Raw genomic sequence first — 115,343 nt, forward strand, 5'->3', positions numbered from 1 at the left:
CTCAATTTATGGGGGGTTAAAAGGTAAGGTTACGGTTATTTCCCCAGACACAATTCGTGATGAAGTTAAACAAGATCAATTCTATTATCGTGTTTATATTCGAACCGATTCAGACAAGCTTTATAATAAAGAAGGTAAAGCTTTCGGAATTACACCGGGTATGGTGGCAACTGTAGATATTCGTACGGGTGAAAAGACGGTACTGGATTACTTACTTAAACCATTCAATAAAGCCAAAGAAGCGTTACGAGAAAGATAATAAAAAAGCCCCGAGATTCGGGGCTTTTTTTATGGGTTTGATTCTATTAAATTCACGTTATAATTTGATTTTTATTATGCTTTATTTAATTTATGGCTTTTACGATTGCATCACCCATTACATTTGAAGAAGAAATTAAAAAAAGTAGATTTCAGGCTATCGCTGCACCAGTAGAAAATGAACAGCAGGTTAAAGAATTTTTAGAACAAAACAAAGATATCTCGACAACTCATCAATGCTGGGCATGGAAAATTGGGCATAACGTGCGCTTTAACGATGATGGAGAACCCTCAGGAACAGCAGGTCGTCCAATCTTGGCAACCATTGAAGGGAATGACCTGACGAATATCATTGTGATGGTTAACCGCTGGTATGGTGGAATAAAGCTAGGTACAGGCGGTCTTGTCAGAGCATATGGTGGTTGTGCTGGGCAATGTTTGCTATTGACTGAGCGTATTGAACTTATTGCAAAGAAAACGATTTATTTTTCCTGCCACTTTAATGAGTGGGCCATATTTCAATATGAGCTTACTCAACAACAAATTGAATATCAGGAAACCTATACTGCAACGGGCGTGGATATCGAAGCAAGACTACAAATACATCAAATTGAGCCACTTGCCTTAAAACTAAGAGATGTAACGCGTGGTCGTGAAGAATTAAAAATTGAAGAGGAATTGAATGATGACTGATTCCTTACTCAAATATCGGGAACAACATAAGCACCGTTTAAATTATATGCCATGGTTATATTGGACTTTAAAACCTAAAAATCGTGCTTGGGCCGAAGAGTGGCAACAAGAATATCAGGCTTATTTGATGGAGATGGAAACAGTTGAGATTGGTAAAAACTGTTTTATCTCGCCCTTAGCTCACATTTTTGCTGAACCGGGACGAAAAATTATTATTGGTGATAATTGTTTTATTGCAGCAGATTGCAGTTTGCATGGGCCCCTTGAAATTGGTAATGAGGTCGCGATAAATCATCATTGTATTTTAGATGGGGGACGAGCTGGCATAAAGTTGCATGATCAGGTCCGTATTGCTGCATATTGCCACTTATATGCATTTGATCATGGTATGCAGTTAGATCGTCCACTTTACCAGCAACCTGTCACCTCCAAAGGAATTGAAATTGAGCAGGACGTTTGGTTGGGTGCACATGTGGGTATTAAAGATGGTATTAAAATAGGTAAGCATGCTGTAGTGGGCATGAATAGTATGGTGACCAAAGATGTGGAACCGTACCATATTGTAGGTGGCAACCCCGCAAAATTTATTCGTTTAAGGGAATAATTCAGTCTCAAGAATGTAATAAGATGTTTGATCTTTAAACAAAAAAGTTGATTTTTATACATAAACCTTAACATACGAATTTTTATCTATGTTAAGTTAAAGCTAAGTTTTAAGAATAATCTCCAAGGCAAAAGACCTGAAGAAGAGAGGCTGACATGAACCGTGTTATTGCGTGTATTGACTCATCACCGTGTATTAATGCTATTGCCGATGCAGCAGCATGGGTTGCTAAAGCAACCGGACGAGAACTTGTATTATTACAAATTCTAGACTATTACCCTGCAAGTTATCATCTTGGTGAAATTAGTGGAGTAATTGGCTTTGAAAGCAATGCAATGCTGCTAAAAGAGTTAGCTGAGCTGGAACAAAAACAAAGTGAACTCGCTTTAGACTATAGCAATAATTTACTTCGTCATATTTCTGATCTTATTAAAGAAAAACACGATATTACTTGTTCAAAAATTCAAGAAAAAGGTGATTTTTTAGAGCAAAGTTTTAATCTCTTGCATGAAAATGACATCGTAATTTTAGGTCGAGTCGGGGAAAGAGCTGCCGAAAAACAGAAACCAATTGGTAGTAATGTTGAAAACTTTATTCGTGGAGCCAACTGTACTGTTTTGACTATTGGTGAAAACTTTAAAATACCGACACGATTTATTTTCGCCTATGAATATTCACCAACTTGTCAAAAAATGATGCGCCGCATTGCTCAAAGTGATTTATTGCGAACACTGCAATGTCATTTGGTTTATGTTGGCGATCATCCAGAAGTACTCAATGAACCTGAGCATTACCTTAAACAAGCGGGTATAGATGTAGTGACCGTATATCGCTATGGTGATGTTGCACAAAATATTTTAGAGTACCAACAAGAACATGGTATTCAAATTATTGTGCTAGGAGCATTTAGTCATAGCAAAATTCATCAGTTCTTCTTGGGTAGTATTGCTACAACCATATTCCGAAACGCGACTGTGCCATTGTTGGTAGCTAAATAATAAGATTTGCATATAGTTATCCGCAAATCTTGTGGATAACTATATGGAAAAGCAACTGTAATAAAAGTAATTTATTGATTATAAATAATAAAATAAAAAAGACGATTTTTTAACCATTATTTCACAATTGCAATTGCGAAGCCATCATGGCCTTTTGAGCCAACCGTTTGTAATGCCGTACAAGACAAGATTTGTGGATGGTTTTCGAGGGCTTTAAACATTTCACGGATGCCTTCAATACTTGGTTTTTTATTATCTGGATTTAAAATATCACCTGCGCGAATCACATTATCAAGCACAATAATTGTACCTGATCTGGAAAATTTCAGGCTCAATTCTAAATATTCCGGATATCCCTGTTTATCTGCATCAATGAAAATAAAATCAAACGGCTCGATAGATTGAGGATTAATCTCAGAAAGAATATCTGCTGCACGACCAGTTTTAAGTTCAACTTTTACAGGAAGATTTGCATGGTCGATATTTTTTTGTGCCATTTCTGCGTGAGTGTCACGGCCTTCTATTGTCAGTAAATAACCATCTTCAGGTAACGCACGGCCTAACCAAATTGTACTGTATGCAGCAAAGGTTCCAATTTCTAAAACTCGTTTGCATTTATTCATTTGAATAAGCATCTGCAAGAACATTCCTTGGTTAGGCGCCACTGCAAGATGATTTGAGAAGCCGTGTTCGTCGGTATTTTTTAATGCATATTCGAGTCGCGGGTCTTCGGGAATTAAATGTGAATCGATATATTCGTCAATGTCTGTCCACATCTGCTGCATAATCAAATTTACCTATATGTTGATAGGGGTATTTTAAACGTTTATGCCTAGAGTGCAAAAATCTTCGTTTGAAGAAATTTTGGTTGATTATTGAATGAGCAAATTACTTTTTCTGAGTTACCAACCCAAATTAAACAAGGAGTATAAAAAAGGTTCATTTCTTGCTTATTTTTATCAATGTGTAGTTAGGGATGTATAAATGAGAATTACGTTGTGTGCTTTCACAAGTGTAGATTTTGAAGAGGGTATTGAGGTTTATTGTTCAGCTTTTAGTAATGAGCCATGGAATGAGCAGTTTGATGATTTAGAACCAATTAGAAAATATTTTGAGAGATATTTTCAATATTCCTCTTCTTTTGGCTTTTGTGCAAAATGGGGAAACCAATTAATTGGTGTGGGAATGGGGCATATTCATCCCACTATACAAGGACTTCGTTATTATCTAGATGATTTTTTTATTCATCCCCAATATCAGGGAAAAGGAGTTGGCTCTAAGCTTTTAAAGTATATAGAAGGAAAGTGGAGAGAAAATAATATAGAAACTATTGTTCTGCACACGTTAAGAGCATCTATTTCCGAAGATTTTTATAAAAAGCATGGTTTTAAAAACCGCTCAAAACTCATCTCTTTAGCCAAACGTTTGTAATGGGTTTAAGTGAAAACTCCTTTCGATTGAAAGGAGTTTTTTAATTTAAAAATTACACATCGAACTGCTTCGAGTTAAATCAGGTCCCCAAGTACGATAGCCTTGAGTATCAATATGAATTTGTCCGGAGCTATATAAACCAATACCCATATTTAAGCTTTGACCATGCTGAGCCCAGAATTGACAGAGTTTAAATTTGGTATTTTCAATAAATGCATAATCTTGAGCTTGAGGGAACTCAGGACCAATACGGAAATCAATTGCAGAGTTAAATAAATGCTTAGAAGAGCTTGCGCCACCAGCACATTCATTTAAAGGTAAATCTCGGTAAACCGAGGTTACTTCAAAGTCTGTTAGAACTTTTGACGCAACTAAATATTTAAATACGCGAAGGGTCGATAAAGAATTTCCCCAAAGTTCGCGATTAGGCACAGCATATTCTGAGCGCCCACATTTTTGCCAATCGCGTGCTGAACGTAATAACTCAAAACTTGGCACAATGCCCGCAACATTATTTCGGGTTAAGAATTTTTCGTATTCACGAACACGTTCGTAATTTTCACTCGAACCTAACCAGCTTCGATAAGATGTAGGCTCAACTTTAGGGGGAATCGGGCGCTCGATAATAACGCGCTCTTGTGGAATAAAGATTCGTTTACCACTTGGAGAGGTTTTGCCTGTTGTTGTGTGTTGGGGAGAGCTGACACAACCTACCATAACCGCTGGGATTATGCATAAGGGCACCATACTCTGCAAAAACTTCCGCATAAGAAAAATTAAGCACTTATAAATATTGCGGCTATTTTAATGCAAAACAGTGCACAAATTACGAGGAATTTGCAATGAAATGTTTGAATAGGGTATAAAAAAAGATCAGCGGTTGCTGATCTTTTTTGAAATTACTTTTCAAGATATTGTAATTTATCAGGTTTGCCATTCCATTCTTCACGGTCAGCTGGTTGATCACCAATTTGAGTAATGTTAGGCCATTTTTGAGAAAGGTCGGCATTGAGCTCAATAAACACTTCTTGACCTTCTGGTAACTCATCTTCAGAGAAAATTGCATTTGCCGGGCACTCTGGTTCACATAATGCACAGTCAATACATTCATCCGGATTGATCACTAGGAAATTCGGACCTTCGTAAAAACAGTCTACAGGACAAACTTCTACGCAATCTTGGTATTTACATTTAATACAATTTTCAGTGACAACAAAGGTCATGGCGACAGCTACCTAAAAAATATGGTTTCATTTCGAATAGCTTATTTTAGGCAAAAAAGGGGTAAACAAACAATTGCTTTTATTGATATTCTTTATTCATGCATATGAAGATAAGTTAATACGTTGATAATCAAACGGATCTTCCATCCTTAAGATGTGTTAATCTATAAAATTAAAATAATAATATATTTTATAAAACAATTACTTAAAAAATATTTCCTTTAAATATTCAGATGTCATTTAAGTCAAGCCATCAATTTTATTAAATGTCTTAATTTCTCATTTTTCTTTTACAAATTTTGATTTTCTGTTTTTTTTGTTGAAAATCACTTAAATCTGTAGAACTAAAGGGTACAGAGCAAATGGATATCTTCAGGTTCTAATTGCCAAAGTTGTTGATCTGGGACACTTAACGGTTGTGCGCCATGCTTGATATAGAAATCTACAGTACGTCGACTTGGGGTTGCTGAAATATACAGTTGATTTGCACCGAGTTGTTTGGCGGACTCTTTTGCAGCTTGCATAAGTTTGGCACCAATGCCTTTACCTTGTTGGTCTGCATCGACATAGAAATAGTGTAGTAATTTAGCGTTAGGGTAGTCAGCTATAATTTGATTTGACACCACACTCACACCAACCAGTTTTTCTGCGGCATCAAATGCACCGATAAATAGAGCACCTTGCTCATAGAGTTGTTTTAGTTTGGGTGGGTCATTTTCTAAATGATATGAGTCCCAATGTTGGACATCAAAAAAACAATCAACCAATTCTAAGTGTTGTTGGTTTTGAATATACATTTGAGTGATTAATTCACGGCGGCTAATCTGCTGCCAAATAAGATCAATTTCTGAAATTTGCAAAGATCTTAAAATCATATAAATATTATGCTCCGATATGAATAAGCAGACCTAAGCCTGCTTATTCAGACGTGATTTATTAGGATTTTAGTGCAGCTTTTAACTCGTAGAGCTGCTCAAGTGCCTGACGAGGCGATAAGTTATCGACTTCAATTTGCTTAAGTAAATCTAGAGCAGGGGATGAAACCTCTATCTCAACAACTTTCTCTATGATTTGTGAACCAGCGTTCGCATCTGGTGGCGCAAACAAATCATTTTGAAAGCTCGTTTGTAGATGTTGCTGCTGCTGTTTCTCTAAAATACGTAAACGTTTTTGAGCTTCTTTAATCACATTGGCAGGAATACCTGCTAATTTTGCGACCTGTAAACCATGACTTTGACTTGCAGGACCTTGCTGAACTTTATGTAATAAAATCAGGTTGCCATTCAGCTCTTGTGCCGTGACATGGTAGTTATCAATTCCTGCTTCACCACCAAGTTCAGTCAACTCGAAATAATGGGTTGCAAATAGACATAAACATTTTACGCGTTTGGTTAAATCAACCACGCATGCCCATGCTAAAGACAAGCCATCATAGGTACTGGTTCCGCGGCCAACTTCATCCATCAGAACAAGCGATTGATTAGTCGCATGATGCAGAATTTGAGAAGTTTCTGTCATTTCAACCATAAAGGTCGATTTGCCTGTAGATAAATCGTCGGCTGAACCAATACGAGTGAAAATACGATCGATTGGACCGAGTTTGGCTGCTTTGGCTGGAATATAACTGCCGCAGTAAGCCAATAAACTAATTAATGCCGTTTGACGCATGAATGTTGATTTACCGCCCATGTTTGGGCCAGTAATAATTGCCATGCGATGTTGGCTATCAAGAAAAGTATCATTTGGTGTAAATGGTGCTTTATTTAATGCTTCAACTACAGGGTGACGGCCTGCCTGAATTTTAATGCCCGTTTCTGGTGTAAATTCAGGACGCGCCCAATTGTTTAAGCGTGCTTGATGAGCAAAGTTAGCAACCACATCAATTTGAGCAATTGCTGAACTCATCATTTGGAGATGAGCAATATTTTCACGAAGGTTTTCAAGTAAAGCTTCAAATAATGCTTTTTCACGTGCTAATGCACGCGACTCGCTCGATAGGACTTTATCTTCAAAACTTTTTAACTCAGGGGTAATGTAGCGTTCAGCATTTTTTAAAGTCTGGCGACGAATATAGTCAGCTGGAGCTTGCTCTGCTTGAGCACGAGTGAGTTCAATGTAGTAACCACTTACACGGTTATAACCGATTTTAAGGGTATTAATGCCAGTACGTTCACGCTCTTTAATTTCTAAATCAATGAGGAATTGACCTGCGTGATCGCGAATTTGGCGTAATTCATCGAGGTCTGCATCATATCCTTCTGCAATTACATTGCCATCACGAAGTAATACAGGAGGGTTTTCAACAATGGCTGCCATCAAATGTTGATGAAGTGCTTTAAAATCACCAAGCTCTTGATCAAGTTGAACTAATAGTTTGGATTTTTTCGCTTGAATAACTGGAGTTAATGCTGTTCTTAACGCTGGAATTTGTGCACATGCATGACGAAGTTGTACTAAATCACGTGGTCGCGCACTCCCCAGTGCAACACGACTAAGCACACGCTCAATATCACCAATTTCTTTAAGGACCAAACGAACTGGGCTTTCATGATATCCCTGAATGAGTTGCTCAATGGCATCTAAACGAGCATCGAGTAATGCGGTATCACGAACCGGTTGCATGAGTGTACGGCTTAATAAACGTCCGCCCATTGCAGTTTGGCAATCATTCACCAGTTGGAATAATGATGTTCCATGTTCAAATAACGGTTCAATAATTTCTAAGTTACGACGTGTGATTGGGTCAAGCGCAATAAAGTCTGTGCTTTGTTCAAGTTGAATTGAACGAATATGCGGTAATGCAGTTTTTTGAGTTTCTTTTGCATAGTGAATGAGTGCAGCGGCAGCAGCTTTGGCTAAAGGTAATGGATCTAAACCAAAACCTGAAAGCGTTGATACCGTAAACTGGTCACATAAGGTTTTTTGTGCATTATTTTGATTGAAGTCTACATTCGGACGTTTGGTAACGGGGCAATCTAAGTGCTTTTTAATTTGTTCGATAATATTCGTATCGACCAAGTCTTCATCAATCAAAATTTCACTTGGCATTAAACGCGCAAGTTCAATAGGCAACTGTTCTGGCTTGTAATCTTGTTGTTGAACTTTAAAAATGCCTGCACTTAAGTCGAGTAAAGCAAAACCAATCTGATTTTGATGTATGCATAAAGAGACTAGGTTAGATGATTGATAACTGCTGAGTAATGCATCATCAGTTAACGTACCCGGAGTAAGAATACGAACAACTTTACGATCAACCGGACCTTTACCTGTCACTTCTCCAACTTGTTCGCAAATGGCTACAGTGCGTCCAGCTTTGACAAGACGTGCAAGATAACCTTCTGCCGCGTGATAGGGAACACCCGCCATTGGAATAGGCCGCCCACTCGCTTTACCACGATGGGTTAAGGTGATGCCTAAAAGTTTGGCTGCTAAATGAGCATCTTCAAAGAAGAGTTCATAAAAGTCACCCATACGGTAAAACAGCAACGCATGTTGATAGTCCGTTTTGACTTTGAGATATTGCTGCATCATAGGTGTATGAGAAGATAAGTCAGCCATGATTTCAGCGCTATTCATGCGTATTAAACCCTTAAAAAATCAATAATAAATAAGTTAACTTTGAAAGTCTGGTTATCGAACCAATTCTAACAACTTCTGTGTAAATCTGACTTAGTCTAAGAAAAAAGTATACCTTTCTAGTGTACCTTTTTTAGTGTCAATATTGAGTTAACAGTGTGTGAGAACTTAACTTAATTTTTCACGGTTGCTATCTTAACAAATTGAGAGTGATTGACAAAAAAGATTCCTAAAATGAGCGAGGAAATAAATAGCAAAAAGAAAGTGGCCTTATTAGCTCAAACTATCACTCAATTTCTGCTGTATGAAATCAATAAGCGCTCTTGTTTTAGCGGGTAAGTAACGGCGATTTGAATAAAGTGCGAACAATTGCAATGGAGCTGCCGATTGTTCAAACTCAACCTCGATTAACCGTCCATCGCTAATGTATGGTTGGCAGGCTTGTTTGGATAGAATTGCAAAACCGACACCTGATATCGCAGCTTGTCCTGCCATTTCTCCGCTGTTTACTCGATAATGCCCTTTAACTTTGATGGTCTCGAATTCCCCCTTTTTATTCACAAATTGCCAGGGAGCACCTTTGAGTGCACTTACCGTTGTAATACAGGGTAATTCTTCAAATTGCTGGATATGAGTGGGGGTACCATAACGCTGAATGACGGAGGGGGCTGCAACAATGGTGCAAGGGATAGTCACCAAATGACGGGCGATGTAGTCACTGTTATCCATCTGACCGCGGGTAATAATGATAGCTAAATCCAGATCATCACGCAGAGATTCGAAACCTGACAAATTTGTGATACAGCTGATCTCTAGGTCTGGGTACTGAAAGGCGAAATTGGCAATAACAGAACCCAGCAATGCAGGACCTATTTCATTGGGAATACAGATACGTAATGGGCCCTTGAGTTGCATTTGCCGCAACGTTAACTCTGTCTCAGTTTGCTCAAGCGCCTCCAGTAATGGCTTTGCTCTAGTATAGAGTAGCTGCCCCGCCTGAGTGAGTTTCATATGTCGGGTGCTACGCTCAATGAGCTGAAGATCCAGTTTTTCTTCTAACTGAGAAATACAGCGACTAACATTTGATGTCGGCATTTCAAGGATTTTCGATGCCCCAACAAAACTTTCTCTTTCAACCACAGCAATAAACACTTTCAGGGTATTAAAATCCAGAGCTGGACGCATCAATTATCCCATATTTGATAATAATAAGTGCCATTTCTACTATATAATAAACACCATTGATAGTAGTTAAACTTGGATATCTTTCATCCATAGGTTGCTTGCTATGCCTCCGGTCACGCAGACATTTAATCATAAATCTCTCATGCGGATAGCCATTGTAATTGCTTTTGTTCAGTTCACGAATGCACTGGAATATATGGTGTTCAACCCTGTTTTTGTTTTTATGGCAACAGATTTCGCAGTGCCTGTATCGTTCTCAGGCTATGTGTCGGGTATGTACACACTTGGTGCGGTCCTTTCGGGAGTTATTGCCTTTTACTGGATTGGTCATTTCAATAAGAAAAAATTTTTAATCGCTAATATGGTGCTGTTAGGCTTACTAACACTATTAACTACATTCACATCCAGTTTTAATCTTCTGCTCGCACTACGATTTTGTGCAGGGTTGGTTGGTGGTACGACCATGGGTGTGGGTATAAGTATATTGATAAACAACGTGCCGCCTAACTTGCGCGGAAGAATGATGGCGACGGTGATTGCGTCATTTTCGATAGTAAGCATTGTGGGAATGCCCACGATATTATTTCTGTGCACACATTATGGTTGGCATGTGGCTTTGTGGCTAATAAGTGCCTTGTGTGCAGTAGCGTTGCCATTGATTGTATCCATCATACCTAAAGACCCAGTCTCTTTAGACACGCTCCGTGCGCTGCCTCTCGATATGAATACTTTACTGTTCGCTTCCAGTAATGCGCTTGTACAGTTTAGTCCTATGCTGGTTATTCCTATTCTGGCGCCATTAATGATACAGCAGTTGGGCGCTTCGCAAGATCTACTGCCTTGGCTCTTCTTTAGCGGGGGGGTTATAGGTTATCTGTCTACAAAAATCACAGGGGCGTTAACCTCCCGTTTTTCTGCTTTGATACTGGCTACATGTTCTACCATCGTCTTTATATTGAGTTTGCTGATACCAATTCTAGGCTATCAGCATGCGACGTTATTTATTACTTTATTTCTAGGCGCATCTTACAGTCGTTTGGTGTCATCTTCGGTGGTTTCGATTCAGTTTCCTGATGATAGGCAACGAGCTGGATTCTCTTCATTACAGACATCAATCATGTATCTGATAACAACCATCGCATTTTTTCTGTCTGCTTTTCTATTACCTGATCATGATATGACACCACAAAATGTAAACAAGTTACTGATGATATGTGCAATTTCCGCAGCAGGATTCCCAATTCTCGTTATTATTATGCGAAAGAAACTGGCTAAACGTTTTCATCCAACATAACTCTAAAGTTGTTATTTTCGGTACATTAAAAGGGTGACGACATTTCTTGTAGTGTAAGTTTAATGCCTATGTAAAATAAAAAACTGATGGATATTGGCTATCCATCAGTTTGAGTTCTATTTATAAATCACGAGCAACTAAAGTTAAAATGTCGTAAGTTGCGACAAGTTCACCACGTTGGTTTTTGACTTTAATATCCCACACCACAACCCCATGCGCAGGTTGAGACGGGTCTTTTTGTGGTTTAGGTGTTTTTTGCTTACAGGTCAATTCAACTTGAATCGAGTCACCAATTTTAACTGGTTCAACAAAGCGTAAGTTGTCCATACCGTAATTGGCAATAACTGGACCTTGCGCTGCATCTACAAACAAACCTGCTGCGGCAGAAACAATGAAATATCCATGTGCAACACGCTCTCCAAAGAAAGACTCGGCAGCTGCAATTTTGTCGGTATGTGCATAGAAGTAATCACCACTTAAACCAGCAAAATTGACAATATCTGCTTCACTTACGGTGCGACGCGCCGTTAATAAACGTTCACCAATGACTAACTCATCAAACGACTTTTTAAATGGATGTACACGGTCTTCGTTGACCTTAGAGCCAGCAGTCCATGAATGAGTAATTTGCGTTAGACTATTTGGAGAACCTTGAATTGCTGTGCGCTGCATATAGTGTTTAACAGCACGAATACCACCTAACTCTTCACCGCCACCTGCACGACCAGGACCACCGTGTACTAAATGCGGAAGTGGTGAACCATGTCCTGTACTTTCTTTTGCTGACTCTGCATCTAATACATGCACACGTCCATGCCAAGGCGCAATTTTTTGAATAATCTGTTCGATATTCTCATCGTTATTTTTAACGACTGAAGCCACTAAGCTACCTTCGCCACGTGAAACAAGGTCGGCCAATTCTTCAATGTTTTGATATGGCATGAGTGTACATACTGGACCGAAAGCTTCTGTCGTATGAACATGTGCCGCTTGCAAAGGTTGTTCGCATAACAATAAAGTTGGAGCGAAAAAAGCACCTTTTTCAGGATGATCTGCATTAAATCTAAAGGAATCATTGTCACCAAAAACAATTTTTGCATCTTTGCTGAGTTCAGCAACTTTTTCTGCAACGTCATGTTTTTGTTTAATGCTCGCTAAAGCACCCATTGTGGTTTCTTCTTTTTGAGGGTCGCCCACCACAACTTTAGCAAGTTTGGCAGTTAGCTTCTCTTGTACTGTCGCTAACAAATTTTCTGGAACGAAAGCACGACGAATTGCAGTACATTTTTGGCCTGCTTTTGTCGTCATTTCACGGAAGACTTCACGCACAAACAAATCGACAGTTTCTTCATTTGCCTCAGGGCTTAAAATTGCGCTGTTTACTGAGTCAGCTTCCATGCTAAATGGAATTGAATATTTATTGAGGTGAGGATGGTTACGTAGTTTTTGGCCTGTGTAGGCAGAACCTGTAAACGTGACGCAGTCTTGTGGGCCTAGATGCTCTAACAGGTCATAAGTCTGACCACAAATTAGTTGTAGTGAACCCTTCGGTAACACATGTGCTTCTTCAATGGCTTTTACAACAGCTTGAGTTAATTGAGAACCATCGGTTGCAGGTTTAACAACACAAGGCACGCCAGCAAGTAGAGTTGGTGCAATCTTTTCAAGCATTCCCCAAATTGGGAAGTTAAAAGCATTGATATGAACTGCAACACCCGCTTTAGGGCTTAAAATGTGTTTAGCGCCGAAAGTGCCATTTTTAGATAATTGAATCCAGCTGTCTTCAGTAATAATTTTTTCATCATTGAGTTCACGGCGAACTAGACTTGAATAAGCAAATAAGGTCTGGATACCACCTTCAATATCAATCCATGCATCTTTACGAGTTGCACCTGTTGCATACGCAAGTTTGTAGAACTCTTCCTTGCGCTCAAGTAAATATTGAGCAATTTGTTTTAAAGCATTTGCACGTTGGTGGAATGTCCAGTTTGCCAGTTCTGAGCCGTTTTGTTTGGCATATTGAACAACACGTTTCATATCAATGCCATGACTACTTACGGCATAAATAGCTTCACCTGTAATGGCATGGAAAACAGGACGCAGTTCTTCACTCGTCGAATGCCATGTTCCATAGGCATAAGAAGCAAGGTGAGGCAGTTGATGCTCAGACTGCTGCAAATCTGTGTCAGTTGAGGTTCCTTCTAGGTGTGCTTGTTCAAGCATGACCAAACTCCTTTTTATGTGATACATCAATTATAAAAATTGCAAAAATATGATTCATAATTTCAGATTAATTTATCTAAAAGTCAACTTTATTTTGATTTTTAAAAGTAAAAAAGTTTTTTACATTTGATTAATATTTATTTATTTCAATTGTTTAATGTGGTTTTGGTGGGCGGATTTAATTTGATACTAAAAAATAGGTTGACTTTGTTTTTGGTGTATCGAAAAATAGATTTAAGGGTGATACCTACAGGGAATGAAAGAATGGAAAACAACTACCAGAAATTTGAACAAAATATTGCCAATGACATTACGATCGAGGCTAAGGATGAAATGCCCGATGCCTATCGCAAAACATTGATTCGTCAAATCGGGCAACATGGCCATTCTGAAATTGTAGGTATGTTGCCTGAAGGGAACTGGATTACTCGTGCGCCAACTTTAAAACGTAAAGCGGTTTTGTTGGCGAAAGTACAAGATGAAGCTGGGCATGGTTTATATCTGTACAGCGCGGCAGAAACTTTGGGTGCTGACCGTGATGACATGATGGAAAAGTTGATTGATGGGAAAATGAAATACTCATCAATCTTTAACTATCCAACTTTGACTTGGGCAGATGTTGCTGCGATTGGCTGGCTTGTCGATGGGGCAGCGATTGTAAATCAGGTTGCACTTTGCCGTACTTCGTATGGGCCATATGCACGTGCAATGGTACGTATTTGTAAAGAAGAAAGTTTCCACCAACGTCAAGGTTTTGAAGCGATGATGGCTTTGGCAAACGGTACACCAGAACAAAAACAAATGGCACAAGATGCGGTAAATCGCTATTGGTGGCCTGCACTCATGATGTTTGGCCCAAGTGATGAGCATTCTCCAAATAGCGCACAAAGTCTGGCGTGGAAAGTCAAACGCTTTGGTAATGATGAATTACGTCAAAAGTTTGTCGATAACACCGTACCGCAAGTGTTGCAGCTTGGCTTGGAAGTACCAGATCCAGATTTAAAGTTTAATGAAGAAACAGGCCACTATGAGTTTGGCGAGATCGACTGGCACGAATTTAATGAAGTGATTGCTGGACGTGGACCATGTAATCACGAGCGTATCGAAGCGCGCCGTAAAGCATGGGAAAACGGCAAATGGGTTCGTGATGCAGCCGTGGTCTACGCTAAAAAACAACAGCTTGAAGCGAACAAAGTGGCTTAACAAGATTTATGGAAAAATTTGAGGAAATCAAAATGGAAGATAAAAACAACTGGTCACTCTACGAAGTATTTGTCCGTAGTAAACAAGGCTTAAGCCACCGTCATGTAGGCAGCTTAAGAGCACCAGATGATGAAATCGCACTTCAACATGCACGCGATGTTTATACACGTCGTAATGAAGGAATTAGCATTTGGGTGATTCGTTCAGAACTCATTAAGTCTTCACAGCCAGATGAAAAAGCTGAATTTTTCGATCCTGCTCTAGATAAGGTTTACCGTCATCCGACTTTTTACCATATTCCAGATGGCATTGAGCATATGTAAGGGGTTGGAAAATGAATCATTCAGTTTTATCTAAATTCTTATTACATATTGGCGATAGTCAACTGGTTTTATCGCAGCGTTTGGCTGAGTGGTGCGGGCATGCACCAGAGCTTGAAGTTGATATCGCTTTAGCAAATATCGGTTTGGACTTGTTAGGTCAGGCAAGAAACTTTCTGACTTTGGCAGGTCAATATGATGAAGCTCAGCGTGATGAAGATCAGCTCGCTTATTTCCGTACTGAGCGTGAGTTTTTAAACCTATTGTTGTGCGAACAACCGAATGGTGATTTTGCACAAACGATTGTACGCCAATGGTTGATGGATCATTACCATCTTCATTTATTTACTGCTTTAACCCAAAGCTCGCTTCCTGAATTAAGTGCGCTTGCTGTGAAATCTTTAAAAGAAGTGAAGTATCACATCCGTTTTTCGACAAGCTGGATGGAGCGTCTAAGTTTAAGCACAGATGAAGCGCATCAACGTGTACAAGACGGATTAAATAATTTATGGCGCTTTACTGCTGAATTATTTGAACTCAATGCAGATGAACAAGCATTAGTCGCACAAGGTGTGATTCCAGATTTTTCAAATGAAAAAGAACAATGGGACAAAACCATTGCAGATGAGCTTAAGCGCTTTGAATTAACAGTTGCTGTTAATGGGGCTTATCGCCGCGGTGCGAAACAAGGATTGCATACTGAGCATTTAGGTTATTTGTTGGCTGAAATGCAAAGTATTCAAAGAACTTATCCGGGAATGACCTGGTAAGACAAGGAGGTGAGCCATGCACATGATTCGTCATTGCATCGACCAATGTTGGGATGTTCTACAAACGGTAAGTGACCCTGAAATTCCGGTTTTATCTGTTGTGGATTTAGGCATGATTCGCGGTGTAGAGATTAACGATCAACAAGAAATTGTAGTTCGTCTAACGCCAACATATAGCGGTTGCCCAGCAACAGATATGTTGAAAGCGCAAATTGTTGAGGCATTTACCGCAGAAGCGTTGACCCCAGTCAAAGTGATGGTCGATTTATCAGAAGCATGGACTACGGACTGGATGTCTGAGGCGGGTAAAAAGAAACTACAAGTCTATGGCATTGCGCCACCTGAAGGGTTGGCACATCAATGTGGTACGCATGTTCACTTAAAAGATGGCGTAGAGTGCCCACGTTGTAAAAGCCGACATACCCGACTGTTAACAGAGTTTAGTTCTACCGCCTGTAAAGCACTTTATAAATGTCAGGACTGTCTTGAGCCTTTTGATTACTTCAAATGTATTTAAGTCTTTAGATAAGGAAATCAGCCATGAGCCAATTTGTACCATTAAAAGTAAAAAGTATTACGCCTCAAACCGATCAGGCAATTTGTATTGCATTTGACGTTGTACCAGAACAACAAGAACAATTTCAATTTCAACCGGGTCAACACTTAACAATTCGCCATTTAACTGAAGCTGGTGAAATCCGCCGTTGTTATTCAATTTGTAGCTATGCGGCAAAAGAAGACATCAGTATTGCTGTTAAAAAAATTGATCAGGGTCAATTTTCACATTGGGCAAATGACCATTTAAAAGTGGGTGATGTGCTTGAAGTGATGCCACCACAAGGCGTGTTTTTTCAAAAAGCAGCAAAGGCTGGTGGGCAAAACTATTTAGGCGTTGCTGCGGGCAGTGGTATTACCCCAATTTTGTCGATTGTTAAGCAAGTTTTGTTTGAACAACCTGAAGCTAAATTTACGTTGCTTTATGGCAATCGTTCATGGAAACAAACCATGTTTGCCGAGCAAATTATGGATTTGAAAGATCAGTTCAAAGAACGTTTTCAACTCATCAATATTTTTTCTCGTGAGTTCAACGACAGCGAACTAATGAACGGGCGTATTGATGAAGAAAAGCTAAAACAACTTTTTGATTTTGATGTACTTGAAACGAGTTTTGACCATGTTTTTGCCTGTGGTCCAGACGAAATGATGAATGCCGTAGAAAGCACGTTACCAAATTATGGGATTGCAGCAGAGAAAATTCACACTGAACGTTTCCATACAGGGCAAGCCCGTAAACGTAGTGCTGAAGCTGATGCAAACCGTAAAGAGGAAAAAGTAAACATCATTTTAGATGGTCGTGAGCTGATTGTTTCTGTGGCTCAGGATGATGAAAGTATTCTTGATGCTGCTTTACGTGCTGGTGCTGACTTACCGTATGCCTGTAAAGGCGGGGTGTGTGCGACTTGTCGTTGTAAAGTTGTTTCAGGTGAAGTGGATATGTTCCTTAACTATAGTCTTGAAAAAGATGAAGTCGAAAGAGGCTATGTGCTCAGTTGCCAGACCTTGCCAAAAGGCTCAAATGTTCGTTTGAGTTTTGATGAATAGAGGCCTCTTATGCAAGAGTTGATTAAAGCCAACACAGCGGCAGAAGGTGTTTTGTTATTAACGCTAAACCGTCCAGAGAAAAGAAATGCTTTAAACAATGCAACATTGCAGTGTTTATGCGAGTTGCTCGAAGAAGCTGAACATAACGCTGAAGTTAAAGCGGTAGTTTTAACGGGTAACGCTCAGTGTTTTGCAGCTGGGGCAGATCTTAGCGAGTTGGCTGCTATGGACGCGGTTTCTTTGCAACTCGATATTCGCCCGAAGCTTTGGCAAAAAATTGATGCGTTTAGTAAGCCGCTCATTACCGCAGTCAATGGCTATGCCTTAGGTGCTGGGTTTGAGTTGGTTTTGCATTCAGATATGGTGATTTGCGGTGAAAATGCCCGTTTTGCTTTACCTGAAATTGGCCTTGGTATGTTGCCGGGTGCAGGTGGAACACAGCGTTTAGCGCGCTTGGTTGGGCAACAACTCACCATGCGCTGGGCAATGACAGGTGAGATGATTTCGGCGAAACAAGTAGAGCAACATGGTATTTGCAGTCAGGTTGTACCGACTGAATTAACCATTGAATATGCTATTCAACTTGCAGCCAAAATTGCGAAACAAGCGCCTTTAGCGATTCGCGTGATTAAACAGTCAATTAAAAGTATTCATGAAACGACTTTAAGTCAGGGACTCAAGTTTGAACGTCAAAACTTTGTCTGGCTGGCGGCTACAAAAGATCGAAACGAAGGGATTAATGCTTTCTTTGAGAAAAGAAAGCCAGTGTTTAGAGGTGAGTGATGGACTATCAAAATATTATTGCTGAAGAAAAAAATGGTGTTGGCTACCTGACATTTAACCGCCCAAAAGCACTGAATAGCTTTAACGTTGATATGCACCGTGAAGTGGCTGAGGTTTTAAACCTGTGGAGCAAAAATCCGGATGTTCGCTGTGTTGTGATTAGTGGTGAAGGCCGTGGCTTTTGTGCAGGGCAAGATTTAGGGGACCGTGTAGTTGACCCAAATGCTGAAGCTCCAGATTTAGGATATTCCATTGAAACTTACTATAACCCGCTCATTAAAACGATTGTAAATATGCCAAAGCCTGTGATTTGCGCGGTAAATGGCGTGGCAGCAGGTGCAGGGGCAAATATTGCACTGGCTTGTGATTTGGTCATTGCAGCCAAATCGGCAAACTTTGTACAAGCATTTTGTCGCTTAGGTTTGGTTCCGGACTCTGCGGGTACATGGTTTTTACCACGTGCTGTAGGCCATGCGCGAGCTATGGGGCTGACTTTGTTGGGTGACAAGCTCCCAGCAGAAACCGCAAAAGAATGGGGCATGATTTGGGATGTTGTAGAAGACGCCGAGCTTAAAACAAAAGTCACTGAACTGGCTGAACGTTTAGCGAAACAGCCTACTTTTGGTCTATCTCTTATTAAAAAAGCCATTCATCAATCAAGCAACAACACCTTTGATGAGCAAGTGCTGTTAGAGCGTGATTTACAACGTATTGCGGGTCGTTCAGAAGATTATCGTGAAGGTGTGCAAGCCTTTATGAATAAACGTGAACCAAATTTTAAAGGGCGCTAAGCATGACAGATTTAGACTTATCTCGTGCCCGAATTGCCGTCATTGGTTCTGGCACCATGGGCATCGGTATTGCCCAGTTAGCCATCGTCAATGGGCACTCGACCATTTTATATGACCTAGATGCTCAAAAAGCGCAACAAGCCGTTGAGGGCTTGGGGCAAACTTTTAAAAAGCTGGTCGAAAAGAACAAGCTTACTCAACAGCAAGCTGAAGAAGCCTTAGCGCGTTTAACTGTAGTCAATCAGGTTGAAGCACTGCGTGATGCTGACTTGGTTATTGAAGCGGTCGTTGAAAAAAAAGAAGTTAAACAGTCTTTATTTAAACAACTCGCTGAGATTTGTAGTGCGCAAACCATTTTTGCAAGCAATACATCTTCAATTTCAGTGACTGCAATTTCGGCTGGCATTGCTCACCCTGAGCGCGTGGTGGGTTTACACTTTTTTAACCCTGCGCCAGTCATGAAACTGGTTGAAATTGTACAAGGTTTAAAAACACCAAACAGCTTATGTTTGGCTTTAAAAAACTTAATGTTGAGCTGGAAAAAAATTCCAGTACTCACCAAGTCGACTCCTGGTTTTATCGTTAACCGAATTGCACGTCCGTTTTATGCAGAAGGCTTTAGAGCACTGCAAGAACAAGTCACCAGCTACGACCAACTAGACTATGCCTTAAAGCAATGCGGCGGTTTCGCGATGGGGCCGTGTGAACTTACAGACCTCATTGGTCAAGATGTTAACTTTTCGGTGACCCAAAGCGTTTATCAAGAATTTTTTTACGAACCACGCTATCGTCCAAGCTTGATTCAAAAAGAATTGGTCGATGCAGGAGCTTGGGGCCGTAAGTCAAAACAAGGTTTTTATCGCTATAACGAAAAAAATCAGTACGAAACATTTCAGCCTCAAGCTGTAATTGCCAAGCCAGTTGATGCACATACTCAGCTAAAAGGTGTCTGGTCTCAGCTACCTGCTTTTTTAACGCGTTTAGGTTTAAAAAGCGGATCTGCAAGTGATGACAATATCCTTCAAATTGATGATATCGATTTACGTTTGAGCCAAGGTGAGTCAGCCAATATTCATTACCTGAGCCGTAAAGTGGTTTTGATGGATTGGCATCATGATTTTGAACAGGCGCAGGCTTTAGTACTCAGTCATAACGAGCTCTGTGAAGCAAGTGATCTGGCTAAAGTTGAAGCTTACTTTGCGCAATTTGGCATGAGCGTTATGTGGATTAAGGACCATCCAGCACTGTTAACCTTACGCACCATCGCTTTACTCATTAATGAAGCCTGCGAAGCAAGTTTACATGGTGTTGCGAGTCTGGAAGATATTGATAATGCCATGAAATATGGAGTGAATTATCCTAAGGGTCCTTACCAGTGGTTGACACAAATGGGCGGTGCTTATGTGCTCCAAACCTTAAATAACTTATATGCACTGTATGGAGAGGATAAATATCGCGCGAGTATCTACCTCAAGCAATATGTAGCAAAAACTCAAAACATTGCTACTCAATATTCACGTGATATGACCGAATTTGCATAATCAGGAGTCAAGATGGAAGACGTTTTAATTTGCGATTTTATTCGTACCCCAATTGGACGATATGCAGGTGCCCTAAGTGCTGTACGTGCAGATGATTTAGCTGCATTGCCCATCAAATATTTAAAAGATAAACACCCGAACTTACCGTGGAATACTGTAGACGAAGTGTTTTTAGGATGTGCTAACCAAGCAGGTGAAGACAACCGTAACGTTGCACGCATGGCAACACTCTTGGCTGGCTTACCAGATGCAGTGCCAGCGATGACCGTAAATCGCTTGTGTGCTTCTGGTTTAGATGCGGTAGGACTTGCGGCACGCTCAATTAAAGCTGGTGAAGCGCAGTTTGTATTGGCAGGTGGCGTTGAGTCGATGAGCCGTGCGCCATTTGTACAAGCTAAACCAACCGAAGCGTTTAGCCGTACACCAGAAATTTATGACACCACCATTGGCTGGCGCTTTGTAAATAAGCAACTCAAAGCGCAATACGGCACCGACAGCATGCCGGAAACTGCCGAAAATGTAGCTGAAAAATATCAAATTAGTCGTGAAGACCAAGATGCTTTTGCATTACGTAGCCAACAAAAAACGGCTGCTGCACAACAAAATGGTTTCTTTACTGACGAGATTTTGCCTGTCGAGATTACAGACCGTAAGAAAAACGTAGTGGTGGTGAACCGTGATGAACATCCGCGTGAAACGACACTTGAAGCACTCGCAAAACTAAAAGCGCCGTTTAAAAAAGAAGGTGGTTCGGTGACTGCCGGAACTGCCTCTGGTGTGAATGATGGTGCCGCATGTGTGTTAATTACCAACCGTGAATTTGCAAATACACATGGTTTAAAACCTTTAGCACGTGTAATTGGCATTGCAAGTGCGGGTGTTGAACCCAAATATATGGGTATAGGTCCTGTTCCGGCTGTGCAGAAAATTTTAAAGCAGACAGGTTTAACGCTAGATCAGATGGATGTGATTGAGTTGAATGAAGCATTCGCAGCCCAATCTTTGGCTTGTATGCGTGAACTTGGTTTAAAAGATGACGATGAACGCGTGAACCCAAATGGTGGTGCAATTGCGTTAGGCCATCCGTTAGGCATGAGCGGTACACGTTTGGTGATTACGGCAACACGTGAGCTAAAAAAACGCGGTGGACGCTATGCACTTTGCACAATGTGTGTGGGTGTTGGACAAGGCGTCGCACTGATTTTGGAAAATTTAAATTAATTTAGACGGTTTTTAAAATTACATAATGAGGAGATAGGCGATGGACAGCCTTACAACGGATAATGTTGAGCAATTAACACTTGCAGAGCTTAGAGCGCTGCAAACTAAACGGTTAAAACAAACCCTGACTTTTGTATATGAAAATAGTCCGGTCTATAAGAAAAAGTTCGATGAAGCAGGTGTACATCCTGATGACTTCGTCACTTTAGACGATTTGGCAAAGTTTCCATTTACCACCAAACAGGATTTGAGAGACAATTATCCATTTGGGATGTTTGCCGTACCGCAAGAGCAAATTGTGCGTTTACATGCATCATCAGGCACAACGGGCAAACCAACCGTGGTGGGTTATACCCAAAAAGATATTAATACTTGGTCGGACATTGTTGCGCGTTGCTTACGCATGGCAGGTTTAACCGCGAAAGATATGATTCAGGTTGCTTATGGCTATGGACTCTTTACAGGTGGTCTAGGCGCGCATTATGGCGCTGAGCGCTTAGGTGCAACCGTGATTCCAATGTCTGGCGGGCAAACTGAAAAGCAAGTTCAGCTCATTCAAGACTTTAAACCGACTGCAATTATGGTTACGCCATCGTATTGCGTGAGTATTATTGAAAAGCTGGAACAACAATTTGGTACTGCGCGTAATACGTCTTTAAAAGTCGGTATTTTTGGTGCCGAGCCGTGGACCAACGAACTTCGCCGTGAAATTGAAGAGCGCCTCAATATTAAAGCACTCGATATTTATGGTTTGTCTGAGGTGATGGGACCGGGTGTTGCCATGCAATGTCTAGGCGAGGGCGAAGGGCTAACCATTTGGGAAGATCATTTCTATCCAGAAATTATTAATCCTGAAACGGGTGAAGTCTGTAAAGATGGTGAACTTGGTGAGTTAGTATTTACGACCATTACCAAAGAAGGTTTACCGATTATTCGTTACCGTACCCGTGATTTGACTCGTTTGTTAGCGGGAGAAAATCTGGCGATGCGTAAAATGGATAAAATTGTGGGCCGTAGTGACGACATGCTGATTATTCGCGGTGTAAATGTTTTCCCGACTCAAATTGAAGAGCAAATTTTGCAAGTTCCGAATTTAGTTCCAAATTATGAAATTTTGGTGACTAAAAAAGGACATATGGATACTTTGCATATTCGTACAGAGATGTGTCATAACTGTACTATACAGGCCAATCAACTTGCTCAGGAGTTGATGAAACGCATTAAAACCATGATTGGGATTAGCGTTACTGTAGAAGTTGTTACAGAAGCGACCTTACCTCGTTCGGAAGGTAAGGCAAAGCGGGTAATCGATATGCGTCAGATTGCTTAACATCAAGATCATTCAGGGTATAGAATCTATACCCTGAAACTAAACGCCAAGACATGAGTATGAGTGCAAAAATACAGCAAATAATTGATTCTGTTGTAAAGAATGAAACCTTAAGTGGAACTTCGCTTATTTCGACAATTTTTGGAGATTCAGTACTTCATCGGGGTGGAAACATTAGTCTTGCAAGCCTGATTCAGTTATTAGAGCTGTTTGGTTTTAATGACCGTGCTGTAAGAACCTCTGTTTTTCGTTTAGTTAAAAATGATTGGTTATGTTCAGACAAAATCGGCAGGACCAGTTTTTATCGAATTACCGATTCGAGTCGTTCGACTTATTTGCAAGCCGAGCAACGTATTTATAACGACCAGATGAAAGAGTGGGACCATTATTGGGATCTTATTCTGATGTCTAGCCTCGACACTGAAAATAAAGCGTTGTTAAAGAAAGAACTTGAATGGTTAGGATTTGCCAATATTTCGACAAATTTAATGGCTTATCCGGGCTGTAACCGTATTGAATTGCAACGCTTGTTGGTTGACTTAAATATGAGTGAGCAAGTGGTGGTGTTTAAAGCCGAAACCTTGCAGCTCTTTAATAATTCGGTCGATACAATTGGTCGTATGCTCAGAACCAACTGGCCAATTGATGAATTACGCCAAAGATATTTACAGTTTCTCGACATTTTTAGAGAAATTGGCGTGTTGCTGATGCAGGAAAACGAACAACTTGAACCAGTTCAGGCCTTTCAAATTCGAACTTTGCTGATTCATTATTATCGACGGATTTTATTGAAAGACCCTGCATTGCCGCTTGAGTTGTTGCCAACTGACTGGCCCGCGATTAGTGCACGAACTTTATCAATGAATATTTATAAAAAAGTATTTGAACCTGCGGATGAATACTTCTTGTCTGTTGCAGCAACAGCAGAAGGACCAATGCCAAATGCCACAGCACATTATTGGCGCCGTTTCGGAGGTTTGGTGGCGACAAATGAGAGGTTAAATCATGCCTTGTTATAGTATTGACGGTGTTATTCCGGTGGTAAGCCCAGAGGCTTTTGTACACCCAACTGCTGTTTTAATTGGTGATGTAATTATTGAAGCGGGCGTATATGTGGGGCCATTTGCTTCATTGCGTGCCGATTTTGGACGTATTCATATCAAGCAAAATGCCAATGTTCAAGATAACTGCACCGTACATGGCTTTCCACAAAGCGTGACTTTAGTTGAGGAAATGGGTCACATTGGGCATGGCACAACTTTACATGGTTGCCGTATTGGTAAAAATGTTTTGGTCGGCATGAACAGCGTGATTTTGGACTATGCCGAAATTGGTGAAAACACCATTATTGGCGCAAATAGTCTGGTCAAAACCAAAGATATAATTCCGGCAAATGTATTGGCAATGGGCAGTCCTGCCAAGGTTGCACGTGATTTATCAGAACAAGAAAAAAAGTGGAAAACCAGAGGCACGCAAGAATACATTGAGCTTGCACAGCGCTGCTTAAACTCAATGCAAGAAGTTCAGCCATTAAGCTCAGAGTCAGATGACCGCCTGACCTATAAGGACTTTAGTTCTTCAAACTATCAGATTAAACAAGATAGTGTTTAACGGCTATTCATAAGTCGATTTCAATACACATGAGTTCATAAAACTTAAGGAATACTCGCACGAGTAGGGAGACGTTTGTGCAAAAAAATGAAACTACTGCGGTTGATCAGTTCGCAGAATTATTAGGTGTTCAAGTGCTGCATCGCAGTTTTGATGAAGCGCGTTGTCAGCTTAATGTGAAAGACGAACACATGAATGCTTTGGGCGGTGTGCATGGTGGGGTCATATTTTCTTTAGCCGATATTGCTTTTGCGATGGCTTGTAATGCAGGGGATGCGCCATATACTGGCCTACAGGCAGATATTCGCTATATGAGTGGTGCGAAAGATAAGGTGTTATTTGCAACGGCAACCAAGGTCGGAAGTAGTAAAAAATTCGCGCATTATGAAGTGTTGATAACAGACGGTTTGAATAATAGAGTCGCTTTGTTTACATCTACGTGTTACAGACTTGCGCCGTAAGATATGGTTAGCTTTGAACAAAGCCCCTGAAAATAGGGGCATTTTTTAAATATGCTAGTAAATGAAAAAGACTAATCTAATCTACTAAAATGAGCCGTCTTTGCTTATATAGAGCCCATTAAAAATTGTTATTTAGCCATTCATCAAGGTGATCAACTTGAACAAAGGAAAGTTCGACAGGATAGGGTGGACATCTAAACCACCAGTAAGTATTTTTTGAAACATAAAGATTAATAATCTTTAATTCTGAAGATGAATCTGAATGCGGCCATTGTAATGAATTTCTAATTTTCTCATGTTCATTGTATAGAAAATCATAACGTCTTTTAATTTTTGAAATTTGTGATTTATCATTTTGATCTTTACCAAAAATCCTTTGTCTTAAACGACTCATATCCTTTAAACAATATGCAGGTTGATTGTATTTACATTCAACCATTATCCAACAATTAGATTCTGGGAAGAAAGCTAGTACATCATAATCACCAATATCGGGATAATTTTCTTTCTTAAATTTTTTCTTTAAATCAATACCATTTTCAATATATTGTGTGCGTCTATATAGAATATCAAAAGCTTTATTTTCTAATCGTTTTTCTAAAATTGTTTTAGAATCATCAACTAGTTTATTGATAGTTGGGAAATCAAAATCGGCAGGTAAATAACCATCTGTTGTGTGGGTTGTCCAAATACCTAATGCACGATGAGTGCAAGCTGGAGACCATACAATTTCATTATTCAAAGAAATTAAAGGCTTTATATTGAGTCGATTAGTACGCTTACTGTGGTCACCAACAGGTACATCAAATTGCTGGATATCACTACCTTCAAGTAAATTAATTTTTGAATTATCTAAAATTAAAAAACTTAGTATTTTTTCTATTTCATCAATTCTAACATCAGGATTGGTAATTAGATTAGAAAGTCCCTTCACTAATTCATCAAATGATAGTTTGTAGAAAGTTTGAATTTTAAAACTATTCAAATTCCCCCAGTTTGAAAGTAAATATAAGATAGTAAATAAATTTTTAAATCCAAACCCTAAGTCTTCATAAAATGCAGAATCTAACAAACTGTAATTGTCATCAGGAATTACTGAAGATAATTCATCAGCACTATTTAATCCAATTCCAAGTTTATACGCACTTAGTTCTTCATTGTATTTATCCTGAGAAAGTAAGCTGGATTCAGAAATGATTATTTCTGGAATATAGGTGGAATCGATCTCTATACCATCAACACCCACATTATAATGTAACCCATCACTGGAGTGATACATATTTAGAAGCCAATTGATCGAACCTAATAGAGTAAGATAATCCTCTTCATTAATAGGAGTGATACTTGTACTATGAAGCATCAATGTACACTCAATTAAATATCTATATATTTGTGAGGTTTTTTTGAAAACTGTATCTGATTCAGCTAATTTCTGTGCTCTATTATAACTGACTTCATGTTTTAAACTCATTTCCTGTTTAGACATATCTAAATAATTTGATGAAACTAAAAGAGAGTAATCATGTAGAGCAAGCTCAATTATTGAACTGATGCTATGTTTTTTTATAATACTATGGATATGTGTCCTAAATTTTTCAGAAGCATCATTCATAATCGATTTAGCAATATTTACATCTGAATATAAGCCAGGTTCAATATTATTAGATTTAAATATTTGAGCTAATATCTGTCTACCTTTTTTGTAATATACTTCTTTTATCGGGGGAGGTTCTCTATCAATAACATCAAATTTTGGACTTATATTGCCCATTGTCATTCTCAAAGGCCAGTCGCTTGTTTTTTCTAATGAATGATATAAGTCTTCAATATTTTTATTTTTTTTAACTTGATCGAATATTTCTAAAAATTTAATACAAATTTCAGTTTGGAAAGATGCATTGGTGCTTGATCTGAAATGATAAAGACAATAATCTAAATTTAAATATGTGTTAATTATTAGATTTTTATCTTTGTGCGTAATAATTTCTTTTTTTATAAATAACTCGTCATTATTATTTGGCTTGAAATCATCATCTATATTTTTTATCTCACTTCCAATGAGTAAATTAATAGTAATGTTTTTAGGTAAATTAATATCTATTAAGTAAGATGTACGTCTTGAAAATGCATCAGCGGCAGCATGAGAAAATAATTCTAATACTCGTGGATTTAATTCAGATTTGTTTATATCAATAATATTAAAGTCAAATAAGAAATGTATGCAAGTATTATTTAATATTGTACTCCATGACATTACTTCATGGTTTTGAGTGATAAGATGGTAGTTCCCATCATAAGAATGTTCGACATACCATTGATAATCTGCATTTGGAAGTGTTGATGGTAAATTATTATACTTTTTAACTATTTTTTCATATCTATATGTTGGAGCGTCATGGGTATTAATCATAATCATTGAAAAGGATGTAGCTCCATCTTCAAGTAAACCATAACTATTTTTAAATGATGAAAAACCATCTAAATTAAATCCCATAAACATTGTCTTTATCTGATTTTTTTTATAATATTCAATAAATTCATCAATTTCATCCTCTGAATCTATACAATCAACTACGGCTGTAAACTCATTGAGTGATGTTATTTCAACATTATTATCCTTTGTAAGTGGAACTAAATGATTTCTCGTTGTTAATTCTGGTAAAATAATAATAATTCTAATTTTATCATATGTTAATAGATTCCCATTGTTATCTATTGGTTGAATCTTCTTTAAAGAATACGGCTTTTGAAGTCCCCAATCCAAATCAGACATAATAGTCTTAATTTTCGTTAATATTGAATTTATGTTTTGTAGATTTTCATTATCTAAAGCTAGGACGAAATATACTTTATCTCGACTTTGAAAAACTGAACTAAATGTTAAATTTAAAACTTTTTCATCGGTTCTAAGTATAAAGTTATCGCACAATATTCTTTTGAAGTTTTTATTTAAAAATAAAGAGATATTTTTTGCAGTGTTTTTTAAATCAGGTTTTTTATTTTCATTATACTTCTCAACTAATACAGGTATGTGATTTCTTATTGAAAACGGATATAGTTTATTTTCAAATTCAAAATAAAGATGAGGATTTACTTCTGCATTCATATATTTTGAATAGAAGTCAATGTTAGGGGTTGGGTTTTCACCATTTTTTATTATTAATGATTTGTTGTGATTTTTTATATCAATATTCTCAATCCAATTAAGCATATTATTTCTGAAATTTTCATCTGGTATTGAAAGTTTTTTTTCAATATTTTCTACTTTATCCACTTTTTTTATTAAATCATTTTGTATTTTAATTATATTTTCTAAGTCTTCTAAAGCTTTACCATTATTTGAATATAAGTTTTCAAAAGCTTTTATGTAACTGTATGAATCAGTTAAGCAAGAGCCAAAGAATATATTGTATACGTTTTCTTTATATTGATATTTTACTTCTCCCCAATCTCCAATTGGACTGAAGTCTTCAACACTTGGGTTATGTGGTACTTTCGCATAGAGTTTTTGTAGTATATGACGGAATTCATCATAAGTATTAATTTTTTTATTACTGAAATCGTTTAATTTTATTGAAAAATAAATATTAAAAAGTAAGCTGAATTTTATATATTCATCAAGATTTCCAAGCCATGTTTCAGCTATTAGAAGAGTTTTAAATATATCTAATGGATGATATTCAGTTAATATTTTTTTTAAATCATTTATTTGTTTTGAAATATCTATATATTCATGTTTTTTATTATTTTTATTTGTTTTTAAAGATTGTGGTTTTGCAAATTCGAAAATTTTATCATTTAATAAGTTAAATGCAAATTTCTTTGCATTTTTATTATTGTTTTTTCTTTTTTTAGACATATCGGCTACTCATAATATATGAAAACTTCTTTAAGTATAAGATATATATGAGTTTGTTGTAAAGGTTGAATGGGGGTGAAATATCTTTAAATTTTTAGTGAATTTTATATCTCTATAAAATTTCTATCAGTGAAAAAATTATATAATATTTACCTTTTCTTTTATTGGAACGGTTGTGTTAAATGTTTTCTAATATGCTTTTAGGCTAGCATGAGTGTATTAATTAAAATTAATTATCTCCTAAGGTCTTAGTAGTTTTTTACAAAAAACTTTAATGAAACTTACATACATTTATCCCCCTCTATAACGCCCCACTTAACAATAACTCCCTCATTATTTAGCCTTACTTTTTTAATGATCTAATTTAAAACAAATGGCATTTTTCGTGCTTGACTGTAAAAGGGTTGGGCACTATTCTTTGCCTGCTGGCCACATTGCCAGTCGGTCGTCGCGGACCGGTTTTTTCGACCACATCAGGATTATTTCTTCTGAGGAATAGTCTTATGTGTAAACTCCTCGTCTCCTCCCGTTGCGGTAGGACGGGAGAGGGACACCCTCGGGTGTGCTGGAGTCGAAACCAGTCCGCGAACCCTCTTCCGTTCTGCCACCATAATTTTAATGTCGGCAGAACTCCCAATAAAAAGGAGTTGGCTTTGCACATCCATTATTTCTTGGCTCTCAATGCCAAAAGCTATAACGACACAGCTTAAAAAATTAAAGCAGCTTGATCACCTTAAGGTTTTCAGGCTTTAAGTCTTTTTATTTAAAACTTAGCAATAACAAACTCGAGATGTGCCATGCACAGTCTTTATGGGCTTTGCTGTGCCTTTTTTCTCCCAAAAAAGTATCTCATTTAGAAACAACAATAATTTTTATAACGGTAAAACTATGCCAAAGTTAGTTCTTCCAACACGTGCCATACAAGTCATCAATAAGTCGATTTATTTGTTTCACCATTACGGGTTTCATACCGTTGGGGTCGACAAAATTGTGAAAGAGTGCGGAATTCCAAAAGCGACTTTTTATAACTACTTTCACTCGAAAGAGCGATTTATTGAAATCTGTTTGATTGTGCAAAAAGAACGTTTAAAAGAAAAAGTGGTTTCAATTGCTGAATACGACCAAGGCACAAGTGCCACCGATAAACTTAAGAAACTTTATTTCTTACATACCGATTTAAACGGGCTTTACTACCTATTATTTAAAGCCATTTTTGAAGCGAAACTGACCTATTCAAAAGCCTATCAAGTCGCAATTAAATATAGAACGTGGCTAATCAATGAAATCTATAGCCAGCTTATAAAACTAAAAACCGATGCGACTTTTCAAGATGCAAAACTATTTTTATATATGATTGAGGGCGCAATTATTCAGCTTTTAAGTTCAGATGGGGTAGACGACAGAGAAAGCTACTGGAATATGATTTCTAATGTCTTTCTTTAGATGTTTCAGCCTATGTTTGGGGGAAGAAGCCAAAAAGTAGACGAGTTTAAATATTTAACTCAAAGTTTACTTTTACACGATCTAAAACAATTAAGGTTCGATATGTTTTTACATCTTCATTATCAGCAAAATGTTTTCTAACTAAACTTTCAAAATGAGATAAGTTGTTGCTCAGCATGATAATGATAAAAGAGACACCTCCATTCACAAAGTAGCACTGTTGAATTTCTTCAACAGAAGCAAAGTATTGCTTCGCTCTATCCATAACTACGGAGCGGTCTTCGCTAAGTCGGACTTCAATAATAGAAGTAATTTTTTCTCCAAATTTTAGCGGATTTAAAATAGCGCAATTTCTTAAAATGATTTCCTTTTCTTCCATACGAGATATACGTCTTTGAACGGAAGCGGAGGATAGGCCAATTTTTTCAGAAATTTCTCGATGCGAAGTTTTATTGTCTTTTTGAAGTATTCTCAAGATTGCATAATCAAAATTATCTAAAGAAATATCTGACATGAGTAAATCTCTCATTAAGCTTTAAATATAGAGTTATTTAATCGTTTTATTAAGAGAAATAGAAGAAATATATTGATTATATAGAATTAAAATTTCAATCATTCCCAGAGTGGTAAATATGATGATTGAGACAAACTCCAAGCAAGGCATGGCATTTGCAGCCGCATTTCTATCTTTAGTTTCTGTGCAAATAGGAGCATCAATAGGAAAAGCCCTTTTTCCAATTCTGAGTGCAGAAGGAGTGACCTTAACTCGACTTGCTTTAGCAGCATGTTTCTTATGGATTGTTTATAAACCTTGGAGAGACTGGAATAGACAGACCAATTGGAAAAATCTAATTATTTATGGGGCCATCCTCACTTTAATGAATACTTTAATTTATAAAGCATTTTCTTATATGTCTGTTGGGATCGCTATTTCCATCGAAGTGTTGGGACCACTTACGGTTGCTATTTTAATGTCCAAAAATAAATTAGATTATTTTTGGGGAGCATTATCTCTTATTGGTTTGCTTTTTTTACCTATGGGCAATTCAAACAATAACTTTAGTTTTATTGGTATGACGTATGCGCTTGTGGCTGCCGTGGGTTGGGGACTGTATATTATTTATGGCTCTAAAGTTGCACAAGGTGGCGGAAGCTCTGTTGCAACTGGAATGTTCCTAGCAGCTTTGTTTGCAACACCTTTAGGGGCTTCTCACATGATCCATATTTTTGATAGTTATAAGATTCTTTTGACATGTTTACTCATGGCGATGCTAGCGAGTGCTATTCCATTTATATTAGATATGATTGCGATGAAAAAATTGCATCCGCGAGTTTTTGGAATATTAGTGAGCGCATCACCAGCGGTGAGTGCTTTAGCTGGATGGCTGATTTTAGATGAACGATTAAATCATTTTCAGATCTTTGGTATAGCAATTATTATGGCATCGTGTGCAGGATGTTCTTATTTCTCTTATAAACGTAATACTGCATAAGCCCATTCATTTATGGTGACTTAGGTCTAAAAGCTAGATGAGTCGTGTGAAGGGGGAGAAATAATAATTAGAGAACTCCCTCCTTAAAAAGCTGCTTCTGTACAAAAGAATATAAAAACAGCAAGTAACACTTACTCAAGTATCATTTTAATCTGATTGATATTTATACAATATAGTTACCAGATCACAAGGATATGAACTGATGAAATTTCTAAAATTTTTAACTTTTAGCACGATTCTAACTTTATCCGCACATAGTTATGCGACAGTGGGTGGTGGACAAAAAATTGAAGTATTGGGTTATCAGCAAAAAGAGAAGAAACTTTATGTATTAAGACACTATGAAGATGGTCGAGGACGTTTACCACAACTATATTATTATCTATTAAATAGTAAATCGCCTGACAAACTTATTGAAGTTAAATCTCTCTATATCAATCCAAAAACCCATAAGATTGATTATGATCAAGATAGTACAGCGTTTGATAAAGCGCTTAAAAAAATTAAAAGGAATTTAACTCCTTTGATCGTAAGTAATAGTAAGACTGTAAAAATTCAGACATTAAAAACTCATCAGAATCAAATATCAGCTTGGTTTGATCCTTCAGGGAAGATCACACAATATAAAACCGAATATGTTGTAAAATCGCCATCTTTACAAAGTAAGGCCCATGTGGCGGTTCATTACACCAAAGCAATAAAAATTTCCCAAAATTATAGCGTGCCTAAACACAATAATAGGTTGGTTGTAGTTAGATATTTGGGGGTTCCAGAAGAAACTGGTTATGACATTGAAGACCCTGTTTTACTACTGCCTGTGAAAAAATAAGTTTAAGCGTAAATTATTTTCTTGGTTCAAATCGGTAGCAGCAGGGCATCACTATCTGGATGTTTACGACAATATTGCCAGCATTGGTCATTATCATCTTGCGGTCATTGAAGTTGTAAATGAGCAAAAGAAAATGCCCATTTGTTATTTTTTAATCATTTTGAGAGTTAAAAACGGTTATGTTTCAAAAAGGATTTTAATTTTTATATAATTAAATCAGTTGTCTATAGAAACTATTGAATTAATTTATTCAAGATCAAGTTGATTATCGTCTTTCGTAATTTTAATTTTTAACTTTTTATATTTGCGTTTATTTGGATCAATTGCAGAATTTATGACCTCATCTGAGAAAGAGGTGCATAACATTAGTTTTGCGTATGCACGGTAGCCTATTAAAATTCTGCGTAGCGGATAGTCCGTTCTTGAAGAATAATATTCGATTCGCGAGTTAAGCTCTTGTAGTAAGGTCTGTTCGGCCATTCGAATAATTTTCTGTAAGTGATTCATTGCAGCATATAGAGATTTATCTAATCAAAGAAGGGTTATTTTCACTAATATGAAATTTGGAAAATTAAACACTAATATTGCATATTTAAATACCCTAGACATACAAATTATTTTTTTATTACCTGTAAATTTAAGTAGATACACTAAAACCATAATACATTGATAAATGGTAGAAAAATTACGGGTAACAACTCTTTTTAGAGCAACAGATCTAGGTGTGTTATAGTCAATTTCGATTAATAATTGGCATTAAAATGGATATCTGTATTGGCGGCATACTTGATGGTCAAAAAAGAAAGAATGATCAGACTCATTTCAAAGTAGACAACCATTATTCTGATCATGGTTCTCAATATAATAAAGAGTATTTTCATTTAGATGGGCAACTTCATTCATTTTGGATAAGTGAAGAACTTGACTTCTATGAAGCACAAAAAAGAGTTGAATTAATCCTGAATACGAAACTTTTAGTTACCTAAATTAAAATAAATAATTTATTATAAAAGAGGGTGGAATTTTGAAGCTATCCTCTTCATTAAAATAAAATTTAAATATTTTATAGATTTAATTTTTGAAATTTATCAATACATAATTATTCATGAATCTATTCTTTTATCCTGTAATCTAAAGAAAATAATTTAGTTTGGATTGTAGGTGTCTATATGGGAGATAAATTGATTGAAAAAGATAAACTTTTAAATTATCTTGCCCAAAAAAATGCAGAGAAAGAAATAGAGTGTGAATGGTTGAGGAATATTATTATTCGGTTAATTGATGAGCTTGAAGATAACCGTTTGCAAGCACAGCTAATTCGACAAGTAAATGAAGAACTCATTTTATTAATACAAACACATGTTGATCCAGATTTTAATTCAAAAGATTTAAGTAAATTTAAAAATTAATTGGGTTTTGAGTTTTTAAGGGATCCAGTTGGAGTATTCTTTATAAAAAATTAATATGAAAGAAGTCCAAAAAATGGACTTCTTTCATATTAATTAAAATTTTATCTTTTTATTTATTTTTTTCTTCATTATTTTTAATTGGTGAAGAATCTTCTGATTCAGATGGCTGGGCTGGTTTTTCAACTTTATCCTCATTTGGTTTTGGATCGGAGTCATTTTGGTTCTGAGTTGCTTTTTTTGAAAAGTCTTTAAAATCAGACATTTTAAACTTCTTAATAAGAGTAGTGAAGCTTGATAGTATACCTTTCACTGAGTTACATTACGGTAGTTATGGGAGTGGTATGTAGAGATATTTTCCTTTATATACTTTAATATCGATATAATTTTTTAAAAAATATCTTATATATTGATTTAAATAGTAAAATTTAAATTAAGGATGAAAAATAATAGATATTTTTAATCTATTTTATTTATATAGTTTTTAAAAAATATGATATTCGCATCTGTATCCAAAAATATAAAAACTTTATGATATTGTTTTTGCGGGTTAAATTCGTACTTGGGGTGTGAGCATAAAGTTAATAAGGATTAAAATAATAAAAAATATAGGGGTTTAAAGTATTTATTCTGTGTGGTGATTAAAATGTATATTATTGCGATAATAAACAACAGTATCACATTCAGATACACTTGCGGTGTATCTATATAAAGGTAAAGGGACTATGTTAACTAAGTGCTAGATAATCATCTGCACACCATTAAATAGGAGAGACTCTAATGTCTCAGGACCAAGTTAAAAGCGATCAAGACAAATCAAAAGAGCAACAACAGCAACAACAAGATGGTAAAGAGTTTGAACCTAAAACTCCTGATCAAAATGACGCAGAAAAAGTCAATCAAAATGATAAAAATGAGAAAAAATCATAATATAGAAATTTATATTTTTTCTTAAAAATATTGGTTGGTAGAAAGAATAACTATTCTTTTTGCCAATTTATAAAATTAAGAGGAATATTTTAATATGTATTTTATAATAATACTTTTTATCTTATTTATTTTTGCTTATATTTTATTTAAGGTTTTTTCTACAGTTAATCTAGAACTCCCCGAAAGCACCCTAAAAATAGCTGGAAAAATATTTACAGAGAACAAAAACTTTTTTGAACATGAAATAATTGTAATTTTATACCAAGAAGAATTGATAACTTTAGTCGGTAACCAAAATGGTGGTAGCGTGAAGGTCTTTAAAAATGCTGTAATATGCCTAGAAAAAGAAACAAATAAAATCGCAGTATATATAGATACTTTAAGAGTCGGATATCTTAATAAAATAAACTCCTCCAGTTTTGTTAATTTTTTAAAAATAAAAGGTTTTAGTGAGCGAGATGCTTTTGAAGTTGATGCGGTTATAATTAGTGAAGAATTAAGCCAGTGGAGTGTGAAGCTAGACATACCATACGATATGGAAAAGTTTAGGTTTGATAAATATTAAAATCCAATACATATTTGATTGATATTTTATAAGATATATTTTGGTACATTTTTTTTAGTATTGAAAATAAAAAGAGATCATAATCATTGTAGTGATAATAAAAAGGAGAAAAGATATGGAACTTAGAGCCGTCAAAATGCATAAAATGTTTAAAGAGTTTCATGATGAAAAGGCGCTTGGCTATGTAGGGGAATATGATGAAAAACATGATCTTGTAGCGATATATAATATTTTTAAAGAAAAAATGAAGAAAATAGACGGAACCTATCAATGGATTCTACCTTCATCGGGTGAAGTGTTTTTTGTTGAAGAAGATCCACTCTATGTTCGTTAATTAATTTTCCCGTCTAAAAAATCGATAATTTATAAATCAAAGTCCTCTAATGAGGACTTTTTCATATTTCACTCAAGGTATCTTTAACAATTCTAAAAGCCGGTGACATCAATCTACGGCTGGTATAAAACAAATAAAAAGGAGGCAAGGTAGCAGCATGTTGTTCCAATAAACTTACTAACTTTTTCTCTTCTAAAGCAGGTTTCACCAAAGAGTGGGGTAAATAGTCTATTGCACAACTATCGAGTACAGGCTAACAAAGTTGAACTATTGAAAAGAGTGGTGAAGCATCGAAATGAAGGACCAATGAAAAGCTAAATTGAACATTGTAATAAGAGGCACATCAGTATTGAATAAAAACACAAACTTAAAACCTCATTCATTTGAATTATATTATTAAGTTGATTTAAACTTTTTAGCACTCAGGTAGGAGTTCTCTTGGATGGCAAGGATGACCATTGCATTACATAAAAAACTTGAAGGAACTTGTGAAGTAAAAGTGCTTGTTGGTTTAGTCAACCATTTTTTAGATCATGCAAATTTTTTTGGAATCGAGCGCCGAGAGCTATTATTACAGAGTACTCTCACAGAAGAGCAACTAAGTGATTCAAATCAATGTATTCCACTTTACTACTTTGAGAGGATTATTGCTTATACATATAGTATTTGTAATGACCCAACGATTGCTTTAAGTTTTTTTAAAAAGATGGATTCTACAGCTTATGGAGTTTTAGGACATCTAGTCCCTTTATCTTCTAGTTTGTATAAAGCGATTGAGACATTAAAAGAGTTTCAACCATTAATCGGATGTATTGGAGATATTTCTCTCCAAATTGAGTCAGAAGCTATCTACTGGAAATGGAAATGTAGATCAACTGATCCAGTATTTAGTCGATGTGCGAATGAATATAATTTGTCATGGTGGTTGAGTCTAATTCGTTTAGTTCGAAATGAAGAATACTGCATTCTTAAAGCAGTACATTTCGCACATAGTCTGGCGAAACCTGAATTACAGAATTATTATGATGAGTTTTTTGGGTGCCCAGTCTATTTCAATCAAAAAGAAACTGCTTTGGTATTGTCACCAAAATCTTTAAATATGGCATTGAAGACTGAAAATGCGGGATTATATGATAGCGTGCGATTATTCGCTTCAAAATTATTAGAACAACAACGGGGCGAACAAACCTTTATTCAACAGACTAAAGCAAAAATCTATTTATTGCTTCACTATGATCGTTTGTCTCGTGAAAATGTTGCAGAGCTGTTAGGCATAAATGTCAGAACATTGAGTCGGAAGCTTCAGCTTGAAGAGAGCTCTTACAGCAAGTTACTTGATGAAGTTCGAATTGAATTAGCTGAAAATTTTTTAGAAAACTATCAGCATTCAATTTTATTTATTTCAAAAGCTTTAGGTTTTTATACAAGTCATTCCTTTATTTCTTGGTTTAAATTACAAACAAATTTGACTCCGAATCAATATCGTAAGAGTTTGAAAAGAAAGGCTATCGAAGATTAATAAGAAATTGAGGGGAATTTTTAATCTTATGTCCTATATTAGAGGTTAAATGACCCAGAAGCGTTATTTTTTACTTAGTAGTTAATAATAAGATTTATATCAACTTTATATGAATGATCGAAATTCTATTTAAGGTTTAATGAGCAATTTACTTTGTTCTAATTTTTAGTGTAGCTATGAAATTAAGCAAAATATATTTTTGATTTATAAGGATATTTTAAAAGCAGAGTGTTCGAAAAATTAATTTCTTATCGTAAAAATATGCTTAATTTGAGTAATGAAGGGAATCAATATGGAAGTAAAGCAAATATATAAACAGACTATAGGTATAGTTTTACTTGGATTTTTAGTCTCAGGTTGTGGAAATGACAAGGACACTGTTTCAAGCAATCTACCGGAAATAGGTGATTCATGTCCAACCATTATGGATGAGAAGCTCTTTGCTGACGTGGATACTTTAGAAAAATTTGTTCAAGTTGGCCCTGATTTAGCTCAATTACGTTCAACAGGTAGTCTTGCACATAAGCAATTGGTGGACTGGATTGAGCTTGAAGCAAAAAAAATACCAAATATGCAAGTACGATCGGATAGTTATGAAATTCAGCGTTGGCAACCGATGATTGTGGCTGAAAATGGCAAAGGACGTAGTTTATCTCGTTCAGGTCAGTTATCTGTTAATGGTAAAGATATAGCAATTGCTGGTGCTGTTCCTTATTCATTAGGTACAACATTGACTGGAAATAATGGACAATTGGTCTTTCTTGCAAGTAATCAAGCCATCACGGAAGAACATCGAGGTAAAATTATTGTACGTGAAATTCCAACTGTGCAAGATCCTGTGTATGTAAATCAGGTTGCACCCCCTTATGCATTTTTATTTCAGTTTGCAAAATATCTAAGCCCATCTCTTAATGATCTTAAAACACAGAGATACGATAAGCCTTTTTTAGCAGGCGAATTAATGAATAAGGACTTAATCGCAGCTGGAAAGGTGGGTGCGGCGGGTGTGATTCTTGGTTTTGATGTTCCTAGAGATCAAATCAAAGATTATTTCGATCCGCATAATGGGTTACATTATCGACTTCCTGCAGTGTTTTTAGGTGCAGATGAATTTGCCGAGGTAAAAGCTTTAGCCACAAGTAATTCACAAGCAAAAATTGTAGTTCAGGCTGAAAGAGACACAACAACTACTCGAAATTTGATTGCAACATTACCAGGGTTAAGTCATGAAAAAATTGTATTTGTCGCGAACACGGATGGTAATACGTGGGTACAAGAAAATGGTGTGAGTGGGTTACTTGCGTTAGCCCAATATTTTGCAAAGTTACCGTTAAAATGCCGACAAAAAACATATGAATTTGCATTTAATACTGGTCATTTGCATATGTCTAAAGAAGGAACTTTTAGATATATGGAAGAACTCAATGAAGAATATAAAGACGGTAAAGTGAGTTTTGTTTTTGCAGTAGAGCACTTGGGAACACGTGAAATAGTAGCAAAACCAAGAAAAGATTTGGGTTGGGGGAGAACATTAGAGTTTTCAGGTAGAGCAGAGCCTCAGGCTTGGTTTGTAGCTGAAGATCATCTTTTGATGCAAAAAGTCGCAATTGAAGCTGCTCAAAGACATAAGCTACCTGCGGTACTGATTTCGACTGGGCAAGATATGCCAAATATTCAACGTTCCCCAAAACAATGTGATTTTGGTGGTATTGGAAACGCATCACATCAGAACTTAATTCCAACTATGGCGACTATTTCTGGTCCATGGTCCCTTTGGGCACCATCGTTTGGTCGAGATGCGATTGATTTTAGTTTGATGCGTAAGCAGTTATTAGCAATTGGTGATTCAGTTTTAGCTTTACAAAATCATACCAAAGCTGAAATTGATGGACCTTATACGGAATGGAGAGCCGCTAGTAATCAAGGGAAATTAGTCTGTTCACATTCAATAAACAGTGGTGTAGAGGATGCGCCAAACACAGCGAACTAATATTGAAAAGGATCCATAGCGATTGTTTTTATAAATTAGTTAGGCTTTGATGCATAAAATTAAAATTATCCTACAGGCTTATTCAACCGTTTAATTATTTTAATGAATAAGCCTGTATCTAAAATCTATAGTTCCTTTCTATTATTTAGCTTTAGTTTCCGACATTTCTCTAAATTTTCTTGGGCTATAACCAAATGTTTGAATAAAAGATCTGGTAAAAGCAGCTGGTGAAGAATAACCAACTAAATCAGCAATTTGTGAAATACTTTTATTCGTTTCAATTAAATATTGATTGGCTAACTTCATTCGCCAATGTTTGAGGTAATTAATTGGAGTAGTACCTAGCAATTCTATGAAATTTTTTGAAAACTTTGATTTAGATTGATTAGTTTCTTTGGCAAGAATTTCTACGGTCCATTCTTTAGCAGGGTTAGAATGCATTAAGAATAACGCCTTGCTAATAGCAGGATTCTGCAAAGCTGAAATCCAACTTTTATGGTTTAGTGTTTCTTTATTTAGCCAGAATCTTATTGACCATACCAATAGCAAATCGATAACACTTGAAAGCATAACCTGACTACCTAAAGACGGTTGATCAAGTTCTAATTTTATTGCAGCTACTGTCATTGGTATCCACTCAGCAACTTTACCATTTTGGTCCGAGGGAACTAATATATATTTGGGTAATCCTTCAGCGATTGTTTGTCCATATACGCCGTTTAATTGAAAAATACATGTAATAACAGATGGTTCTACAGCTTTATCTTCTATAATCTCGATAGAATGCTTAAATCTCGAAGGAATAACGATAACATCCCCGTCGTGTACAATCTCATTTATTTTTTGTTCATTACTTTTAATTTTAAAGCTACCTCCTTGAAATATATGAATATATGAAAAATTATTATCCATAAAAACAATATTTGTATTTTTATAATTTTCAACTTGATAAATTTGTCCTGATATTCTTGCATTTTTATAAATATCAAAAAATATATCAGTTAATTTATTTAAATCTTGTTCATTTTCCATCTCACTACATCTCATCAAAAAAATGTTTCTGCAAAAAAATATGCTGTTTTAGTAATTGTTAAAAGTAGTTTTATAACAAATAATCATTTTACGAAGATTTTATAGTTTGATATTTGATCAGATTGTCTAAACTTCATGTATCAATATTTCTATTTAATTTATTGATTTCAATGTCATAGCAAAAGCTAGGAGTAAATCATGAGCAATAAACCAACAATTATATTAGTACATGGCTTTTGGGGAGGCGCTGCTCACTGGAGTAAAGTTATTATTGAGCTTTCCCATAGAGGTTTTACCTCATTACAAGCAGTCGAATTGCCTTTAACTTCACTAGCCGATGATGTCGAACGAACAAAGAAAATGATAGCTCAGATTGATGGTGACGTAATTTTAGTTGGGCACTCTTATGGAGGTGCTGTTATTACTGAAGCTGGTAATCTTCCAAATGTAGTTGGTCTAGTCTATATCGCAGCATTTGCTCCTGATACAAATGAGAGTCCAGGGGAGATTACGCAAAAGCATCTGCCAGTAGCTGCCCCTAATTTATCACCAGATAGTGATGGTTACCTTTGGCTTAAAGCAGACAAATTTCATGAAAGTTTCTGCCAAGACTTAACAGAAGAGGAAGGTCTAGTTATGGGAGTAACACAAAAAGCTCCGTTAGCAAGCACCTTTGGCGATACTATTTCATCGCCAGCTTGGAAAACTAAACCTTCTTGGTATCAAATTTCTACTCAGGATCGAATGATTAGTCCAGAAAATCAAGAGTTTATGTCTTCTAGATTAAATGCAAAAAAAGTTATTTCTTTAGATGCTAGCCATGCTTCATTAGCTTCCAAGCCAGTTGAAGTTGCAGATTTAATAGATGAAGCAGTTTCTTTATTTAATTCATAAAGTTATTTAATTTAAATAGACAAACAAATTAAGAAGTTAAGAAAATAATAATTTTTTTAGCTTCTATTTCATTATAAATATAAGCTCATCTTATCTAGATGGCTTATTGCTTAATTGATTCCGTAACATAGACAAGTTTCGAATAGAAACAAAAACTAAGTTATAAGAACTATAAAGAAAACTCGTGAAATCATCTCATAAGAATCATCGCTAGCAATGTGTATTATTGCGAATGAAAATTTAATTATAATGTTTTTAATTCACCCCTTTATAAACCCCAATTTAACAATAACTCACTCATTATTTATCCTTACTTTTTAATGATCTAATTTAAAACAAATGTCATTTTGTGTGCTTGACTGAGAAAGGGTTGAACACTATCCTTTGCCTGCTGGCCACATTGCCAGTCGGTTTTGACGAACCGTTCTCACACGAGTATCAGAATTATTCCTTCTGAGGGATAGTTTTGTGCAGCTCTTCGTCTCCCTCTCGTAGCGGTAGGACGGAAGGGGGACACCTTCGGGTGTGCTGGCCTCGTGTGACCAGTTCGTCAACCCTCTTTCGTTCTGCCACCATAATTTTAATGTTTTGGCAGAACTCCCAATAAAAAGGAGTTGGCTTTGCACATCCATTATTTCTTGGCTCTCAATGCCAAAAGCTATAACGACACAGCTTAAAAATTTAAAGCAGCTTGAACGCCCTAAGGTTTTCAGGCTTTAAGTCATTACGGCTCAAAAAACTTGCATCAACAATAAAACTTGAGATGTGCCACGCACAGTCTTTACGGCTTTGCTGTGCCTTTTTTTCTCCCAAAAAAGTATCTCATTTAGAAACAACAAGAATTTTTATAACGGTAAAACTATGCCAAAGTTAGTTCTTCCAACACGTGCCATACAAGTCATCAATAAGTCGATTGATTTATTTCACCATCGCGGATTTCATGTTGTTGGAATCGACCGAATCGTGAAAGAGTGCGGAATTCCAAAAGCGACTTTTTATAACTACTTTCACTCTAAAGAGCGGTTTATTGAAACCTGTTTAATCGTACAAAAAGAACGTTTAAAAGAAAAAGTGGTTTCAATTGCTGAGTATGACTGCAACACCAATGTGGTTGATAAAATTAAGAAACTCTATTTCTTACATACAGATTTAGAAGGGCTGTACTACCTATTATTTAAAGCCATTTTTGAAACGAAACAGAGCTATCCAAAGGCGTATCAGGTCGCTATTAAGTATAGAACGTGGCTCACCAATGAAATCTATAGCCAACTTAGAGCACTTAAAACCGATGCGACTTTTCAGGATGCCAAACTATTTTTATATATGATTGAAGGGGCAATCATTCAGCTTTAAAGTTCGGATGGGGTGGACGAGAGGGAAAGGGTGTTGGATTGTTTTTTTGTGGGGGTGCTTAATGCCTCTTCATTTGAGTGTGGAAATTAATTTATATACTTAATATAATTAAATAATTTTTAATTATAACTGACTTATGTGTCAGAATAGATGGTTTTAAGATGAAGAAATTAATTACACCATTTAAAGATAAAGAATCTAAACAATCATCCTTGGATAATTATATTTTTATAGATGAAAGTTTATATACAATGAAAGCTAAAAAAAGTCAAAAAATATTTTTTTACACTGAGAGTTTTGTATATGGATTAATATCTTTGGCATCATACTTTTCTTTTTATTTGGCAACTAATAAGTTTACTAATCAAAAAGAACTAGAGAAAAATATAATTTTATTAACTGACTATTTTGGTTTGGATAGCTTGGTAAATACTTTTTTAGGTATATTTATTGTTATTGGGATAGTATCGTCTCTAAATTATATAATAACAAGCTCAAAGCTGAATCTTCAACATATATTAGATAGATTGACACATTCTTTAATAGATTTTGTATTTTTAATGTTCTCTAGTATGTTAGGTCTATTTGCTGCTATATTAGAATTTACAAGTATTTTAGATTTAACACCTGATGTGGTGAAATTGAGAAAGCTATCATGGATTGGTGTTTTTAGCTTGTCTATACTATTGTTGGCATATGTTTTTATTCTTACAATAATGAAAGAAAATAATGATGAATTTCTAAAATAATAACTATCTATTTATAATTGGTGAAATTTTTAAATAAGAGAAATTAGTTTTATTCTACTTTGAGTATACATAATCCTACTTAATATATTTTAAAATAGGATTATAGTAATCTGATTTTACATTTGCTGTATTTAATTTAAGTAGATACCTGTGTCAATCCTTTTAATATTAAATGAGTAGCTTCATCAATAAATGGAGTAAGCATTAATTTTTGATAATCCACTGGCGTAAGTCCTGTGTTACAAGCTAGTTCTTCTATAGTTGTAGATTTAATAATATTTTCTATTGCCGAATAATCAGCTCCATGATTCTTACTTTTTGCAAGATTTTGTAAATCTGCATATCCAATATTATTTTGAATTTGCCAGCTTTCAGTTAATTCTGGTTCTAGTTCTTTATTTAATATTGAAGTTACTATTTTATTTGTAATTCCTCCAAAACCACCTAGTATATATATAGGTTGTTGGTTCTTCAGAGAAATCATTAATTCTTCTAATACACCAGGCATTTTTCCTTTGTAATCTGAAGATTTTCCAGCAGCAATTATTCTAGATTCACATCTAGAAATAGATTGCTCGCGCATATTTGTTAGGCTGCGAGACCATATATATCGGTTTTCTGGGCAATTGGGCTCTAAGAAGTTTTTTTGATTTATAGACATATCTATTGGTAGACTATATTCTTCAGTGTGCAAAATACCATGGTATTTTATTTTGAAAGTCTTTAACTTTGGTTCTAAATAAATTGGCCAGGCTAAATGATTTTCGACTTTAATTGAATTATCCATAGTCCTATTTTGAATAATTAAAGCCTCATCAAGAATAAATTGAGTGAATCCATCCTCACGTAGATCCCCCCCATATATTAGTGTATGTTTTCTAGCTAATAAGTGTCCGGCTAGAACTTGTGATAATCTTTTTAATTCATCGATGTGTTGATTATGAGTTTCAAACTGATCTTCTTTATAGTCTGAAATTGAAATGCCTATTTTTTTTGATATCTGCTCCTTTTTGAAAATTGACCATAAGGGTGTAACAGCTTGGATCTTATTTACTGTGCCTTGAGGCGTTTCATTCTCAAAATGATTTATCCAACTAATTTCTTCAGGATAAACAGGGGGTTCAGGATAACAAATATGAAGAGTTTCAAGTTTCTGCGTTTCACTTCTAGTTTTTAATAAAGTGATTATTTGATTAACCTCTGGTGGTCTAGCAAAAACTTCTGAACTTTTAGGAATCCAGCCTTGTTCCTTATAATAATTTAAAAGTATTTTTGAGTAGTTAAACCTTATTGTTTCTAATAATGTTGCAATTAAAATTCTTAAAATTTCTTTATTTCTTATACTAGTATCATGGGAAACATGAATATTAGGAATATTTACTGCTGCTGGGAAAATTCGGTCTTCATAGTGTTCTAATGTATTAACAAAAATAATAGGTCTTCTTTCTTCCTTTGCCATAAGTATTTCTCTTTGACACCAATAACGGGAAGAATACTTATCACTACCTATTGCGATTACTGTAGATTCCTTAAGATGGGTTTCTATTTCTTGATCAAAGTTGAAGCAAGGAGAAATATCTGTAGCATCAAAAAATCTCTGTATAGATGTATTATCAATAAAATTTTTAATTTCTATAGCTAAACCGACACCTTGTTCATCAGCTTTTGCATGGCTAAGAAATATCTTTAATGAAGCATCTATTCCTTTTACAATTGTTTTACTTTCATTAAGTCCTAAACGATAGATTTCATGGGATAACATTAGAATAAAGTATTCTTGATAATCGTTTAGAGGCCAACTGTATGCACGTACGAAATTTTTATTCTTTAAAATACCTTTATTAGCATGACTTAATGCATAGCTATCTAATGCAACTGGAATAATTTCAAATTCCAAAGAAATTGTCTCAAAATACGTATTCCAATTCTCACTGATGAGTGTATTTTCACTTAAAAATAAAAATACTAAATTTTTTTTTGCCCATTTTTTTAATGGATTAGGAACAATATTTGTATTTCTTGAACTATATAAAAAAGTTGGAATATTTAACTCACGAGAAAATGGTCTATCAATATCCCGTGTTAAATATTGCCTAAATTTGCTAATATTTTTGAAATGTACTGAATGATCATCTGGATGCCATACGAAGCTTATAGCTAAGGGGGTTGAATTCATTTTATATATTTTAACAAGAAATTTTTATATTCTACATAATAAATTATTGATTTCTATTTTGAAATTAATAAGTAGTATTATTTACAAATTAATTTGTTAAATATACTATAAAAGAATGTAATTAAAGTTTTTTTGAGTGATTTTAATTGTAAGTTTTTGATTTTATTGTGATTTTTATAGTCTTTTGTTTGATTAGTAGGGACCATTAATTACAAACTATAGTATTTTGTGAGCTTAATTATGGCAAGAAAAAATATCTTTATAAGTCATGTACATGAGGATGATGATGGCTTAAAAAAAACTAAAGATTTAATCAAGACAAAGGGGTTTGAAGTCAGAGATTTTTCTATTAACTCAAGTAAGCCTAATAGTGCTAAAGCCGAGGATTATATTAAATACCAAATCTTGGCGCCTAGAATCAGGCAATGTTCTACTCTTATGGTTTATATAACACCTCAGACTAAAAATAGTTATTGGGTTAATTGGGAGATTGAATATGCACAAAAATTAGGCTTAAGAATCGTCGGAGTTTGGGCACATGGTCATCAAGGCTGTGAAGTACCTGAAGAGTTGGAGAATTACGCTGATGCTATTGTTGGTTGGAATAGTGAATGTTTAATTAATGCAATTAATGGTGAAAATACTTTTGAGGGATATAATTCACCTGTTGTTGCTAGACATCTATGTGGTTAAGAAATGAAAATTATTTCTTATGTAGTTAGGCGCGACTATGGTTTCGCTCCTAATCCTTTTTTTGAATATTGTACTTTGGCCACTTGTAAGCCAGATATTCGAAAAAGTGCGGTTGTAGGGGATTGGATTATTGGCACAAGCTCTATTTCGACTGGAAGTCTAAATAAGTTAGTATTTGCAATGAAAGTTACAGAAAAATTAACTTTCAATGAGTATTGGAATGATCAAAGATTTATTGATAAACGGCCTATTTTAGATCGTAGCAGGAAGTATCAATATGGAGATAATATTTATCATAAAGAAAACTCAGAATGGATTCAACTACCATCACATCACACTGAAGAAGATGGTAGCCCAAATTATAAGAATATAAAGACAGATACTAAAGTTGATAATGTCCTGATTAGTGATTATTTCTACTATTTTGGGAGAAATAGTATTTTAATACCTGCAGAGTTTTCAGAAATTATCAAAAAGGGTCCAAGTTGTAAGTATGTGGATAAAGAATTACATAGTAATTTCTTGAATGTTTTTTTACGCCAATTTGCATTAGGGATAAATGGTTCACCATTTGAGTGGAAAAAATTACATCAAGATAAAAATCCTCAACTTATGTTTTCATTTTAAAAGTCTAATAATGACTATAACTAATGAAATAAAAGTAAAGATTAATAAGCCTGTTCTAACTAAAAGCTTCCCCTCAATAGCATGGACTTCTTTTTTGATCTCGATTATTTCTTTATTATATTTCTCTTTAAGATCTTCAATATCTTTCTTTAATTTAAATGGAGAAAATATATCACCAGTCATATCAGTAATTTTATCACTTGAAATACTAGTTATAGGTTTATCCTTTTTTACATATTTATTATTTGCATAACTACCATTAATAATACCCTCTTGATCCAAGTCAGCGTACCAAATTAAGGCAAAAGGGTTACCTTTTTCAAGTACAACATCACTGGGACCAGCATTATAAACAGAGAATGTAAGTTTTCCCCGCCAACCTGGATCGACGTGGAAACCTGATACATTAATTAAGCCTTTATATTTATATTTAGCTTTAAATGAGATAAAGGCAATATTTTGGTTAGGAACATGAACCTCTTCTTCTGTAATCAGTAGAGCAAATTGCCCCTTAGGAATTATGAACTGTGGTTCTTCAACTGTAAGTATTTTTTTGACCTTAATATCAGCTTCGGAATTAGGTGTAATATAAACTTCACTACCGATAGTTAATACTAAAGAAGCACAGTCTATGGCAGTATAAGGGTGATAAGGAACTAAAATCTTTTTGTTCTTATGTAGTTTGTTACCGCTCCAAAACATTTTTATATAACCTTATAACCATCTTTATAATTTCCATACTCTTCAAAATACTCATGTCTTTGCTCAACTTCGTACATTCGATTTGCAATAAGATCTTCTATACCGTTAATATTATAAATAAAACATAAGGTGATAAGAATTTCAAAAATATCAAATACATATTGGTTGAAATTTACTCTAAACTCATGCTTTTCTACATGATCTAATGACTCTACGGTTTTTAGTATTTTGCTAGCAAGAATACACATATCCATAGCCAAATCTAAACCATGTTGTGAGGCTTCTTGCGTGTAAGCTTTTCGCATCAAATATTCTTGTGCGAGCGTATCTCTCAACTCATGAAGGTTTGCTAACTGAAGGTAAGCAGGGCTTAAATGTTTGCTTATGCGATATACAAAAATATTTGCATACGAGAAGTTTATAATTAATGAATCAATTACGTATTTATGAATCTTCACTATATCTGGATTAGAGTCACGTATAGCCTCTAATATTTGCCCGCTATATTTTCCAATATGGGCCGCCATATGTTTTGCCTTACCTTGTGTACTTAAAACCCAAACATCTTTATGGTAGCGATCATCATGAGACATTTGTTTTATTTCAAGTTCTTTGAGAATTTCTTGAGCTGACATATGCAAAAAACCAAATTTACCCTTAGCACATCGTATAAGATAACATAATTTTTTATTACTCTTAGAGTCTTGTATAAGATTACTTGAGCTATCGAGCTGAATAGCTTTTTTTTTGTAAAAGATACATTCTGTATTCTTTGATAGAAGGTATACGCAAAGAAATTGAAATGAATTTAGAAGTAGCCAAATAGAAAATGCGAATAAAACACTGTAGAGAATGAAAATATAAAAATTTAAGGTTGATGAGGAAAAAAATATCATTAAAACAATGAATAAGCTTAAGATAAGTGGATAGATAAGACCTTTTTTAAGAACATTATGTTTTTGCTCTAAAATGTGTAAATAATTATTTCCTTCGATATCAGGTACTTTTATTAAATTTCCTGTGAAATTAAAAAGATACATAACATAGTTGATGTTACTAATCTCTCGTTTAAGACAATAAGCTATAAATCGTCCACTAACATTAGGAAGATTTGAGATCTTCTGAGCATATATTTCTCTTATCTGAAGATTTTGGCTAAGAGAGGACTTTGTAAATTTTGTTTTAAATTCTTTTAGAAGTTTTTCTTGTTCAAAGATTTGGTTTGAAGGGGAGGTAATAGAATATCGTTTAAAAAAAAGCTGTATTGTAAAAATTACATAGCATAATAATGGCGATATAACAATATACTTTATAAAAAAATAAAACGATTCCTCAAAGCTCATTTGTCGCTAGATCCAGTTAGTGGAATGATTTGAATAAGAAAATAACTATTTAATAGAAAATATTTGTTTTTTAAAAAATAATTAGGGTATGAATTTATCTCAAACACATATTGAAGATGATCCTCAGAGTTTCCATAGGCATTACTATAAAAACTATTGTACAATGAAATATTTTAAATTGCGTATATCAAAAGAGCTTTTTTAGTTCATTTGCTTAAGTAATTTATTGTCATAATTTGAATTGAGCCTTAAGTAGTGATTCATACAAAACACCAATTAACTTCCCTCTTAAATAATGATGTGGACTACTCCAAGTATCTAAAGTCATTAGATACATCTCCTGTATATGAAACATATTGGAAGTTTGCGTGTAAAAGACAAGATATTTATTTTAGTCGATTAAGCAAGAAAGACATGCCATGGACGGAGGATCCAGTCCTTAAAACTCATAAGTTTACAAATGCTTATCGTGCTGCAGACAGGGTAAGCCAATATTTAATTAAAAATGTAATCTATAGAGATGATTTACCAAATTCAGCAGAAGAAATTTTTTTTAGAATTATGCTTTTTAAACTATTTAATAAAATAGAAACTTGGCAACTCCTTGAAAAAAAATTAGGCGCAATAACGTATAAGGATTATTCTTTTAAGACTTATGATGTTGTCTTTCAAAAGGCTATGGAAAGTAAGACTAGGATTTATTCAGCAGCTTATATTATGCCCTCTGGAAGTAGTAGTTTTGGGTTTTCAAAAAAACATCAGAATCATTTGCAATTATTGGAGATGATGATGAATGATAATTTAGCAGGAAAACTAGCTAGAATTACTAAGATGAAACAAGCATTTGAACTCATGAAGTCCTATCCAACTTTAGGGGATTTTTTAGCCTATCAATTTATTACTGATATAAATTACAGTGAGCTTACGGATTTTTCAGAAATGGAATTTGTTATACCAGGGCCAGGGGCTAGGGATGGTCTAAAAAAGTGTTTTAGGAATAAATTTAATGTCAATGAACAAGATTTAATACGGTTTATGGCAAATCATCAAGAACAAGAATTTAGCAGGTTGGGGCTTAATTTTCAGTCTTTATGGGGGCGGCCTTTGCAACTAATAGACTGTCAAAATTTATTTTGCGAAGTTGATAAGTATTCTAGAATAGTTCATCCAGAAATTATAGGTATATCTGGTAGGACACGTATTAAACAGAAATACTCTTGTACGAAAGGCCTTGATGTTCCATGGTTTCCACCAAAGTGGAATATCAATGAAAAAATACATCGGACTTCGATCCTACTAAATTCTGATTGATGTCTGGACTGAAAATATATATTTATACGTATCCAAAAGCCTATCAAGTAGCAATTAAATATAGAACGTGGCTCACCAATGAAATCTATAGCCAACTTAGAGCACTTAAAACCGATGCGACTTTTCAGGATGCCAAACTATTTTTATATATCATTGAAGGCGCAATTATTCAGCTTTTAAGTTCAGATGGGGCAATGGATCGGAAAAGGGTGTTGGATTGTTTTTTAATCAACTATGGATGTAAATACCTATCTCGAATGTCTGAGTAGTTCAGCGATATCCTGCACGATTAATTGCAATCACTTTAGGTCCATTCATCGTGCATATTGGATACTGGATCGTAAATCTTTTTAAAAGACAGCTATAAATTTCGAAGTTAAGCATAAGTATTTTTCTTTATGCTATTTACCCCTTCAATGATAAGAGTACAAACCGCTAACCATATTGCAATGTAAGTGGGCCATTCATCAGTTTTAATGGTTTCACTAAGTAATATAGATACGGCTAGTAATAGTATTGGTTCAACATATACAAGAAGCCCAAAAAGCGTCAAATTTAGATGCGGAGCTGAAAGAGATTGAAAGCCTAAAGCAAGAGCACTGATCAAACCAAGACCTGAAATTAACCAAAGGGTATCAGGGTTGCTCATCAATTCATTTGAGCCAATATTCCCGTTAAAAATAAAGAATAGGCTAATAGGTAAACTCAGGATCATATCGAACCAAAGCCCTCCAATATGATTAGTATTCGTCTTTTGCCTTAACCAAAAATAAATCGGATAACCTAAACAAATAAGTAAAGTTGGCCATGTTAGTGTTTTTGATATCACCAACATGTTAATAATTCCAAGGATGGCAAAAATACAGGATATTTTTTGCAATCTCGACATTCTTTCTTTAAATGCGATTCGCCCTACAATTACCATAATGATGGGCATTAAAAAATATCCAAGAGATACATCGAGGCCGTAACCATTGGTAGGGGCCCACATGAATAACCAAAGTTGTAATCCAATAAGAAACGCAGAAAATATACGAGTTAAAAAGAAAAAGCGGTCTAGAAATATACGAGTGTATATATCACGCACTTGTTGCCAATTTCCTTTCAAAATAATAAAAAGAGTTAAACAGGGAAAAGTCAGCAATATACGCCAACCATACATTTCGTTCCCCTGTAATGAGTGTAGTAAAGATGTATAGGCAAACATTAAAGCAAATAGGATAGAGCCAATTACATTGAGAGTTATACCAAGAGCCGTATTTGATTGAGTATGCATAGATATTTAATAGCAGAGTCTTTTAATTGATATTTTATTTCAGGTTGATTGATAATTAGGCTCTTATTTCTTAATATAAATGAGAAAATTTCTCACCGTATGATTTGTGATGACATTAGATAAATTTGATTTAGCTTTACTTGAACTTCTTCAAAAAGATTGCCATATCCCATTACGTGAATTAGCAGATGCTATTCATTTATCTACCGCTTCAGTGCAGCGTCGAATCCAAAAGCTACGTGAAAATGGCTATATTATTGGAAATATTGCTGTTTTAGACCCTGATAAATTAAATCAAGTGATTACAATTCTGGTCGAGATTCGAGTAAATAAAACTCATGCGACTGATCTAGATGATCTTAAAAAAAGCTTCTCTGGGCCAGAAATTCAGCAATGTTATTATGTCACTGGTGAGGCAGACTTTATGTTGGTGCTGTTAGTACCGAGTATGAGTCGTTTTCAAAAGATTTGTGATGAGCTATTTCACAATAATTCTAATGTAGAGTGGTTCAAGACAACTGTTGTACTAGATCGAGTAAAAGTTACGTTAGAAGTTCCAGAAATAGATAAAAAGTTATAAATAGTATTTCTGAAGTAGCTTTAGATTATGGTTTTACTTATTTTTCACATTTTAGCTATGAATTCAAAAAGGCTTTTGGTGTAACACCTCGAGAATATTTTAAAAAGTCTTAAGAATATTCAGACAATTTTGAAAAAATTGCATGGCTCTTGAGATAAAGGATTAAGTCAAAAAACCATGCAATTTATAAATAAAGTCTTTTTCGAAGCTTATTTAATTCGATACCACGTTTGGTTCCGACCAATTGCAGAGATACCAATGTATCCACGAGCGATAAGTTTGCTACCATCTGGTGACATTGTTGCACTAAAACGATATGTCTTATCTGACTGAGGGTCGAGGATAGATCCTTTGTCATATTTATTTTGACCGACGCTTTTTAAATTTTTGACGATGGTTAAACCAATTAAAGATTTGTTTTTGTAAGTACCTTCACACATCGTACATTTATTGGCTTCACTCGGAACGAGTATTTTTTCGATGTTAGCAGAGAGGTTACCATTTTTATCTTCGCTAAATCTTACCAGTGCTCTGGGTTCATTGGTTGCATCATCAATTGTTTTCCAAACACTGCCATGTAGTTTGTCTGAAGCAAATGAATGAATCGAATAAAAGCTGAGTAAAAGTAATAATAAATATTTTTTCATATCAATAGTTTCTCTAATTAAAAACAGGTGGCTTTAATCGCCAGAATGATTCATTTTAAATTTAACTTCACAATCTTCTTTATATTGAATCAATAAGATAAATAATATGTAAAGTTATAATCTATTTCCCGTAATATTATTTTGATTGTTTTTTTTATGCAATTGCGATAATAGACAGAATTAACAAATACATCCTCAAAAGTTGATTATCAGATCATAAATTATTAACAACTTTTTGAAGTATGCGCTGATTAGGCAGATATAAATTGTGATAAATGATGACAAAATATGTATTTAAGAGAAATAAAAACATCAACTACTTTTTAAATTGGTTGGATTGCGTGTAATTCATCACAATTTATAAAAATAAGATGGAAATCATTTGTTTAGTATTGATTGACAGTCCGCAATATTAAGTTTTATAACTAAAAGATCCTGAAAACTGTTTCTTTAGTAAGAACAGAGAAATAACAATATAAAGACGAATAGATATTAGAACGAAAATATAAGGAGAAGAAATGAACGTCCTTAAATACGCCTTATTTTCTCTTATGGGAATGCTGATAATAAATAGTGCAGATGCCGGAAATACATCTACATCATTGAAGGTCAGTTTAACCATTGTAGAAACGTGTGAAGTTTCCACACAAGGAAATTTAGATTTTGGTTCAGTTGTTCGCTCTCAGCCAGTTGCTGGTGCAAGAACGGATGTATCTGTCCAATGTACCCAAAATACACCGTATCAATTGGCGGTAACTTCAGACAATAACTTTGAACTTAAATCTGCTGCAAGCACAGCATCTGTTGCATATGTACTCTATCAAGATGCTGGTCATACCCAAATTTGGGGAGGGTCGGGAAGTAAAATACGTTCAGGAGTTGCTACAGGAATGAAAGAAACTATTCCTATTCATGGGGCAATTACATCGAGTACCAATGTTCAGGCAACCAAGTATGAAGATTGGGTTCGTGTGAATGTCATATATTAATAATAGAAAAAATAATGATGAATATGAGAACCACCGAAACATTTAACAAATCAGTAGCAATCGATATTCACCATCCTTTTCAACAGGTGCTCGATGAACACACGGTAAAACCTGTTGTGTAGGATGGTCTACAGCCAGACGCCACAAATGTCCCGTCCCTAAATTTACAGGTTGGGCGTTAGATTTAGGCTGATAATGCAAATCAAAAAAATATTCTGCCAAGAAGGCTTCAAACTCAGCATCTGGGCCTTCATGTAATTCTTTGAGCTTTTCTCTAATTTCTGGAATTAAAACTTTTTGTTCAACCTGATCATTGGGCACAATATCGCTAGCAGCGCCGTGATAAGTACATAAGAATGTATCGGTTTCAATGGGGGAGCGATCAACATGAAATGAATATACATCTGTTGAAATGAAATCTAGCTCTTCATCGCGTTCATAATGTTTAAGTAAGTTAAGTACAGGTGATGCGCCAAATGCAGTTAACTGCTCGATATCTTCTAAAATAGTTTTCCTTGCCAGATTGCCTTGTTCTGAAAGGTTTAGTGCTAAAAGATCTTCAATAGAAACTTCTGTAATATTTTCTTTTAAATGAAGTTTATTCACAATTTCTGTAAAGTCACCAACCAAATTTCTGTGCCAACAAATCGCATTTGCCTCTCCTTGAAACTTTGTATTTACAAGTTCAGGGAAACTAGAAACTTGTCTAATTTGATTGCTGTCAGAAAACGTATTCTTCATATGAGAAATAAAATAATAGAGCATGTCTAATATTATAGCCTGAGCTTAGTCGAAAATATTCTAGTCCAGCTTATTAAGTAGATTTAACCTTACTTCAGAAGAACATTATTTGCTTCTGAAGTAAGGTCTTTAAAAGTCGAGTAATTTATTTACCACTCATATTTCACACCCACTCGAAAATTGGTTGGAGCGCCGTAATAGCTATTTGTGGTGGCTAAATGGTATTTCTCATTAAATAAGTTATTAAGGTTGAAGTTGAGCATAAGATTATTGTTCACCTTATAACGCGCCATTAAGTCGACCAAAGCGTAACTTTCTTGAGTAAATCTACCCGTTGCAGAGACTGCATTTTTCTCATAAATTTCGCTTTGCCAACGAATGCCGCCCCCAATGGTAAGCGCTTCATCAAGATAAGGCAGGGTATAGGTCGTAAACAGTTTGGCTGTGTTATTTGGCACACCGGTATTTAATCGGTTGTCTTGGCTATCTTTTGATAAGTTACGGCTAAAGCTTGTGGAAACTTGCCATAAATCAGTCAACTTACCTGTCGCTTCAATTTCAAAACCGCGGCTTTTTGTGCCAGATTCTGTTCGATATGCTTGAGAACCATCTGGGGCAAATACATTGGTTAATGCAATCGCTGTATTGTCCTCTTTAGTTTGATAAATAGCAGCGCCAACATTTAACTGATTATCAAAAAACTCACCTTTAATCCCCAGCTCGGTACTATTGCCTATTAATGGGTCTATGTATTCGCCTGTAACGGCTTTCTTATCTTGTGGTGAAAAAATATTGGTGTAGCTTGCATACGCAGTCCAGTTGTCAGTGAAATCATAGGTAACACCGACATATGGAATGACTTTGCCACTTTCTTCTTGTGTTGTGTAGGTGGTCTTATTGTTAGCATCTGAATGGTTGCCCGTTACGCGCTCCCAGTCTTCTACACGTGTGCCTAAAATAACTGCAAGATTGTCGGTTGCTTTAAGACGAATGGCACCAAAAATAGATTGGCTACGGTCATCTCCACTGTACCAACCATCTATTTTTGTTTCGGGGCGGTTAGGTGTACTGCCATCCCAAGCAAAAATGTTTTTTAGAGTGCCGTCCCATGTCATTCCGTTATTCCAGCCAGAATAGGTGGGGCGTTTATTTTTACTTTTTGTGTAGGTTGTGCCGAGTACTACATCATGAGTTTGATTAAATAAATCAAATGATCCGTTTAAAGTTAAATTAAATAAATCTTGAGTAGGGCGATAATCCCAACGGGTTGCATACAACATCGCCCCACTACCTGTGGCTTTATCGATTCCTTTACTTGAGTAGGTATAGCCCACAATTTCGTCAGAATCTGTAATGGTTCTAGACACCACACCTTTTAATTTCCAGCGGTCATTCAACTGGTGTTCAATATCTGCAAAGTAAGATGTAGTAGAACGGTCAGAACCCGTCCAACTCGCTGCCGCTGAATCTGAGCGAGACCAATCGATTAAACTCCCGTCTGTATAAAAGCTAGGTAAGCCACCTCTAGCGACGCCAGTCATGTCAATTTGTTGGTAACTAACACCTAAACTGCCTTTGGTTTTGTCGGTTAAATCGGCTTCTACTACGGCATAAGCAACTTTACGTTCTTCGTTGTAACGGTCGATGTAAGAGTCTGATTTTTGGTAGGCAAATAGGGTACGACCACGAATAGTCCCAGATTCATTAAGTGGTGTGGAAACATCAATATCGGTACGGTAAGAATCCCAAGAACCAATGTCAGCACTTACTGAAGCTTTAAAGTCCTGTAATGGTTTTTTGCGGACCAGATTGATACTTGCGCTTGCACTTCCAGCACCTGTCATTAAGCCATTTGCACCTCGCACAACCTCTACACGGTCAAATAAAGCCATGTCCTGACTTTGGAAAATACTTGAATATGAACTCATGAGCTTCACGCCATCGAGTAAATAACTATCCACTTCTTTACCGCGAGCGTAAATAGGGGAATTATCACTACCAATATTGCCGCCTTGTTTAATAGAGAGTCCTGCCGCCTGACTTACCACATCGGTTAATTGTGTCAGGTTCTGATCTTTCATTTGTTGATTGGTGATTACACTGACCAGTTGAGGCGTTTCTTTCAGACTTAAGGCTAAGCCAGTAGAGGCGGTGGTCGCCTTCGCCGTATATAAACCTGAACCTTCGGTTGTTAGGTTTTCGCCATGGTCAGCATTAATATGAATCGTTGCTAAATGGGCTGTACCTGCTTCACCACCCGCCGTATCAAATTCTTTACTGCTATTTGCTTTGGTTTTAATCGTTTCCAACTGAAAAACTTTGGGTTCAATCGGAGCGGGAGAAGACTTCACTCGAATGCTATATCCGCCATTGTTGACTTTAACGGCTTCAAATGGCTGATTTTGTAATAGCAGGCTTAAAGCATCATCAACAGCATAATTCCCTTTAAGCGCTTTGTTTTTTGTTTTTGAAAGGCTGGCATTATCGTAGCTAATGGTCGTACCCGTTTGAATCGCAAGTTGCTTAATGGCCTGATCAAGGGTGCTTTGATTAATTGAAATACGATAAGTTTGTGCAGCGTAAGCAGAAGTTGTGGTAAGCGCCGTGACCACCAATGGCGTACTCCACAGCACTGCACGTATAGCCAAAGCCAGTTTACTTTTTGCTTGATAATCCTTCATGTGGTCTTCTCGACAGAGAGTGTATTTCTCTATAAGTCGAACCAGATCAAAAAAAGGGTCACATTTTTTTATCTTTTTTTAATATTTAACAGATAAGGACTGTAATAGGTCAGTTCAAGTTGATGGCTATAGGCCAAAGTTTCTAAGCTTTGCTCAGGGTTCTTTAGAGAAAATACGCCAGAAATCTTAATATCTTTCAATTCCGGATCAATGCTATAGGTTCCCTTTTTATAGCGGAATAATTCATCCAATACTTTTTGTAGTGGCCATTGATCTACGACCAAAAGTTGTTGGGTCCAGTAAGGTTGATCATTATCGAGTGGAAGTGATTTTGAAATATATTTTTCATCAAAAAAAGCACGCTGGCCTTGTTTTAATATCTGTCGTTTAGATGAGTTCTCTGGCTCAATGGCTACTGCGTGCTTATAAACTTTAACTTTTGTTTGTTCGCTATTTTCTTGTCTCACTGAAAATTGAGTTCCTAAGGCTTCTACCGAACCATTCTTTGTTTCGACAATAAATGGTCGATGCTGAGCATCTTTTGCCGTTTCAATATAAATTTCACCATCTATTAGTTTTATTTGACGTTTCTCTTGTGTGAAATTTATATCGATATAGCAATTACTTGCCATAATGAGTTGTGAACCATCTTTTAACGATACTTTTTTAATTTCACCGACTTTGGTGTGATAGTCGGACTGCCATTTTTCCCAAGGGATGAAATATACCGACAAACCAACAATGGCTAAGCCCGAAAGACTCAACAGCATATTGCGTTTAGCAGCGAGATTAAATTTTTGATTGGACTGGACTAACGCTTCGGAAGGGAAGTTACCTGCAAGGTTTGTTAAACCATGGCTAAACTTTTCCATTTGCTGGAGTGCTAATTGATGTTCTTTTTTTTCAGCTTTCCATTGTTCAAACTGTTGCTGCTGTAACGCTGTCATTTCCCCTGAATGCAAAAGTACCAACCAATCTGCGGCTGCATCTAAAACATGGTGAGGGATTTTCGTAATATCTGACATAGGGTAGCAATTTAAGCGCGTTTAACGGGTTTAATTATAGAGGTCTATACATGCTAAAAAAGCTTGTTTCATATCTCTTTTTACCGTGGCCTCAGAAATATCCATTTTTTCACTAATTTCTCGATAAGTCATGCCGTCTAGTTGCGACATCAAAAACACTTGAGCCGTTCGGGTGGGGAGTTTTTCTAATATTAAATGAACCTGATACAAGGTTTCTTGAATATAAACTTCATGTTCGGCTGAGGGGTAATATTCTTCTGGAAGATGTTGTAGGGCATCGAGATAGAGATTTTCAATATGTTGACGACGCCAGTGGTCAATAATGACATGCTTGGCGATCCCCATTAGCCATGCTTGTGGCTCTTTAATTTGTTTAAAACTATATTCACTTTTTAAAGCACGATAAAACACTTCCTGACTCAGGTCTTCAGATTGATGATGATGCTGAAGTTTATGTTTAAACCATGACAAGAGCGTGGTTTGCTGAGAACGGTAAATTTGGCTAAACCATACTTGTTTATCTACATTCAGGTTCATAGCAGAGGAGCCCACAAATTGGTAATGAGTAGCACAATTAAACAAACATTTAAGATATTCTTAAATAGTAATGATAATTATTATTAATATCAATCATTGAAACGATATATTCTAAAAATGGTAATGTTCTAATTTTTCACTATTTAAAGCCTGTACCTTGGGCGCTGAGGGATGTATCGTTAGGGAATAATACTTTAAAATTATAGGGTGATTGAAAAAGCAACATCATTCAATTAAACAACCGGACTGTACCACCACAATTAAAACAACACCGATCTCAAGAAGAATCATATAAAGAACAAGGGAATAAAACATGAAGTTTTATTGGTGAATATTGAAAAGGAAAATCAATGATCAAGATGGGGGTCTATGAAGAAATATTTTACGGTTGATTTATTTATGATAGCTTCGTCTTACTTTAAAAAACGTCAGAAAAATTACCGCGCCGTAAAGGATCAGCAGCTTACAATCGCAGCAAAAGCGAATATCTTTATTTGTATTATTTTTTGCTTGTTTTGGACCATATATTTTGCATTTGCTCAAATGTGGTTGATTGTTGGTATGGACATCTTTTTTACACTGATCTCCATATTTAGCCTTTTTCTCATTTATATCAACCGCGTTTCAGCGGGCATTCTTTTATCTCAAGTCGTTTTGCTTGTTTTTCCAGTCATTTTTTGCTTATTTTTTGATGTAGCTACAAGTGACCGTCCGCAGGTGGCTCAATTGTTTTTACCTGCTGGGGCGATATTGGGATATTTAAATTACCGTAGAAATCCAAGCTTTTTACAAATCGTTTTAATTCTATTGTCGATTGGGTGCTTTATATTTTTTAGTGGTAGCTCTTTTAATCTTGAGAGCGCTATACCTTTGCCCGAAGATATTCGTAAGCATGGTGGCTGGATTGCAACTTGTGTCGCTACCCTCATGATTTGTATTTCAATTTACACCATGCAATTAGAGATACAGACAGAAAATACCATGGTGCAAGACTTGCGCTTAGCACTGGCAAAAGAACAATTTGAGCTTTTTTATCAACCGCAAATCAATGCTTCTGAAACACTAATTGGCGCAGAAGCTTTATTACGATGGCAACATCCTGTTTTAGGTTATGTTCCCACAAAAGATTTTATTCCCGCGGCTGAAAATTTTGGATTAATGCCAGAGATTGGGGAGTGGGTATTGGCTCAGGCCTGCAAAGTTTTAAAAGATTGGAGTAAAAAAGACGAGACCAAAGATCTTACGCTTTCAATCAATATTAGTGCTGATCACTTCATGCAACCAAACTTTGAGCAGAGTGTGATCGGGCTGATTCAGCAGTATGAGATAAATCCATCTCGACTCATATTAGAAATCACTGAAAATATTGCTTTAACGAATTGTGTCAGCATGATTGAAAAAATGCATATCTTATCTAAACAAGGAATTCAGCTTTCTCTTGATGATTTTGGTACAGGATATTCATCTTTAAGCTATTTACAAAAGATGCCCATTAGGCAAATCAAGATTGATCGTAGCTTTGTACAAGCAGCTTTGGATGATAAACGTAGTAATAAATTAGTCACTGGTATTATTAAAATTGGACTAGATTTGAACCTACAAGTGTTAGTAGAAGGAATTGAAACTGCTGAACAGTTTAGCGCTTTTAAAAACAATGGATGTACTGAGTTTCAAGGCTATTTATGGGGAGTCCCAGTGCCTTTAAAAGATTTTCTTAAACAAGTATCACATCTGAATAGTTCGGATTAGTTTTTGATTTCATTGGATGTTCTTCTTATTTTTTATGAGTTTTTAAAATAAAAAAGAGAGCTCAAGCTCTCTTTTTTCTTAATTTACTTATATTAGTTTATTTCGTTTAGCTCATGCTTTTTAAATTAACTGGAAACTCAAGGATATTACTTTTTATCCAAAGAGATAGTTCCAGGGCCAGTGAACGCTAATAAAATGAATCCCCCAATAATGCTTATATTTTTATAAAAATTAATCATATTAGGATGAACGGCATCACCTGTCATATTCCAATATGCATGGCCGATGATTGCAGTTCCTAATGTGTATAAAGCAAAAATTAAAGCAACTGGACGGGTAAAGAAGCCAAGCACAATAAGAAGAGATCCTCCTACTTCCATTGCTACAGCAATAGCGGCTGCAACAACAGGAAGAGGGGTATGTAATGATTGCATGTAACCCACAGTGCCCTCAAACCCAATCAATTTTGGTATACCTGAGATGAGAAAAAGAGCAACTAGCAGTACACGTGCAAGTAATAATAAAATTGATCTGGCACTTTTTAGTTCAAAATATTGTAAGTTATTCATGTGAAATACACCTTATATGTATATTGTTGATAGTGTGATAGAGAGCACCTTTAATCGTTTTTGATAGTTCTAATTAGAGTGGTTGTACTCTTATAATTCTATATCGATAGCCGAATCAGCCCATACCAAACATAGTGTTCCTGCGTATGAGTATAGTATCACCTAGAATGTTTCACAATTGCATCCTCTGAACCTAATATCCTTGTCTTTAAAGAATTTCCTTATTCATTTGCTTATGGGCAGTTCCGACCTATAAAACTGCAAAGATATTATTTAGAATAAATTTAAATTAACTAGTTATATGTAATAACAACTAAACATTAATGATGAAAGATACGGATATTTATTAAACGGGTCACATCATGTCAAGCTTTAAAATAAATACACTTTTACTTTCTCTTATCTCTTGTTCGGTCTTTTTTACAGGTTGTAATGACAGCAATTCTTCTGATGATAATTCGGCAGCAAATCAAGAAATACCCGCAGCGCCAAAGGGCGTAGGCTTTGAGGATACTGCTCCAGTCCCATCAAATATCACCACTATTGTAGATTCGTGGATGACCAATCAACGTGGCGATGCACGTTATGCCACGGTTGAAACAAATGCTGGGGTACGTGTGCTGAGTGGCTTTTTAGAGGTATGGACGCCCTCAAGTTTATTTGTAGATGCAGGCCAATCTGCTGAGGCAAAAGACGGCTTTCCTGCAGTAGTTGTATCAAACTGGACAGGTCTACCGGGTGACAGTACGGACGGTACAAAAAAGAATGCGGATGTATTGAACTACAACATTAATTATTCAATTCAGACCACCCATAAGCGTACAGAAGAAGAAGCTATTCGTGCCTATTTAGATGATAGACGTGGGAAAAGTTATAGCGTAACGACTGGGATGGGAGCATTAACCGATCCGTGGAGAAAACTCACTGGGCAGACCACAACAATCAATTCAGTGCCAGCCGATGCCGCACAAGTAAAATATGATGATAAAGGCAATAATAGTGGACTAACCACGGCCGATGGAAATGCCAACTTTGGAAAAGTCGTTGAATTTGTTCAAGCCATGGGAAATAACTCATCGACGGAGTCTGCAAAACGCTTTTATAAATATGCTCGCCCGTGGCGTTGGAGTTCAGAAGTTATTGTTGTACCGAGTTTAGAGTCTGCAAAAAGTAGTACACCTGCAACTGACGGTGGATTCCCGAGTGGGCACACAGCCGAAGCTGGCCGAAATGCAATTGCAATGGCTTATTTAGTGCCTCAGCGTTATCAGGAACTGATCGCGCGTGGTTTAGATTTGGGTGATTCACGTATTATTGCGGGCATGCATTCAGCGATGGACGTGATTGGCGGTCGACTTCAATCTATTGCCGCAGATGTTGCAAACTTAAATGCCATGACTGTAGAGCAACGAAAAGAAGCTTATCTACAAGCTCAAACACAGCTCATGAAAGAGACTAATAGCTCAACGTTTGAATCATTTTATAGTTTGGCCAAAACACCTTATGACGCGAATGACCGTTTTGCCCATATTGAAAAATTAAAACAGCAGGTGAATCACTGGATGACCTATGGATTTAATCAAATTGGCGATAAAACAAAAATAGCCACAGTACCTAAAGGCGCAGAGGTTTTACTGGAAACTCGACTTCCTTATTTAACGGCTGATCAGCGCCGTGTAGTTCTAAAATCGACTGCGCTTGCTTCGGGTTATCCTGTCATGGACGACGTAGAAGGATACGGTCGCTTAAACCTGTTTAGAGCGGGCGCAGGTTATGGCAGCTTTGATGGTGATGTAAATCTGACCATGGATGCCAGTTTAGGTGGCTTTAGCCAATATGACCAATGGAGTAATGATATTACTGGTGCAGGTAAACTCACCAAATTAGGCACGGGAACTTTAGCACTGACAGGAAATAGCGCATTTACGGGTGGTATTGATTTAAAACAGGGTGGTTTAGAAATATTGTCTGAGCACGGTGCTGGTCAAGGTGATATTTATATGCATGAAAATAGCCTATTAAAAACCAACTCAGCTAAAACAGTTAACATTGCGGGTAACTTAACTCAGCTTGCAGGAACGACATTCAACATCACTTTAAAATCGAATGCACTTCCAGCAGTTCAAGTGGCAAATACCCTGACTTTAAATGGAACATTGCAGCTCGTCACAAAAGACAATTTAGCAGCAGGCACTTATACGGTGTTATCAGCTAAGAAAGTCCAAGGCACCTACAAAAAAGTGACACTGAATGGGAAGGATATTACGCCAATCTATCAAAATAATAGCGTTAAGTTCACGGTGTCATAAGCGTAACAGGGATAACCAATATCTATAGTTAAAATTTAATTGGGCCACTCCAGAAGTGTAATTAAACAATTTTGAAGAGTGGCCCGACTAAGCAACATGTTTGAATAATGGAAAAATATATCTACATACGAATTTTGCTATAGATAGATTTTACATTCTCGGTACTGATTGCCAGCATGTGAATCGCGCCATGAATCATTCCGTCTAACAAATGAAAGTTCACCTGAATACCGGCATCCCACAGTTTTTGAGCATATCTTTCACCGTCATCGCGAAGGGGATCATATTCACAAATAAAAATGGTCGCATCCGGTAGTCCTTCTAAAGACTGAGCGAGTAACGGGCTTACAAGTTCATTCTGTTTTTCACTTTCATACGGCACATATTGATCCCAGCAATAAACCATTGTGGATGAGTCCAAACCATAACCTTCGGCGTATTGGCTATAAGAATTACTACTCATTGTGGCATCTAAGGCAGGATAGAAAAGAAGTTGATGGCTCACCTTAATTTCTGGATGTTGTTTTGCCATGAGACATGTGGCGGCAGCTATGTTTGCGCCTGCACTATCTCCACCTACAGCAATACGGTTTGGATCAATTCCAAACAGTGAAGCATTCTCATGGATATAGCGGAACGCTGTAAAAAAATCATTTAGAGGAGTTGGAAACTTAAACTCTGGAGCCAATCGATAGTCCACAGAAAACACAACCAGTTGAGTGGATTCTGCTAATAACCGACACGAGCGGTCCCATGCGTCTAAACTTCCAAGGCACCAGCCTCCACCATGCGCAAAAACTAAAGCAGGCCGTTGCTCAGTGTTTTCGAGTGAATAGGGAACATAAACACGCACTTCAATTTCGGCACCATCAGAAACAGCAACATGAAAACTTTGCTGATAGCTTGCATCATGATGAATGCCTTGCTGATCAATAATGTCTTTATTTACTTGTTCCCTTAGCTCTTGCAACGAGTTTACTTCTTGTGTACTTGGTTTGGACTTAAGCCAGTTTTCAATTTCAGCAAGTAGAGGCATGGCTTTTTTCCTGCTGCAAAAAATCTAAAATGAGAGAGCTAAATGTTTCTGACTGTTCTTCCATAATGAAATGACCGCAGTCTTTTACAATCGCACTGGTTAAATGGGGTGAAACCTTTTTCATGGTTTCATAAGGTGCATTGTCTGTGGCATGTTCAGCACCTATGGCTAAAACTGGCATGTCTAAGCTTTTAGTTTCTCTGATTTTATTTTGACGTATGGTCTCTGGAATAGAACGGTAATAATTAAAACCCGCTGTTAATCGACCCGGAATTTTATAGGCTTCAATATAAGTTTCAATCGCCACTTTATCTTTGTGCCACGACCATTTATCAAACATATAATTTAAATAAGTATCTTCACGGCCTGTGATTAAAGCTTCAGGTAAATCTAGGGTTTGGTTAAACATGAAATGCCAAAGAAAGATATTTTCACTCGGCTCAACAAAAATAGGAGGTGCAGGTGCCAAACCGGGAATCACTGCTTCTGTTACCGCAAGACGAGTCACTGACTCAGGAAAGTCAGATGCAAGCGCATAGGCAACCCACATCCCAATATCATGACCAACAACCGAATAAGTTGGATATTCAAGTTCAGTCATGAGCATTGATAAAATTTTAGCGATACGCCCCGTATCGTAACTTCCATCCAGTGGAGCTGAATTTCCTGTTCCGGGTAAATCAACAGCGATGGCTTGATAGCCCTGTTTCGCCAGTTCAACCATGACTTTGTGCCACGCGTACCATGTCTGCGGCCAGCCCGGAATAAGCAATACAGCTGGACCTTCCCCTAAGGTGACGTAGTGTAATTTTTTACTTTCGATGTGAGTGTAATGATGATGGAATTCGTTATGTGAGTTTTCATTGAATAATTGAGTTTTCATGTTGATCTCTTACGATTCCTTAAATACCTAATAACTGATTAATTTGAGTCTGATTCACAGGGGCTGCGGCAAAGTCATCAAACACTTTATCGGTGACATGAATAATATTTTGCTTAATGAACTCGGCACCTTCGCGTGCGCCATCGTCTTTATTTTTGAGGCAGCATTCCCACTCTAATGTGGCCCAGCCTTCGTAGTCGTAATGCGCTAACTTGGAAAAAATCGCTTTAAAGTCAACTTGACCATCACCCGTAGAACGGAATCGAGCTGCTCGATTTCCCCAGCTTTGATAGCCGCTATACATTCCTTGGCGACCTGTTGGATTAAATTCGGCATCTTTAACATGAAACATGCGAATGAAATCTTTATAGATATCGATATATTCCACATAGTTCAGTTGCTGCAAAACAAAATGGCTTGGGTCAAAAAGAATATGGCAACGAGGGTGGTTATGAGTTCGCTCTAAAAACATTTCAAATGTAATGCCGTCATGCAAATCTTCACCGGGGTGAATTTCGTAGCAAAGGTTGACGTCTTGTTCATCACAAGCATTCAAAATAGGAAGCCAACGACGTGCTAATTCATCAAACGCCGTCTCGATGAGTCCTGATGGTCTTTGAGGAAATGGAAATACATAAGGCCATGCCAAAGAGCCTGAAAATGTCCCCATGTCTTTAAGACCTAAACGGGCAGATGCTTGAATTGAAGCGAGCATTTGTTGTTTTGCCCACTCGGTTCTAGCTGCTGAATTGCCATGCAAATGAGATGGGGCAAAGTTATCGCACATTGAGTCATAAGCAGGGTGCACAGCCATTAACTGCCCAAAAATATGAGTCGTTAACTCACTAATTTTTAAGCCATGATTGTTTAAAGTACCTAATATTTCATCGCAATAATCTTGGCTTTCTGCTGCCAAATTGACATCAAATAAACGCTTATCCCAAGCAGGAAGTTGTACGGCTTCAAAGCCTTGGTTTGCTACCCAAGCAGCAATATCTTCTAGACGGTTAAAAGGGAAAACATCATCGCTAAATTGAGCAAGATGAATACTAGGGCCTTTGATGGTTTTCATAATAAAATCTAATTGGTTGTCGATCGACAAACAATAGGCTGAATTTTGGATAAAAACAACTTTTTATTTGAAAATCAAAACAAAACGGGACTATTTTGAATAAATCTCTTTGATTTATTTGTGAAAATATTTTTTTCGAATAATAATGAAAAGACGTACTAAGTTTGATGAAGGGTCATTATGGCTGGCAGACCAAGAGAGTTTGATCGAGAAGAAGCCCTCGTAAAAGCGAGAGATTTCTTCTGGCTTCATGGCTATGAAGGCACATCAATGTCAGATTTAGTTGAAGTTTTGGGGATTGCCTCAGCTCGAATTTATAAAGCATTTGGCTCGAAAGAGGCTTTGTTTAGAGAAGCCGTAAATCACTATGAAAAAAATGAAGGTAATTTTGCGTTAAATGCTTTAAAGCAAAAAAATATTAAAGATGCCATCAGCCAATTATTTCAAGATGCGCTAGCGCTTTACACGCAAGCCAACCATTCGTATGGGTGCATGGTTGTGTCCGCAGCGAGCGTGCTAGGCGAAGAAAACCAAGCTGTTTTAGACTGGATGAAAGCACAGCGTATTGCTCGGGGTCAGAGTCTAGTTGATCGATTTGTTCAGGCAAAATCAGACGGTCAATTAGTGGCAGAGGCTGACCCTGAAACCTTAGGGCAATATTACGCGCTCGTTCTGCATGGATTATCTGTTCAAGCAAGAGATGGATATTCGCAAGAAGAGCTTTCTCGGGTCATTAATTTTGCATTAAAGAATCTAGATCAATATGTTGTGAGTGTTTAGTGAATTGAGGTTTATTTAACTTATATTGTATTGGCAGAACTCCAAATATAAGAGCTCTACCTTATATTGAGTTTTTAATTAATCAAATTGAGTAACTTCTGGTACTGACTCTAAATAATCAAAGAATTGCTGTATTTGTTCTTCTGTTACCCGTGCTGTAGAAATAGGCGGCAACTCATCTCTACCAAAGAATCCAACTTCGGGTGTTTCAATACTTGGTGTTAGTTCACCATCAATAATTTCGCACCAGAAGAAAGCCTTATACACATGTAAAAACATAGGAGGGTGGGAGTGCTTGGTTCTATCTGTTAAAGCCAATAATTTAATGGCTTTAACTCGTAAACCCGTCTCTTCCAGAACTTCTTTTTCAGCATTTTCCGATGCTGAGTAACCCACGTCCGCCCATCCACCCGGAACAGACCATCGTCCATCTCCAATTTCTTTTGCTAATAATAATTTATTTTCTTTAAAAACAACTGCTCTGACATCTAGTTTTGGAGTGGCATAACCTACATCTTGGAGCACGTTATCAATAAATTTTTCTGTTTTGATTTCTTTTAATTCTAATAAATACTCAATATGTCCTAAGAGTTGTTCATAACGTTCTTTGTCATAAACATCTTTTGAATAATGTAAACCTGTTTGAGCAATACCAGTAATTTTATTTAAAGTTTCTAACCACTTAACTGAGTCATTCATTGCAACGGATGCCTTCAAGCTTATATCTTTTAGCTATGGTAAGGCATACTCAGACTAAGGACTATAAAACAGTTGTTAACTGAAATTTCAAGCGAAGTCTGAAGAGGTTTTTTATGAACATAATTTTATTCATATTTTTCATACCAAACTTTCGTTCAAACAGTTATGGATTAGAAGAAAGTTAGAATTTTAGTTTATTAAAAAATTGACATAGTGTGATTGTGGTTGAGTACAGCAATGTCAAAAAAAAAAGAAAAAATGAAATTACTATTCCTCTAGGAGTTGCTTTACAGGTACAGCCCTTTTGAAATCAAAAATGGCTGATCATTGTTGTTGAGGAAGGAATATATGCGCTTTTCATTGCCAGCTAGAATTACAAATAATATTGATCGTTCGGGTTTAGTAAATAGTAAATCTTTTAATCCAGATACTTCGGTTAGTACACCGCAAGGAAAATACACCTGTGTTCACTATGGAATTATGATTCCAAATTTACCTGAACCTTTTAATTTCCTAAATATTATTGTGGTCGTGGGTCAACCTCAAATTAAGCTATTTCGAAATCAACATTTAATCAAGACAAGTGATATAGATACGGCTAACGTTTTAGTTGGTACAGCTACTGGAACCTCTGATCACTTTAATGGCTATAGTGTAGAAAAAGATTGCACATTAGTGACCAATGGTAGCTACTTAAAGTTTGGCAATGATGTAACTATTGAAGGAACATACCCCGAGTTTCATGCTCACCGTGAAGGACACAACTTTAATTTTGATTTAAAGCTTCGAGCAACAGATAAAATTGCGCACTTCGCTAATCTTGTAGGGGAAGCATATGATCATTGGGCTTTGCTATGTGAGTACCAAGGATATGTAGAGCAAGCGGGAGTAAAAACAGAAATTAAGGGTTTATGTACTTACGAATATGCCCGTGCCATTAATATTAATCTTCCACTTAACTTTTTTACGTATCAAATTTTGAATATTGATGAAAAGACCCAAGTTTTATTTGTGGATACGTTCGGTCCATTAGGTTTAACGTTGCAAAGTAGAGTCTATGTGCGCTCGCTAGATGACCATGGGGGTATTTATTCTCGTGGTTTTAAATCTACTGTTCACGAATATGAACCTGAAAGAGTTACGACTCCAGATGGAACTAGCATGCGCTTACCACATAAATTTAGTTGGCAAGTGGATGATGATCATGGAAATCTTCTCATTAAAATTGATGGTATTACTAACCGTGACTTTAAGTATGGTATGGCGGGAGGCTATGCGGGAAGTTACCAATATAATGGGCTATTTAAAGGGAAACCAATACAAGGTAGAGCCTATATTGAATACATAGACCCGAAATAATCTTAAAATTTAATCAAGCACTTGTCTTCAATACGCTCTGCTTTTTACATCGGGTCAGGGCGTTTTTCAAAATAACATTTACATGTATAAGAGCTATAAACTTACGGTTCATACTGAAAAAAACTTTATTGTTAACTTAGTTAGGTGGTATTTTACTCAGCTATTGCTTTGGTTTCGATTGAGTTTGTAATTGTGAGCATGTCTATAAAAGAATCAAAAATTCGTAGTGATGCGGGCATCTTTCCTTGGCTAACTTATTTAACAATGAAAGACATGGGATTAGATACGGATACTATCTTCTCAAGTGTTAATTTTTTAGAGCATGCACTGAATATCCCAGATAAAAACGTAAGATATGACAATCGTATTCAAGAGAAATTTTGGGCTGCTGCTGAAAAGGTCAGTGGTAATAAAGATATTGGGTTAGTCGTAGGCGGGCGAATGCCTGTACTACGTGGCGATTTATTTGAATATGTATTTTTAAGTAGTTCTACTTTCGGCCAAGGTTTAAATACAGCAATAAAATATTATCATCTATTTACCAGTGCATTTGATGTTTTAAAGCTTGAGGTAAAAGGAGAGGATGCTTACTTGATTGGTTTAGAGCATTCTATTCGGCACTATTTAGAATGCGCGATCTCAATTTTATTAGCATATTTAAAACATGTTTCTAATGAAAAATTTAAGCCCTTAGAAGTGTGGCTGACTTATCGTGAAGGTGCGGATGCAGAGCGATATCAAGAGATCTGGGGATGTCCTGTATATTTCAATATGCCTGAAGGGTGTATCAAATTTAATGCCGATACTTTAAATGACTCTTCTGTGGCAGCTAATAAAACATTAAATAAAATCCATGAGACTATTATTGAAGAATCTTTAACTCAGATAGAAAAGCATGAACTGGTTTTTAAAATCGAAAATACTCTTCAAGATCAACTAAAATCAGGAAATTTTAAAATAGATGATATTGCCAAAGCACTCAATATCACTTCAAAAGCCTTAAGAACTGACTTAAAAGAAATTGGTACGAGCTATGAAAAAGTATTAAATGAATACCGTCAAAAGCTTGCACGTGATTTGTTAGAAAACACACAGTTAAAAAGTGATGAGGTAGTTTACTTACTAGGCTTTTCTGAGCCTTCAGCTTTTTCTAGAGCATTCAAATATTGGACTGGTGAAACTCCTTCACAATATCGGAAACGTAAAAGTAAAAAGATTATTACTCTTTAAATGTATTTGACTTAATCATGAGCGGTAAACCAAGTTCAGATAATAAACCTGTCCGTGAGTTTGGAACACTTTTTCTCTCTAAATCAATAAGCTCAATAAATTCTTTATTAAATTGTTTTCTAGGGTATTTTTCTAAAATTTCATTTCTAAAAGATAGGGGAAGTTTATATAGACCATCACTAATCACATCACAGGATGCGCCTTGCTGTAATAGAGTAATTTCTGCTGGATCAGAATGATCTATATAGCCATTCATATGTAAGCAGATGGCATCTCTAATAACTTCACTTTTCTTTTCATCAAAGCTATGTTCTTTAGCCTTTAGCTCAAATTGTTTGGCACTCTCATCGGTAAAACAATTACAACCTTTACTATGAATATGTTGCTCAGTTAAGCCAATATCATGAAAAAGTGAGGCTATTAAAAGTGATTCATGGTCAAATTGCTGTTTTTGTATATTGCCTAAGGCAGCTCCCCAGAAGTAGGTCCGCCATGAATGATTGTAGATAGATATACTTGCTTTAGCCTCTAGTTCATCAAGCGCGACTTTAACCATTTGAGTATCTGGTATTACGATCTGATCGATATCAAAATCATGGGAAGTTTTAAACCGAAAGTAATTTACTTTTATAGCGGCCTTAATACTCGGTAGCATAATTTTTTGAATTAACTTAATTTTCTCTTTGAAGCTGAGCTGACCACTTGTAGCTTGCATCCAGTGATACGAACCAATTTTTATAGTTTTCATTAGTAGATCTCATTTTAGAGTAATTACTCTAAAATATTATCATAGATGATTTTTTGCAAGTTGGATCTTTTAAAATACCGATAGAACTTTGATTGATAAGCTTTTTATAAAACCCAATTTAACAACAACTTATTAATTATTTATCCTTACTTTTTAATAATTTATAGACCTAAATTGATCAAAAGTTATGGGGAAAATCGCGTTGAAAATATAAGCTATAAAGGTGATAAGTTAGTTGAAATTAATTTTAAAGTATTGATTTTTATTTTTTATTTTAAAGGTGGGAGGTGTGTGTAAGATAAAATGTCCCTTATTAACATTCAACTTGAAATCATCTAGTTCTAATATGGAACTCAATCTTTTAAGCAGATAAAAATAAAGGATCTTAAATAATGCTAATCTCAAGCCATAGATTACCAAAGAGTCTTAAGGACAAAGCCAATCAAAAAGTTGCTAAGCTTTCAGGGGCATTGTTAGGAGCTGTTACACCAGAGCGGCAATCGACATTGCCAAAAGATTTTGAACTTACTCCTCATACTCTGTACAAACGCTTTGGTAGTACACATTATGGAATCATGATACCCGACTTACCTGAACCATTTAGATACTTATCATGGGCTTCAGTTTTAGGTTATGTAGGATTTACGATTACAGATACTAATTATCAAATGTCTAAAGATGGCAAAGGTGATACAGCTTCTTTGGTACATGGAACTGCTTTATCGACAACGTCGGAAGCTTATAGAACTTTTTCAATTAAAAATGATATCAAGTTTAACCAAACTCCTTTTGCTATTAATTTTGACAATCAAACTGTCATGCACGAGGACGGTGATGGATTTATATTAATTACGAAAAGGGAAGACTTAGAGCTAAAACTTTATTTAAAACCTACAAAAGCTATTTCATGGTTTGCCTATAGTGACTTTTATAAGCACTTTAGTGTGCTAATGCATTATGAAGGCCACATCAAGCAAAAGGGGGATAGTGAGAGGATTGAGGGGCTATGTACTCTTGAATCATGGAAAGCTATAGCTACCTCAATGCTAAAAAACAAATGGCTAGTTGAGAATATACAACTTCCAGTAAAAGTTTTTAGTTATCAAGTCATTAATATTGATCATGAACAGCAGCTATTGTTGGCTTTTATTTGCTATGAAGACCAACCAATTTTGACTTCTGTTTACTATCGTCATATAGATGGAACGTCAATTCAATACAACGGAGATATACTTTTTGAAGTAACCAGTCTTCAAGAAGAACCACAGATTACTCCTGATAATTTTTCAATGAATTTACCAAATACTTTTCGCTGGATTGCTCATCACAATAATCAAAAAGTGTTAGATATTTCAGCACATGTAGACACGCCATATTGTTTTGGATTAGCTGCTGGTTTTGTTTCTTCATATGCATGGCAAGGTAAATTTTATGATCAGCCATTCGTAGGTAGAGGCTACCTAGAATATATAGACCGCAGATAGAAGCTCACTTGAAAAGTTACACTTTTATCTTACTCAGAAACCGACTTTATTAAGGATGAAAGAGAACGCTTGCTTAAATATTTTTTTGCTGGAGTTTGGGTGAGGAAAATTGGTCAAAGCGTATTCATGTGGGGCGATCATCTAATAGTATAAATAGAGATTTTTTAATATTTATATTTGCTTTATTAGATAGATCATTATTAATATTTGGGCTGTTAATATAGATCTATGAATTATGGAATACTCTACACAAGATGCATTAGATTGGTTAAATCAAGGTATTGAAGGCATTAGAAATTCATCTAAAGAAGATAAAGTTAGTGATTATGCTTTGGGTTATGATATTGGCTTTCTTTATGGCACATTACGCACGTTATTAGTGACAGGTCATATCACACGTGACGAATATAATAAACTACATGCAGAATTAACCGAAACTCGTCAGGCTAGACTAGATGGATCTGAATGATAAGTAAAAAAAGGAGTAATGATGAAATCAATAATGATTAAAGTCATTGATATAAAAAGTAAAGATATTCGCGATCTACTTGAGCCTATCAAACAGAATTGATTATAGGAAATCTCTCATGTGAGGGATTTTTTAATTTGCACGACTATCACAATCAATAATTATATGAAAGCGTAAGTGAAACTCAATTATTTATCCTTACTTTTTAATGATCTATTTTAATACGATTGTCATTTCGTGTGCTTGACTGAAAGAGGGTTGAATACTATTCTTTGCCTGCTGGCCTACATTGCCAGTCGGTTTTAGCAGACCGTTTTTTCGACCACATCAGGATTATTTCTTCTGAGGAATAGTTTTGTGTGCACATCTCGTTCCCTCCCGTAGCGGTAGGACGGGAGAGGGACACCCTCGGGTGTGCTGGAGTCGAAACCAGTCTGCTAACCCTCTTCCGTTCTGCCACCATAATTTATAATGTTTTGGCAGAACTCCAAATAAAAAGGAGTTGGCTTTGCACATTCATTATTTCTTAGCAGCCTTTGCCAAAAGCTATAACGACACAACTTAAAATTTTAAAGCAGTTTGATTGCCAATAGGTTTTTCAAGCTTTACATGACTTCGTCTAAAAACTTAATCAACAATAAAACTTGAGATGTGCCAAGCACAGTCTTTAAGGCTTTGCTATGCCTTTTTTATCTCATTTATATACAACAAGAATTTATTTTATAACGGTAAAACTATGCCACATTCAGATCTTCCATTTCGTGCTTTAAGCGTACTGCACACTTCTCGATATCTTTTTAATAAATACGGCTTTCATAACGTCGGAGTAGACCGAATTATCGAGTCGGCAAAAATCCCAAAAGCTACTTTTTATAACTACTTTCATTCAAAAGAACGTCTCATTGAAATGAGCCTAACCTTTCAAAAAGATGGCCTGAAACAAGAGGTAATTTCAATTATCTATATTCAAAAAGAATTAACTCTAGTTGAAAAACTGCGCAAGATTTACTTTTTACATGCCGACTTAGAAGGGCTTTATCATTTGCCGTTTAAAGCCATTTTTGAAATTGCGAAAACACATCCAAAGGCATATCAGACAGTAGTTGAATATCGGAACTGGCTCATTAATGAAATCTATAATCTGCTTTTAACCACCAATGCAAATGCTTCAAAACAAGATGCACACATGTTTTTGTTTGTGATTGATGGTGCGATGGTTCAGCTTTTAGATCCCCACAAACCAGATGAAAGAGAGCGGTTGCTTGAGTATTTTTTGCTGGGGTTTGGGTGAGGGGGATAATGAACTTCTCAATAATCTTGAGTAAAATAGTTTATTCAATTTTAAATAAGATACATAAACGTACTCTATAGTGAGTGCTTTTATGTATTTAAATATAGTTTAGATTTCAAGTGGGCAGATCTAACATCAATATAGTTCTATACCGTTTTCCAAGGAAATTAGATGTTTCGAAGTGAGTTAAATTTTTAAGAATAATTTTAGATTTTTTTGTATTTTTATTGATTTTTGATAAAGGTATGTATAAGTTACAAAAACTGTTCTATTAGAAATTTATTTTGTATTTTATTTTGCATATCTTTTTCAAAAATTTTAAGGTGATGAAGATCTTTCTTGATTAATAAATAATGAAATTTTTTTATATCTTTTTTTGAGAAAAAATCTTTAAAATCTATGAACTTAGTATGCTTGAATTTTGTCATTGAAATATAATTTGCTCCAGATCCATCAATTTTAAAATTATAAGAAGCACCAAACAATATAGATATTCTTAAGTTTAATAGACGAATTAAATTGTCTTTAACCTTTTGGGATTTTGAAGGTAAAACAATTATACAATCACTAATAGTTACGGAATCTTTTGAAAGAAAAATTGAAAAAGAATCAGCACAATTTCGGCCAACCCTTTTGCAGAGTAAATCGTGTTTTTTAATCTTTTTCCCATTATTATTTTGTATATTTATATTTTTTATACAGATAAATGATGAAAAGTTAGTAGTATGTAATTGACTATATTTTTTTTCTATATTTCCTCTAAATATTAACTCTTTAGATAGATCAAATGTTTTAAAGTTCTGAAGTAATTTTTCGTAAATTGAAATGTTTATTAAATTCTTTGGATTTAATGTTGAATAATTATTTTTTGCTACACAAGTAGATTCAATTATACCCATATTGGTTTTAAACTTATAACTTTTAGATGGTCTCGTATTTTTTAAAGTAATAATGTAAAAATGGCTTTCAATTTTAGTAAATGTTCTTTTTGGTAAAATATCTATAGATAGAATAGTATAATTGTTGATTAAATTTTCTCTAATTTTATTAGATTTTGTACCATTAATAATTGAACTAGGTAATATAAATATACCATAACCATTATTTTTAATTAGTTTTAAACATTTTTTTAGAAATTTTTCCTCGATACTTTGGCCTTGTACTGATTTATTGTTAAATGGAGGGTTGCATAAAATTAGATCAAACTTATGTGTAAAATCTATTTCTAAAAAATCACCACTATACTTAATAAAATTACTATTTTGAAAATTGTTAAGTTTGTTCGTATCAATATCAACAATAGTAATACTGTTAAAATTATTTTTTAAAGATGTGAGAAGTGCTCCATCTCCTACACATGGATCTAGAACTTTATCAAAATGCTTGCCCTTAGTTTTAGAAGCAATGTATTGATCAACAATATCTAAGGGGGTGGGATGGAAAAAATGCATAAGACTATATGAAAGACTCAATTAAGTGGACTTTATTAGTTCCTTTGCTACGGCCCGTTGTTTTATTGGGATAATCATACAATATAAATGTGTGATCAGTATCATCACAAACAGCTTTAATTGCAGCTAAGCCCATTAGCTTAGTACCTAAAGGAACTAAAAATATATTATCGTATTGTGTGTCTTTTTTTAGATTTTTTATCAACCTATGCGTACCAATAATATTATTCGCCCCACAGAAATGAATTAAATCTTGTGTAGATTGATTTTTTTCGAGGAGAATTTCAGCCTGAGTAGTAAAAGGTATTCTTTCCCAACTATATATGAAACTAGGTACTCCAAATATAAATTCATATTTTTGCAAATTGAAATCTAACTTTTCAAAAGCATTTGTAAGCCTATCTCCTTCATAGCCTAGAAGAAAAATAAAATAATTTATCTCATCTTGTTCAATAGGTTTAGCAATATCTGGAATAGCTGCTTCTTCAAAGCCTAAAGTACTATCTGATAATAAAGGATCATAATCATTTTCTGCAAAAGTACGTTGAATTTCATAGTCCTCTGGTTCAACATAGAGAATATCAACGTTTAAAATTGCTAAATCTTTTAATGTCTTACATATAAAAGTTAAGACAGCAATATCAAATGATGTAGCATCAATAACAATAGACTTATTTTGATATGCTATTAAATAATCACCTATATCATGAGTAAAAATTATTGTTGGATCCCCATTTAATTCTATCTGAAAGCTAAATTCATCTGGATTATAATTCAAAATCAGTAGCTCATTGGATTTATTATTTAATATATCTTTAGCAAATATGGCTCTTTCTTCATCAGAATGGCCAATAATGCAAAGATCCCAACTTTTTTTAAGTTGTTTATTTACTTTTGAAGGTTCATAGTAAGAAGGCTTCATTTAAATAAATCCTCTTGTACCAGAACTGAGGTAGTATCAGACGTAAACTTCAATTTGAATTCATTTAAAAAATTATCAAAATCTTCTTTTGAGCTATTTAATAGTCTATTTACTTGTTCCACTGTTAGGGAAACTTTCCTAATTTTTCTATAACTTATAAAGAAATGTGGAGCAAAAATAGGACTAAGCACGTAGTCATCGTTTGATAAAAAATTATTATTATTTTTTTCTTTTGTAGATTTTGTTTGATATAAAACACCCCACTTAACAGCTTCATCAAGGTGTTTTTTTAGTTTGTCATCCATATTAATAGGATCAGAAATATTAAAATGTGTAATTTCAGGTTCACTTTGGGATCGTCGATCATGAAATAAAGCAAATAGCTCACCTAGGCGTGCACAAAGATTTTTGAAGAAATTACCATCTGGCTTGATGCTTGAAAGTTCCCTAAAAAACAGTTCACTGGTTTCCAAAGCAGCATTATGTTGAATAACTTTGTCTATAGTAAAACTTTCATTATTTTTAGTTGAATTATATGAAGCATTAGAAAAAGTTGAACGACATAATTCTAAAAAGTATCTAATATTTCCATTTGCAATTTTAGTAAATGAATCTAATCCTGCATAGAATGTAGATTTATTTTTCTGAATTTTTGCTAGTTTGATATAACTACCTATAAAATTATTTTTCATCCATTCTTTCGAACCTTCAAAGTCATTTGGTAAATCATTTTTTAAGGCTAAGAATTGCTCAAAAATAGTTTCTGGAGAGATTTTCCTAAATAGAAGTGATGAACATACAATACTATATTTTTTATAATCTTCGTGGATGAAATCGTTAGATGTCAATTTAGTATTATGAGACTTCAGAGCAATATCAATTTCAGTTTTGAGTTGTTTCCTAAATAGAGGAATTTCAAAAATCTCATTAGCTAAATCCTCATGTGAGCTATTTGGAAGAATTTGACGTCCAATTCCCAAAATTTTATTCTGATAAGCACTATTTTTTCTTAAATGAATAGTGGGTTCACTATGTAAATCAATTCCTTCGAAAGCATTACTAAATTCTTTGTAAACTTTAGAAACTCTAGATATTAATAATTCAGTAGCGAAAATATCGAAGTTATCTAACATTTCTTTATCTAAATTTATAGTCGTGAAATCATGTTGTAGATCAATTTTTTCATTACTACCATCTACATCAACAATTTGGGCTCCATTCACTTTAATAGCAATATTGTAACAAATTGGAGGTTCAGAATGTTTCATTCTACTATTTATGATTTTTTGTTGATATGGTAGTAAATTTTCATATTCGTCTATATATACATGATAATGTGACTGAATATTAATATTTTCGTTTATATCATTTATTAGATCCAAAATTGCGGTATTAGGAAGAGCTATTAATTCATTTAATAATCTTGGATTTGTAACTGCTTTTTCACAAATTTTTTTTTCATTTTTTAATGCTTTGAAAACTTGTGTAATATTACCTGCTAATTTTTCATTGTAAATGGAAAGAGTTTCGATATTTAAGTTATTTATTTTTTCTTTAATTAATGTATTAATATTAGAGTTTTTTATATTTATTAAAGCAGCAATTATTTCACCTAATATCACTAAGTTTAAATAATGATTAAATATGTTGATCCATTCTAATTCATCTACACCTCTTTTTTGAAGCATTCTGAAGAATTGTGTGTCAGCTTTAAAATAGATACCAATATTATCTAATGAAGAAGTTGGAATATCACTTCTATTTATAGAAAATTGAGAATAATGGGAAAGATATCTTAATATCATAGTTTTTCCACTACCTCGACTTCCTTCTAGTTTTATTGGTAATGATTTATGAAAATCGGACATTTGAATATTGAAAGGAACAACAAACTCATTCCAAACATCCAAACCTATATGCTCACTTCTAATATTTGATAAAACTTTTTCAATTTCCATAATGGCGTTTATCTCGTAAAAGGTGCGGAATAAGAAGGATTAGTACACCACAAGATTGGCAATGTACCATTTGGTGTACCATGAGAGAAGACATGGGTTAGCTCTAAGTCATTGTACCCAAAAATCTCTTTTCTAATCCCTTTCCTATCCATGAAGTCAATATATGTTGATTTTAAATTATCACTATACTCATTTACAGATAGATCAATAAAGGGCTGCAATTTTTTGTATCGGATAGCGAAACCACTAAAGAACTTATTTGACTCTTTTATTGTTTCTGTAACATGAACTTTTACTTGATTGGCAGTATTTTCTTCAATGAATGTTATACCATCTTGAGTTCCAGAAAAAGCAATGTAAAGATATTGAACTTTCTTAGGGTCGCCTAAAGCTTTAATTTTGTTAAAGTAGTTAAAAAAATCTGTAAATTGATCACCTGTTCCTACGAAGTCATCAAAAAAGACTACTAATCTAAGTTCTTCATCATGTAATCGGCTTTCATCCCATGGCCAACACATGAACTTACTATTAATTTTATGTTTATGAATAATTCTGGCTAAAAGTGGTCCACTTTTAGTTGGCGGATCATTAATCTTTATAACGGGTACTAGAGCTATTCTATTTCGCAAATTTTGAGGATATTTATCTGATAATAAATCAAAGAGTGTTTCATATTTATCAGTTTGATCAATCAAATTTTTCCAATCAATAGCAGATGAAAGATTAACGTCTATCATCTGATGTATTAATCCCGAAATCTGATTTTGTGACCTATAAACCAAAGAATCCAACAAAAAAGCTAATAAAGCTTCTTCTTTAGGCGTCTTGAATTCATCACACCACCTACTAAATCTATTTTGATTAATACCACTCCAAAAACCAGCTTGCACCAATTTCTGTACTTTTGTTCTTGTCTTAAGATAAAAGGATTGTTCAAAAACCATGGTCAGAAGTGTACGTATAAATTTAAGTATAGTAACTGATTATAAACAAATTGTTGCATAAATATGACATTTTTTTGATATGTAACTTTTTTGGCTATATATTTGATTTTAATAAATTTAATTTGTTAGTGAGCTGGTTTGACTTTAATGAGTTAAGTATAACTATTTACACAACTAAAATTAGGGTCTGCATTGTCATGAATTATTTTATAACGTTCACATCTTTTTATTATAGAACGATAAATATTTATTTGGGAGAAGTCTAGATCTTAAAAACATCTATTTTTTCATGTTTAATTATAAGAAATATAGCTAATAGTAGAACTAAACTTTTACGTATAAAAAATCAAATTGAGTTTATGTTCCTTGTTAAATTCTTTTGTTTAGATAATGGAGTGATAATAAAAAAATAATTGTAATTTCAAGTTTGAAATTAACTTACAGCTTTAGATGGGTTCATTAATGAAATTTATAATTTGCTTTTAACCACCAATGCAAATGCTTCAAAACCCGATGCACATATCTTTTTGTTTGTGATTGATAGTGCGATGGTTCAGCTTTTAGACCCTAACAAACCAGATGAAAGAGAACGGTTGCTTGTGTATTTTTTGTTGGGGGGGGGGGGTGATGAGTTTGTCACGAAATTTTAACTTGATATTTAACAAAGCTAATTTTAGAATCCGCCCAACTAATTTTTAGGAGCTTCAATGTGAGTACTTGCTCGAGTGACAATAGTCGATCAGTAATAGTCTAAGTATCCACTGAAGTCCTTACAGACCTCTTTTTGTGGATGCAAGAAGAGGTTTTTTATTTTCATCTTTTCATTTCTATTATTAGCCCATGATTTAATCATGACGGGTTGCAGTACTCGCATATGCTCCATAACTTATGGGAGTGATGCCAGTGGTATTTACTTTAAAGAAACGCTCACTTATTTCAGGTTTCTGTTTATTGGCTTTATCTAACGCTAGCCATAGTGGACGACCTATGGTTGTTGACGATGCAGCTCTTGTTTCACCAAAAACATGCCAACTAGAAACATGGATGCAGCATAATCCTGATAACAAAGAATATTGGGCAATGCCTGCCTGTAATTTTGGTGGTAATTTTGAATTTGCTGTAGGGCTGGGAAGAGTAAACGATGATACTGAGCACGTCAGCTATGCAACCTTACAAGGGAAAACCTTATTAAAGCCTTTAGAAACCAATGATTGGGGAGTTGGTTTTTCTTTTGGCACTCAAATGAATACTAAAGATTCTTCTAAGAAAGATTGGACGGTCAATGTTCCATTAAGTATTTCTACTTTCGATGATAAATTTTTAATCCATGCCAACCTTGGTTGGTTACGTGAAAATACCACGCATAAAAACCAGACCACGTGGGGAATTGGAACCGAAACACAACTTACTCATCCTTTAACGCTCACTGCCGAAGTATATGGTAATGACCGAAATGATGCTTTTTACCAGACAGGTTTTAGATACATGGTCTATAAGGACTTTGTTCAGTTAGATGCAAGTTATGGCAATCAAATTTCTCATCAGGATAATGCTTTTTTCTCTGTCGGATTTGTATTCCTAACAAATGCATTTTTACCTTGATGATTTAGAAATCTCTTAATAAAGTACTTTTAAAAAAGTGCTCTTTTGAAGATAAAAGGGCACAGTTAAAAAATAAGCACATATTTCATCCAAGGAAATTTTTTATTTATTTTTGATTTAATCTAAAACACAAAGTAAAGTTCTCTCGCAAGTTATTAAATAAAATGAATGGTTTGTTATGAATATTATAAAAGGTACTAATTTTTGGAGGCTACTTTCTATTATATTAATTTTTATTATTTTTCTAGGGTTGTACTATTTTTTCATTGTATATCCTAAAGATACAGAGCAAGCCAGACTAAGATTTTCAGAAGAAGTCATGTCTTCCTTTTTTTGGATGGACTTATCTGATGAGGTGGAAATAAAAAGTATTATTTTAAAGCAGGGCTTAGAATTGAACCCAATTAATGATGAGATATACATTAATGATTTAAATGGATTAAGTTCATTTTATGCTTGGAATGGTGAAAATAAAGAAATGAAATATGTCTTAAATAAATATGCAGAGTATTCATATTTTGGTAATAAGGGCATTCGTGGACTATGTTTAAAGCTTATGTTTGTACAGCAATATAATCAAAAAATTCAGCAGAGAAATTATTCTTCATCAAGACTATTGGCGTCAAAAAATATCAATCAACGTTATCTAGAAATTATATCTCCATGGTTAGATGACATGAAGGCTTTTGATGAGTTTTATAAAGCTAAACACATGATTCCAAATTGTAAGATATAGATATGGCTTCTAAAAAATTTCTGTCTACGATTGCAATGAAAAGTAAAGAAAACAGAGGAAATATAGCCTTATGTTCTATTCTTTTTATTATTCCTTTATTTGTATTTCCTGCCTATCCTAAAAACGAATGGCAGTACGAGCTATATCAATACATCACACAAATTATGCATGTGACTGTTGGTACGAAAGGCCCATTACCGTTTTTTACGATTCTTTATAGTCTTTACATAACAATAGTCATGTTCTTTGTTGGTTGTGTTATATGCTATTTTTTTATTAAAAAATATGGGGTTAATAAAGCTTATCAAGAGGAAATTTATAAATTCTTTTTCAAAGCCGAATTTGAATCTTCAAAAAAGTACCCTTGGTTAGAGAAACCCTTAATCAAAAAGACATTAGTCTCAAGTACATTTGCCGGATGTTTTGTCATGGGAATTATTCACTTTATTGAGGATGATATTACTCAGCAAAGGCCCAGACGTAGAGGTGGGCTCATATCATTTAGTTATAATTACAGAGTGGGGGTGATGTTTTGGGAAATAGTAAGTACTGCCTTTAGTATTTTTCCGATTTTTTATTTTGGTCTTTTATTTCTATATATCATTAATTATTTTTTCCGCGGGTTAGGTACGGGTAAGGTGGCTATTCCAATAAAAGTGCCGGACAAAAAACAAAAGCGAAGTAGGAAGATATGATATTTCACTTTATCTATCAAAAAATCTGACAGATTCTAATTTTTGATATCAGATAAATACATTTATCCTAACTGAACTTGAGCACAACCTTTTGAAGTGTTCCTCTTTATGGTTAGATTTTTAGGTATTTAAAAAATGAATAAAATGCAGGTAACTTTAGCAGTAATTATTGGCTTAATTGTTGGTGGCGTAATCGGCGCTCTAGGTTACTCTAAAACTGCTGCACGTTATGACGCGATGACCACAGCATGTGCAATGGTAAACCAAGCTGTTGAACATGACATCTTGAAACCAGAACAAGTGAAAGAGCTTGGTGAGCTAACAGGACAAAGCCTTAAGAAAGATTATGAGTCTGTTGCATCTAAATTCAAATTCTCTGAAAAGCAATTAGGTAACGCATCTGAAGGCTCTAATTGTAGTCAGTTTATTGTTGGGGTGAATGCCGCAAAATAATGTGTAGGAAGCCCACAGTGTGTGGGCTTTTTTATTAGAGGCTATGAAAATAAGCGACAAGATCAACTGAACATTTAATCTACAGACTGCTATAATCACATTGAACCTTAAGATCGCCACAAAATAAGGTATAGCTCGTCTTAAAGACAGGCTTCTTGGGATTGTAAACAAGTCTGCTAGGAAATATGAAACGTTATCTAAAACAAATTAAATCAACCACTTCTCATTGGACAACAGAGCAAGACTGTTTCTTGATAGAAAATAATTCTCTCCCAATTCACGAACTCATAGAACATTTGCCTTTTTCTGAAGAAGAAATAAGAGTGCGTAGATCTGTTTTGGGTTTGATGCGACGTGATAAACAGATGAAAACATATTAATTTTACCAAATGGTAAAAAATAATATGAAAGTAAATGTTTCTAATTATCTCTATTCAACCATTCATTTTGTGGATGAGTTATCAAAACCATAATTTTTTTAGGTGTTTTTTTGGTGCATTTTACATAAGGCACTAACTACTCACAAACCACACTAACAAGATTACCTTTACTTACACTTCTTTGAGCATAATCAAAGTCATAAAAGATTCTTAGATCAGCACTTTATAACAATAGTACGGAGAGAGAGGTTAATGCCAAAGTATCTAGCTGTAGCCGAAAAGGTTTATAAAAATATTAAAAAAGATAGCTTATTCACTGATGACATTACTCAGAATCTTAACTGTTTAATTAGTCAGATTCGAAAAGCGATCAAGGGAACTGAGTTTAAGCTCAAGTTCAACTATATAGATTTTGAAGAGAACTTAACCAAACCTTTAAGTGAATGCAAAGTTCAAATTGACTTGAGTGTCATGCCAAAATTTGCAAATGAAGGAGAGTATCTTCTTTGGTTAGCTGGTTTTATTGAACGAATTACGGAAGGTGGAAAACCTAAATTGCCACCAATTTCGCAATTTCTTCCACCAGGTTTTAAGATGTCGAAAGATGCATTTCCTGTATCTGTAGCTCCTCAAAAAGAAGAGCATGCAGACATGATTATCAATTATTTTAAATCTGAAGATTTTAGTAAAACCAATAAAACTCCTTCATAAAAAGAATGTAGAAGTGACGGTCCACCACACTTCTATATACTGCTGGTTTAACTTCAGCGACCGCCTTCTGGGGCGGTTTTTTTTGTATTAATCTCATCCTAACTAACATTTAATATTGTCTAAATTTAGATTTTAGAAAATATTAAATGTATACAAATGTGCAAATATCTACTGAATTTTAATAAATAACAATATCTTAAGTGTATTTGTTAATAAAGAAAAATATACGTTTTTCACATAAGCAATGTGTCAAGTAACGCAATTAAACATTTAGCTGTTCATAATCTTTAAAAAAAGGGAAATATAAATAATATGAACGAAAATGCCGAGCTAATTAAATACATAGATGTTGCTGAAAATGTATATGAACGTATTTATGAAAATAACCAAGTTTCAAATAACTTGATTGTTAACCTCAATCGAATTATGGCGGAAATCAAAAAGCAGGCCGAAGAAAAAGATCTAAAATTAAAGTATAACTCTATCGACTTTGAATATTGTCTGAGTTTGCCTTTGGCAGATAGAGATATAAAAGTTGATCTAAGTTTGATTCCACATTTTGAACATCGGGATGAATGCATTTTATGGCTAACAAACTTTATTGGAAAAATTAGTGTGCAAAAAAAGATGATGAGGCAAAAACTAAATTATCATTAAAAGGAATTAGATTTTAAATGTATGAACAAACCGTCTTTAGACGGTTTTTTGTGGGTGAAATATATAATATGATTTACCACAGATTGACATTCCATAATTAGAAAATGACATAGAGCGCTTTAAAATGAAAAAGCTTGTAATGACTTTTGCTGTATTAATTCAACTATCGACCTATAGCGTAGCCAATGATTCTACGGGCTATGTCGGTACGGGGGGGATTCAATATCTCAAAAATTCGCAGATTGCGATGCAAAGCGAAGATCTATTTATTAGTAAAAAACTGATTAAGGTCGATTACCTCTATAAAAACCTAAGCAATAAAGAGGTCACTGAAACTATTTTATTTCCATTACCGCGCATTGATAATTTCTTTGAGTCTGATTTTGCCCATACAGAAGAACTTCTAAAAAGTTTTAAGATCGTGGTGGATGGGAAAAATATAAAACCGGAAATGCATGTCAGAACGTTTATTCAAAAAGATGAAAAATCACCTCTGATTGATGCAACAGATGAGTTTAAGCAATGCGGTTTTAGTGAAAAAGATATGCTCAACCCATGGCTGCGTAATAACTATAATTATGAATATTATGTAGATAAGCTAAAACAATGTAATAAACCACAAATACAGAAAATTTTAGCTAATTTTAAAAAAGATGATGTAATCCCGTGGTCATCTCAAGTGATCTATAGTTGGAAGCAAACCTTTAAAGCCAATAGTTTGACTAAAATTCATCATGAATATAAACCTTTGGTGGGTGGTTCTGTTGCCTTATATCCCGAGGAAGATAGCCGACAATTTTGTATGGATAATCAATTTAAGCAGGGCTTAAAAAAAGCCAGTGCAGAAAATTCACCGTTTAGTGCTTTGGGTTATATTTTGACGACGGGTGCAAATTGGGCAAAGCCGATTGAAAACTTTAAGTTAACCATTGAGCGTGATAAGGATGAGCTGGTTTCTTTTTGCTGGGATGGCCAAGTCAAAAAGATTAGCCCAACTCAATTTCAGATGACCAAAACCAAGTTTGTACCCAAAAAAGACCTAGATATTATTTTTGTGAGAGTTAGATAATTTCATACAAGCTTCGAATTCTCCCCAATTGCCTCACTATTGATTGTGTGTCATGAGCTAAACATGGCACACAATAAGAAAAAGATACTCAATGTTGCCGCCATGAGGGTTCTTAACGTAATGATTAATTAGACAGTTTCTTTTTAATCCAATAATCTAAACTAAAATAACGGCCGCCTCCAAGAACAAGCAGTGCGAGAAGCATGACTAAATACGTAGTGGCAAACTCAATTCCATTATTTAAAATTACAAACGAACCATTGGAAGTGAGCCAGTCATAATTGCCGTAGGTTTGTAATATTTGGCGAGCCTTCTCTAACTTTTCAGCTGAAGCCAACACCTGCATGTTTGCAAAGGGTGCATTTGGGTCAGCAATCGCTTGCCATCCATTCGGTAGATGTACCGTAAATATAGCAACTAACATCGTAATAATGAGGGGAATACTAATTAAGCGAGTAAAGAGGCCAAATGTTAATAGTATTGCGCCCGCGAGTTCAGTTGTTGTTGCAAGCAGGGTCATTAGATATGGAAAGGGAAGTCCTAAACCTCCATCTGAGTTGCCAAACCATTCTACAATATCATTGAAGTGCATTAATTTATTTGTGCCTGCCATCCAAAATATAGGCACTAGATACAATCGAAGAGCCAGAGCAGCGATGCCATCTGCATGTTGTAGAGTTTTACCCAGTTTTTGATAATATTGAGATAAACCATAAATAAAATTCTTCATGATAATTTCACATCCGATGCGATTGAATATTAATTAGTCGGATAAAAACTGTATTTCTTACATAAAAAAAATTTTATTTACGGTGTAATAAAAAAGGATTTGGTCCGTCTAACTATACGTACAAATGTACAAATCAAGAATTTATCTTTAAAGGAATACTAAAATGAACAAACTCAACTCAATGACTTCAGTGGCGGCATTATTAGCACTTTCAGTTGCAGGTGCTACACAAATGGCTGTAGCAGCAACCCATACGACAACAGAAGCACATGCAACCAAAGCAGCAGATGGAAAATGCGGTGAAGCAAAATGCGGTGCTAACAAAATGAAAAACCACGAAAAGTCTGCCGAAGCAAAATGTGGTGCAGATAAAAAAGCAGCAGATGGTAAATGTGGAGCAACCAAAAAAGCAGCGGACGGCAAGTGCGGTGCAGATAAAAAAGTCGCTGACGGTAAGTGCGGCGCTAAGTAAACAATCTGATCATGGATGATGTCGGCCTTCTGGTAAGTGTCGGCATCGTTTCCAAAAGGAGAAATCACCATGATGGATTTGTCAGGCGTAGGGCTTGGTTTAAGGCGTGATTTTATAGATTCGTTTTTAGATGCAAAAACATGTCCGGACTTTATCGAAGTTGCTCCTGAAAACTGGCTAGGTTTTGGTGGTCGACATGCGAAATTACTCGCACAGTGTGTTGAAAAAGCCCCATTAATTTGTCACGGCTTGTCATTGTCTATTGGCGGTCCTCATCCACTGAATCTTGAATTTATCAGCAAAATAAAAAGCTTTTTAGAACAATATGATGTCTCTATTTATTCTGAACATTTAAGTTATACAAATGATAGGGGCTACTTATATGATTTGTTGCCAATCCCCATGACCGAAGCGGCTGTTAAATATGTCGCTGAACGTATTTTACGTGTTCAAGATATTTTAGGAAGAAGATTAGTCATAGAGAATGTTTCTACTTATTTAATGCCCAATGCTGAAATGAGTGAAGCGGAATTTATCCGTGAAGTTCTTCAATATGCAGACTGTGATTTGCTTCTGGATGTAAATAATGTCTATGTCAACAGTATTAATCATGGCAGTGATGCGTTTGGATTTATTCGGGAGATGCCAAAAGAGAGAATCCGTTATTTACATATTGCTGGGCATGAACAAGTTCAGAAAAATTTATTAATTGATACGCATGGCGCAGAAATTTGTGATCGCGTATGGGAACTATTGAGATATACCTATCAAGTATGTGGTGTGAAAGCAACTTTACTTGAGCGCGACTTTAATATTCCATCATGGCGAGAGCTAGAAGAGGAACTAGCCAAAATTAAAATAATTCAACAACAGGAGAGTGGCTATGAAGGAAAATCAAATATCCTTCCAAACCATGCAACAACAGTTTTGTGACTGGATTAGAGATCCTGATTTGGAATTAGCTCAAGCTCTTCCTGCCGAGCGAATGCAAATTTATCGGGACTTGCTTTTTAATAATGTCAGCTCATTTATTGAGTTAGTTTATCCCGTGGCTCGTGCGATGTTGCCAGAATTAAAGTGGCAACAATTACTCTCAGAATTTTTTCAAAAAGCCCAGTGTCGCTCACCTTTGTATAATGATATTTCTCTGGAGTTTAGAGAGTATTTGACAGATCAGCAGCACCCAATATTGCAAGAATATCCTTGGTTGGCTGAGTTGTTGCAGTTTGAATGGCTTGAGTTGTATTTAGATACTGTTGAAATTGAAAAAGTAGTCTTGCATGAGAACTATGATTGGCAGTTAACCACGAAGGTATGGGTATTGGTTTATCAATATCCCGTTTATACGTGGACAACTTTAATGACTCCAGAACAGGTCGAGCCTATGCCCGGAGCGATTATGGTCTGGCGAGATCAACAAGACAATGTATGTATTGAACAGCTTTCACCTTTGTTTGCTATGGTAATTGAACAGTTGACTCAAAATGTAAAGCTAGCTGACCAAGATATTCATATACTCATTCAATCTGTACTTACTGATTTATCTGAACATGATATTTATCTGAAAATTCAAGAATTAAAAGCACTGTTAATTCGACTGCGATTAATTCACGTTCCCCATGATTTTAAAGAGGTGTAAGGATGACTTCAGCCGTAGCATCAGATCATGAAGAAATAGGGGATCAGCTGCATAATCCAGCCTTTTTACAAGACTTAAGACAGCAAATGATAAAATTTGCTTTTTTACAGCTTTCCTCGCTTCCTCAGGCTGAAGATGTGGTGCAAGAGGCATTAACAAGTGCTTTCCAACATTTAGATTCATTTAAAGGACGTGCTGCGTTTAAAACATGGGTGTTTGCCATTTTAAAAAATAAAATTATTGATGTGATTCGGCAAAAGTCACGTTTGGTCGCAATGAGTGAATTATTTAAGGATGAGGAAAGTGAACTGAGTATTGATGCACTGTTTGATGCTTCTGGACATTGGCATAAATATGAAGCACCTCAAGCATGGCAAAACCCTGAAGAAATGATGGAGCAGGCAGATTTCTGGATAATTTTTGAAGCTTGTTTAAATCATTTACCTGCCAAATATGCTCAAGTTTTTATGTTGAGAGAGGTGATTGAACTCAGTTCAAACGAAATTTGTAGCAAGTTGGAATTGTCTATCTCAAACTTTAATGTGTTGATGTATCGAAGTCGTACCCGACTAAGGGAATGTTTAGAAAATAAATGGTTATTGAAGGAGGATTGTTCATGCTGACATGTCGACAAGCCACTCAACTGTTGTCTGAAAAGCAAGATAGACCATTGTTATTACGTGAGCAAAGTGGTTTACAGCTGCATTTATTGGCCTGCCGGTCATGCCGCCGTTATTCAAAACAGATCAAAACAATTAGTCAGCTTTCTAAAGCATTTAAAAGTTTTGATGGCTAACTTTATTTAAAAATTTATTTATTGCTAGCCTAATCACGCTAAGAACTCCCATACTATAAAAGTAAAGGAGTTTTTTAAGACAGGATGAAACGTGAATTTAAAGAATCTCGAAGCATTTTATTGGGTTGTGACTTTAAATAGCTTCAATAAGGCTGCAACTAAATTGCAAACCACCCAGCCTGCGGTATCTCAAAAAATCACATCTCTTGAAAATGAATTAGGTTTTAAAGTTTTAGACCGAAGTTTGCGAAAATTTAAACTGACTCATAAAGGCATCACATTATTTAAATATGCTGAAAAGTTTATGCGGTTGGAAACCGACCTTGTCGCAGAGCTTACTGAAAACCAGCACTTGACGGGAACAATTCGTTTAGGTGTTTCTGAAACGATTGTTTATACGTGGTTGGTCGAATACATCGAAAAAGTTCAACAAGAGTTTCCAAAAGTTTCAGTCGAAATTGTGGTCGATCTAACACCTAATTTACAAGAAGGCGTTCGGACAGGGGACTTGGACATGGCCTTTTTGCTTGGGCCAACGTTGGCTTTTGAATGTATTGAACAGGCATTGTGTGACTTTGAGCTGAGCTTTTTGGCTTCACCGTCATTTAAAGGCTGTGTGGCTCAAATGTCTTTTAAAACTCTCATGTCTCATACCATTTTAACTTACCCAAAAATTACCTATCCCTATAAAGAATTGAAAGCCAGAATGAAAGAACTAGGTGTTGATGAACCACTTTCAATTACCAGTTATTCATTAGCAACTTTATTGCGTTTAGCCGAACAGGGCTTAGGCATTGCTGTAGTCCCGACCTTAACGGCGTTGAAAGAAATAACGGATGGTCGACTGGAAATATTAAATACACCGATTCAGTTAAAGACCTTTCATTTTACTTCGATCTATATTCACGGGAATGACGTTGCCTTGAAAGAGAAATTGACAGAGGTCGCCGTTAAAGTTTCGGAAAGTGCCATGAAAAGCCTCAATGAGAAAATCCAAAAATAAGCGCTGTTATTATTTTTCATAAAATATTTTTTCTTATTTTAAATAGGCTGCTTGCATGCACAGTCATAAAAGCAGCTTATGAAGTTTGATAAGTAAAGCTTATCCTGATTTTTTAATACATATTAAATGGTTTAAAATCAAACATTTAATTTTTTATTTTATGTAAAAAGTCTTATTGTCCGTAGGGATTAGCTATGTTTTTATTTTAGATACAAGATTTGATCACCGATTGTGTTGATTGGGGAACAGGGAATCTTTGTCATTTAAAAGGATTAAAGAATATTGTTTGTGAAAAATGATGTTCTTGGTTCAACCTGAAAATAGCGTTGTTAAGCTCAAATGGATGAGGAACGCATTAATATGTCTTTACTGAAATCTTCTTTTTTATCAGATCGCCAATGGGCCATTGTTGCCTCAATCTTTATGATGGCGACCTCTGCAATGGGGCCCGGATTTTTAACCCAAACTGCTGTATTTACAGTGAAGTTAGGCGCGGCATTTGGCTTTGCCATTTTAGTTTCCATTCTGATTGATTATGTGGTTCAACAAAACATTTGGCGAGTGGTCACACTCACTCAAATGCGTGCATCGGATATTGCTAATAAAGCAATTCCCGGCAGTGGTTACTTACTGGCTTTTCTGGTCATTCTAGGTGGTTTTTTCTTTAGTATCGGTAACATTGCAGGTGCTGCCTTAGGTCTAAATGCGCTTTTTGGCCTCGACACAAAGTGGGGCGGTATTTTAAGTGGTGCCTTAGCCATTTTGATTTTTGCCTCAAGAAAAGCAACGCTTGCTATGGATAAAAGCATGATCGTGTTGGGATTGCTTAAAATTCTGTTGATCATTATTGTTGCCGTGATTGTGATGCCTCCTGTGGGTCAAGCTGTACATCAAACCTTTGCTCCAGATCAGATTGACTTCGCCATTATTACCACCATTGTGGGCGGTACAGTCGGTGGTTATATTTGCTATGCAGGCGCACACCGTTTACTCGATAAAGGTGCGGTTGGCCCTGAAAATATTGATGAAGTCGCTAAAGCTGCAACCAAGGGCATTATTGTTGTCGGCATCATGCGTTATGTGTTGTTCTTGGCTTTTTTAGGTGTGGTGGTGAGTGGTGCAAATATTGATTTAGCCAGCCATGATGCCAACCCAGCAGCTCAAGCATTTCAATATGCAGCAGGTACATTTGGTTTTAAATTATTTGGTTTAATTTTCTGGGCAGCCGGCATTAGTAGCACCATTGGTGCAGCATATACTTCGGTGTCGTTCTTTAACGTGTTTAAAAAGAACTTAACACCAAAACAAAACAACTATACGACCATTACTTTTATCGCATTGGCTTTATTGCTCTATGTGTTATTGGGCGCAACTCCAGCAGGTCTACTCATTTTTGTGGGTGGTTTTAACGGTTTGGTGTTGCCAATTGGTCTTACAATTTTTGTGTATGTTGCTGCGTGCCGTAAAGATTTAATGGGCAATTATAACTATCCAAAATGGTTACTTATTTTGGGTGGATTAACATGTCTGTTGACGTGGTGGATGGGTTATATGTCATTTACGACAGTGTTTAACTATTTGACCAAGCTTTAAGCCAGACGATGTGAAGTAATAAAGGAATGATGCCATGTTTGTAGATTTAAATAGTGATTTGGGTGAGAGCTTTGGCTCATGGAAAATGGGCAATGATGATCAGATTTTACCTGTCGTGACCAGTGCCAATATTGCTTGTGGCTTTCATGCTGGCGACCCGCTAGGTATTTTAAAAACGGTTCATAAAGCAGTTGAGCTTGGCGTGACCATTGGTGCTCATGTGTCTTACCCAGACCTTGTTGGCTTTGGCCGCCGTAATATGGATTTGTCACGTGACGAACTGATTGCCGATGTGCTTTACCAAATGTCTGCACTCGATGGTTTGGCAAAAGTGGCAGGCTCAAAAGTGCAATATGTTAAACCGCATGGCGCGCTCTACAACACCATTGCACATGACCAAGCTCAAGCAGCAGCCGTGATTGATGCAATTAAAATGTATAACCCTGAACTGGTGCTAGTGGCTTTGGCTGGATCAAACTTAGTGGAACAAGCACGAGCGGCTGGTTTAAACGTCGTGTCTGAAGCATTTGCTGACCGTGCGTATAACAGCGATGGTTCACTGGTGTCTCGCCGCCTAGAAGGTGCGGTGTTACATGACTCGGCATTTGTTGCCAGCCGTGTAGTGTCTATGCTTAAAAATGGTGGAGTTGAGTCAATTGACGGTGTATTTACCCCAATTCAAGCCGATACCATTTGCCTACATGGCGACACTGACGGTGCGCTAGAAATGTCGGCAGCCATTAAAGCCGAGCTTGTAAAAAACAATATTGAAATTCGCCCGTTTGTAAACAAAGCATAAGGATGAGCACAATGTATAAGGATATTAAAGTTGACCCAGCTCAGCTTGAAGCCGCGTTAGATGCGCGTTTAAAAATCCGTGCAGGTTTTGATAAACCAACAGCGGGCATGGCGGCTGGCATGACTCAGGTGAACATGATTTCGGTGCCAAAAGAGTGGGCTTACGATTTCCTTCTTTACGCACATCGTAACCCGCAAAGCTGTCCAGTACTTGATGTGCTCGAAGAAGGCATCTATGCAACTAAGCTTGCTGTGGACTCAGACATCCGAACCGATTTTCCACGTTATCGTGTTTGGAAAGATGGCGAAATGGTTGATGAAGTGACCGATGCAAGCGAGATTTATAATGCCCATCCTGATTTGGTGACTTTCTTAATTGGTTGTAGTTTTTCGTTTGAAACAGCTTTGCAAGAAGCGGGTATTGAAGTTCGCCATATTCATGACGATACCAATGTACCAATGTATTTAAGCAATATTCAGTGCCAGCCAGCAGGGCGTATTTCAGGAAACATGGTGGTTTCCATGCGACCAATCCCATCTCATCAAATTAGTGAAGCTGTAAAAATTACCGCGCGTATGCCAAGTGTGCATGGTGCGCCTGTACATATTGGGCACCCTGAAAGCTTAGGAATTTTGGACGTAAACAAACCTGACTTTGGTGATGCTTCTCGCATAGAAGCGGGTGAAATTCCAGTGTTTTGGGCTTGCGGTGTAACGCCTCAAGCGGCAGTCATGAACTCAAAAATTCCTTTTGCCATTAGTCATGCACCGGGCTACATGTTTATTACCGACATTCCTGACCGCGCTTGGATTGGCTAACTGGACTAAAGAAGAATTAAAAGGATAAGCAAATGCGTTTTTTATCGGTAAACGCCGATTGTTTTCTAATTGAGCTTGCGAGCCTAGAAGAAACTTTGGCGTTGTACAATAAATTGCAAAATACGCAATTGAATGGAATTAAAGACTTAGTCCCCGCTGCAAAAACAATTTTGGTTTTTTTTAACGAGATTGAAACCAATTTTAAAACGCTGGTTGCTTCAATTCAGAGCCTCAAGATTGATTCAGGGTTTGAGCGTAGCGGACAAGATGTGATTGTGTCGATTCGTTACGATGGTGAAGACCTTGCTCAGGTTGCTGAGTTACAAGGTTTGTCTGTGGCTGATGTGATTAGAAAACATCACGGAAGCGTGTGGAATGTGGCTTTTATTGGTTTTGCGCCCGGTTTTGCTTATATGAGCAGTCCCGATCGGCCTTTTACCGATATTCCGCGCTTAACAGTTCCGCGTAAAAAAATACCGTCAGGTTCTTTGGGCTTGGCTGGAAAATACTCTGGTATTTACCCAAAAGACAGTCCGGGTGGCTGGCAGCTTATTGGTACAACATCAGAAAAAATGTGGGATTTAGAGCGCAAAAATCCAGCACTACTTTTACCGGGCATGACTGTACATTTTGAAGATGTTACGCATAGTCCGACAACCGTAAATGTGCCGCAGCAAATTACTCGTACGGTTGAGCCTAAACAATCTGTGCCACTGTTTAAGATCACTGCGCCAAGTCTACAGATGCTCATTCAAGACGAAGGGCGTTTAAACCAGACCAATATTGGTGTTGGCGTGGCTGGTGCAATGGATTTGTCGGCCATGCACAGTGCTAACCGTATTGTGGGTAACCCAACCGATACACCCGTCATTGAAGTTTTAAATGGTGGCTTAAAAGCCAAAATGCAGCATGCGGGCGTTATTGCGGTTGCTGGTGCAACCTCAGACATTCGTGTGAAATTTGCAGACGGTCAAACCGCCGACTTTGCAAGCTATCAGCTGATTGATCTGGAAGAAGGTGATGAATTTCAAATTCAGCCACCAACAGCAGGTTTAAGAAACTATCTGGCAATTCGTGGTGGCATAGACGTTGAACCTGTACTCAATAGTGCCTCGTTTGACAGCTTGGCGGTGTTAGGGCCAGAGCCTTTAAAGCTTGGAGATACGATTTATCAAGGGCAGGTGAAGGCAGCCAACATTAGCGTAAATGAAGTGGGCAAAAGCGATTTGCCACAAGCTGGCGAAGTGGTTGAGCTAGATATTGTGATGGGACCGCGTACAGACTGGTTTGAACAAGACAGTATTGAACTGCTATGTCAGCAAGAATGGCAGGTAACCAATGAAAGCAACCGCGTCGGGTTAAGACTTTCAGGTGCACAGCCTTTGACTCGCAAAATTACCCATGAACTGGAAAGTGAAGGCACATGCATTGGTGCTTTGCAGATTCCACCGAGTGGTCAGCCGGTTTTGTTTATGAATGATCACCCTTTAACGGGCGGATATCCGGTTATTGGCGCTGTTGCTAAACACCATTGGGATTTGGTGGCGCAGATACCAGCAGGTTGCCGCATCAAATTTAAAAAAATTGCCGAATTTACAGATTTTGAGAATGAATGATGAATACAGAAAAATTATTGATTGCTAACCGTGGTGAAATTGCCGTTCGTATTATTCATGCTTGTCGTGACATGGGAATTTCATCGGTCGCGTTATATGCAGATGACGACATTGGCAGCATGCATGTCGAACTTGCAGATGAAGCATGGGGCTTGGCTGGTGCTACCGCAAGCGAAACCTATTTAAATATTCCAGCCATTATCGAAGTTGCAAAAAAGTCGAAAGCGACCATGGTTCATCCGGGGTATGGCTTTTTGTCTGAACGTGCCGAATTTGCCCAAGCCGTGATTGATGCAGGCTTAAAATGGGTAGGGCCATCACCAAGTGCCATTGAAAAACTAGGCGATAAAATCGAAGCGCGTAAAATTGCAGCTTCAGTGGGCGCGCCTTTAGTTCAAGGTACGCAAGACCCACTCAACAATGCAGATGAAGCCTTAGAGTTTGCCAAACAATTTGGCTTACCGATTGCCATTAAAGCTGCATTTGGTGGCGGTGGCCGTGGTTTAAAAGTCGCGTGGAAACTCGAAGAAGTAAAAGAGCTTTATGAGTCGGCAGTACGAGAGGCAAAAGCTGCCTTTGGTCGTGGTGAATGTTTTGTCGAGCAATATCTAGATAAACCGCGCCATGTAGAAGCGCAAGTGATTGCTGACCAACATGGCAACATTGTCGTGCTTGGTACACGTGATTGTTCATTGCAACGCCGTAACCAAAAGTTAGTTGAAGAAGCACCAGCTCCGTTTATTAGCGATGAGATTTACCAACAAATTTTAACCTCGGCAAAAGACATTTGTCAGGCTGCAAATTACGTTGGTGCAGGAACAGTTGAATACTTACTTAGCCGCGATGGAAAGCTTTCATTTTTAGAAGTAAACACGCGTTTGCAAGTTGAGCACCCAGTTACCGAAGAAACATCAAAAGTCGATTTGGTGGTAGAGCAAATTCGTGTCGCGCAGGGCCAAGCGCTTTCCATTAAAGAAACACCAAAAGCCCAAGGCCATGCGATTGAGTTTCGTATTAATGCCGAAGACCCAGCTCGCGGGTTTATTCCGGCGTTTGGTGTGTTGAGTTTATTTGAAGCGCCGTTTGGTAATGGTGTACGAGTGGATACAGGCGTTCGAACTGGCTCATTAGTATCGAGCCATTTCGACTCACTCATGGCAAAACTAATTGTGACTGGTCCAACCCGTGAAGTTGCAATTGCCCGCGCTAAACGTGCTTTAAAACAATTTAAAATTGAAGGCGTAGCATCGGTTTTAGACTTTCACCGTGCGGTACTCAATGAATCTGACTTTACAGATGAGTTTAATGTACACACGCGTTGGATCGAGAATGACTTTAAACAAGAGTTAAAGCCAACCAAACGTGGTATTCCAAACCATCAACAACCGATGTTGCTCAGCTACATTGAAATTGATGGCAAGTTACACCGCTTAGGTTTACCAGCGGGCATGTTTGCACAAGGCCCTGCAACGGCAACTCAAGCACAAACTAACGAGCCAGAAGTGAGTGCTGAGCATTTACTTGCCCCAATTAATGGTGTGATTAGCGCTTGGAAAGTCGAAAATGGTGAGCAAGTGACAGAAGGGCAAGTGGTTGCCATTATGGAAGCCATGAAAATGGAAGTTCAGGTACTTGCACACCGCAGCGGCGTTATTCAGATAGAGGCAGAGAAGGGTGCGACCTGCCATGCAGAAACTGTCATTGGAAGCATTAATTAAGATTTGAACATGTGGTTTGGTCTGATTGAGCTTTGGTTCAGTCAGGCCAAATTAAATAGAGTATTCTTAAAATAATTTAAATTAGAATTAAAACATATAATTTGCTTTGTTGATGTTTTAAATATTATTAAAATAATTAGTGAATATTGAGTTGTTAATGATAATTGCTATCAATAATTTTAATAATATTTTTTATTATTTTCCTTAAATCATTTTTGTTTCATTTTTATGACAATTTTTTATATATTTAAAATAAATTAATTTTGTTAATTATTTGAAATATAAGTAATTAATTATTAATCTTAAAAATTAAGAAATAATTAAGAATAGCTTATTAATTTGTGGGTGAGTATTTATTGTTTATGAGATAAGCAATGTCATCTAGTTTTATTGGAAATAGTTTATTTTTACCTAGAAGTGGTCATTATACTTTTTTTCCTAGAAAAGAGAATGTTTTCTTTTATCAAGTTATTGAAAATAAAACATCTCTTTCTATTAAAGTAAATAAGGTTAATAAAGATAATCCAGAACGATTGTTTTTGGAGTCATTTATTAGTACTAGTTTTAAAAAAACTCATCAGGCTGAATTATCTAGTTATTTATCAATTCTATTTTCAGGAAAATTTAATAGCGATATAAAAGTCGCTATTGGGATCCAAAGTTTGAAAGATCAAATTGCATTTTTGGAGCAGTATTTATCAATTCCTGTGCATAAAGCAATAGAGCAAGTGGTTGGCTATCCAGTAAATAGAGAACAGATTTTCGAAATTGGTAATTTAGCAGCAGTGGACATACAACATGCCAAATTAATCATTGCATTTCTCGTATTTTACTTCTCTATTCAAAAGGTTGAATGGGCAGTTTGTACAGGAACGATTGCCGTAAGATATGCACTTAAGCAAATGGGACTAGCTTTTCATGTTTTAGAAGAGGCTGACCCATTGGCTTTGCAAGATGAAGGTGAGCAGTGGGGTAGCTATTTTGAACAGAAACCACAAGTATTGGCTATTCATGTTCCTGAGGCTTTTTTAGTTACAAAACAAAACTATAGTTTTAGTAATTCTAGATTTTAAAAGAAGCATGTTTAATACAGTAAAAATGGGAATATAAAATGAATAATTTATTTAATGCAATCCAATATCATGCAGAAAATTATCCATTATCTGAAGCAATAGTGACTGAAAAAAATGTAGTTAATTATGCTGAATTATATAAGCTTGTTTTAGCACTAAAAACTGAGCTAACCGCATTAAGTATCCAAAAATTAGGTATATATGCTGAAAATAGTATTGAATGGGTTCTAATTGATCTTGCTGCAACATTAGCGAATATTACAGTTATACCTATACCTCTTTTCTTTACTCAAAATCAGGTAGAACATCTGATTGAAGATAGCCAAATTAATTTTATTTATACATCCGAAAAGCAAAACCTATTAATTAATAAGTTTATTAAGGAAGCTTATCAACAGATTGGGGAAAAGCTACTGGAAATCGATTCTAAAATTATTTCTGGAGAGTTTATTCAGCTTTCAAATATTCCAGAAAAATTAAATGAAATTGTACCTGCCAAAATTACTTACACTTCTGGCAGTACTGGTTCACCTAAAGGAGTCTGTTTGGCTAAAGATACCATTTCATCTATAACCGAATCCTTAAGTAATGCTTTACGATCAAGCCATCTTCAAAGACATTTATGCTTAATTCCGTTTGCAACACTACTAGAGAATATCGCCGGAATTTATGTTGCATTACAGATGGGTCGATCGATTGTTGTTGGTGAAGTAAATGAGTGGGGATTGATTTCAAATCACGAATTTGATGTGAAAAAGTTTGCTGAAACAGTAGCAAAATATCAAATACAAAGTGTGATTTTGTTGCCTCAAATGCTAAAAGCAATTGTTGAATATGTTAAGAAAATAGGTAGTACTGAGCTAGCTAGTTTGAAATTTATTGCTGTAGGGGGCGGTAAAGTTGCTCCTGATTTATTAATTCAATGTCAGCGATTTAATTTACCTGTTTATGAAGGATATGGCCTTTCTGAATGTGCATCAGTGGTTAGCTTGAATGTACCTGAAGCGCGAAAAATAGGAAGCGTAGGTCAACCACTTCCACACGTAGAAGTACATATTAACCAGCAGGGTGAAGTTGTGGTTCGTGGCAATGCCATGCAGGGTTATCTTAATGATTCAACGGTTGATAATTTGATTCATACAGGTGACGCAGGTTTTATTGATGACGATGGATATTTGTTTATTACAGGAAGAATAAAGCAAATTATTGTGAGTAGCTTTGGGCGAAATATTTCACCTGAATGGGTTGAGTCAAATAGTCTGAATGAGCCAGAGATTAATCAAATTGCAATTTTTGGTGAAGCTCAACCGTACTTAGCTGCGGTGGTCTATGCAAAAGATTTTATTCATGACGATGAAATAGAGCAGGCCATTGAAAAAGCAAATACAAGATTGCCTGACTATGCCCATATCAAACATTGGTGTCGTTCACAACAACCATTTTCTTTAGCAAATAATATGCTGACGGACAATGGAAAGTTACGAAGAAATGAAATTAAAAAGCAATTTAACGCCTTTTTATTTCCTGATGATTACTCTTTTAAATAAAGGGATTCATCGATTATTCCCAATGGGTTAATTCAAATACCTTTTGGCAAGTAAATTGAAAAATCGTGAAATTATTGATGGGAAATGAAAAATGACAACTCTTTGTGATGATATCGAAATTATGAAGTCTGATATTCATAATTTACCCAATCTTCAAGATATTAGAGATGCATTACGTGATCAAGGTTATGTATTGATTAGAAATGAAGACTTTGATGTAAATAAATTTAGTCAGTTGATGACTTCTCTTTGCCAACGTCTAACTTACGATCCAGCGCGTGAAAATGTTACTCAACAATCACAAAAAGTTGATTCGGGAACTCAGGCGATTGGGTTGCATATCGAAAACGGAACAACGCCGCTTCCTCCAGATATTATTGCTTTTTATAGTGAAGTCAGTGCTACAAAAGGTTCGCAAACGACCATTTGTGATGGTTATGCAATCTGGGAAAATTTGTCGGAAACATTAAAGAAAAAATTTAGTCAACCTATGACAATAAGCCGCTATTTACCCAAAAATATTTGGCAAAAATATGTAGCCAATGCTTTTGATATTAAAGACCCTGCTACGGTGACTTGGGATGATTTAAAGCGTTTCATTGGCATGATTTCAGGCCAGAGTATTACACCCGCAGAAAATGAAGGCGTTCAGTATCATTTACAAATGAATATGATCCGAAATGACAATTTAAGTGGCAAACCTGCTTTTGCAAATGCAGTTTTAGGTCCTTCATATAATTATGAAGCGCCAAGTTATTGCTTTGCCGATGGAGAGTTAATTTCTGATCAGCTACGTAGAGAGCTTGCTGAGTTATGTGAACAGCATACGCATGAAGTGGCTTGGCAAGATGGAGATGTGCTCATTTTAGATAATAAGCGCTTCATGCATGGCAGAAGGGAAATACTTGTTCCTCTTGAACAAAGAAAGCTGTGTATCAGTATGGGGCTTGGTCTCCAGAATTTTTAAAATGATTCATAGATTTATCCAAATTAATTAAATTCGAAACAGGAAAAGACCATGACTCAAGAAGCAGTTGTTTTATTTGGTGCGACAGGTGGAATAGGCCAAGCAATCGCCAATATTTTATGTAAAAATCAGATGAGAGTCGTTTTAGTCGGTAGAAATGAAGAGACATTAAAGTCCTTACATCAACAACTGGCTCAAGATTATCAAAATGTGCGGTTAGAGTTTATTTCATGCGATGTAAGTATCGCAGAAAGCAGAAAAAACTTGATGAAAAGTCTAACTGCACTGAATACACCTATTCAATATTTCATTTACAACGCTGGAATAAACCATTTTTCTTTGTTTACAGATCAGTCTCCTGAATTAATAGAAAAAATGATGCAAGTTAATGTGATCCAGCCATTACAGCTCATTCAAGATATTATTCCTTTAATGTTGAAATCTGGGCCTGCTCAAATTATTAACGTGGGATCGACATTTGGCAGTATCGGCTATCCTGGTTATGTAAGTTACTGTGCTAGTAAATTTGCTTTAAAAGGCGCGACAGAAGCGCTTGCTCGTGAATATAGTGATACATCTTTAAAATTCAGATATTTCTCACCTAGAGCAACAGACACACCTATGAATAATAGTTGTGTTGTAGAAATGAATCAGAAGCTTGGTGTGAAAATGGATAGCCCTGAGGTTGTGGCTGAGGAGTTATATCAATTTCTTAAGTCTGATAAAGCTTACTATCAGGTTGGATATCCTGAGAAAATATTTGTTAAAGTGAATCAAGTTTTACCAGATGTTGTGAGTAAAAGTATTCACAAAGATATTAATGAAATTAAGAGCTTTGCGAAAAAAAGTGGGCAGTTGTGATAAGCTTTCGTTAACCATTTTCAACTTGAAAGCCAGAATAGGTTATGAGATATTTCCCGCACTTTGGTGATATCAAGATTAATCACTGTATTGAAAGCTCGCCTTATGCGAGCTTTAATTTTTAGCCCAGTTTAAGCATTTCTCACTTAATAAACTGGCTGAATAAAAAAATTGAGAATTTATCATCCATTTTAAAGGCTAATTGAAGAACGCGAATGAAAATTCTACCTTCATCTGAATATGATCAAATTCTAAAATACAGTGTCTATTGGCTCGCCATATCAATTGTGATTGGAGTCGTCGCAGGGTTGGCTTCGACTTTAATTTTTGTGGCTTTTGATATTTCAAATAAAGTCAGAAGTCTGCATCACTGGCTGATCTATTTCTTGCCTTTTGTGGGCTTTGGGATTGGTTATCTCATCAAAAAATATGGTTCACCTATTGAGCGGGGAACCCATTTACTGATTGATGAAATTCACCAGCCTAAATCGTTCATTCCAAAACGAATGAGCCCCATCATTTTTATTACCTCAATTTTAACGCAGTTGTTTGGTGGTTCGGCAGGGCGTGAGGCACCAGCTGTTCAGCTTTCAGGTGCCTTAATTGACCACTTAAGCCATATATTAAAAGTCTCGGAAGATAACCGAAAAATTTGTTTAATTGCCAGTATTGGTGCGGGCTTTGCTGGGGTCTTTGGTTTGCCTTTGGCTGGTGCAATTTATGGCTTGGAAATTACTGCTTTGGGTAATTTACGATATTCAGCCATTTTTCCATGTTTTGTGTCTGCTCTTGTTGCATCGACCATTCCTGAACTATTCGATATTGTTCACCCACACATTTTTTATGTGATTAGTGAGTTTCCGCCTATTCATTTCGGCACGCTCATGAACTTAATTGTGGCAGGGCTGATCTTTGGTTTGATTGCACGTTTCTTTATTGCCGCAATTCATTTTGCCAGTGACGTCTTTTACAAATACATTCGCTATTTGCCATTAAGAACGATGGTGGGCGGTATTGTCATTATGCTACTTACTTTGTTCACTGCGCATCAGCAATACAATGGTTTAGGTACAGATAAAATCATTTCATCTTTTTATGTGCCGATTGAATTTTACGACTTTTTTAACAAGACTATTTTTACTGCCATCACTTTAGGTTCAGGCTTTAAAGGTGGTGAAATTACGCCATTGTTTTATGTGGGTGCGACGTTAGGTAATGCTTTAGGGGCGGTTTTAAACTTACCACTTTCATTGCTAGCCGGCTTAGGTTTGGTGAGCCTATTTTCTGGAGCGAGTAAGGCGCCGTTGACGTCTATTATTTTAGCTGTTGAGCTATTTGGAATGAATATCGCGACTTACGCCATCATTACTTGTTTGTTGGCAGCGTTATTTTCTGGGGATTGTGGGTTGTATCGCCGTAAGAAGTTGATGGATTAATGAGTGATTTATAAAGAAAGCCTGATTGAGTTTTATTTTAATCAGGCTTAACATTATATTTTTATTGGAAATTTTCTATTATTTTTAATTTTTCATATTCAATAAAATCGGATCGTAGATATAGTTTTTTATTTATAATCTCTTTAAGGACGCTTTCTTGATCCAAGTCTTTGGGAATATATTTTTCAAGTTTATTAATAGCAGATTTTGGAATTCCATATTCCATTAAAATGATCATATTATCTCTAATAAAATCGAACTCAATAGAACTGGCATAAAATTTATAGTTACCAGCTCTTATACCATTTTCATGGCAAACAAAAGACTGCATTTCATTGAGTACGAGTAACCATTTAGGAATTTTGTATTGAAACCAATGTCTAAGTATATGGAAAGAATCTCTTATAGCATCGTCTAGTATTTCATTATCATTTTTTACTTTTCCATTTTTACTCTTATTAAATGAGTATGTTCCTTGAATAAGCTTATTAATATTTTTATTTAAACCATAATCAAAAGTGACCTTAACTATACGATTTTTCGTCATAGGTCTTAAATTTTCATTAGGTTTAATTAAATAGTCCCAAGCTAATCCTAAGCAATATTGTAACTGTTCATATGTCGGCATTCCATCCCATGCAATAAGTTTATAATTTTCTTTAAGGTCTATGCGCAACTTTGTTAGGAGATCAACTTGACCACGAATATATACTGAGTTATGTGAGTAGAGATCTTTTTCTTTTTGGGTCATTTTAGATATAAATGAATATTGCTCACTTTCTTTATTAATAATATTCTCAGGGTTGATATTTATTAATACTTCATCAGATATAGGATTTTGTTCGAAGAAAGGAATATCGACATAGAACTGTGTTTGAGGAGGCGGAGGATTAAAATTGTAAATATTTCCAATATAGTGTTCCATAAGCCTTCCAGCTCTTCCTTTAATATTAGAGTAATCAAAGAAATCAACTGCTGTTTGATATCCTTTATTTTTATCATAGAAAATTACATTTTTTGCGGTTGTATTAACACCTTCAATAATAGTTGCTGTACAAAAAAGTGTGTTAAGTATTCCTGTATTAAAATACTCTATTATTGTTGAAGTAATATGTTTTTGTAGTGCTCCATCATGAATGCCTATGCCAAAACGTAAACAATGGATTAAACTCCATCTTGGATCAATATAGTTTTTAATCCATTCAATGATAGGTAGATCTGTGTTTTTAATCCGGATTTCTCTTTTTATAAGAAACTTATAATACTCAATTGAAAGATATCTAGCTCTACTAGGGGATGAGCAATATATAATAGTTTGCTCGTTTCTTAATGAAAAAAGCAAATCAAATAAACTGTGTTCTTTATAGGATTTTTTATCACCACGATCTCCGAATAAATTTTCATTGTCTTTATATATATTAATTTCGTTATAATTTACCAAATTGTATTGAGTTTTATAAAAAATAGCATCATATTTCTCTTCAAAACCTGATGATATTCCTTCTATATTCGGTCCAAGGAGATAAAATTGAGGAGAGAATCTATTTATTAAATACTGAAAAGCATTATTTAGTGAATCTGATCTTTCATCATCACGTTTTGAGCTTAATTTATAAAACTCATCAATTACTAGAAATTCAATTTGAGGTAACTTTTGATATTCATTAACTCGTTCAGCAGTTAATAAAAATATATTGCCTTTCTTTACGTCAGGTTCTTGAGATGTTCTAAGAATAAGTTTGTAAAATGAACTATATTTATTTAATTTTTTTCTTGTTTCATCTAATAATGCAAGAGTAGGTTGTATTATGACAATATTCTTATATTTTTTTGAAGCAACTATTTCTTCAATAAGTAAACTTTTCCCAAAACTAGTTGGGGCACTAAGAATAAGGTTTTTCCCAGTATTTAAAATATCTAATACATATTTTTGTTCATCATGAAAATATTTATTTTTAATGTTTTTTGATTCATTAACTCCAAGTCTTATATTGGCGCTAGTATTATTTAATTTTAATTTCTCTTTTTGCAGGTATGGGTAGAATCCTATAGATTCAGTTAAGTCTGATAATATTTCATTTAAAGCTGGATGGAATTTTTCTTTATAGTTTAAGATATATATTAAAAATTCTATTCCAATCTTTTCATCTTGAATTAAACTTTTGGAGCACTCTGAGTAAATAGAGAAAGTCTCATCAAAATTAAAATTATTATATTCTTTTATTTTTTTAATTAAATTTTCCATCAATCATCTCCTAAAGCTTGCATCATAGAAAGTTTATGATGTAGTTTTTTTACAAGTGTTTTCTTACATTGTATAGGTAGTAAAATAACAACTATATTTAAATTTTCTTTAAGTGCATGATTGTTATTTTTATCAAAATATTCCTTTAGGTCTTTAATTTTTTCATTATATTCTTTGATAAATTCTTCAAGTGTTTCATCATTATATTTAGTAAATAATTCACAACTGTATGTACAGATTAAAGGAATACAAATGTTGGTAAGTTTTTCCTTTAGTTTAGTTGCTCCAGATAATATTCTTATCCAATGGTCATTTTCTGGAATATTATCAAATAATTTTATTTTTTTTGATATAAGATTAAACTCAGAGTCTAGATAGTCTGTTTTGAAGTGCTCTTTAATATCTTTTATTAATTCTATTAATCCTCGTTTAGGATCTGTATAGACTTTTGATTCGCCAAGCCATAAAGTTTTAGAATTAGGTTCAATATGTACACAATCGAAGCCATGAACAGCATGTCCCCTAGAATCTTTAAAATATATCTTTGAAAGCAGGGGAAGGGTATTGAAATGATCTCTAAGGATAAGATGAAGTATAAGTTCACCAAATTCACCTCTTCTTAGATATTTGTCTTCAATATCATCATCAACTTCACCATTGTTTTCATAAATATCTTTAGCTCTCTGAAAGCCATCAATTTTGTAAATTGAATTAGCTGCTTCTACTAACTTTTTAAATGTTTGAGTATTCTCAGTAGATGTTCCTTCATGAAATCCAAAAGAAAACTCATGTACTACGCCTAAAATATTCTGTATTAAAGCTGACCATCGATATTGACTTGTACCATTATCATCTAAATCAAATCCTACTAAAAATCCCCTTAAGTCATCCTCTAAAACTTTTATTTCAATGATTTCATTTGATCCAAATGGAGTTGTACTCATAATCACGCCTTAAAATAATATGGATTAATAAATTTAGTTAAATATTTTTAGTAAAGTATATTTATGTTAATATAAATAAATTTTTACGTCTATCTCTAAAGTATTGTTTTATCGGATAATATGATTCTTTCTAAATTTTAAACAAAATAATGTTCTTTCTTCTTTAGTTAACTTTATATTCAATATACCCTAGATAAAAAACTTCTTACTATTAATCATTTTTCCCCCAACCGCTCTACTTTAATACGATTGTCATTTCACACGCTTGACGACAACAAAAGTGAATACTATCCTTTGCGGGCTAGCCTACATTGCTAGCGGGTTTTAGCAGACCCTATTTAACAAAGACGATATTCGAAACCTAGTTTTGTGTATCGTGAACTCGTTCGCCCCCTTTTTCTCTACGGTAGGGCGGAAGGGGGACACCTTCGGGTGTGCTGGTTTCTTTGTTGCCAGTCTGCTAACCCTCTTTCGTCCTGCCACCATCATTTAGCAGTGATCGGCAGGATTTCTTTTGTTAACAAAGGAGTCCGCTATGCGTACTAATTCTTCTCATTTATTGGCCTTTGCCAAACTATCTCTGCCCATACTGCCAAACTGGTCTTTAAAACGGTTTAATCGACTCTAGGTTTTCTACTTCTTAAGAATCGTTACGACTCAAAAATCATAGCAACAATAAAACCGAGATAGGCGAGCACACCTCCTGTGCCGCTTTTGCATGCCTGTTTTTTTAGCACTCATTTTAAGAGTGACGGCATTTCTATCTCTTTTAGATACAACAAAAAATTATTTTAAGCGGTATACATGAAAAATTTAGAATCTTCATTTAGAGCGCTGCGCGTGCTTCACGCAGCAAAAGATTTATTTAATCAAGATGGCTTTCATAAGGTCGGTGTTGACCGAATTATTGCGGAAGCCAAAATTCCCAAAGCTACTTTCTATAACGACTTTCATTCAAAAGAACGACTGATCGAGATGTGTCTCACTTTTCAAAAAGATGCGCTCAAAGTAAAAGTGTTCTCCATTCTTAATTCATACAAAGAGCAAATGGCGCTTGATAAACTCAAGCAGATTTACCTTTTACATGTCGACTTAAATGGCTTTTATCATTTACCCTTTAAAGCCATTTTTGAAATTGAAAAGCTCTACCCAAAAGCCTATAGCGTGGTGATTGAATATAGAACTTGGCTAATCAACTAAATTTATAAACTGCTTTTAACCGTCAAAAGTACGGTTTCAATGAAAGACGCCCACATGTTTTTGTTCGTGATTGATGGGGCAATGGTTCAACTTTTAAGTAAAAACAGTGTAGATGAGCGAGACAAGCTACTAAATTATTTTTTAATAATGCTGTCTTAGAGAGAAATCCACACACTTTCTAAAAGTAAAAAGCCCGTCATTGGGCTTTTTATTTATTCGAGCTCTAGTTGATCGTCATCTTTCGTGACTTTGATTTTCATCTTTTTATATTTACGCTTGTTTGGATCTAAAGCAGAGTTTGTCACTTCATCAGCAAATTTTGGATTCTGCATGAGTTTGGCATAGGCTCTGTAACCTATACGAATTCTGGTAGGTGGACAATCTGTTCTTTTGGAATAATATTCAATAAGCGAATTTAATTCCTTTAACAAACTCTGATGTTCCATTGTATTGCTTATTTTCTATTAATTAGTAAGTTATTTTCAGCATACTAAACTTTAGAAAATTTCTAAAGATGTAGTTGATATACATCACTTTTAATAAATGTTAATTGATTTACATTTATTCTATTAAGAGTGAATTAATTTGCATTTTATTTGGTGTTTCTGATTTCTTTTTAATCAAACCGTCATAACCAAGGTGTAAATTAATGTTAGAAAAAGAAAATAGATAGAAGATTGCCACGAACAATAACTATTTAAGCAATTTTCTCACACTGTGGTATTAAGCTGACTTTAACGAGTCGGCTTTTGTTTTTGTGGCTAAATAAAAAGCCCTTAGTTGGGCTTTTTATTTGATATGTCTCGATTAAAACTTAAGTTTTTTAAGTCCACGGCTTACGCCATTCTGTAGAGCTGCTTTAATGATCGGGCCAAGAAAAGGCACTCGTCCTTTAAAGCTAATGGTGTAATCCAAACGAGTACGGTTGTTTCCCAAATCAATAAACTTCATTACACCACGGTGACCTTTAATTGGGCTAATACCGCTTGTGATTGCATATTCGATCAGTTCATTTTCTTTGTAGACTAAATTTGTTTCTACAAAAGAAGGTGTAAATGGAATAGACATTTTACGAGCAGAACCCACACCATTACGAGCGTCTTTTCCGTTACTAATGCGAGTCACTTTAGCAGGAGCGAAAAGTTTGCTCAGGTTTTCATGTTCACTCAAGACGGCAAAGACCTTGTCTACGGGTGCATCAAATTCTTGTACGATGTTGATTTTTTGAGTTTTTAACATCTTGTTCCCTCTGAAAATAATTTTGACATTGGTGAATGTCAGAATTTGGATATTAGCACGCTTTGGGCAATGGGGGAATTCTAATCCGTCGGAGTTTTGAGTCTTCAGCACTCAGAGCCTGAATTTATCAATTGACCTAAATACTAAAACATCTGCTTTAACCTAACATGGTTAATTAAAATTTAAACGCCTAATATCTATGCTTGGGATAAGAACGAGTACAACAAAAATGAATGCTGTTCAACCAACAAAGCCCGCAGGTGTTATCGGGTATTTAATAAGTAAACTGAGTGTAATAGGCCTTGTAGTCTGTGTTACAAGTGCATCTGCCGCTAAAGAAATAAAATCAGGAGATTCGGCAATGGGTTATCAAAATCAAGCTGCTTGGCAACAAATTGAACAATTTCTTCCTCAAGAATTTCATATTCCCAAAGACCAATTACCAAAAGAAGAATGGTGGGCTTGGAATGGTAATAACATCCATTTGGATACTTATCGAAATCCAAATGCAAAAATTAAAGTGATTTTATTTCATGGTGTAGGTACGAATGGCCGACAAATGTCGATGATTTTAGGTAAACCATTGGCTAATCGGGGATATGAAACAATAGCAGTCGATATGCCGGGCTATGGTGTAACTCAAGTTAGCAAAGGCAAGGTTATTAGCTATAACGATTGGGTACAGGCTGGTAGTGATTTAATTGATATTGAATTAGCAAAAGATAGTCGTCCGGTTGTGCTTTATGGTTTAAGCGCAGGTGGAATGCTGACATATCACGTTGCGGCCAAGAATAAAAAAGTGAAAGCAATTGTGGGAATGACCTTTCTTGACACAAGTAGCCAGAAGGTTACAGACACTGTAGCAAGTAACTTATTTATGAGTCGAGTAGGGACGCCAATTGCGCATTTAACTGCAAAAACACCTCTGGCCTCAATGCGGATTCCAATGAGCTGGGCAAGTAAAATGAGTACTTTGGTGAACAATAAAGAGGCTTTAAAGGCCTTCATGAAAGATAAAACCTCGGCTGGTAACTCGGTTTCACTCACATTTTTAGACTCATATATACATTATAAACCTGAAGTGACGCCTGAAGAGTTTGATGTGTGCCCAGTCTTGTTAACTCAACCGGAAAAAGACCGTTGGACTCCACTTGATTTAAGTACACCATTTCTTAGCCGTATTCAGAAGGTACCTGTAAAAACCGTAATATTGGAAAATGCAGGGCATTACCCATTAGAGCAACCAGGTTTATCTCAAATGGTTGATGCCATTGATAGCTTTTACAGTACTACGGTGAAATAACGAGTAATTATGACCCGTTTTAATTCTGCTCGTTACGGTTTTTTATTTCTTAATTTTTTAAAGAAAGGTTGAATCACAGACCAGTTGGTTGAAATCCAGCAAATAAAGGAACCAGCCGTAACCATGGCTGTTCCTTGCCAAAAGCTCAAAGATAATTGAGTTTGTAAAACAAACATCGCCAAAATAGACGAGATAATCGGGGTGAAATAAGAGGCAACCACAAGCATGGTAATGTTTCCATGAATGATGCCAATGTTCCATGCCGCATAGCCAAAGCCAATTGCAGCGGATGCAATTAAAAGGGTGATTACAGTTGGAATATCCATTGAAGGAATGGCGAATTGCCCAGAGAGAAGCAGCTTGAGCCATAGCGTTAGTGCGACACAAACAAAGAAAATAGAGATCGGGTTTTGCCCATTACTCATTTTTTTGGTGAGTACACAGTAAAAAGCCCAAATAATGGCACCTACAAATGCCAAAATATAGCTCAAAGGGTTGCTATGCAAATTATCGACAATGCTACTTAGACTAAAATCACCGCTTCCAGTTTGAATAAAAATAATGCCGGAAATTGAAATAAGTAAGCCGAGAATAATAAGAAAATTAAACTTTAATTCCTTAAAAATAACAAAAGCCAAAACCGTTAAACTCGGCCACAGATAGTTAACAATGCTGACTTCAATTGCTTGTTGAGGGCTTTGAGAGTAAGCAATCGCAAATGAAAAACACAGCTCGTAAGCAACGAACAGGACTGTACCCAATATTAAATATTTTTTGGAAATCTGCTTAAAGTCTGGAACTTTGAAAATGGCAAGCAACAGTAGCGCACTTAAAGAATAAATAAGCGTAACACCTAGCTCAGGTCCAATGGCGGCACTGACTTGTTTCATCAGGCCGACCATAGATGCCCACATGAGAATGGCGCTTAGACCAATCAATGTTGCTAGATTTTTTGACATAAAATTCAGTAAATAACGGTTAGAAAATGGTAAAAGATTAAGCTGTGCTGGCGAAAGGAATAAATTTTTCAAGCAGGAATATAGGACAAATTATATAAAATATAAACAATTAAATTTATTGATTGGTTGAATCTGCTATGTTTATTTAAGCATTCAATTGGGTAAAGAAATTTCGAATAACACAACATTGTTACGAGGGAAATATGGAAGTTATTAAAACGGTTGGTGTGGTAGGTACAGGTGTAATTGGAGCAAGTTGGACCGCCTTATTTTTATATAAAGGATTTAAAGTTAAGGTTTACGACCCGTATCCTATAGATGAAGCGATTTTTAAAAAAAGAATATCTGCAAATTTAAATGATTTATTGGCTTTGGATAGAAACTCTGAGCATAGCCATTCTTTACAAGATGTATTACTTAATCTGGAAATTTCTAATCACTTAAAAGATGCAGTTTCAGATGTAGATTTTATTCAAGAAAATGCCCCTGAACGTTTGGATGTAAAACAAAAGCTATATCAAGAAATCACTTCATATTGCCCTGAACATACCATTATTGCTTCAAGTTCATCGGGCTTAAAAGTGTCTGATTTTCAAAAAGAGGCTCAACATCCTGAACGTATTTTACTAGGGCATCCTTTTAATCCGCCTCATCTTTTACCTTTGGTTGAGATTGTTGGTGGTAATTTGACGTCTCCACAAGTTTTGAAACAAGCTTCCGAGTTCTATAAACAATTAGGTAAGAACCCAATCGTTTTAAATAAAGAAGTCAAAGGGCATGTGGCAAACCGTTTGCAGGCTGCGCTATGGCGAGAAGCCTTTTCACTGGTTGAACAAGGGGTGTGCTCTGCCGAAGATGTTGACATCGCGATTACCAGTGGGCCGGGTTTAAGATGGGCGCTATTTGGTCCCTATATTAATATGCAGCTTGCAAACCAAAAGGGTTTTAAAGAGGCTATTCATCATTTAGGACCACCGATGACAGAATGGTGGAATGATATGCACACATTTCAACATTCAGACGAGACAACAGAGTTATTGGAAGCAGAAACCAACCAGTTGTTAACACAATATGAAGATATCGATTTATACCAAACCAGAGATAAAGGATTGGTGGATATCTTAAAGCTCAGACAGCAGCTCAAGTTAGATTAAGCCCAGTCTTTACGGCAGAGCCAATCATTTTACTGTAGAGATGATTGGCTTTTTGTTAGATCAATAAGAAAAACATTCCTAGCTGAAATTATTGTGTATTCATTAATTGTTACTGAAATCTCTATAGAGACAATTACTGCGGTGTCGATGCGGTACTGATGCTTTGAAATGCACAATTTTTAGTGCAGCTTTTTACTTTTTATTTTAAACCGCACCCAAATTGCTCAAGTCTAGTATTACTTTTAACCAAAAACGTAATACTAAGCTGGCATGTCCTTTGCATAGTCATAAACAATCAAAAGTGATCTAGGGTTCCGATACTTCATGTATGACTGGACCGAGAGTTCACGGTTCCTAGCGAACTACACGGAGGGATAAAAGCCCGGGAGGAAGTCTAAAACTATCCGACAGGAGTAGCTATGAACACTGCAAATTATCATAACAATCAGGCGATTTGGACCGAACTTTTACCTGGTGGACATCACTGGTCGGGCCGTATTCAAAAGGGAACTATTCTTAGTTTTAAATCACTTGGCGCTCAGGCAAATGTTTCTTTGTTTTGTGTAAATGCTGCCGATGTGCTTGAACGTTTTAACATGCCTGACAGTTTAAAAGGGCAACATACTGCCTATTTAAAAGCTTCAAATGTGCTCTATTCAGACCTTGGTCGTGTCATGGCTTCCATTGTTCATGATGAGCATGGTTGGAACGATGCACTCTGTGGTCCAAGCCGACCCGAACAAATTGAAAAGCAATTTGGAACGCGTACATTTCAAGATGCCCGCAATGATATGTACCAAAATGGCTTAGACAGTTTACTCATTGAAATGTGCAAATACGGACTTGCAAGCCAAGACCTCAGTGCCGCCGTTAATCTATTTTCTAAAGTTGCGGCAGATGAAAGCGGTGCTTTGTCATATGTCAGTTCTGATAACACCGATCAAACTATTGAATTGCGTTTTGAAATGGACTGCCTGCTATTTTTATCTGCCGCACCGCATGGTTTAGACACCAGCTCAAGCTATCAACCTGCCGATATTCAACTGAGTTTATTTAAAGCCAACTCCTTAATAGATAGCGATATTTGTCGTGATGCATGTTCGCAAAATCAGCGTGCGTTTCAAAACACAGCCCGCTACTACGCACTTAGTAATATTTAAATCAGGAGAAGCATCATGACAGTTTTACAATCATTTGAAAAAGCAGTTTTAAATGAAGTTTGTCCTGCGGGTGAAGCGTGGATGTGCGAGGTTAAAAAGGGCCAATATTTTCGAATTATTGACCTTGAGGGAAACCAAGCGGTCGATACTTTATTTATGAGTGCCGAAAATCCAACTGAGCGTTATAGTGCAATGGACACTTTGGCTATCAACCAACAAATCTATTTAGAAAAGGGTACGAAGCTCTACAGTAACTTGGGCCGCCCAATTGCGGTTATTCATGATGATAACTGTGGTCGCCATGACACCATTGGCGGTGCCTGTTCATGTGAAAGTAATACGGTTCGCTATGCACATGAAACTTACCCAATGCATAGTTGCCGTAACAATTTTATGTATGCCTTGGCAAAACACCCAATTGCACAAAAGCATGGGTTAAATGTCCGTCATATCGGCCCAAATATTAACTTTTTTATGAATGTGCCTGTTACGCCAGATGGTCAGCTTAAATTTGATGACGGAATTTCAGCTCCGGGGAAATATGTCGAAGTTCGGGCAGAAATGGATTTGATTGTTTTAATTTCCAATTGTCCGCAGCTAAACAACCCATGTAATGCCTATAACCCAACCAAAATTCAACTGGTTGTCCGTGAAGCGGAAGGGGTGTAAGCATGTTTAAAAAAGTTCTGATTGCCAACCGCGGTGCAATTGCCTGTCGCGTAATTCGCACCCTTAAAAAACTCGGGATCGCTTCGGTGGCTGTTTACTCCGAAGCCGACCGTGATTCGTTACATGTGACTTTGGCCGATGAAGCTTTTCTAATTGGTCCTGCACCTGCGCATCAAAGTTATTTAAATATTGAAAAGATCCTTGAGGTAGTAAAACAATCTGGTGCAGAAGCCATTCACCCCGGTTATGGTTTTTTGTCTGAAAATGCCGAGTTTTGTGATTTGTGTGAAAGCCAAGGCATTGCTTTTATTGGGCCAACTTCAAGCCAAATGCTCGATTTTGGTTTAAAACATACGGCCCGTGAACTCGCTATTAAAAGCAACGTGCCTTTACTTCCGGGTAGTTCACTTCTTACAGACGAAGCAGAAGCCTTGACCGAAGCGGCTCGTATTGGTTATCCGGTCATGCTTAAAAGTACCGCGGGTGGTGGTGGTATTGGCATGCGTCTGGTCTGGAACGAAACAGAGTTAAAAGATGCCTATCAAACCGTGTCTTATTTGGCGCAGGTCAATTTTAAAGATGCGGGTTTGTACCTAGAGAAATTTGTACAACATGCACGCCATATTGAAGTTCAAATTTTTGGTGATGGACAAGGGCAAGTGTTAGCCTTGGGTGAGCGTGATTGTTCGGTGCAACGCCGTAATCAGAAAGTGATTGAAGAAACACCCGCGCCTCACTTAAATGAACAGCAACGTGACTACCTTCAAAAAGTTGCGATTCAACTGATGCAGTCAGTGAACTATCGCTCGGCAGGCACAGTTGAGTTTGTCATGGACACCGAAACGCAAGAGTTTTATTTCTTAGAGGTTAACACGCGTTTGCAAGTTGAGCACGGTGTGACCGAGCAAGTGTTTGGCGTCGATTTAGTCGAGTGGATGGTTACTTTGGCAAGTGGTGACTGGTCAGCACCGACTGAACCGTTAGAGCCAACAGGACACTCTATTCAGGTTCGTCTTTATGCCGAAGATCCGATTAAACAATTCCAACCCAGTGCGGGCTTACTCACGCATGTTAAATTTGACGCGCAAGCACGGGTCGAAACATGGGTAGAAACCGGTTCAACGGTGTCGTCTTTTTATGACCCGATGATTGCTAAAATCATTGTGACTGCTGCAACCCGAGAGCAAGCCATACAGGCAATGAGTGCTAGTCTTGCCAACACGCAAGTCGCAGGCATTGAAACCAATCTGGAATATTTACAAAACATTATTGCTTGCGATGTGTTTGCTTTAGGTACTCAAACC

The 115,343-nt window shown here is 35.8% G+C and carries 110 protein-coding genes, 7 pseudogenes and 1 riboswitch (1 of these 118 running past the window's edge); of the genes and pseudogenes, 79 read left to right on the top strand and 38 right to left on the bottom strand.

The features are described from left to right. From ACLBWE_RS12120 to ACLBWE_RS12135, 4 genes and pseudogenes are all read left to right on the top strand, one after another. Nucleotides 1-259 (top strand): annotated as a pseudogene (locus tag ACLBWE_RS12120) (secretion protein HlyD); the annotation flags it as partial. A 92-nt stretch (nt 260-351) separates the two neighbouring features. Then, nucleotides 352-951, top strand: a complete 600-nt coding sequence (locus ACLBWE_RS12125; RefSeq protein WP_447603128.1) for an IMPACT family protein — start codon at nt 352-354, stop codon at nt 949-951. Beyond that, nucleotides 944-1,555, top strand: coding sequence for a chloramphenicol acetyltransferase CAT (locus ACLBWE_RS12130; RefSeq protein WP_004642188.1), 612 nt, complete (start codon nt 944-946; stop codon nt 1,553-1,555). The genes ACLBWE_RS12125 and ACLBWE_RS12130 overlap by 8 nt, the downstream gene beginning before the upstream one ends. Before the next feature lie 155 nt (nt 1,556-1,710). Next, complete coding sequence (locus ACLBWE_RS12135; protein ID WP_045435836.1) at nt 1,711-2,553, top strand: universal stress protein; 843 nt, start codon at nt 1,711-1,713, stop codon at nt 2,551-2,553. A gap of 116 nt (nt 2,554-2,669) precedes the next feature. Here ACLBWE_RS12135 and ACLBWE_RS12140 read toward each other — a convergent pair whose 3' ends face one another. Further along, nucleotides 2,670-3,338: an O-methyltransferase gene (locus ACLBWE_RS12140; RefSeq protein WP_347018596.1), complete on the bottom strand. Its 669-nt coding sequence runs from the start codon at nt 3,336-3,338 to the stop codon at nt 2,670-2,672. A gap of 199 nt (nt 3,339-3,537) precedes the next feature. Between ACLBWE_RS12140 and ACLBWE_RS12145 the strand changes: the two genes are divergently transcribed. Further along, nucleotides 3,538-3,984 (top strand): GNAT family N-acetyltransferase, encoded by a 447-nt coding sequence (locus ACLBWE_RS12145; protein ID WP_447603130.1) that lies wholly within the window; start codon nt 3,538-3,540, stop codon nt 3,982-3,984. A 45-nt stretch (nt 3,985-4,029) separates the two neighbouring features. Here ACLBWE_RS12145 and ACLBWE_RS12150 read toward each other — a convergent pair whose 3' ends face one another. From ACLBWE_RS12150 to ACLBWE_RS12170, 5 genes are all read right to left on the bottom strand, one after another. Then, entirely contained in the window at nt 4,030-4,752 is a 723-nt protein-coding gene (locus tag ACLBWE_RS12150) for a peptidase M15 (RefSeq protein WP_348950545.1), read from the bottom strand. A 131-nt stretch (nt 4,753-4,883) separates the two neighbouring features. Next, nucleotides 4,884-5,207 (bottom strand): ferredoxin FdxA, encoded by a 324-nt coding sequence (gene fdxA / locus ACLBWE_RS12155; RefSeq protein ID WP_003650851.1) that lies wholly within the window; start codon nt 5,205-5,207, stop codon nt 4,884-4,886. Nucleotides 5,208-5,551: 344 nt separating this feature from the next. After that, nucleotides 5,552-6,082: a GNAT family N-acetyltransferase gene (locus tag ACLBWE_RS12160; protein ID WP_447603133.1), complete on the bottom strand. Its 531-nt coding sequence runs from the start codon at nt 6,080-6,082 to the stop codon at nt 5,552-5,554. Between the two features lie 61 nt (nt 6,083-6,143). Next, nucleotides 6,144-8,783 (bottom strand): DNA mismatch repair protein MutS, encoded by a 2,640-nt coding sequence (gene mutS / locus ACLBWE_RS12165; RefSeq protein ID WP_003650856.1) that lies wholly within the window; start codon nt 8,781-8,783, stop codon nt 6,144-6,146. A 273-nt stretch (nt 8,784-9,056) separates the two neighbouring features. Next, on the bottom strand, nt 9,057-9,968 hold the full coding sequence (locus tag ACLBWE_RS12170) for a LysR family transcriptional regulator (RefSeq protein WP_045435816.1): 912 nt from the start codon (nt 9,966-9,968) through the stop codon (nt 9,057-9,059). Nucleotides 9,969-10,071: 103 nt separating this feature from the next. Between ACLBWE_RS12170 and ACLBWE_RS12175 the strand changes: the two genes are divergently transcribed. Then, nucleotides 10,072-11,262: an MFS transporter gene (locus ACLBWE_RS12175; protein WP_447603136.1), complete on the top strand. Its 1,191-nt coding sequence runs from the start codon at nt 10,072-10,074 to the stop codon at nt 11,260-11,262. Between the two features lie 120 nt (nt 11,263-11,382). Here ACLBWE_RS12175 and paaZ read toward each other — a convergent pair whose 3' ends face one another. Beyond that, a complete protein-coding gene (gene paaZ / locus ACLBWE_RS12180; protein ID WP_447603138.1) occupies nt 11,383-13,485 on the bottom strand; it encodes a phenylacetic acid degradation bifunctional protein PaaZ in 2,103 nt (700 codons plus the stop codon). A 264-nt stretch (nt 13,486-13,749) separates the two neighbouring features. On the opposite strand from paaZ, the gene paaA reads away from it, so the two are divergent. The 13 genes from paaA (at nt 13,750) to ACLBWE_RS12245 (ending at nt 25,118) form a co-directional block, all read left to right on the top strand. After that, nucleotides 13,750-14,688, top strand: a complete 939-nt coding sequence (gene paaA, locus ACLBWE_RS12185; protein WP_005041608.1) for a 1,2-phenylacetyl-CoA epoxidase subunit PaaA — start codon at nt 13,750-13,752, stop codon at nt 14,686-14,688. 32 nt (nt 14,689-14,720) lie between these two features. Next, entirely contained in the window at nt 14,721-15,011 is a 291-nt protein-coding gene (gene paaB, locus ACLBWE_RS12190) for a 1,2-phenylacetyl-CoA epoxidase subunit PaaB (protein WP_004642197.1), read from the top strand. A gap of 11 nt (nt 15,012-15,022) precedes the next feature. Further along, entirely contained in the window at nt 15,023-15,778 is a 756-nt protein-coding gene (paaC, locus tag ACLBWE_RS12195) for a 1,2-phenylacetyl-CoA epoxidase subunit PaaC (protein WP_447603141.1), read from the top strand. A gap of 16 nt (nt 15,779-15,794) precedes the next feature. Beyond that, nucleotides 15,795-16,295 carry a 1,2-phenylacetyl-CoA epoxidase subunit PaaD gene (gene paaD, locus ACLBWE_RS12200; protein WP_447603143.1) on the top strand — a complete coding sequence of 167 codons (501 nt, stop codon included), beginning with the start codon at nt 15,795-15,797 and terminating at the stop codon, nt 16,293-16,295. A gap of 23 nt (nt 16,296-16,318) precedes the next feature. Then, a complete protein-coding gene (paaE, locus tag ACLBWE_RS12205; protein WP_045435801.1) occupies nt 16,319-17,380 on the top strand; it encodes a 1,2-phenylacetyl-CoA epoxidase subunit PaaE in 1,062 nt (353 codons plus the stop codon). A 9-nt stretch (nt 17,381-17,389) separates the two neighbouring features. Continuing rightward, nucleotides 17,390-18,163: an enoyl-CoA hydratase-related protein gene (locus tag ACLBWE_RS12210; RefSeq protein ID WP_447603145.1), complete on the top strand. Its 774-nt coding sequence runs from the start codon at nt 17,390-17,392 to the stop codon at nt 18,161-18,163. Then, entirely contained in the window at nt 18,163-18,954 is a 792-nt protein-coding gene (gene paaG / locus ACLBWE_RS12215; protein ID WP_202743823.1) for a 2-(1,2-epoxy-1,2-dihydrophenyl)acetyl-CoA isomerase PaaG, read from the top strand. Before ACLBWE_RS12210 ends, paaG begins: the two co-directional genes overlap by 1 nt. Before the next feature lie 2 nt (nt 18,955-18,956). After that, nucleotides 18,957-20,495 carry a 3-hydroxyacyl-CoA dehydrogenase gene (locus ACLBWE_RS12220; protein WP_447603148.1) on the top strand — a complete coding sequence of 513 codons (1,539 nt, stop codon included), beginning with the start codon at nt 18,957-18,959 and terminating at the stop codon, nt 20,493-20,495. Nucleotides 20,496-20,507: 12 nt separating this feature from the next. After that, on the top strand, nt 20,508-21,716 hold the full coding sequence (pcaF, locus tag ACLBWE_RS12225; protein WP_447603150.1) for a 3-oxoadipyl-CoA thiolase: 1,209 nt from the start codon (nt 20,508-20,510) through the stop codon (nt 21,714-21,716). A 40-nt stretch (nt 21,717-21,756) separates the two neighbouring features. Further along, on the top strand, nt 21,757-23,046 hold the full coding sequence (gene paaK / locus ACLBWE_RS12230; RefSeq protein ID WP_447603152.1) for a phenylacetate--CoA ligase PaaK: 1,290 nt from the start codon (nt 21,757-21,759) through the stop codon (nt 23,044-23,046). A 53-nt stretch (nt 23,047-23,099) separates the two neighbouring features. After that, the gene (gene paaX, locus ACLBWE_RS12235) at nt 23,100-24,065 is read left to right on the top strand and encodes a phenylacetic acid degradation operon negative regulatory protein PaaX (protein WP_000062822.1); all 966 of its coding nucleotides are present in this window, start codon (nt 23,100-23,102) and stop codon (nt 24,063-24,065) included. After that, nucleotides 24,052-24,657 (top strand): DapH/DapD/GlmU-related protein, encoded by a 606-nt coding sequence (locus ACLBWE_RS12240; RefSeq protein WP_151302631.1) that lies wholly within the window; start codon nt 24,052-24,054, stop codon nt 24,655-24,657. Before paaX ends, ACLBWE_RS12240 begins: the two co-directional genes overlap by 14 nt. A gap of 77 nt (nt 24,658-24,734) precedes the next feature. After that, complete coding sequence (locus ACLBWE_RS12245; protein WP_045435781.1) at nt 24,735-25,118, top strand: PaaI family thioesterase; 384 nt, start codon at nt 24,735-24,737, stop codon at nt 25,116-25,118. Between the two features lie 118 nt (nt 25,119-25,236). Here the strand turns inward: ACLBWE_RS12245 and ACLBWE_RS12250 are convergent, their stop codons facing one another. Beyond that, complete coding sequence (locus ACLBWE_RS12250; protein WP_447603155.1) at nt 25,237-28,977, bottom strand: hypothetical protein; 3,741 nt, start codon at nt 28,975-28,977, stop codon at nt 25,237-25,239. Nucleotides 28,978-29,865: 888 nt separating this feature from the next. On the opposite strand from ACLBWE_RS12250, the gene ACLBWE_RS12255 reads away from it, so the two are divergent. Continuing rightward, complete coding sequence (locus ACLBWE_RS12255; RefSeq protein ID WP_447603157.1) at nt 29,866-30,420, top strand: TetR/AcrR family transcriptional regulator; 555 nt, start codon at nt 29,866-29,868, stop codon at nt 30,418-30,420. 46 nt (nt 30,421-30,466) lie between these two features. Here the strand turns inward: ACLBWE_RS12255 and ACLBWE_RS12260 are convergent, their stop codons facing one another. Beyond that, nucleotides 30,467-30,934, bottom strand: a complete 468-nt coding sequence (locus ACLBWE_RS12260) for an Lrp/AsnC family transcriptional regulator (RefSeq protein WP_004642213.1) — start codon at nt 30,932-30,934, stop codon at nt 30,467-30,469. A gap of 118 nt (nt 30,935-31,052) precedes the next feature. Here ACLBWE_RS12260 and ACLBWE_RS12265 point away from each other — a divergent pair, with 118 nt between their 5' ends. The 3 genes and pseudogenes from ACLBWE_RS12265 to ACLBWE_RS12275 form a co-directional block, all read left to right on the top strand. Further along, complete coding sequence (locus ACLBWE_RS12265; RefSeq protein ID WP_447603160.1) at nt 31,053-31,913, top strand: EamA family transporter; 861 nt, start codon at nt 31,053-31,055, stop codon at nt 31,911-31,913. A gap of 202 nt (nt 31,914-32,115) precedes the next feature. Next, nucleotides 32,116-32,742, top strand: coding sequence for a hypothetical protein (locus ACLBWE_RS12270; protein ID WP_198496142.1), 627 nt, complete (start codon nt 32,116-32,118; stop codon nt 32,740-32,742). 37 nt (nt 32,743-32,779) lie between these two features. After that, nucleotides 32,780-32,878, top strand: a pseudogene (locus ACLBWE_RS12275) (aminotransferase); the annotation flags it as partial. Nucleotides 32,879-32,988: 110 nt separating this feature from the next. Here the strand turns inward: ACLBWE_RS12275 and ACLBWE_RS12280 are convergent. Next, nucleotides 32,989-33,222 carry a hypothetical protein gene (locus tag ACLBWE_RS12280; RefSeq protein ID WP_155120866.1) on the bottom strand — a complete coding sequence of 78 codons (234 nt, stop codon included), beginning with the start codon at nt 33,220-33,222 and terminating at the stop codon, nt 32,989-32,991. A 281-nt stretch (nt 33,223-33,503) separates the two neighbouring features. Between ACLBWE_RS12280 and ACLBWE_RS12285 the strand changes: the two genes are divergently transcribed. Both ACLBWE_RS12285 and ACLBWE_RS12290 read left to right on the top strand, forming a co-directional pair. Beyond that, nucleotides 33,504-33,728: a hypothetical protein gene (locus ACLBWE_RS12285; protein ID WP_005047932.1), complete on the top strand. Its 225-nt coding sequence runs from the start codon at nt 33,504-33,506 to the stop codon at nt 33,726-33,728. A gap of 183 nt (nt 33,729-33,911) precedes the next feature. Continuing rightward, entirely contained in the window at nt 33,912-34,151 is a 240-nt protein-coding gene (locus ACLBWE_RS12290) for a hypothetical protein (protein ID WP_003650908.1), read from the top strand. Nucleotides 34,152-34,260: 109 nt separating this feature from the next. Here the strand turns inward: ACLBWE_RS12290 and ACLBWE_RS12295 are convergent, their stop codons facing one another. Beyond that, on the bottom strand, nt 34,261-34,413 hold the full coding sequence (locus ACLBWE_RS12295) for a hypothetical protein (protein ID WP_003650910.1): 153 nt from the start codon (nt 34,411-34,413) through the stop codon (nt 34,261-34,263). Nucleotides 34,414-34,928: 515 nt separating this feature from the next. Between ACLBWE_RS12295 and ACLBWE_RS12300 the strand changes: the two genes are divergently transcribed. The 5 genes from ACLBWE_RS12300 to ACLBWE_RS12320 all read left to right on the top strand — a co-directional run bounded on the left by ACLBWE_RS12300 (nt 34,929) and on the right by ACLBWE_RS12320 (nt 39,486). Then, on the top strand, nt 34,929-35,078 hold the full coding sequence (locus ACLBWE_RS12300) for a hypothetical protein (protein WP_016138666.1): 150 nt from the start codon (nt 34,929-34,931) through the stop codon (nt 35,076-35,078). Between the two features lie 94 nt (nt 35,079-35,172). Further along, entirely contained in the window at nt 35,173-35,643 is a 471-nt protein-coding gene (locus ACLBWE_RS12305; RefSeq protein ID WP_016138665.1) for a hypothetical protein, read from the top strand. A gap of 145 nt (nt 35,644-35,788) precedes the next feature. Then, entirely contained in the window at nt 35,789-35,977 is a 189-nt protein-coding gene (locus ACLBWE_RS12310) for a hypothetical protein (protein WP_080592924.1), read from the top strand. A 451-nt stretch (nt 35,978-36,428) separates the two neighbouring features. After that, the gene (locus ACLBWE_RS12315; protein ID WP_198496138.1) at nt 36,429-37,496 is read left to right on the top strand and encodes an AraC family transcriptional regulator; all 1,068 of its coding nucleotides are present in this window, start codon (nt 36,429-36,431) and stop codon (nt 37,494-37,496) included. A gap of 292 nt (nt 37,497-37,788) precedes the next feature. Beyond that, nucleotides 37,789-39,486: a hypothetical protein gene (locus tag ACLBWE_RS12320; RefSeq protein WP_447603164.1), complete on the top strand. Its 1,698-nt coding sequence runs from the start codon at nt 37,789-37,791 to the stop codon at nt 39,484-39,486. Nucleotides 39,487-39,627: 141 nt separating this feature from the next. Here the strand turns inward: ACLBWE_RS12320 and ACLBWE_RS12325 are convergent, their stop codons facing one another. After that, complete coding sequence (locus ACLBWE_RS12325; RefSeq protein WP_447603166.1) at nt 39,628-40,518, bottom strand: AraC family transcriptional regulator; 891 nt, start codon at nt 40,516-40,518, stop codon at nt 39,628-39,630. Between the two features lie 198 nt (nt 40,519-40,716). On the opposite strand from ACLBWE_RS12325, the gene ACLBWE_RS12330 reads away from it, so the two are divergent. Then, on the top strand, nt 40,717-41,412 hold the full coding sequence (locus ACLBWE_RS12330; RefSeq protein ID WP_447603168.1) for an alpha/beta hydrolase: 696 nt from the start codon (nt 40,717-40,719) through the stop codon (nt 41,410-41,412). 681 nt (nt 41,413-42,093) lie between these two features. Here ACLBWE_RS12330 and ACLBWE_RS12335 read toward each other — a convergent pair. Next, complete coding sequence (locus tag ACLBWE_RS12335; RefSeq protein WP_447603170.1) at nt 42,094-42,225, bottom strand: hypothetical protein; 132 nt, start codon at nt 42,223-42,225, stop codon at nt 42,094-42,096. A gap of 48 nt (nt 42,226-42,273) precedes the next feature. Between ACLBWE_RS12335 and ACLBWE_RS12340 the strand changes: the two are divergent. Continuing rightward, nucleotides 42,274-42,762: pseudogene (locus tag ACLBWE_RS12340) on the top strand (TetR/AcrR family transcriptional regulator); the annotation flags it as partial. Nucleotides 42,763-42,926: 164 nt separating this feature from the next. Further along, on the top strand, nt 42,927-43,514 hold the full coding sequence (locus ACLBWE_RS12345; RefSeq protein ID WP_447603172.1) for a hypothetical protein: 588 nt from the start codon (nt 42,927-42,929) through the stop codon (nt 43,512-43,514). 136 nt (nt 43,515-43,650) lie between these two features. Here ACLBWE_RS12345 and ACLBWE_RS12350 read toward each other — a convergent pair whose 3' ends face one another. After that, a complete protein-coding gene (locus ACLBWE_RS12350) occupies nt 43,651-45,690 on the bottom strand; it encodes a TIR domain-containing protein (protein ID WP_447603174.1) in 2,040 nt (679 codons plus the stop codon). Nucleotides 45,691-45,930: 240 nt separating this feature from the next. Between ACLBWE_RS12350 and ACLBWE_RS12355 the strand changes: the two genes are divergently transcribed. Further along, nucleotides 45,931-46,383: a TIR domain-containing protein gene (locus ACLBWE_RS12355; protein ID WP_447603176.1), complete on the top strand. Its 453-nt coding sequence runs from the start codon at nt 45,931-45,933 to the stop codon at nt 46,381-46,383. A 3-nt stretch (nt 46,384-46,386) separates the two neighbouring features. Next, nucleotides 46,387-47,010: an Nmad2 family putative nucleotide modification protein gene (locus ACLBWE_RS12360; RefSeq protein WP_447603178.1), complete on the top strand. Its 624-nt coding sequence runs from the start codon at nt 46,387-46,389 to the stop codon at nt 47,008-47,010. Here ACLBWE_RS12360 and ACLBWE_RS12365 read toward each other — a convergent pair. Both ACLBWE_RS12365 and ACLBWE_RS12370 read right to left on the bottom strand, forming a co-directional pair. Next, entirely contained in the window at nt 47,002-47,712 is a 711-nt protein-coding gene (locus ACLBWE_RS12365) for a dCTP deaminase domain-containing protein (protein WP_447603180.1), read from the bottom strand. The two genes, ACLBWE_RS12360 and ACLBWE_RS12365, sit on opposite strands and share 9 nt — an antisense overlap. A gap of 2 nt (nt 47,713-47,714) precedes the next feature. After that, nucleotides 47,715-48,347 (bottom strand): hypothetical protein, encoded by a 633-nt coding sequence (locus ACLBWE_RS12370; protein ID WP_447603182.1) that lies wholly within the window; start codon nt 48,345-48,347, stop codon nt 47,715-47,717. A gap of 1,008 nt (nt 48,348-49,355) precedes the next feature. Here ACLBWE_RS12370 and ACLBWE_RS12375 point away from each other — a divergent pair. Continuing rightward, nucleotides 49,356-50,366: a nucleotide kinase domain-containing protein gene (locus ACLBWE_RS12375; RefSeq protein WP_447603490.1), complete on the top strand. Its 1,011-nt coding sequence runs from the start codon at nt 49,356-49,358 to the stop codon at nt 50,364-50,366. Nucleotides 50,367-50,392: 26 nt separating this feature from the next. Then, nucleotides 50,393-50,635, top strand: a pseudogene (locus ACLBWE_RS12380) (TetR/AcrR family transcriptional regulator); the annotation flags it as partial. A gap of 107 nt (nt 50,636-50,742) precedes the next feature. Here the strand turns inward: ACLBWE_RS12380 and rarD are convergent. After that, entirely contained in the window at nt 50,743-51,642 is a 900-nt protein-coding gene (gene rarD, locus ACLBWE_RS12385) for an EamA family transporter RarD (protein ID WP_447603186.1), read from the bottom strand. A 109-nt stretch (nt 51,643-51,751) separates the two neighbouring features. Here rarD and ACLBWE_RS12390 point away from each other — a divergent pair, with 109 nt between their 5' ends. Both ACLBWE_RS12390 and ACLBWE_RS12395 read left to right on the top strand, forming a co-directional pair. Continuing rightward, on the top strand, nt 51,752-52,222 hold the full coding sequence (locus ACLBWE_RS12390) for an Lrp/AsnC family transcriptional regulator (RefSeq protein WP_003650920.1): 471 nt from the start codon (nt 51,752-51,754) through the stop codon (nt 52,220-52,222). Between the two features lie 5 nt (nt 52,223-52,227). After that, entirely contained in the window at nt 52,228-52,335 is a 108-nt protein-coding gene (locus ACLBWE_RS12395; protein WP_447603492.1) for a helix-turn-helix domain-containing protein, read from the top strand. A 96-nt stretch (nt 52,336-52,431) separates the two neighbouring features. Here ACLBWE_RS12395 and ACLBWE_RS12400 read toward each other — a convergent pair whose 3' ends face one another. Beyond that, entirely contained in the window at nt 52,432-52,869 is a 438-nt protein-coding gene (locus ACLBWE_RS12400; RefSeq protein WP_005041742.1) for a DUF2147 domain-containing protein, read from the bottom strand. 518 nt (nt 52,870-53,387) lie between these two features. On the opposite strand from ACLBWE_RS12400, the gene ACLBWE_RS12405 reads away from it, so the two are divergent. After that, a complete protein-coding gene (locus ACLBWE_RS12405) occupies nt 53,388-53,858 on the top strand; it encodes a Csu type fimbrial protein (RefSeq protein WP_447603189.1) in 471 nt (156 codons plus the stop codon). Nucleotides 53,859-53,900: 42 nt separating this feature from the next. Here ACLBWE_RS12405 and ACLBWE_RS12410 read toward each other — a convergent pair whose 3' ends face one another. The 4 genes and pseudogenes from ACLBWE_RS12410 to ACLBWE_RS12425 all read right to left on the bottom strand — a co-directional run bounded on the left by ACLBWE_RS12410 (nt 53,901) and on the right by ACLBWE_RS12425 (nt 58,842). Then, a complete protein-coding gene (locus tag ACLBWE_RS12410) occupies nt 53,901-54,599 on the bottom strand; it encodes a DUF1826 domain-containing protein (RefSeq protein ID WP_447603191.1) in 699 nt (232 codons plus the stop codon). A 149-nt stretch (nt 54,600-54,748) separates the two neighbouring features. Continuing rightward, nucleotides 54,749-57,280 carry a TonB-dependent siderophore receptor gene (locus ACLBWE_RS12415; protein WP_447603193.1) on the bottom strand — a complete coding sequence of 844 codons (2,532 nt, stop codon included), beginning with the start codon at nt 57,278-57,280 and terminating at the stop codon, nt 54,749-54,751. Between the two features lie 58 nt (nt 57,281-57,338). Further along, nucleotides 57,339-58,305: pseudogene (locus tag ACLBWE_RS12420) on the bottom strand (FecR domain-containing protein). Nucleotides 58,306-58,335: 30 nt separating this feature from the next. Further along, complete coding sequence (locus ACLBWE_RS12425) at nt 58,336-58,842, bottom strand: sigma-70 family RNA polymerase sigma factor (RefSeq protein WP_017390315.1); 507 nt, start codon at nt 58,840-58,842, stop codon at nt 58,336-58,338. Nucleotides 58,843-59,211: 369 nt separating this feature from the next. Between ACLBWE_RS12425 and ACLBWE_RS12430 the strand changes: the two genes are divergently transcribed. Further along, the gene (locus ACLBWE_RS12430; RefSeq protein WP_447603195.1) at nt 59,212-60,591 is read left to right on the top strand and encodes an EAL domain-containing protein; all 1,380 of its coding nucleotides are present in this window, start codon (nt 59,212-59,214) and stop codon (nt 60,589-60,591) included. A gap of 146 nt (nt 60,592-60,737) precedes the next feature. Here the strand turns inward: ACLBWE_RS12430 and ACLBWE_RS12435 are convergent, their stop codons facing one another. Continuing rightward, nucleotides 60,738-61,160, bottom strand: a complete 423-nt coding sequence (locus ACLBWE_RS12435; protein ID WP_092705374.1) for a DoxX family protein — start codon at nt 61,158-61,160, stop codon at nt 60,738-60,740. A 362-nt stretch (nt 61,161-61,522) separates the two neighbouring features. Between ACLBWE_RS12435 and ACLBWE_RS12440 the strand changes: the two genes are divergently transcribed. Next, nucleotides 61,523-63,469, top strand: coding sequence for a phosphatase PAP2 family protein (locus ACLBWE_RS12440; RefSeq protein ID WP_447603198.1), 1,947 nt, complete (start codon nt 61,523-61,525; stop codon nt 63,467-63,469). Nucleotides 63,470-63,590: 121 nt separating this feature from the next. Here the strand turns inward: ACLBWE_RS12440 and ACLBWE_RS12445 are convergent, their stop codons facing one another. Genes ACLBWE_RS12445 through ACLBWE_RS12455 form a run of 3 tightly spaced genes read right to left on the bottom strand, consistent with a single transcriptional unit; the run spans nt 63,591 to nt 66,460 of the window. After that, the gene (locus ACLBWE_RS12445; RefSeq protein ID WP_447603200.1) at nt 63,591-64,505 is read right to left on the bottom strand and encodes an alpha/beta hydrolase; all 915 of its coding nucleotides are present in this window, start codon (nt 64,503-64,505) and stop codon (nt 63,591-63,593) included. Beyond that, nucleotides 64,489-65,388, bottom strand: coding sequence for an alpha/beta fold hydrolase (locus tag ACLBWE_RS12450; RefSeq protein ID WP_447603202.1), 900 nt, complete (start codon nt 65,386-65,388; stop codon nt 64,489-64,491). Before ACLBWE_RS12450 ends, ACLBWE_RS12445 begins: the two co-directional genes overlap by 17 nt. 19 nt (nt 65,389-65,407) lie before the next feature. Then, nucleotides 65,408-66,460, bottom strand: a complete 1,053-nt coding sequence (locus ACLBWE_RS12455) for a sugar phosphate isomerase/epimerase family protein (RefSeq protein WP_092705378.1) — start codon at nt 66,458-66,460, stop codon at nt 65,408-65,410. A gap of 180 nt (nt 66,461-66,640) precedes the next feature. Here ACLBWE_RS12455 and ACLBWE_RS12460 point away from each other — a divergent pair, with 180 nt between their 5' ends. Continuing rightward, on the top strand, nt 66,641-67,240 hold the full coding sequence (locus tag ACLBWE_RS12460) for a TetR/AcrR family transcriptional regulator (RefSeq protein WP_447603204.1): 600 nt from the start codon (nt 66,641-66,643) through the stop codon (nt 67,238-67,240). Between the two features lie 78 nt (nt 67,241-67,318). Here the strand turns inward: ACLBWE_RS12460 and ACLBWE_RS12465 are convergent, their stop codons facing one another. Next, a complete protein-coding gene (locus tag ACLBWE_RS12465; protein ID WP_447603206.1) occupies nt 67,319-67,939 on the bottom strand; it encodes an NUDIX hydrolase N-terminal domain-containing protein in 621 nt (206 codons plus the stop codon). Between the two features lie 348 nt (nt 67,940-68,287). On the opposite strand from ACLBWE_RS12465, the gene ACLBWE_RS12470 reads away from it, so the two are divergent. Together ACLBWE_RS12470 and ACLBWE_RS12475 are read left to right on the top strand one after the other, a co-directional pair. Next, nucleotides 68,288-69,298 (top strand): DUF6670 family protein, encoded by a 1,011-nt coding sequence (locus ACLBWE_RS12470; RefSeq protein ID WP_447603208.1) that lies wholly within the window; start codon nt 68,288-68,290, stop codon nt 69,296-69,298. Between the two features lie 198 nt (nt 69,299-69,496). Beyond that, nucleotides 69,497-70,528, top strand: a complete 1,032-nt coding sequence (locus tag ACLBWE_RS12475) for an AraC family transcriptional regulator (RefSeq protein ID WP_447603210.1) — start codon at nt 69,497-69,499, stop codon at nt 70,526-70,528. Here ACLBWE_RS12475 and ACLBWE_RS12480 read toward each other — a convergent pair. After that, nucleotides 70,518-71,276, bottom strand: coding sequence for an HD domain-containing protein (locus ACLBWE_RS12480; RefSeq protein ID WP_447603212.1), 759 nt, complete (start codon nt 71,274-71,276; stop codon nt 70,518-70,520). The genes ACLBWE_RS12475 and ACLBWE_RS12480 overlap by 11 nt on opposite strands. Nucleotides 71,277-71,668: 392 nt before the next feature. Between ACLBWE_RS12480 and ACLBWE_RS12485 the strand changes: the two genes are divergently transcribed. From ACLBWE_RS12485 to ACLBWE_RS12495, 3 genes are all read left to right on the top strand, one after another. After that, nucleotides 71,669-72,760 (top strand): DUF6670 family protein, encoded by a 1,092-nt coding sequence (locus tag ACLBWE_RS12485; protein WP_447603214.1) that lies wholly within the window; start codon nt 71,669-71,671, stop codon nt 72,758-72,760. 235 nt (nt 72,761-72,995) lie between these two features. After that, complete coding sequence (locus ACLBWE_RS12490) at nt 72,996-73,229, top strand: hypothetical protein (RefSeq protein WP_003650968.1); 234 nt, start codon at nt 72,996-72,998, stop codon at nt 73,227-73,229. Between the two features lie 736 nt (nt 73,230-73,965). After that, the gene (locus ACLBWE_RS12495) at nt 73,966-74,520 is read left to right on the top strand and encodes a TetR/AcrR family transcriptional regulator (RefSeq protein ID WP_447603216.1); all 555 of its coding nucleotides are present in this window, start codon (nt 73,966-73,968) and stop codon (nt 74,518-74,520) included. A gap of 254 nt (nt 74,521-74,774) precedes the next feature. Here ACLBWE_RS12495 and ACLBWE_RS12500 read toward each other — a convergent pair whose 3' ends face one another. The 4 genes from ACLBWE_RS12500 to ACLBWE_RS12515 are packed head-to-tail and all read right to left on the bottom strand — an operon-like array spanning nt 74,775 to nt 79,795. Next, a complete protein-coding gene (locus ACLBWE_RS12500; protein ID WP_447603218.1) occupies nt 74,775-75,992 on the bottom strand; it encodes an Eco57I restriction-modification methylase domain-containing protein in 1,218 nt (405 codons plus the stop codon). After that, nucleotides 75,976-76,893 carry a hypothetical protein gene (locus tag ACLBWE_RS12505; RefSeq protein WP_447603220.1) on the bottom strand — a complete coding sequence of 306 codons (918 nt, stop codon included), beginning with the start codon at nt 76,891-76,893 and terminating at the stop codon, nt 75,976-75,978. Before ACLBWE_RS12505 ends, ACLBWE_RS12500 begins: the two co-directional genes overlap by 17 nt. After that, entirely contained in the window at nt 76,890-78,851 is a 1,962-nt protein-coding gene (locus tag ACLBWE_RS12510) for an ORC-CDC6 family AAA ATPase (RefSeq protein WP_447603222.1), read from the bottom strand. Before ACLBWE_RS12510 ends, ACLBWE_RS12505 begins: the two co-directional genes overlap by 4 nt. A gap of 8 nt (nt 78,852-78,859) precedes the next feature. Then, nucleotides 78,860-79,795 (bottom strand): phosphoribosyltransferase-like protein, encoded by a 936-nt coding sequence (locus ACLBWE_RS12515; RefSeq protein ID WP_447603224.1) that lies wholly within the window; start codon nt 79,793-79,795, stop codon nt 78,860-78,862. Nucleotides 79,796-80,250: 455 nt separating this feature from the next. Between ACLBWE_RS12515 and ACLBWE_RS12520 the strand changes: the two are divergent. The 9 genes and pseudogenes from ACLBWE_RS12520 to ACLBWE_RS12560 form a co-directional block, all read left to right on the top strand. Beyond that, nucleotides 80,251-80,445, top strand: a pseudogene (locus tag ACLBWE_RS12520) (hypothetical protein); the annotation flags it as partial. 247 nt (nt 80,446-80,692) lie between these two features. Then, nucleotides 80,693-81,397 (top strand): hypothetical protein, encoded by a 705-nt coding sequence (locus tag ACLBWE_RS12525; RefSeq protein ID WP_447603226.1) that lies wholly within the window; start codon nt 80,693-80,695, stop codon nt 81,395-81,397. Between the two features lie 178 nt (nt 81,398-81,575). Continuing rightward, on the top strand, nt 81,576-82,133 hold the full coding sequence (locus ACLBWE_RS12530; protein WP_447603228.1) for a hypothetical protein: 558 nt from the start codon (nt 81,576-81,578) through the stop codon (nt 82,131-82,133). Nucleotides 82,134-82,135: 2 nt separating this feature from the next. Continuing rightward, a complete protein-coding gene (locus tag ACLBWE_RS12535) occupies nt 82,136-82,828 on the top strand; it encodes a hypothetical protein (protein WP_447603230.1) in 693 nt (230 codons plus the stop codon). Nucleotides 82,829-82,963: 135 nt separating this feature from the next. Next, nucleotides 82,964-83,281: a hypothetical protein gene (locus ACLBWE_RS12540; protein WP_447603232.1), complete on the top strand. Its 318-nt coding sequence runs from the start codon at nt 82,964-82,966 to the stop codon at nt 83,279-83,281. A gap of 185 nt (nt 83,282-83,466) precedes the next feature. Beyond that, nucleotides 83,467-83,661, top strand: a complete 195-nt coding sequence (locus ACLBWE_RS12545; RefSeq protein ID WP_447603234.1) for a hypothetical protein — start codon at nt 83,467-83,469, stop codon at nt 83,659-83,661. A 252-nt stretch (nt 83,662-83,913) separates the two neighbouring features. Further along, nucleotides 83,914-84,372, top strand: a complete 459-nt coding sequence (locus ACLBWE_RS12550) for a hypothetical protein (protein WP_003650983.1) — start codon at nt 83,914-83,916, stop codon at nt 84,370-84,372. Between the two features lie 312 nt (nt 84,373-84,684). Continuing rightward, complete coding sequence (locus ACLBWE_RS12555) at nt 84,685-85,029, top strand: hypothetical protein (RefSeq protein WP_005047854.1); 345 nt, start codon at nt 84,685-84,687, stop codon at nt 85,027-85,029. Nucleotides 85,030-85,153: 124 nt separating this feature from the next. Continuing rightward, nucleotides 85,154-86,098, top strand: coding sequence for a DUF4424 family protein (locus ACLBWE_RS12560; protein WP_447603237.1), 945 nt, complete (start codon nt 85,154-85,156; stop codon nt 86,096-86,098). A 124-nt stretch (nt 86,099-86,222) separates the two neighbouring features. On the opposite strand, the gene ACLBWE_RS12565 is transcribed toward ACLBWE_RS12560, so the two are convergent. Continuing rightward, nucleotides 86,223-86,828, bottom strand: a complete 606-nt coding sequence (locus tag ACLBWE_RS12565) for an HvfX family Cu-binding RiPP maturation protein (protein WP_017389948.1) — start codon at nt 86,826-86,828, stop codon at nt 86,223-86,225. 163 nt (nt 86,829-86,991) lie between these two features. Here ACLBWE_RS12565 and ACLBWE_RS12570 point away from each other — a divergent pair, with 163 nt between their 5' ends. From ACLBWE_RS12570 to ACLBWE_RS12645, 16 genes are all read left to right on the top strand, one after another. Then, the gene (locus tag ACLBWE_RS12570) at nt 86,992-87,300 is read left to right on the top strand and encodes an HvfA family oxazolone/thioamide-modified RiPP metallophore (RefSeq protein WP_045125255.1); all 309 of its coding nucleotides are present in this window, start codon (nt 86,992-86,994) and stop codon (nt 87,298-87,300) included. Nucleotides 87,301-87,369: 69 nt separating this feature from the next. After that, the gene (locus ACLBWE_RS12575; protein WP_447603240.1) at nt 87,370-88,233 is read left to right on the top strand and encodes an HvfB family MNIO-type RiPP peptide maturase; all 864 of its coding nucleotides are present in this window, start codon (nt 87,370-87,372) and stop codon (nt 88,231-88,233) included. Beyond that, nucleotides 88,184-88,939, top strand: coding sequence for an HvfC family RiPP maturation protein (locus tag ACLBWE_RS12580; RefSeq protein WP_447603242.1), 756 nt, complete (start codon nt 88,184-88,186; stop codon nt 88,937-88,939). Before ACLBWE_RS12575 ends, ACLBWE_RS12580 begins: the two co-directional genes overlap by 50 nt. Before the next feature lie 2 nt (nt 88,940-88,941). After that, a complete protein-coding gene (locus ACLBWE_RS12585; RefSeq protein ID WP_004642280.1) occupies nt 88,942-89,562 on the top strand; it encodes an RNA polymerase factor sigma-70 in 621 nt (206 codons plus the stop codon). After that, entirely contained in the window at nt 89,556-89,735 is a 180-nt protein-coding gene (locus ACLBWE_RS12590) for a zf-HC2 domain-containing protein (protein WP_002163210.1), read from the top strand. Before ACLBWE_RS12585 ends, ACLBWE_RS12590 begins: the two co-directional genes overlap by 7 nt. A 91-nt stretch (nt 89,736-89,826) precedes the next feature. Next, on the top strand, nt 89,827-90,738 hold the full coding sequence (gene mumR, locus ACLBWE_RS12595; protein ID WP_447603245.1) for a LysR family transcriptional regulator MumR: 912 nt from the start codon (nt 89,827-89,829) through the stop codon (nt 90,736-90,738). 339 nt (nt 90,739-91,077) lie between these two features. Beyond that, nucleotides 91,078-92,331, top strand: a complete 1,254-nt coding sequence (locus ACLBWE_RS12600) for an NRAMP family divalent metal transporter (protein WP_003650999.1) — start codon at nt 91,078-91,080, stop codon at nt 92,329-92,331. Nucleotides 92,332-92,365: 34 nt separating this feature from the next. Next, nucleotides 92,366-93,130: a LamB/YcsF family protein gene (locus tag ACLBWE_RS12605; RefSeq protein WP_447603247.1), complete on the top strand. Its 765-nt coding sequence runs from the start codon at nt 92,366-92,368 to the stop codon at nt 93,128-93,130. A 2-nt stretch (nt 93,131-93,132) separates the two neighbouring features. Next, nucleotides 93,133-93,948, top strand: coding sequence for a putative hydro-lyase (locus ACLBWE_RS12610; RefSeq protein WP_447603249.1), 816 nt, complete (start codon nt 93,133-93,135; stop codon nt 93,946-93,948). Between the two features lie 32 nt (nt 93,949-93,980). Next, nucleotides 93,981-95,564, top strand: coding sequence for a 5-oxoprolinase subunit B/C family protein (locus ACLBWE_RS12615; protein WP_447603251.1), 1,584 nt, complete (start codon nt 93,981-93,983; stop codon nt 95,562-95,564). Continuing rightward, nucleotides 95,564-97,282 carry an acetyl/propionyl/methylcrotonyl-CoA carboxylase subunit alpha gene (locus ACLBWE_RS12620; protein WP_447603494.1) on the top strand — a complete coding sequence of 573 codons (1,719 nt, stop codon included), beginning with the start codon at nt 95,564-95,566 and terminating at the stop codon, nt 97,280-97,282. Before ACLBWE_RS12615 ends, ACLBWE_RS12620 begins: the two co-directional genes overlap by 1 nt. A 374-nt stretch (nt 97,283-97,656) precedes the next feature. Then, nucleotides 97,657-98,355: a thermostable hemolysin gene (locus ACLBWE_RS12625; RefSeq protein ID WP_447603253.1), complete on the top strand. Its 699-nt coding sequence runs from the start codon at nt 97,657-97,659 to the stop codon at nt 98,353-98,355. A gap of 38 nt (nt 98,356-98,393) precedes the next feature. Continuing rightward, nucleotides 98,394-99,902 (top strand): AMP-binding protein, encoded by a 1,509-nt coding sequence (locus ACLBWE_RS12630; RefSeq protein ID WP_447603255.1) that lies wholly within the window; start codon nt 98,394-98,396, stop codon nt 99,900-99,902. 91 nt (nt 99,903-99,993) lie between these two features. After that, nucleotides 99,994-100,869 carry a TauD/TfdA family dioxygenase gene (locus ACLBWE_RS12635; protein WP_447603257.1) on the top strand — a complete coding sequence of 292 codons (876 nt, stop codon included), beginning with the start codon at nt 99,994-99,996 and terminating at the stop codon, nt 100,867-100,869. 51 nt (nt 100,870-100,920) lie between these two features. Continuing rightward, the gene (locus ACLBWE_RS12640) at nt 100,921-101,730 is read left to right on the top strand and encodes an SDR family oxidoreductase (protein ID WP_447603259.1); all 810 of its coding nucleotides are present in this window, start codon (nt 100,921-100,923) and stop codon (nt 101,728-101,730) included. Between the two features lie 215 nt (nt 101,731-101,945). Then, the gene (locus ACLBWE_RS12645) at nt 101,946-103,166 is read left to right on the top strand and encodes a chloride channel protein (protein WP_447603261.1); all 1,221 of its coding nucleotides are present in this window, start codon (nt 101,946-101,948) and stop codon (nt 103,164-103,166) included. Nucleotides 103,167-103,227: 61 nt separating this feature from the next. Here ACLBWE_RS12645 and ACLBWE_RS12650 read toward each other — a convergent pair whose 3' ends face one another. Further along, nucleotides 103,228-105,411 (bottom strand): DEAD/DEAH box helicase, encoded by a 2,184-nt coding sequence (locus ACLBWE_RS12650; protein WP_447603263.1) that lies wholly within the window; start codon nt 105,409-105,411, stop codon nt 103,228-103,230. Further along, a complete protein-coding gene (locus ACLBWE_RS12655; protein WP_447603265.1) occupies nt 105,411-106,355 on the bottom strand; it encodes a HamA C-terminal domain-containing protein in 945 nt (314 codons plus the stop codon). Before ACLBWE_RS12655 ends, ACLBWE_RS12650 begins: the two co-directional genes overlap by 1 nt. An 804-nt stretch (nt 106,356-107,159) precedes the next feature. Between ACLBWE_RS12655 and ACLBWE_RS12660 the strand changes: the two are divergent. After that, nucleotides 107,160-107,714, top strand: a pseudogene (locus tag ACLBWE_RS12660) (TetR/AcrR family transcriptional regulator). Nucleotides 107,715-107,767: 53 nt separating this feature from the next. Here the strand turns inward: ACLBWE_RS12660 and ACLBWE_RS12665 are convergent. Both ACLBWE_RS12665 and ACLBWE_RS12670 read right to left on the bottom strand, forming a co-directional pair. Continuing rightward, the gene (locus ACLBWE_RS12665; protein ID WP_003651015.1) at nt 107,768-108,001 is read right to left on the bottom strand and encodes a hypothetical protein; all 234 of its coding nucleotides are present in this window, start codon (nt 107,999-108,001) and stop codon (nt 107,768-107,770) included. A 361-nt stretch (nt 108,002-108,362) separates the two neighbouring features. Then, nucleotides 108,363-108,794, bottom strand: a complete 432-nt coding sequence (locus ACLBWE_RS12670) for an SRPBCC family protein (protein ID WP_045125272.1) — start codon at nt 108,792-108,794, stop codon at nt 108,363-108,365. Nucleotides 108,795-109,023: 229 nt separating this feature from the next. On the opposite strand from ACLBWE_RS12670, the gene ACLBWE_RS12675 reads away from it, so the two are divergent. Next, the gene (locus tag ACLBWE_RS12675) at nt 109,024-110,097 is read left to right on the top strand and encodes an alpha/beta hydrolase (RefSeq protein WP_447603268.1); all 1,074 of its coding nucleotides are present in this window, start codon (nt 109,024-109,026) and stop codon (nt 110,095-110,097) included. Nucleotides 110,098-110,129: 32 nt separating this feature from the next. Here ACLBWE_RS12675 and yddG read toward each other — a convergent pair whose 3' ends face one another. Beyond that, complete coding sequence (gene yddG, locus ACLBWE_RS12680; RefSeq protein ID WP_198078085.1) at nt 110,130-111,056, bottom strand: aromatic amino acid DMT transporter YddG; 927 nt, start codon at nt 111,054-111,056, stop codon at nt 110,130-110,132. Between the two features lie 203 nt (nt 111,057-111,259). Here yddG and ACLBWE_RS12685 point away from each other — a divergent pair, with 203 nt between their 5' ends. From ACLBWE_RS12685 to uca, 4 genes are all read left to right on the top strand, one after another. Further along, entirely contained in the window at nt 111,260-112,210 is a 951-nt protein-coding gene (locus ACLBWE_RS12685) for a 3-hydroxyacyl-CoA dehydrogenase NAD-binding domain-containing protein (RefSeq protein WP_447603271.1), read from the top strand. Between the two features lie 295 nt (nt 112,211-112,505). Then, nucleotides 112,506-112,601, top strand: a riboswitch (guanidine-I (ykkC/yxkD leader). Nucleotides 112,602-112,629: 28 nt separating this feature from the next. Further along, a complete protein-coding gene (locus tag ACLBWE_RS12690; RefSeq protein WP_447603273.1) occupies nt 112,630-113,370 on the top strand; it encodes an urea amidolyase associated protein UAAP1 in 741 nt (246 codons plus the stop codon). A 15-nt stretch (nt 113,371-113,385) separates the two neighbouring features. Then, nucleotides 113,386-114,039, top strand: coding sequence for an urea amidolyase associated protein UAAP2 (locus tag ACLBWE_RS12695; protein WP_447603275.1), 654 nt, complete (start codon nt 113,386-113,388; stop codon nt 114,037-114,039). A 2-nt stretch (nt 114,040-114,041) separates the two neighbouring features. Then, nucleotides 114,042-115,343 carry the 5' end (the start) of an urea carboxylase gene (uca, locus tag ACLBWE_RS12700; RefSeq protein ID WP_447603277.1) on the top strand. 2,304 nt of this gene lie beyond the right edge of the window, so the window shows 1,302 of its 3,606 coding nt (coding positions 1-1,302); it begins with the start codon at nt 114,042-114,044; the stop codon falls past the right edge of the window.

The organism is Acinetobacter sp. M5A5_2a (assembly GCF_053345265.1).

What these genes read in the sequence shown, in the direction of transcription:
- ACLBWE_RS12125 (WP_447603128.1), top strand. Translation starts at nt 352, where the DNA reads ATGGCTTTTACGATTGCATCACCCATTACATTTGAAGAAGAAATTAAA.
- ACLBWE_RS12130 (WP_004642188.1), top strand. Translation starts at nt 944, where the DNA reads ATGACTGATTCCTTACTCAAATATCGGGAACAACATAAGCACCGTTTA.
- ACLBWE_RS12135 (WP_045435836.1), top strand. Translation starts at nt 1,711, where the DNA reads ATGAACCGTGTTATTGCGTGTATTGACTCATCACCGTGTATTAATGCT.
- ACLBWE_RS12140 (WP_347018596.1), bottom strand. Translation starts at nt 3,338, where the DNA reads ATGCAGCAGATGTGGACAGACATTGACGAATATATCGATTCACATTTA.
- ACLBWE_RS12145 (WP_447603130.1), top strand. Translation starts at nt 3,538, where the DNA reads ATGAGAATTACGTTGTGTGCTTTCACAAGTGTAGATTTTGAAGAGGGT.
- ACLBWE_RS12150 (WP_348950545.1), bottom strand. Translation starts at nt 4,752, where the DNA reads ATGCGGAAGTTTTTGCAGAGTATGGTGCCCTTATGCATAATCCCAGCG.
- fdxA (WP_003650851.1), bottom strand. Translation starts at nt 5,207, where the DNA reads ATGACCTTTGTTGTCACTGAAAATTGTATTAAATGTAAATACCAAGAT.
- ACLBWE_RS12160 (WP_447603133.1), bottom strand. Translation starts at nt 6,082, where the DNA reads ATGATTTTAAGATCTTTGCAAATTTCAGAAATTGATCTTATTTGGCAG.
- mutS (WP_003650856.1), bottom strand. Translation starts at nt 8,783, where the DNA reads ATGAATAGCGCTGAAATCATGGCTGACTTATCTTCTCATACACCTATG.
- ACLBWE_RS12170 (WP_045435816.1), bottom strand. Translation starts at nt 9,968, where the DNA reads ATGCGTCCAGCTCTGGATTTTAATACCCTGAAAGTGTTTATTGCTGTG.
- ACLBWE_RS12175 (WP_447603136.1), top strand. Translation starts at nt 10,072, where the DNA reads ATGCCTCCGGTCACGCAGACATTTAATCATAAATCTCTCATGCGGATA.
- paaZ (WP_447603138.1), bottom strand. Translation starts at nt 13,485, where the DNA reads ATGCTTGAACAAGCACACCTAGAAGGAACCTCAACTGACACAGATTTG.
- paaA (WP_005041608.1), top strand. Translation starts at nt 13,750, where the DNA reads ATGGAAAACAACTACCAGAAATTTGAACAAAATATTGCCAATGACATT.
- paaB (WP_004642197.1), top strand. Translation starts at nt 14,721, where the DNA reads ATGGAAGATAAAAACAACTGGTCACTCTACGAAGTATTTGTCCGTAGT.
- paaC (WP_447603141.1), top strand. Translation starts at nt 15,023, where the DNA reads ATGAATCATTCAGTTTTATCTAAATTCTTATTACATATTGGCGATAGT.
- paaD (WP_447603143.1), top strand. Translation starts at nt 15,795, where the DNA reads ATGCACATGATTCGTCATTGCATCGACCAATGTTGGGATGTTCTACAA.
- paaE (WP_045435801.1), top strand. Translation starts at nt 16,319, where the DNA reads ATGAGCCAATTTGTACCATTAAAAGTAAAAAGTATTACGCCTCAAACC.
- ACLBWE_RS12210 (WP_447603145.1), top strand. Translation starts at nt 17,390, where the DNA reads ATGCAAGAGTTGATTAAAGCCAACACAGCGGCAGAAGGTGTTTTGTTA.
- paaG (WP_202743823.1), top strand. Translation starts at nt 18,163, where the DNA reads ATGGACTATCAAAATATTATTGCTGAAGAAAAAAATGGTGTTGGCTAC.
- ACLBWE_RS12220 (WP_447603148.1), top strand. Translation starts at nt 18,957, where the DNA reads ATGACAGATTTAGACTTATCTCGTGCCCGAATTGCCGTCATTGGTTCT.
- pcaF (WP_447603150.1), top strand. Translation starts at nt 20,508, where the DNA reads ATGGAAGACGTTTTAATTTGCGATTTTATTCGTACCCCAATTGGACGA.
- paaK (WP_447603152.1), top strand. Translation starts at nt 21,757, where the DNA reads ATGGACAGCCTTACAACGGATAATGTTGAGCAATTAACACTTGCAGAG.
- paaX (WP_000062822.1), top strand. Translation starts at nt 23,100, where the DNA reads ATGAGTATGAGTGCAAAAATACAGCAAATAATTGATTCTGTTGTAAAG.
- ACLBWE_RS12240 (WP_151302631.1), top strand. Translation starts at nt 24,052, where the DNA reads ATGCCTTGTTATAGTATTGACGGTGTTATTCCGGTGGTAAGCCCAGAG.
- ACLBWE_RS12250 (WP_447603155.1), bottom strand. Translation starts at nt 28,977, where the DNA reads ATGTCTAAAAAAAGAAAAAACAATAATAAAAATGCAAAGAAATTTGCA.
- ACLBWE_RS12255 (WP_447603157.1), top strand. Translation starts at nt 29,866, where the DNA reads ATGCCAAAGTTAGTTCTTCCAACACGTGCCATACAAGTCATCAATAAG.
- ACLBWE_RS12260 (WP_004642213.1), bottom strand. Translation starts at nt 30,934, where the DNA reads ATGTCAGATATTTCTTTAGATAATTTTGATTATGCAATCTTGAGAATA.
- ACLBWE_RS12265 (WP_447603160.1), top strand. Translation starts at nt 31,053, where the DNA reads ATGATGATTGAGACAAACTCCAAGCAAGGCATGGCATTTGCAGCCGCA.
- ACLBWE_RS12270 (WP_198496142.1), top strand. Translation starts at nt 32,116, where the DNA reads ATGAAATTTCTAAAATTTTTAACTTTTAGCACGATTCTAACTTTATCC.
- ACLBWE_RS12280 (WP_155120866.1), bottom strand. Translation starts at nt 33,222, where the DNA reads ATGGCCGAACAGACCTTACTACAAGAGCTTAACTCGCGAATCGAATAT.
- ACLBWE_RS12285 (WP_005047932.1), top strand. Translation starts at nt 33,504, where the DNA reads ATGGATATCTGTATTGGCGGCATACTTGATGGTCAAAAAAGAAAGAAT.
- ACLBWE_RS12290 (WP_003650908.1), top strand. Translation starts at nt 33,912, where the DNA reads ATGGGAGATAAATTGATTGAAAAAGATAAACTTTTAAATTATCTTGCC.
- ACLBWE_RS12295 (WP_003650910.1), bottom strand. Translation starts at nt 34,413, where the DNA reads ATGTCTGATTTTAAAGACTTTTCAAAAAAAGCAACTCAGAACCAAAAT.
- ACLBWE_RS12300 (WP_016138666.1), top strand. Translation starts at nt 34,929, where the DNA reads ATGTCTCAGGACCAAGTTAAAAGCGATCAAGACAAATCAAAAGAGCAA.
- ACLBWE_RS12305 (WP_016138665.1), top strand. Translation starts at nt 35,173, where the DNA reads ATGTATTTTATAATAATACTTTTTATCTTATTTATTTTTGCTTATATT.
- ACLBWE_RS12310 (WP_080592924.1), top strand. Translation starts at nt 35,789, where the DNA reads ATGTTTAAAGAGTTTCATGATGAAAAGGCGCTTGGCTATGTAGGGGAA.
- ACLBWE_RS12315 (WP_198496138.1), top strand. Translation starts at nt 36,429, where the DNA reads ATGACCATTGCATTACATAAAAAACTTGAAGGAACTTGTGAAGTAAAA.
- ACLBWE_RS12320 (WP_447603164.1), top strand. Translation starts at nt 37,789, where the DNA reads ATGGAAGTAAAGCAAATATATAAACAGACTATAGGTATAGTTTTACTT.
- ACLBWE_RS12325 (WP_447603166.1), bottom strand. Translation starts at nt 40,518, where the DNA reads ATGGAAAATGAACAAGATTTAAATAAATTAACTGATATATTTTTTGAT.
- ACLBWE_RS12330 (WP_447603168.1), top strand. Translation starts at nt 40,717, where the DNA reads ATGAGCAATAAACCAACAATTATATTAGTACATGGCTTTTGGGGAGGC.
- ACLBWE_RS12345 (WP_447603172.1), top strand. Translation starts at nt 42,927, where the DNA reads ATGAAGAAATTAATTACACCATTTAAAGATAAAGAATCTAAACAATCA.
- ACLBWE_RS12350 (WP_447603174.1), bottom strand. Translation starts at nt 45,690, where the DNA reads ATGAATTCAACCCCCTTAGCTATAAGCTTCGTATGGCATCCAGATGAT.
- ACLBWE_RS12355 (WP_447603176.1), top strand. Translation starts at nt 45,931, where the DNA reads ATGGCAAGAAAAAATATCTTTATAAGTCATGTACATGAGGATGATGAT.
- ACLBWE_RS12360 (WP_447603178.1), top strand. Translation starts at nt 46,387, where the DNA reads ATGAAAATTATTTCTTATGTAGTTAGGCGCGACTATGGTTTCGCTCCT.
- ACLBWE_RS12365 (WP_447603180.1), bottom strand. Translation starts at nt 47,712, where the DNA reads ATGTTTTGGAGCGGTAACAAACTACATAAGAACAAAAAGATTTTAGTT.
- ACLBWE_RS12370 (WP_447603182.1), bottom strand. Translation starts at nt 48,347, where the DNA reads ATGTCAGCTCAAGAAATTCTCAAAGAACTTGAAATAAAACAAATGTCT.
- rarD (WP_447603186.1), bottom strand. Translation starts at nt 51,642, where the DNA reads ATGCATACTCAATCAAATACGGCTCTTGGTATAACTCTCAATGTAATT.
- ACLBWE_RS12390 (WP_003650920.1), top strand. Translation starts at nt 51,752, where the DNA reads ATGACATTAGATAAATTTGATTTAGCTTTACTTGAACTTCTTCAAAAA.
- ACLBWE_RS12400 (WP_005041742.1), bottom strand. Translation starts at nt 52,869, where the DNA reads ATGAAAAAATATTTATTATTACTTTTACTCAGCTTTTATTCGATTCAT.
- ACLBWE_RS12405 (WP_447603189.1), top strand. Translation starts at nt 53,388, where the DNA reads ATGAACGTCCTTAAATACGCCTTATTTTCTCTTATGGGAATGCTGATA.
- ACLBWE_RS12410 (WP_447603191.1), bottom strand. Translation starts at nt 54,599, where the DNA reads ATGAAGAATACGTTTTCTGACAGCAATCAAATTAGACAAGTTTCTAGT.
- ACLBWE_RS12415 (WP_447603193.1), bottom strand. Translation starts at nt 57,280, where the DNA reads ATGAAGGATTATCAAGCAAAAAGTAAACTGGCTTTGGCTATACGTGCA.
- ACLBWE_RS12425 (WP_017390315.1), bottom strand. Translation starts at nt 58,842, where the DNA reads ATGAACCTGAATGTAGATAAACAAGTATGGTTTAGCCAAATTTACCGT.
- ACLBWE_RS12430 (WP_447603195.1), top strand. Translation starts at nt 59,212, where the DNA reads ATGAAGAAATATTTTACGGTTGATTTATTTATGATAGCTTCGTCTTAC.
- ACLBWE_RS12435 (WP_092705374.1), bottom strand. Translation starts at nt 61,160, where the DNA reads ATGAATAACTTACAATATTTTGAACTAAAAAGTGCCAGATCAATTTTA.
- ACLBWE_RS12440 (WP_447603198.1), top strand. Translation starts at nt 61,523, where the DNA reads ATGTCAAGCTTTAAAATAAATACACTTTTACTTTCTCTTATCTCTTGT.
- ACLBWE_RS12445 (WP_447603200.1), bottom strand. Translation starts at nt 64,505, where the DNA reads ATGCCTCTACTTGCTGAAATTGAAAACTGGCTTAAGTCCAAACCAAGT.
- ACLBWE_RS12450 (WP_447603202.1), bottom strand. Translation starts at nt 65,388, where the DNA reads ATGAAAACTCAATTATTCAATGAAAACTCACATAACGAATTCCATCAT.
- ACLBWE_RS12455 (WP_092705378.1), bottom strand. Translation starts at nt 66,460, where the DNA reads ATGAAAACCATCAAAGGCCCTAGTATTCATCTTGCTCAATTTAGCGAT.
- ACLBWE_RS12460 (WP_447603204.1), top strand. Translation starts at nt 66,641, where the DNA reads ATGGCTGGCAGACCAAGAGAGTTTGATCGAGAAGAAGCCCTCGTAAAA.
- ACLBWE_RS12465 (WP_447603206.1), bottom strand. Translation starts at nt 67,939, where the DNA reads ATGAATGACTCAGTTAAGTGGTTAGAAACTTTAAATAAAATTACTGGT.
- ACLBWE_RS12470 (WP_447603208.1), top strand. Translation starts at nt 68,288, where the DNA reads ATGCGCTTTTCATTGCCAGCTAGAATTACAAATAATATTGATCGTTCG.
- ACLBWE_RS12475 (WP_447603210.1), top strand. Translation starts at nt 69,497, where the DNA reads ATGTCTATAAAAGAATCAAAAATTCGTAGTGATGCGGGCATCTTTCCT.
- ACLBWE_RS12480 (WP_447603212.1), bottom strand. Translation starts at nt 71,276, where the DNA reads ATGAAAACTATAAAAATTGGTTCGTATCACTGGATGCAAGCTACAAGT.
- ACLBWE_RS12485 (WP_447603214.1), top strand. Translation starts at nt 71,669, where the DNA reads ATGCTAATCTCAAGCCATAGATTACCAAAGAGTCTTAAGGACAAAGCC.
- ACLBWE_RS12490 (WP_003650968.1), top strand. Translation starts at nt 72,996, where the DNA reads ATGGAATACTCTACACAAGATGCATTAGATTGGTTAAATCAAGGTATT.
- ACLBWE_RS12495 (WP_447603216.1), top strand. Translation starts at nt 73,966, where the DNA reads ATGCCACATTCAGATCTTCCATTTCGTGCTTTAAGCGTACTGCACACT.
- ACLBWE_RS12505 (WP_447603220.1), bottom strand. Translation starts at nt 76,893, where the DNA reads ATGAAGCCTTCTTACTATGAACCTTCAAAAGTAAATAAACAACTTAAA.
- ACLBWE_RS12510 (WP_447603222.1), bottom strand. Translation starts at nt 78,851, where the DNA reads ATGGAAATTGAAAAAGTTTTATCAAATATTAGAAGTGAGCATATAGGT.
- ACLBWE_RS12515 (WP_447603224.1), bottom strand. Translation starts at nt 79,795, where the DNA reads ATGGTTTTTGAACAATCCTTTTATCTTAAGACAAGAACAAAAGTACAG.
- ACLBWE_RS12525 (WP_447603226.1), top strand. Translation starts at nt 80,693, where the DNA reads ATGCCAGTGGTATTTACTTTAAAGAAACGCTCACTTATTTCAGGTTTC.
- ACLBWE_RS12530 (WP_447603228.1), top strand. Translation starts at nt 81,576, where the DNA reads ATGAATATTATAAAAGGTACTAATTTTTGGAGGCTACTTTCTATTATA.
- ACLBWE_RS12535 (WP_447603230.1), top strand. Translation starts at nt 82,136, where the DNA reads ATGGCTTCTAAAAAATTTCTGTCTACGATTGCAATGAAAAGTAAAGAA.
- ACLBWE_RS12540 (WP_447603232.1), top strand. Translation starts at nt 82,964, where the DNA reads ATGAATAAAATGCAGGTAACTTTAGCAGTAATTATTGGCTTAATTGTT.
- ACLBWE_RS12545 (WP_447603234.1), top strand. Translation starts at nt 83,467, where the DNA reads ATGAAACGTTATCTAAAACAAATTAAATCAACCACTTCTCATTGGACA.
- ACLBWE_RS12550 (WP_003650983.1), top strand. Translation starts at nt 83,914, where the DNA reads ATGCCAAAGTATCTAGCTGTAGCCGAAAAGGTTTATAAAAATATTAAA.
- ACLBWE_RS12555 (WP_005047854.1), top strand. Translation starts at nt 84,685, where the DNA reads ATGAACGAAAATGCCGAGCTAATTAAATACATAGATGTTGCTGAAAAT.
- ACLBWE_RS12560 (WP_447603237.1), top strand. Translation starts at nt 85,154, where the DNA reads ATGAAAAAGCTTGTAATGACTTTTGCTGTATTAATTCAACTATCGACC.
- ACLBWE_RS12565 (WP_017389948.1), bottom strand. Translation starts at nt 86,828, where the DNA reads ATGAAGAATTTTATTTATGGTTTATCTCAATATTATCAAAAACTGGGT.
- ACLBWE_RS12570 (WP_045125255.1), top strand. Translation starts at nt 86,992, where the DNA reads ATGAACAAACTCAACTCAATGACTTCAGTGGCGGCATTATTAGCACTT.
- ACLBWE_RS12575 (WP_447603240.1), top strand. Translation starts at nt 87,370, where the DNA reads ATGATGGATTTGTCAGGCGTAGGGCTTGGTTTAAGGCGTGATTTTATA.
- ACLBWE_RS12580 (WP_447603242.1), top strand. Translation starts at nt 88,184, where the DNA reads ATGAAGGAAAATCAAATATCCTTCCAAACCATGCAACAACAGTTTTGT.
- ACLBWE_RS12585 (WP_004642280.1), top strand. Translation starts at nt 88,942, where the DNA reads ATGACTTCAGCCGTAGCATCAGATCATGAAGAAATAGGGGATCAGCTG.
- ACLBWE_RS12590 (WP_002163210.1), top strand. Translation starts at nt 89,556, where the DNA reads ATGCTGACATGTCGACAAGCCACTCAACTGTTGTCTGAAAAGCAAGAT.
- ACLBWE_RS12600 (WP_003650999.1), top strand. Translation starts at nt 91,078, where the DNA reads ATGGATGAGGAACGCATTAATATGTCTTTACTGAAATCTTCTTTTTTA.
- ACLBWE_RS12605 (WP_447603247.1), top strand. Translation starts at nt 92,366, where the DNA reads ATGTTTGTAGATTTAAATAGTGATTTGGGTGAGAGCTTTGGCTCATGG.
- ACLBWE_RS12610 (WP_447603249.1), top strand. Translation starts at nt 93,133, where the DNA reads ATGAGCACAATGTATAAGGATATTAAAGTTGACCCAGCTCAGCTTGAA.
- ACLBWE_RS12615 (WP_447603251.1), top strand. Translation starts at nt 93,981, where the DNA reads ATGCGTTTTTTATCGGTAAACGCCGATTGTTTTCTAATTGAGCTTGCG.
- ACLBWE_RS12620 (WP_447603494.1), top strand. Translation starts at nt 95,564, where the DNA reads ATGAATACAGAAAAATTATTGATTGCTAACCGTGGTGAAATTGCCGTT.
- ACLBWE_RS12625 (WP_447603253.1), top strand. Translation starts at nt 97,657, where the DNA reads ATGTCATCTAGTTTTATTGGAAATAGTTTATTTTTACCTAGAAGTGGT.
- ACLBWE_RS12630 (WP_447603255.1), top strand. Translation starts at nt 98,394, where the DNA reads ATGAATAATTTATTTAATGCAATCCAATATCATGCAGAAAATTATCCA.
- ACLBWE_RS12635 (WP_447603257.1), top strand. Translation starts at nt 99,994, where the DNA reads ATGACAACTCTTTGTGATGATATCGAAATTATGAAGTCTGATATTCAT.
- ACLBWE_RS12640 (WP_447603259.1), top strand. Translation starts at nt 100,921, where the DNA reads ATGACTCAAGAAGCAGTTGTTTTATTTGGTGCGACAGGTGGAATAGGC.
- ACLBWE_RS12645 (WP_447603261.1), top strand. Translation starts at nt 101,946, where the DNA reads ATGAAAATTCTACCTTCATCTGAATATGATCAAATTCTAAAATACAGT.
- ACLBWE_RS12650 (WP_447603263.1), bottom strand. Translation starts at nt 105,411, where the DNA reads ATGGAAAATTTAATTAAAAAAATAAAAGAATATAATAATTTTAATTTT.
- ACLBWE_RS12655 (WP_447603265.1), bottom strand. Translation starts at nt 106,355, where the DNA reads ATGAGTACAACTCCATTTGGATCAAATGAAATCATTGAAATAAAAGTT.
- ACLBWE_RS12665 (WP_003651015.1), bottom strand. Translation starts at nt 108,001, where the DNA reads ATGGAACATCAGAGTTTGTTAAAGGAATTAAATTCGCTTATTGAATAT.
- ACLBWE_RS12670 (WP_045125272.1), bottom strand. Translation starts at nt 108,794, where the DNA reads ATGTTAAAAACTCAAAAAATCAACATCGTACAAGAATTTGATGCACCC.
- ACLBWE_RS12675 (WP_447603268.1), top strand. Translation starts at nt 109,024, where the DNA reads ATGAATGCTGTTCAACCAACAAAGCCCGCAGGTGTTATCGGGTATTTA.
- yddG (WP_198078085.1), bottom strand. Translation starts at nt 111,056, where the DNA reads ATGTCAAAAAATCTAGCAACATTGATTGGTCTAAGCGCCATTCTCATG.
- ACLBWE_RS12685 (WP_447603271.1), top strand. Translation starts at nt 111,260, where the DNA reads ATGGAAGTTATTAAAACGGTTGGTGTGGTAGGTACAGGTGTAATTGGA.
- ACLBWE_RS12690 (WP_447603273.1), top strand. Translation starts at nt 112,630, where the DNA reads ATGAACACTGCAAATTATCATAACAATCAGGCGATTTGGACCGAACTT.
- ACLBWE_RS12695 (WP_447603275.1), top strand. Translation starts at nt 113,386, where the DNA reads ATGACAGTTTTACAATCATTTGAAAAAGCAGTTTTAAATGAAGTTTGT.